The organism is Nitrospirota bacterium (assembly GCA_040757335.1).
Lineage (GTDB): Bacteria > Nitrospirota > Nitrospiria > 2-01-FULL-66-17 > 2-01-FULL-66-17 > JBFLXB01.
The window spans coordinates 230,343-345,685 of record JBFLXB010000001.1 but is presented as its reverse complement, the minus strand read 5'-3'; the positions used below and the strand labels follow the sequence as shown (position 1 = coordinate 345,685).

Here is a 115,343-nt window from a genome sequence, read left to right as displayed (position 1 = left end):
CGTGGTGCCGAACCCGCACGCGCTTCTGAGCGAGGTGGCGCGGGTCGTGCGGCCCGGGGGGACGATCCATATTCTCGACAAGTTTCTGCGCCCAGGCCAGAACGCGCCGCTCAGGCGGTGGTTCAGCCCCCTCCTCGGGCGGTTGGCCACCAACACCGACGTGGTGTTCGAAGAGGTTCTGGCATCGTGCCCCGGCCTGGAGCTGGTTCGCGACGAACCTGATTTGGGCCGCGGGTGGTTCCGGCGCATTGTCCTGAAGCGCCCCCGCTGACGATCAGGGGGTGCGCAGCGCCTCAACGATCTTAAGACGGCTCGCGCGAACGGCTGGAAGCACCCCGCCGACAAATCCCATCACTGCGGAGAACACCAATGACTGGGCCACGATCTGCGGGGACAAGGAAAACCCGAACGCGATTTCCGTGAACGTGGCGAAATTGACGGAAGAAATCGAGACGAACTGCAGCAGCGCGGCCGCCCCCACCCCGAGTAACCCTCCGAGCAGCGACAACCCGAGCGACTCGACCACGAAGGCGCCCCAGACCGCGCCGCGGCCGAATCCCAGCGCTCGGAGCGCGCCGATCTCCTGGGTGCGGTTGGACACGGCGGCGTACATGGTGATCATGGCGCCGACCACGGCACCGAGGCTGAACACCACGGTCACGAGCAACCCCACCACGCGGATAAACGTGGCGAACATCTCGGACTGCGCCGCGTAGTAGTCGATTTCCCGTTTGACCTCCACGGTGAGGCGGGGATCGGTCTCCAGCCGGGCTTTGAGCGCATCGAAGGCCCGCGCGTCCGGCACGCGAACGAGCGCGGACGAAAACAGGGTGCGGCGAAACGCCTGCATCAGTTGGTCCGCGTCCACCCAAATCTCCGAATCGAAGCCGCTGCCGCCTCCGTCGAAGACGCCCACCACGGTCCAATCGCGCAGCGCGAAACGTATGGTCTCGCCCAGTCCGGTCCCCTGAAAACGCGACGCAATGCCGCGGCCCACCACCACTTCGGACGATCCTGGTTGCCAGAGGCGTCCCTCGACCAGTTTGATCTGCGGGCGCAGCGTCATCGCCAGTGCCGAGGCGCCGCGGATCTGGACGTTCGACGGCTTGCCGCTGCCTCGCTTGGGAAGGTTGATGATCGTCACGGTTTCCGATCCTCCGAGGGGCACGCCGTCCGGTCCCCGGGTGATCTCGTCGGAGGCCATGATGATCGCGGCCTGTTCGCGCGAGAGAAAACTCTGCACCTCGGAGGTGGCTGACCGCCGGGTGATCAGCGCGTTGTCCGGGGAGCCGGTGCTGACCATGGTGCGCTCCAACCCGTGGGCCAGCATCAGGACCGCGGCGAGGACGAACACCACCAACGCCATCCCGGAGGCGGTCATGAGCGTGGTCAGTCGCCGGGCTCCGAGATTGCGAAGGCTGTAGGCGATCGGAATCTTCATCACGTCATCCCACGTGCCTCAGACCCTCTGCCACCGTGGTTCGGGCCACGAACCATGACGGGATCGCGGCCGCCACCACCGCCGCCGCAAGGTCCAACCCGGAGGCGGCCGCCAGCGTGGCCCCCGAGATCTTGAAGACCGGGAAAAACGTTCCGACCGCGGCGCCGAAGGCCTCGGCGAGCGGGAAGACCGCGAGCATGCCGACGAAGCCTCCGGCGATCGCGATCACGAGCGACTCCCCGGCGATCAGCACCGCGAGGCGGGCCGGAGAGAAGCCCATCGTCTTCATCACCGCATACTCGGTCGCGCGTTCCCGCGCGGACATGGCCATGGTATTGGCGAGCACGATCAGGATCAGGCCCACGATCATGATCGAGATCGCCTGGATCGCGAGTAGAATGGCTTCGGTCATGGACACGAATCCCAGTTGGAATTCCCGTTCGGTCTCGGTCAACGTCTCAGCCAAGGAGTTCGCGAACAAGGCATCGACGGCTCGGCCGATCGCGGCGGGGTCCTGGGTTCTGTCGATGGTGAAGGCGTAGAACCCCACGTGCCCCGCGGCGTCGGCGAGCGTCTGCCGCAGATACTGCTCCAGCGAATCCCAGTGGAAGAACATCTGGGTTTCGTCGGCGGTTTTCACATTGGGGTCCGCCGCGTAGATCCCGCGGATCACGAAGTCCCAATCCCCCGGGTAGAACGTGCCGCGCAATCTCACGGTATCGCCCAGGTGCCAGCCGTATCGCTCGGCAAGTTTGCGTCCCACGATCGCGGCGTTCCGTTCCTGCGAAAACGCGTCCATCTGATCCGGAGGGACCCGGTATTCCGGGTATACCCGAAACCATGTGTCCGCATCCACGCCGAACTGGGCGAAGAAGTTCTTCTCGTCGATGTACACGCCGCCGAACCAGTCGCCGTACGTGACCGCGGTGATGCCGGGTACTTGCGCGATACGATCGCGATAGGCCAGCGGCAGGGGAAACGCGAGCGAGACCGCGTTGCGGGAGATGAGGCGATTCTGTTGCGACGCGTTCACCCCTGCGTACCACGCGTCCACCATGGTCCGCAGCATGGCGAACGCGAGCACCGCGATGGCCAGGCCCAGCACGGTGAGCACGGTGCGCAGCTTGTGGCGCAAGGCGTTGTAGACGATCAATCGCAGCAGCGTCACGTCCGATCCTTCATCCCGGAGTCGCGCGAGCCGCCACGGGCGCGCCGTCCTGCAGATCGTCCGGAGGGTTGACGATCACGCGCTCACCCGGCCCCACGCCGTCGCGGACTTCGGTCAACCCGTTCGCAGTGGCGCCGGTGGTCACCGCGGTTTCGACGGCCCGATCGTTCCGGACCACGTATACCACGCGGCGATCGTTCCTCGACACGACCGCCTGGTCGGGAACCGCGAGGCGGGCCGTCTGCGCGGGCGCCTCCCCACTCGAGAGAAACGCCACTTTCGCGCTCATCTCCGGCAACACGCGGGGGTCGCGGTCCGCGAATCGAATCTTGGTGAGCACCGTGGCTTTGGCCCGATCCGCGGTCGGGACGATGGTCTCGACCACGCCGTGGTAGCGCTGCTGCGGGTAGGCGTCGAGCGTGATCTCGCAGGGTAAGCCGATGGTGACTTGATCGAGGTACCGTTCCGAGACATCGGCCTCCACCATCAACGAGGCCATGTCCGCGATTCTGACGACCGCGGCCCGAGCCGTGGTGGAGGACCCGAACGGCGCGACGATTTCCCCCACGTCGGCGTTCTTGGTCAGCACGGTCCCGTCGAACGGCGCGCGGATCACCGTGTTGTCCAACTCCACGGCCGCGGCGCGCACCGCGGCTTCGGCGGCCGCGACCACGGCTTGCGCCGACGCCACGCCGGCCTGCGCCGTGGCGTGGCGCGCCGAGGAGACGTCGAAATCAGCTTGCGACACCAACTGGGCGTCCAGCAGTCCGCGCTTGCGCTCGTAATCCAAAGTCGCCTCGTCGGCCGCGGCGCGTGCCTGCGCCAGGGCCGCGCGTGCCGCGGCCTCGTTGGCCTGGGCCTGATGGAGCCGGGCGGTGACGTCCGCGCTCTCGATCTTGGCGAGGATCTGCCCGTTCTTGACGCGGTCCCCCGGCCCCACGTACAGGGCCACGAGCCGTCCGGTGGCTTTCGACGCCACGTTGGCCTGTCGCTGCGCCACCACGTAGCCGCTGGCGTGGAGGACCGCGGCTGCGCCGGTCCCCGAGATCGTGGTCACGCCGGCGACGTCGACCACAACGGGCGACGCACTCAAGGCGTACCACGTCCACCCGCCGACGACCAATACCAGGCCGGCCAACCCCCACGCCAACGAACGGCGGGAGCCCGGGCGCGGACCGCGGTCGCGGCTGCGGTCGATGCGGAGCGCCGAAAGATCGACGGGATCGGTGCTTGGTCGCTGCAAGTCGGAGGCTGGTGGCACGACGCCGTGATTATACCGACTCTTGGTCACCGTCGCGAGCCCTCGGTGGATCGCGGCTCCCTTGACAATGCGGTCTGCTCCGGAGTAGAGTGCTGTTGCCTTTAATGGCTAGCCCTGCGAGGCTAGAAAGGACCCATGAACGACCACGCACGTCATTGTGAGACCTTCCACGCCGACCGGGCCTGGAGGGTTTTTTTATGTCCACGGTGAAGGCCGCGGAACGCCAGGTGTTGGATGAGTCCGGCGTGCAGCGAGCGCTGTCGCGGATGGCGCACGAGATCATCGAGCGCCACAAGGGCGTGGAAGCGCTGGTGTTGGTGGGCATTCGCACCAACGGCGTCTATCTCGCCCGTCGACTGGCCGCGAAGCTGGCCGAGATCGAGGGCGCGGACGTCCCCCTGGGCGAACTCGACATCACGCTCTACCGCGACGACCTGTCCACCATCAGGTCCCATCCGCTGCTTCGAAAGACCGAGATCCCGTTCGACCTCACGGATCGCAAGGTGATTTTGGTCGACGACGTGCTCTACACCGGCCGCACCATCCGCGCCGCCATGGACGGGGTGATGGACCTCGGCCGGCCGCGGCTGATCCAGCTCGCGGTCTTGATCGATCGCGGGCACCGCGAGTTGCCGATCCGGGCCGATTACGTCGGCAAGAACATCCCGACCGGGTCGGACGAACGGGTCAAGGTGTTTCTCCGCGAAGAGGGGCAGGATGATCGCGTCGCCATCCTCCCGGGGCCGGAGAGGAGCGTCGCATGAGAGCCCGTCCAGAAAAGGGCCATCTGCGGCATTGCTGCTGCGCTTCCGGTGCTCACGTACGCATAGTGTACGCTGCGCTCCGGTTCTCGCAGCGCCTTGCATCTGACCCTTTTCTGAACGGGCTCCGCGTTCCGGTAGTCGGATAGGCTCATGAATCTCAAACACAAGGATCTGTTGGCGATTCGCGACTTGGACGTGGACGAACTGCGCCTGTTGCTCGACACTGCGGAATCGTTCAAAGAAGTCGCGGGGCGGGAGATCAAAAAGGTCCCCACCCTGCGCGGGCGCACGGTCGTCAATCTGTTCTTCGAACCCAGTACGCGCACGCGCTCGTCCTTCGAGTTGGCGGCCAAGCGGTTGTCGGCGGACGTTATCAACGTGTCCGCCTCCTCCAGCAGCGTGGTGAAGGGCGAAACGCTCCTGGACACGGCCAAGAACCTGGAGGCCATGGGCGCGGACGTGATCGTGGTCCGCCACGGGGAAGCCGGCGCTCCCGCCCTGCTGGGGCGGCACCTGCGGTGCTCCGTGATCAACGCGGGCGACGGGGCGCACGAGCACCCCACCCAGGCGATTCTGGACTTGTCCACGATCCTGGAACGCAAAGGACGACTCGAGGGCTTGACCGTCGCGATTGTGGGCGACGTGCGTCACAGCCGGGTCGCGCGATCCAACCTCTGGGGTCTCACCAAGCTGGGCGCGACCGTGCGGCTGGCCGGGCCGCCGACCATGGTGCCTCCGGAGTTGAAGGACTTCGGCGCGGAGATCCACTACACGCTCGATCCCGCATTGGAGGGCGCGGACGTGGTGATGGCCTTGCGACTGCAACTGGAGCGTCAAGGCGCGGGGTTCTTTCCCTCGCTGCGGGAGTACAGCCGGCTGTGGGGCTTGACCCGGGAACGACTGCAACGGGCCAAGCCCGACGTCCTGGTCATGCACCCCGGCCCGGTGAATCGGGGCGTGGAACTGGCTCCGGACGTGGCGGACGGCCTCTGTTCCGTGATCCTGGGCCAGGTGGCGAACGGGATCGCGGTACGGATGGCGGCGCTCTACCTGTTGACCGGCGGCAAATCGGATTCCGTCACCATGGCGGCAAACCAATGACGACCCAGACCAACGGCGGTTCGCTCCTGATCCGCGGCGGGCGGGTCATCGACCCGGCCGCTGGCCTGGACGCGATCTGCGACGTCGAGATCGCCGACGGAAAGATTGCGGCCTGCGGCCCCGGCCTCAAGCCCGGACCCAGGACCGCTCTCTTCAACGCGACCGGGCTGGTGGTCTGCCCCGGGTTCATCGATCTGCACACGCACGTGCGCGAGCCCGGATACGAATACAAGGAAACGGTCAAGACCGCCACCGAGTCAGCGGCCGCGGGTGGATTCACCACGGTGTTCGCCATGCCCAACACCAACCCGATCAACGACACCCGAGCCGTCACCGAGTTGGTGCTCGACCTGGCGCGGCGAGAGGGCGCGATCAACGTCAGGCCGGTGGGCGCCGTCACCAAAGGATCGCGGGGCGAGGAGTTGGCCGAAATCGGCGAATTGGTCGAAGCGGGCTGCGCCGCGATCTCCGACGACGGACGGCCCGTGACCAGCAGCCTGGTCATGCGTCGCGCGCTGGAGTACACGCTGTCGTTCGGCGTGCCGGTCATCGACCACTGCGAAGATCTGGCCCTGTCCAGCGGCGGCGTGATGCACGAGGGCAAGGTGTCGACCATGCTGGGACTCAGAGGCGTGCCGGCAGCGGCCGAGACCGTGATGGTCGCGCGCGACCTGGCCCTGGCCGAGCTGACCGGCGGGCGGCTGCACCTGGCGCACATGAGCTGCGCCGCGTCGGTGCGCATGATCCGCGAAGCCAAAGCGCGGGGCGTTCGCGTGACCGCCGAGGCCTGCCCGCATCACTTCACGTTGACCGACGAGGCCGTGATCGGGTTCAAGGCCGACGCCAAGATGAACCCGCCGCTGCGGAGCCGCGAGGACGTGCTCGCCGTCATCGAGGGGTTGAAGGACGGCACGATCGATGCGATCGCCACGGACCACGCGCCCCACGCGCCCGAGGAGAAGTCCTGGCCCATTGCGGAGGCCCCGTTCGGCGTGGTGGGGTTGGAGACCGCGCTGCCGCTGGCGCTGGCGTTGAGCGCGGAGGGCCATCTGTCGCTGCCGCAGGTGATCGCGCTCATGACCTCCAAGCCGGCCGCGGTGATGCGCATTGATCGCGGCAGCCTGCGCGTGGGCGCGCCCGCGGACGTGACCGTGATCGATCCAGAGGCGGAATGGGTGGTCGATCCGGCGCAGTTCCGTTCGAAAAGCCGCAACACGCCGTTTGCCGGGTGGAAGATGCGCGGCCGCGTGATCAAGACCCTGGTGGGGGGGAAGGTGGTGTATGACGCGAGCGCGTAAGCGGCCCGCGATCCTCGCATTGGCCGACGGAAGCGTGTTTCGCGGAACCGCGTTCGGCGCGGAGGGCGATTCCCTGGGCGAGGTGGTGTTCAACACCAGCCTCTCCGGCTACCAAGAAATCCTCACTGATCCGTCGTACCGCGGTCAGATCGTGGTCATGACCGCCCCCCAGATCGGCAACTACGGGGTCAACCCGGAAGACGTGGAGTCCGGACGGGTGTGGGCCGAAGGCTTCGTGGTCAAGGAGTGCTCGCCGATGTCGAGCAACTGGCGCAGCCGCCAGAACCTCAACGAATACTTGAAGGATGCGGGGATCGTGGGCATCGAAGGGATCGACACCCGCGCGCTCACCAAGCACCTTCGCGACAGCGGCGCGCAAGAAGGCGTGTTGTCCACGGTCGACCTGGATGAACGCCGGTTGATCGCCAAGGCAAAAGCCTCACCGGGCTTGGTGGGCCGCGATCTGGTTCGCGACGTGACGTGTAGGGAGCCTTACGCTTGGACGGAGGGACCCTGGAGTCCCTCCGCTCGTCCCTCCCCCCTTGCGGGGGAGGGCAGGGTGGGGGGGAGACCTCGTGTTACGGTCTATGACTTCGGCGTGAAGCGCAACATCCTTCGCAACCTAGTCCATTCCCGCTGCGACGTCACGGTCGTTCCCGCGACCACGCCGGCCGCGGAAGCGTTGGCGTCAAACCCGGATGGGGTGGTGCTGGCCAACGGTCCGGGCGACCCCGCGGCCGTGACTTACGCGGTGGAGGCTGCGCGGGGTTTGATCGGGCGTGTGCCCATCTTCGGCATCTGCCTCGGGCATCAGATCCTGGGGCTGGCCATGGGCGGGACCACCTCCAAGTTGAAGTTCGGACACCACGGGGGCAACCAGCCGGTGCTGGATCTTGCGACCAACCAGGTGACGATCACGGCGCAGAACCACGGCTTCACCGTGGACCTTGACTCGCTGGGAGGAGAGGTCGAAGCCACGCACGTGAATCTGAACGATCGGACCGTCGAGGGCTTGCGCCACAAGACATTGCCGGTCTTCTCGGTCCAATACCACCCCGAAGCCTCCCCCGGCCCGCACGACGCGGGTTATTTGTTCCAACGGTTCGTGGAGGTTCTGGGTACGGAGAGGCGCGCTTGAGGCACGAGTCAGACGTTACCGTATTACCGTATCAGAGATGAGTCATCCGCGCGCGCGCCAACTTCGCTCAAGCCTGACACCCGCGGAACAGGCGCTGTGGCGTCAGCTCCGGCTGCGCCAAGTCGATGGGTTCAAGTTTCGACGCCAGCAGCCGCTCGGACCTTATGTCGTCGACTTTGCGTGTTTGGAGGCACGGCTGATCGTTGAAGTCGATGGTGGTCACCACTTGTCGGCGAGAGAATACGACGCAGAGCGCAGCGAGTGGCTACAGTCGCAGAATTTTCGGGTGCTCCGATTCTGGAACCATGAAGTGCTGACCGAAACGGAGGGGGTGATAGGGGTCATCGAACACGCCCTGAACACCTCCCCCCACCTTAGTCCTCCCCCGCAAGGGGGGAGGAAACGTAAAGCGACTGGCTTTGAGGCTTCGACTCCTTCCCCCCTTGCGGGGGAAGGCAGGGATGGGGGGTGAAGTGCCCAAACGCACCGACATCCATAAGATCCTCTTGATCGGCTCGGGCCCCATCGTCATTGGCCAGGCGTGCGAGTTCGACTACTCGGGGTCGCAGGCGTGCAAGGCGTTGCGGGAAGAGGGGTACGAGATCGTGTTGGTGAATTCCAACCCGGCCACCATCATGACCGACCCGGAGTTGGCGCACCGCACCTACATCGAACCCATCACGCCCGAGGTGGTCGAGCGCATCATCGAGCGCGAGCGGCCGGATGCGTTGCTGCCCACCATGGGCGGGCAGACCGCGCTGAACACGGCGGTGGCGCTGGTGGAACGAGGGGTGCTGGAAAAATACCGCGTCAAGCTGATCGGCGCCCAGTACGAAGCCATCAAGAAGGCGGAGGATCGTGAGCGGTTCAAACAGGCGGTCCGGCGGATCGGCTTGAAGGTTCCGGAGAGCGGCACCGTCTCATCCGTTGAGGACGCGATGGTCGTGATCGAGCGGGTGGGATTTCCCGCGATCATTCGGCCGTCGTTTACCTTGGGCGGAGTCGGGGGGTCCGTCGCGTACAACCGCGAGGAGTTCAAACGCGCGGTGGAGTGGGGGCTCGATGCCAGCCCAACCCACCAGATCTTGGTGGAACAGTCCGTACTGGGGTGGAAGGAGTTCGAGTTGGAGGTGATGCGCGACCTGCGCGACAACGTCGTGATCATCTGCTCGATCGAGAACGTGGATCCGATGGGCGTGCACACCGGCGACAGCATCACCGTGGCCCCGGCCATGACATTGACCGACAAGGAGTACCAGGTGATGCGCGACGCCGCCGTCGCGATCATCCGGGAAATCGGCGTGGAGACCGGGGGTTCAAACATCCAGTTCGCGGTCAACCCCGAGAACGGGGACATGGTGGTGATCGAAATGAACCCCCGCGTGTCGCGAAGCTCTGCGCTGGCGTCGAAGGCCACCGGGTTTCCGATCGCCAAGATCGCGGCCAAGCTGGCGGTCGGGTACAGCCTGGATGAGTTGCCCAACGACATCACCCGGGAAACGCGGGCCGCATTCGAACCCACGATCGACTACGTGGTGGTGAAGATTCCGCGCTTCGCCTTCGAGAAGTTTCCCCAGGCCGACGCCACGTTGACCACGCAGATGAAGTCGGTGGGGGAAGCGATGGCGATCGGACGGACCTTCAAGGAGGCGCTCCACAAGGCGATCCGTTCGTTGGAGATCGATCGGTACGGGCTCGAATCATCGGTACGGCGGACCGGCGGCGAGCCCGCCGAAGGCGAACTCGATCGCGTGCGGGAGAAACTTCGCGTGCCCAACTGGGAGCGGCTCTGGTACGTGGCGGACGCGTTCCGCGTCGGGTTGAGCCTGGAGGAGATCGCCAAAACTTCGCGCATCGATCCGTGGTTCCTGCACCAAATCTCCGAATTGGTCACGGTGGAAGACGAGCTGCTGGCGCGCCGAGCGGCCCTGGTGGCCGACGGCGTCCGTCCGGAACCTGACAACATGTTGCCGCGGGAGGTGCTCGTCGAAGCCAAGGCCCTGGGATTCTCAGACCACGCGCTCGGTCGACTGGTGGGTTCCGGCGAGGACGCAATCCGGCACCTCCGCGACCGCGCTGGAGTCCGCCCGGTCTACAAACGCGTGGACACGTGCGGGGCCGAGTTCGTCGCGCACACGCCGTACTTGTACTCGACGTACGAGACCGAGTGCGAATCGCGTCCCAGCGGGCGTCAGAAGGTCATGATCTTGGGCGGCGGCCCGAACCGGATCGGTCAAGGCATCGAGTTCGACTACTGTTGCGTGCACGCGTCATACGCCTTGCGGGAGCTGGGCTACGAAACGATCATGGTGAACTGCAATCCCGAGACCGTGAGCACGGATTACGACACGTCCGACCGCTTGTACTTCGAGCCCCTCACCCTGGAAGACGTCTTGCACATCATTGCGGTCGAGCGGCCGCTCGGCGTGGTGGTCCAATTCGGCGGACAGACGCCGCTCAAACTGGCTGTCCCGCTCGAGCGAGCGGGGGTGCGGATTCTCGGGACTTCGCCCGACGCCATTGATCGCGCCGAGGATCGGGAACGCTTCCGCGAATTGTTGATCGCCCTCGATCTCAAACAGCCGGAGAGCGGGATGGCGCGCAGCCCCCGCGAGGCGGCGGAGATCGCGGCCCGCATCGGGTTTCCGGTGATGGTCCGCCCGTCCTACGTGTTGGGCGGGCGCGCCATGGCCATCGTGTACGACGAGGCCAGCCTCGAAGAGTATCTGGCCACCGTCATTCCGACGAGCGTGGCGGCGGGCGTCCTCATCGATCAGTTTATCGACGATGCGGTCGAGATCGACGTGGACGCGGTGTGTGACGGAGCGTCGGTGCTGGTGGCGGGAATCATGGAACACATCGAAGAGGCCGGCATCCACTCCGGGGACAGCGCGTGTTCGTTGCCGGCGTATTCGCTGCCGGGGGAGATCCTGGGGGAGATCGAACGGCAGACCATTCAACTGGCCCGCGCGTTGGGGGTGGTCGGACTCATGAACGTCCAGTTTGCGGTCAAAGGACGTGACGTGTATATCCTCGAAGTCAACCCGCGCGCCTCGCGGACGGTGCCGTTCGTGAGCAAGACGCTGGGGGTGCCGCTGGCCAAGTGGGCCATGAAGGTCATGATGGGGAAGACCTTGGGCGAGCTGGGTGCGGTGCCCAAGGCCTTGCCGTACACCGCGGTCAAGGAGGCCGTATTCCCGTTCAACCGGTTTCCGGGCGTGGATACGCTGTTGGGCCCGGAGATGAAGTCGACCGGCGAGGTGATGGGCGTGGATCGCGACTTCGGCCGCGCGTTCGCGAAGGCGCAGGCTGCGGCGGGCGGGGCGTTGCCCGAAGGCGGCACCGTGTTCCTGAGCGTTCGTGATCGCGACAAGGCCGCGCTGGTGCCGCTCGCGCGATCACTCGCGCGGCTGGGGTTCTCGTTGATTGCCACCGACGGCACGGCCTCCGCGCTGCGTGAAGCCGGAATCGAGGTGCAAACCGTCCTGAAGGTTCACGAGGGACGCCCGCACGTGGTGGATCATTTGAAGAACCGAGACGTGCAGCTCGTGATCAACACCGTGGGTGATCGGGCGTCACAGCGGGATTCGGCGATCATCCGCCGAACCGCGTTGACCGCTGGCATCCCGTACGTCACCACGCTGGCGGGCGCCAAGGCCGCCACGGCCGCGATGGAGGCGCGTCCGCGAGGCACGGTTGAAATTCGATCGCTGCAGGAGTATTACCAGGAAACCCGGAACACACGATAAGGCTCGATCATGCCGAAAATTCCGATGACCCGGCGCGGGTGCCAAGCGCTCAAAGATGAACTGGATCGCCTCAAGCGGGTGGAGCGGCCGAAGAACATCCAACAGATCGCGGAGGCCAGGGCTCACGGGGACCTCAGTGAAAACGCCGAGTACACGGCGGCCAAGGAGCGCCAATCGTTTCTGGAGGGGCGCATCCGGGAGTTGGAGACGCAGATTGCGGACGCCGACGTGATCGATACCGCCAACATGTCGGCTGAAAAGGTGGTGTTCGGAGCCACGGTCGTGCTGGAGGACACGGAATCGGGCGACAAAAAGCGGTTCACCATTGTCGGACAATACGAGATCGAGCTCAAGGACGGCCGCATCTCGGTTCACTCTCCGGTCGGGAAGGCGCTCATCGGTCACCGGGTCGGTGACCTGGTGACGATCGTGGCGCCCGCAAGAACGAGCGAGTATCAGATTCTCGAGATTCGTTTCGACCCCTGACGCCCCGACGTGAACTGGTCGCGGTTCCGCCTCGGTCTACACCTCGCACTCGGTTCCCGCCGGTTCGGCGTCAATGGACGCTGGCGGGAGCCCTTCGACTCGGTGATGATCCGACCGCTCTTTGGTTTCGGCTGGCGGTTGACGGTGCAGCCCTGGGCTTGGCGGGCTGCGTGGCGGATCATCCGGTTGCGGATGGACATCGCGGGATGGAAGTGAGAGAGAACGGGGGCCGCGCGCGATGAGCAGCCGGAGTCCCGATCTGACGGTGGATCTCGGCGCAGGGCTCGTTCTCAAGACCCCGATCGTCGCCGCGTCAGGAACCTTCGGTTACGGGGAAGAATACGCCGGGGTGCTCGACCTCAACCGCCTCGGAGCGGTTGCAGTGAAAGGGCTGTCCCTGGAGCCTCGATCCGGCAATCCCGAGCCGAGATTGATTGAAACGCCGTCCGGAATGCTCAACGCGATCGGCCTGGCCAACGTGGGACTCGAAGCCTTCGTGTCGCAGAAGCTGCCGTTCCTCCGGCGCTTCGACGTAAAGGTCATCGTGAACATCTTCGGCGGAACGATCGAGGAGTTCGAAGCGCTCGCGCAACGGCTCTCGGACGCGGACGGCGTGCACGCGATCGAGGTGAACGTGTCCTGCCCGAACGTGAAACAAGGCGGGATCAGCTTCGGGCAGTCTCCGTCCGCGGTGTTCGAGGTGGTTCGTGCGGTGCGGCGCAAGACGCACCTTCCGACCATCGTGAAGCTGTCGCCGAACGTCACGGACATCGGGGAGGTGGCCAAAGCCGCACACGCCGGAGGCGCGACCGCGGTGTCGTTGATCAACACCCTCGTCGGGATGGCCATCGATGTTGAGGCCCGCCGACCCAAGCTGGCGGCTTGGACCGGGGGCCTTTCGGGACCCGCAATCCGTCCGATTGCGATTCGCATGGTATGGGAGGTGTCCAAAGCCGTCCCGATTCCCATCATCGGCATGGGTGGGATCACCTGCGGGGAGGATGCCGTGGAGTTCCTGCTGGCCGGAGCGTCGGCGGTGGCGGTGGGAACCGCGAACTTCATGAGTCCGCGCGCGACCATTGAAGTCCTCGACGGTCTGATTCGGTATATGGAGCGCCACCGGATCCACGCCGTCCGGCGGCTCGTGGGTGCGATCGACATCTCGGGGAGGGCGTGAGGTGGCTCTCGTGACGCTCACGACCGACTTCGGCGTCAAAGACCCGTGGGTCGGGAGCATGAAAGGCGTGATCCTGTCGATCTGCCCGGGGGCCGTCCTCGTCGATCTCAGCCACGAGATTCCTCGTCATGCCGTGGCCGGGGCCGCGTATGTTCTGAACCGGTGCCTGAAGTATTTCCCGCAACGAACCGTCCACCTGGCGGTGGTCGACCCCGGAGTCGGGAGCGCCCGCAGACCGCTGGTGTGTTCGGCTCATGGGCACTACCTGGTGGGACCCGACAACGGGATCTTTGCCGATCTCTGCCAAAGCGATCCAACCTCGGAGTGTTTCGAGATCGCGGCCCGCGAATTCCTGCGCACCCCACCGGCCGGAAGCCCGACCTTCCAGGGTCGTGACGTCTTCGCTCCCGCGGCCGCGCATCTGGCCCAAGGAGTTCCGTTGAGCGCATTCGGTCCTCGGGTATCCGATCCGGCCCGGATCAGGACGGCCCTGGCCGTATCGAGCGTGGAGGGAGAGATCGTCTGGATCGATCGGTTCGGCAATCTCATCAGCAACCTCCACCCGCTGGGACCGCCCGAGCATCACCTGGCGGTTGAAGTGATGGGTCGAAAGGCTCCGCTCGTGGGTCACTACGCGCAGGGGCCGCACGCACTGCCTGCCGCGCTCATCAACAGCGATCAGGTGGTGGAAATCTTCGTGAATCGGGGAGACGCCGCCGCGGCGCTCGGGGCCACGATCGGCACCCGAATCGCGCTGGTGAGCGCGCCGACTAGACCCGCTACGTAACCCGTACCACTTCGATGTGGTTGGTCGTCCCGGATTGTTTCCGGGGCGCGCCATAGGCGATCACGGCAAGATCTCCGGGCGCGACAAACCCCTCGGCCCGCGCCGCCTGGACGGATGTCGCGATCACCTCGTCCACGGTGTACACCTCGGGCACCGGCAGCGCGGTCGTTCCCCACGCGAGGGCCAGGCGACGCAGGACGCGCGGGTCGTGGGTCAGCGCGAGCACGGGCTGGGCGGGTCGCCGCGCAGCCACGCGCAGCGGGGTTTGCCCCGACCATGTCGGCACCAGGATCGCCGATGCGCCCACCTCGGATGCCAGGGCGCAGGCCGCGTGGGCGACCGCTCCCGGCACGGCCCGATCGCGACGCGCCAAGGTCATGAACCGCCCGCGATCGATGGCGCGTTCGGCGTGCTCGGCGATGCGCGACATGATTCGGACCGACTCGACCGGATAGTGGCCCGAGGCCGTTTCCTCGGACAGCATGATCGCGTCGGCCCCATCCAGCACCGCGGTCGCCACGTCGGTGACCTCGGCGCGGGTGGGCCGAGGCTGCGTGGTCATCGATTCCAGCATATGGGTTGCGACGATGACCGGCACGCTCAACGACAGGGCGCCGGTGACGATGTTTTTCTGAAGGAACGGCACCTCCTCGAGGGCGACCTCCACGCCCAGGTCGCCGCGCGCCACCATGGCGCCGTTCGACTCCGCGAGTACGGCGTCGAGCGCTTGGATGGCCTCGCGTTTTTCGATCTTGGCGATGAGGGGAATGGCGACGCCAGATTCCGACATCCATTCGCGCACGGCCCGAAGGTCTTCGGGCGTTCGCACGAACGACAACGCCAGCCAATCCAGTTCCTGTGCCAGCGCGAACCCGGCGTCTTCGCGGTCCTTCGCCGTGAAGGGATTGATCGCGAGCGCCCGGCCGGGAATGTTGATCCCTTTGTGCGAACCCAACAGCCCCCCCACGTGCACGCGGGTGTGCACCGCTCCCGTCGTGACCGACTCCACGAGCAGTTCGATCGCTCCGTCATTGAGCAGGATGGTCTCTCCGGGCTTGACCGCATCGGGTAATCCGGAAAAGCTGACCGACACGCCGCGCCAGTCTCCGCTGATCGGTTCCGTGGTCAGGGTGAAGGGATCTCCGGCGTTGAGGAAAACCGGAGGTTTCGACAAGGTCCCGGTGCGAAGCTTGGGACCGCACAAGTCGCCCAAGACCGCGACGTTCCGGCCAAGCTCCGCCGCGAGCTGGCGGATCCTGGCGATCCATTCGGCGTGCTGCGGGTGAGCGCCGTGGGAAAAGTTGATCCGAGCCACGTCCATCCCTGCTTGGATCATGCCGCGTAGGATCGAGGGATCTTCGCAGGCCGGCCCGATGGTGCACACGATCTTTGTCCGCCGCATGGGGCTCCTTCCCGATGGTCCGTGCGCGTCCGGCGTCGTGAAAACCTACGGCGCGGCTTACAGTCGAAGCGGCCGAATGGGGGAGAGGACCAGTTCAGGGTGATCGCGCCACGTCGAAGGATCGGCGTCTACGTACAATTCGACCTCGTTCCCGTCGGGATCTTTCAGGTACAGGCTTTGGCTGACCGTATGGTCGGACATCCCTTCGATGACCGTTCCGGCCCGTTCCAGCTCTTCCTTGGCGGTGCGGAGCTCGTCGAGGGTATCTCCGATCTTGATGCCGATGTGATAGAGCCCGATGCGCCGCCCGGTCGATGGTCCCGGAGCGTCTCCAACTTCGATCAGCAGCAGCTCGTGGTGGGTGCGGCCTCCGGTGAGCGCGGCGGCCCGGCCTCCGAAGATCCGGCCGACTTCGTGGAATCCCAGGAGGTCCCGGTAGAACCCGAGCGAACGATCGAGGTTCCTGACGTACCAGACCACGTGACCGAGGTACTGAGCCTTCACGCGCACATTATAGGTAACGCGAAACCATGAGGCAAGGCGGCGGAAAGCATCGGCAACACATCGCAAAGACCGCGCGTCGATTGATCGCGCTGGGGCCGTGTGCTACAATTCCGCGCCTATTTCCGTCACCTGGTGTCGATGCCAGCAGGTATCGAACCTCGTCACCGTTCAATGGATCGGAGGTTTTCATGGCCAAGTTATCGGAAGAAGCCAAAAAGAAGATTGCCGAGTCGGTCAAGCGGTCCTGGGCCGTTCGGCGGGCGAAACTTGCGACCGCCAAACCGGCGCCGACCAGTGCGGCGTCGACGAAAGGCGGAGAGGGGAAGGGGCGTCGGCGTCTGTCTGCCGACGCCAGGCGCAGAATCGCCGAAGCCGTCAAGCGCTCATGGGCCACGCGGCGCGCCGGTCGTCCCATTGCGGACCGGGGCATCTTGGCCGCCGTGGAGCGGGCGTCGCAGGCTCTCCGGTCACTGACGCTCGCTGATCTTCGTCCGCTCACCGGACGACGTGATGCCGCGGTCAGGCTGGACGAACTGGCCGCGCTTGCCTCCGACCTCAAACGTCTGATCACCCCCTAGGTTCAGTCCTCCGCTGACTCCTGCCCGGCCCAACCACCGATCTCGGTGGTTGGGCCGGGTCTTTTCTCCTTGTGAACGCCGGCTATACTTTCTCATGGTTTCCTATCCCGGATGCCTGCGGAGAGGTGAACGCGTCAATGATCAACCGGCGCTGCCCGACCACGGTGGCCGACGATTCGACGGCGTGTCGCGAGGACGGGGCGCCGCGTCGAACCCTCCGACTTCGGTCGCGGCTCGGGCTGTCAGCGTGGCTCGCAACGGTGCTGATTCCGACCGGACTGCTGTCCGTGTATTCGCTCGTCGCTCGGTTCGCGCCCGCGACGCCCCCGAACACCGTGCCGCAGGACTCGCGATCGGGCATCGCTTCCGAGGAACAGGCGCTCCCAGAAGCAACGGTCGCCGAGGGAGAACCGGAAGGTCTCGCGGCGGTGTCTCAACCCGTTTTACCCCTGATCCAGGCTGAGACCACGGAGAACGATCAGGTGGTTGAGGAGCTCCTGCGCCGCGGGAGCCAGGCCTTGGCCGATAACGCGTTCAAGGAGGCCGTCGGCCTGTTCACGTCGGCGTCCGCGGTTGATCCCTCAGGGCGGGCTCCGCATCGGGCGCTGGCCGAGGCGTTGGCGGCTTGGGGCTGGAGCGAGGTTGCGAACGGACGCTATGAGGCGGCGGTGGAGGTGTTTCGGCGCGGGATCCGCGTCGACGAGCGTCACGCGCCGGCGCTCGCCGGCTTGGGTTATGCCTATGCCCAGCTCCACCGAGACGACGAAGCCATTGCGGTGCTGGAGCGCGCAACCAAGGCAGATCCCTCAAACAGTCGTGTGCACGAGTTCTTGGGAGAGTTGTACGATCGCCGTAATGATCTCCACCGCGCCGCGGACTCGTATCGTCAGGCGCTGGCGCTCAGCCCCAACAATGCCGAGGTCGCCGCGCGCGTGGGGCGCCTCGAACGCGAACGAGCACGGCAGGATCCTTTCGTGCAAGCCGTGACCAGACACTTCACCATCCAGTTCGATGGACGCGAAAATCGAGAATTGTACCGAACCGCGCTGGGGATATTGGAGGAGGCCTACGGGGAGGTGGGCCGAACCCTCGGGTATTTCCCGGCCGAGCCCACGACCGTCATCCTATACAGTCAACAACAGTTCCAGGACATCACGCGCTTGCCGCAGTGGGCCGGCGCGGTGTTCGACGGCAAGATCCGCGTCCCCACCGATGGGTACGAGTCGCGGCCTGAGGTCTTCAGGCGTATCCTGTACCACGAATACGTCCACGCATGGATTCACGCCAAGACCGGCGGGGCGTTTGGTCGAGTGGCCGAGCTGCAGGCGCCGCGCGTTCCAGTGTGGCTGCACGAAGGCCTTGCCCAGTACTTCGAGCCTTCCTCCAACCGCGAAGTCGAGGATGATCGATTGGCGAGGGCTGCTCTGCGCGACGCCCTGATACCGCTTTCCTCTCTGGAAGGTTCGTTCATGCCTTTTGGCGCGGACCACGCGGCCGTCGCATACGCTCAAAGCCGATCGGTTGTGGCCTACCTCGTCGATCGCTACGGGATGGATCGCATCGATCGACTGCTCGACCAGTTGGCCGACTACCAACCGATCGATGCGGCTTGCCGCGAGGCATTCTTCATGCCCTGTGACCGCGTTCAGAACGCGTGGCAGGAAGCCCTGGTCGCCTCGCAGCCCTGAAAGGGTCGGTAGAAACTTACCCAGGGGTCTGCCGGGGTCTGGGCGCCGAGATTCGGCCGTCTGGTTGTCTTTCCGCTCCACGCTGTGGTATGCAGTACGCGCTGGCTTACCACCTACCGAGGAGGGCCCCCATGGACACGATCCGGAAGGTCGACTATTTCGCAATGGATGTCCCGCAAAAGGTCGGGGAGGGCGCGCGGGTGTTGAATCTGGTCCGAGACGCGGGCCTCAATCTCTTGGCGTTTACCGGGTTCCCCAGCGGGAGAAAGGCCCAGATCGATTTCATCCCCGAGGACCCCGGCGCGTTTCTGGCCATGGCAAAACGCGCTCGGCTCCGCGTCCGAGCCAAAAAGGCGGGCTTTCTGGTACAAGGCGACGACCACCCCGGCGCCATCGCCAACCTGATGAGCCGCCTGGCCCAGGCCAAAATCAACGTCACGGCCATTGACGCCGTGTGCGCGGGGCAGGGCCGTTATGGCGCCATATTCTGGGTCAAACCAGGGGATGTCAAGAAAGCGGCGACGACGTTGGGCGTGGTGCAGTAGCCCACCAGGGAATATCTAGGCTCGAGTCGCGGTCATGCTTCCAAAAGGGGGTGGCGACCGTGACGACGCGTTTCCTGCGCTGGTGGGCCCGGAGCGTGTTCCAGGTGAAGATCTGGTGGCTGGCGTCGGCCGGGAACCGCTTGGAGCGCCGGATCGAAGAACGAAAACGTCGCCCCCTTCGATCCCTCTGAGTCGCCAACCAGTCCTAACCTCTGCTGATCGCCTTTGCGTCCCGGTTAGAACCCTCTTCAGCAGCACCCTGTAACATCCACCGGTCCCAGTCCGAGACATTCGCCGCAGGCGAGAGGATCATCAGGAGATCGCCGCCCAGACCGACCGTGTCGGGCGTAACCGGTTGGATGGAGGATCCGCGCTTGATCGCGAAACAGACCCCGGCCGGAGGTCTGTCGGTCATGGGGCGGCCGCACCACGGAGACGAATCAGGGAGGGCTGTGACGTGGATCACCCACTCACCCGTGTGCAAGGCTCGCTCCAGGCGGCGCCACGGGAAGGGGGTGGCGGTCTCCGACAGGGTGGCGCCATATCGATCCCGCAGTCGCCGTTGCTCAGCCTGGAGACGGTCGATCTCCGCCAAGACCAGGGATGTTTCCGGAGTCCGCTCAACCGAGATCCCGTCGCGAAGCAGTTCCAGACCCATGCGGCCGAGCCGCTCGTACTGGCTGGTCTCTCGTTCGGCCAAGCGGGTCAATACGCGATAATGGCGAAGCCGTGAGCGGGTTTGCTGCGCCTCGTCAACGACCTCCCAGAAGATCCGGTTGACCGCGTTGCCCAAGACCACGATGTCATCAGCTACATAATTTATGAAATTAGTCATAGCGTTATATCGATTAGCTGCTGTAATTATTTATATAAAAAGATGTCTGATAAGGCCTATTCTGTAAAATTATTGGCTTCGCCAAACGACCATTCGGCGGACACTGTAGCAGTAACCGGATCGTAGATCCACGATTTTCCCCACGCATCCGACAGCGGCCAGTTTGCCGCTCCATAGGCCACGATCGGCTCGAAGATCGAGCGTGGAGCGTTTCCACGGTCAGCCCTCCACACGCGGATCAGTTCTCGGAGGCTCTCCAGGTGGTGCGGTTGGATCACGAGTCGGACTGCGAGGAGATCGGACTCGATCTGGGCCCCGAGTTGATCCCCGGCCCGGTCCGCGTACCAGAAAGGTCCGGCCGTCAATGCGCCGATTAGGACGAGATTCGCCGTCCACCGGACGCCTGTCGAGAGCCAAGCCAGAATCCGCCTCGGTTCAACGCCGGCGTCGTGAATGTCCTCCTTGACCTCGGGGAGACCGACCGGCACCACCAGTCCCGCGGTAAGAAGGTTTGCCAGCCCCTTACAGACCTCGAACTCTCCCAGTTGGACGAGTTCGATGATCTGAGACACCCGGTGGGTGCCGTTCACCGCGTGGTACACGGTGATTTCATCCGACGAGAACCGCCCTTCAGACTCCACGTCCAGGTCAGCCAGCGGATCGTCGCCCGTTGCTGGTGCCTTGGGTACGGCCGCCTGCTCGATTTCACCCTCTTTCCCCGGAACCTTGGCGAAGGCCATCTCGAGCGACGGAATCTTCTTCTCGATATACGGCCACTCATCGAGTCGGCGGACCCCTTCCATCAAGATATGCTCGGTACTGATCGGTTCCAGATACTCCTTCGGATACGAGACCGGTTGCTGGTCGAAGGCGTATCGTCCCTCTTTCCACCGAAACAGCCGGTACACGGCTTCCAGCGTTTGAAGCCTCAGGGCCCGCCTGAGGTCATCTGGACTCAGAAACCCCTCGGACACCAGGACCTGGCCCAAATACTCGCCGCGTTCCTGTTGAATCTTGAGCGCGGTGGCGAGTTGATGAGGCGTGATCCGCTTCGCTCTGACCAGGACATCACCGATGCGCTCCACTCCGTCTCGGTCATCGGATTGGGCCGCGACCACCATCCCCTTCAAGAATCCGACCGTGGCTTTGCGCGACTGGTGCTGGACGGTCATGATTCCGCTTTTCTGCTGGACGTGAATCAGTTGGAAGATGTCGGACAGCCCGAAATCTTTGATCGATCCTTCGAGCGACATCGCGGGTTACCCACGCTCCTGCGGCAATGCTGATTCCGATCGGGGCCAGTCCAGCTTCAGAAGGTGCCGTACCCCTATGAGCAACAGCATCGTCAGCCCCACTGCGATCGGGGCCCACGTCGTGTACCACGGAAGCGGGACGAGACGAAGGTCCGTGGTGGTCCACCCCACCTCGCGGAGCAGACCGATCCAGAGCAGGCCCCAGCCGGCGAAGGCGAATACCAAACCCCACAGGGGTCGGCCGACGGAGAGATGTCCCAACCCGGGCACCAACGACAGCAACGCGGCCACGCGGCGCCGCACTTCCCAACGTCGCAGGACCTGCGGCAGCGTGGCCTGGGTCGTGAATTTGGCGCCTTTGGCGTGTGCCTTCCAGCACGACGGGCACAGTTTCAGGTCGAGGAAGTAGCGCTGGCAATGCCGGCACACGGCTGTTCCACACGCCGCGCAGGGAGCCGCCGGTTGGTTGGGAAACCACCTCCCCACCACCCAACAGCCGACGAACAGCCCCAACGCGCCGACCGTGGCCATTGGCGACACATGACGCGAGAGGTGGGTGACGGCGTCGGCGACCCCCGGCGGAAGCGCGCGCGGCTCAAAGGCCGCGGCGAAGAGCTCCTGATGCGTCGTGGGATAGTCCGCCACCAGAAAGACCCCGCCGCGACGTGAACGCTCCGCGTAACGGTCCAGCAGGCCGGCGTCAATGGCGCGAGCCTCTTGGTAACGCGCCTCCCCTTCCTCAAACCGGAGGTCGGCACGATACGCCTGACTCAGGTTGTAGAGAATCGGAATCGACGTCGGCTCCGATCGGCGCGCCTGCTCATAGTGCTGAACGGCTCGGTCGTATTCGTGGCGATGGAACAAGACGTTGCCGTATCCGGTCAGCAGCCTCGGATCACCGGGCCAACGCACGAGCGCCTCCTCGAAGAGCGTCGCGGCTTCATCCAGGCGGCCGGAACGCACCAGCGCGGTTGCACGCGCGGCCGCGCCCTCGGGCGAGTCCACGACCACTGATTCGGACAACATATCGCCCGCGTCGCGCCCTTCGGCTACGTCGACCAGGAGCCGAAACTCGTTGCTGTGATCAACCGTCAGGACGGGTACGGCATACGGCCACAGAAACGAAACCGAGACTCCCATCACCGCGAGCACGGTCAGCGCCAGGCGCTCGCGGACGGACAAAAACCACCACACGACCGCGGCGGGTGCGAGCACGAGCCAGGCTCCCCATCGCACCGCGGCAAGCGGCAGGATCAGGATCCACGCGGCCGCGAGCCACGCCGTCGGCCGGAACACGCGACGCCCGCTCCATTCCGCGAGCAAGTGCCCCAACAGCGGGACGGTTCGGATCAGAAACCACGCCACGACGAGAACGGCGACCGACGCCACGCTGAACAGGGCGGCCGCGATCAGCCGATCGATCCGATACAGCAGGGACCAAAAGTCCGATATCGACGCTTTCCACGCCGCGGCCCACGCTTTGGCGCTGGCCAGCACATCGGGATCTGGTCCGGCCAACCATGCCTGCGCGAGCCACGCGTGCGGAGCCACCAACTCGGGAGAGAGCTCGGCCGCGATTTGCGCGATCCGGATCGCGGTTCCGGTCTCCGAGCGCGCGCGCAGGGCGTCCGCATCGCGAAGCATGACCAGACTCAACTCCGGCGCTTGCAGGGTCTCGGCGTTTTGCGCGGCTTCCCGTAAGGCCTTGGCCGCGGTCACGATGTCGTCGGGTCGCGACGACTCCACGGCCTGGCGATAGTCTTGCCAGGCCGTGCCCAGCGGGATCACCGGGGCCGCAAGGGCAAGAACCGGGACGAGGATCAGCCCGAGGAACCCCGCGCACAGGGCCCCGGCCCACGCCGTCAGAGTGCGCGGCCGTCCAGTCTGGACTCGGTCCCTTGCGCCAACCGGAGGATGTTGTCGCGATGCCGGATCACCACCACCGCCGCTACGATAAACGAGAAGGTCTTGACGTTCGGGACCCGGAGCAGGGTGGCCGCGATCGGCAAGACCAGCGCCGCCACCACGCTGGCGAGCGACACGTAACGAGACCAGGCCAGCACCGTCCCCCACACCACACCCGCCCCGAGCGCGAGCAGCGGTGACAGGCCCCCCAGGGCACCGATCCCGGTGGCCACCCCTTTGCCTCCCCGAAAACGCGTCCAGACCGGGAAGGTGTGGCCGAGCACAACGGCGATTCCTGCGACTTGTGTCCACGGTGTCGTGTGGTCCGGTATCCAAAACTCGGCCGTCCAGACCGCAATGAGTCCTTTGCCTGCGTCCAGAACCAAGGTGGCGGCCGCGGCGCCCCTTCCAGCGACCCTCAGAACGTTCGTGCACCCGATGTTCCCGCTTCCCCTCGTCCGTGGATCCGCGGCTCCGACCCATCGAGCGACGAGCACGCCGAAGGGAATCGTGCCAATGATATACGCGATCAGCGTAATCGCCAAGCCGGCCACGAGCGGCGACTGCGCGGTCACCTGGCGGTTTCGGGACGGAACGACCGGCTGTACGCGAGGGCGTATTGGCTGGCGGACAGGAGGGCCAGTATCGTGGCCGCGATCAGGAGCGCGAGCCCCACCGGATGACTCCAGGCGGGAAGCGCTGGTTCGAGGATGAGGACGAGAATGGCCGCCGTTTGAGCGCCCATCTTCAATTTGCCGAGGCGCTCCGCAGGGATCACCTGCCCGCCCATAGCCGCGACCGCCCGCAGCGCGGTGACGGCGAACTCGCGGGCAAGCAAGAGAATCACGAGCCACCCCGGCGCACGGCCGGCTTCCACCAAGACAACCAGAGCCGCCAACACGAGTAACTTGTCCGCAACCGGATCGAGGAGCTTGCCGAGGTCCGTGATTTGTTGTCTTCGACGGGCCATGTATCCGTCCAACCAGTCCGTCAGCGAGGCCAGGCCAAAGACCGCCGCCGTCACCGCGGCGATGGTGGGCGTATCTTCCAGCGCCGCCAGGGCCACGAACACGGGGATCAGGCAGAGACGAGACAGCGTCAATGCATTGGGCAGGTTGAGCGCTGGTTCCCGGCGGCTCATGCCGAACTGGCCCATGCGGTGTGCGAATTTGGTGCGGTGGCTTCGTTCGGGGGCACTGCTGCGGGCCGCCGCTTCCAGCGGCGATGGAACCACACCCACTGGTCGGGAAAAGAACGAATGTGTCGTTCGATGAGGCTGGTAAACAACGCGGTGTTTTCCACCACGTCGCGTTCGTGGTCGCCGGTTCGAATTAAGGCGATCGGGCCCTCCACCACCAGCCGATGACGGACCGCACCCTCCCGCACCAGAAATCCGCACACGACCGCGGCGCCGGTTCGGAGCGCCAGCGCAGCGGCTCCGGTCGGTGTGTAGGCCGGCCGGCCGAAAAACGGGACGAACGCCCCATCCACGTCAGTATCCTGGTCGATCAACATGCCCAAGAAGGCGTTGCGCCGCAGGGCGGACAATAGTTGACGGGCGGCTGAAGCGCTGCCGCGGGCGATGGTTTCCACCCCCTGCGCGGCCCGGGCTGCGATCAGCAGATCGTCCAGCCGAGGGTCGTAGACCGGCGTCGCCACCACGGTGGCGGGATAACCCCGCCGGGCGACCAGTGCGGCCAGCAGTTCCCAATTTCCGGTGTGGCCGGTGACGAACACCACGCCCCGCCCGCCGGCGAGCGCGTCGCGAAGCCGGGATTCGTCCTCGATCGCGCACCACTCTTCGATCCGGGTCCGCCGACGCCTGAACAACATCAGCATCTCCATGGCCGAACGGCCGAGGTTGATCATGGCGGCCCGACCGATGGCGGCACGGTCTCGCTCGGTCAAGTGCGGAAACGCCGCGGTCAAGTTCTCCATCGCCAGGCGGCGCGCGGATGGGAGCATCCGCCACGCCCAGGCACCGAGTCTCGTCCCAACGGCGACGCCGAGCCGCCACGGAATCAACGCCGCGATCATGCCAGCCGCCGCCACGCCCCAGACGATGCTTCGCCGAAGAACGCGTTGCCGCATGGTCATGGGGCGCGAATCCCCTTGGCGCGGAGGAGGAGATCGCACACTTCGCGCACCGCCCCGTCCCCGCCTCGCCGGCTGGTGGTGTAGTGGGCCGATCGCTTGACCGCGTCGTGTCCGTTGCGGACCGCCACGGCAAACCCGACCCGTTTCATGATGTGGAGATCCGGAACGTCGTCTCCGATGTACGCGACGTCCTGATCGCGCAACCGCCGACGCGCGAGCAACTTTTCGTAGACCTTGAGTTTATCCTCCGCTCCTTGGTGAACCTCGAGGATCCCGAGCTCCGTCGCGCGACGCTCGACGATCGGCGAATGCCGACCGCTCAGAATTCCGACGTCGACGCCCGCGCGGACGAGTTGTTTGATCCCGTGGCCGTCATGGATGTGAAACGACTTCACTTCGTGTCCTTCGCTGGTGAAGGTGACGAGCCCATCGGTGAGTACCCCGTCGACATCCAGGAGCAGAAACGCCACGCCCTTGGCTCTGGCGATGATCCGGCCCGACGGAGCGGCAGCCATCTCGGCCCGGCTCAGGCGATGCCGGCCTTGAGGAGGTCGTGCAGGTGGACGACGCCTTCCACCCGGCCATCGGCGTCTGCCACCACGAGAGCGGTGATCGCGAATCGTTCCATCTGCGCCAACCCCTCCGCAGCCAGGGCCGACGCGAGAATCGTTTTGGGGCGAGCCGTCATCACCGTGCTCGCGGTTCGCGCGAGGAGATTGTCCCCTCCCTGCTCCAGGACCCGGCGCAGGTCTCCGTCGGTGACCACCCCGAGCAAGCGGCCGGAGGGGTCCACCACCGTGGTCATTCCGAGCTTTTTGGAGCTGATCTCGTAGATCACGTCCCGCAACAACGTCCCCGGACCGACTTTCGGGACGTGCTCGTCCCGGTGCATCAGTTGCTCGACCGTCAGCAGCAGGCGCCGGCCCAGGGCGCCGCCTGGATGGTATCGGGCAAAGTCCTCCGGCCGGACCCCGCGGTGTTCGAGCAGCGCCATGGCCAGGGCGTCGCCGAGCGCCAACGCGGCGGTCGTACTCGACGTGGGCGCGAGGGCGAGCGGACAGGCTTCCTCGGCCACGCTCACGTCCAACACCACGTCGCTCGCTTTGGCCAGCGACGAACGCGCGTTGCCGGTCAGACCGATCAAGGGCAGATCCAGTCGTTTGATCGCGGGGATGATGGCCAGCAGTTCGTCGGTCTCGCCGCTGTTGGACAGGGCCACGACCGCGTCGCCGCGCGAGAGCATTCCCAGGTCCCCATGGATTCCTTCGGCGGGGTGCAGGAACGCGGACGGCGCACCGATACTGGCGAGCGTCGCCGCGATCTTGCGGCCGATGAGGCCTGATTTGCCCATGCCGGTCACGATGATCCGGCCGCGGCAGTCGTGCAGAACGCGGACGGCCCGCTCGAAGCGCTCATCGAGGCGGTCCATCAGGGACAGGATCGCCTTGGCTTCGATTTCGAGAACCTGCCGGCCCCTGGCGAGGATCATCACCCGTTGGTCGGGATCGGGCGGCCCGACCCGACGGCTTCGCGAATGCGGACCAGCTGACCGAGCAGGTCTTCCAGTTGATCCAGCGGCACCATATTGGGTCCGTCGGACGGCGCGTGATCGGGGTCCGGATGGACTTCCATGAACAGGCCGTCGCAGCCCACGGCCACGGCCGCCCGCGCCAGCGGCGCCACGAACTCGCGCTGGCCGGTCGACGCGTTGCCGGCTCCGCCCGGCAACTGCACGCTGTGTGTGGCGTCGAACACCACCGGATAGCCCCATTGGCGCATGATGGGCAGGCTGCGAAAGTCAGAGACCAGGTTATTGTACCCGAAGCTCGCCCCGCGTTCGGTGAGCAGAATCTTGTGGTTGCCGGTGGAGGCGATCTTCTCGACCGCGTGCCGCATGTCCCAGGGCGCCAGGAACTGGCCTTTCTTCACGTTGACGGTCTTCCCGGTGTGACCCGCGGCCACCAGGAGGTCGGTTTGGCGGCAGAGAAACGCGGGAATCTGCAGGACGTCCAAGACGTTCGCGGCGGCTCGCACGTCGTCCACGCCGTGAACGTCCGACAACACCGGCACCCCGATCGTGTCCCGCACGCGTTCGAGAATCCGGAGCCCTTCGTCCATGCCCAGACCACGGAACGAGGCGATCGACGTCCGGTTGGCTTTGTCATACGAGGACTTGAAGATGAAGGGTAGCCCGAGCTTGGACGTGATGTGCTGCACGCGTTCGGCCACGGTCAAACACAGCGATTCGTTCTCCACGACGCAGGGGCCGGCGATCACGAACAACGGACCGTCGGAACCCAGGCGCAGGTGGCGGACCCCGACGACGCGGGGCGTCACCGCCCGCTCCCCGCGGAGCCACGCTGGCCGGAGGTTTCCCGGCGGGCGAGCGCGGCTCCGATGAAGGCCGCGAACAACGGGTGAGGCGCGATGGGCCGCGATCGGAACTCCGGGTGAAATTGCACGCCCACGAACCACGGGTGCGCCGGCAGCTCCACGATCTCCACCAAGTCGCGTTGCGGGTTGATCCCGCTGAACAACATGCCCGCGCGCTCGAAGCGATCGCGGTAGGCGTTGTTGAACTCGTACCGGTGCCGATGGCGCTCCGTGACCTCTTCACGGTCGTACGCCGCAAACGCACGGCTGCCTTTGCGGACGCGACACGGATAGGCGCCCAACCGCATGGAGCCGCCCTTTGCCGCCACGGCGTGTTGATCAGGCATCAGATCGATGACGGGGTCGGGTGAGGCTTCGAACTCCGTGCTGTTGGCCCCGGCGAGTCCCAGGGCGTGCCGCCCGTACTCGATGACCGCACACTGCATGCCCAGACAAATTCCGAGGAACGGCACCCCCCGCTCCCGCGCGTACCGGATCGCCTCGATTTTGCCTTCGATCCCCCGGTTTCCGAATCCTGGGGCGACCAGAATCCCGTCGATGTCGGCGAGGAGCGGCTCGGGACCGTCGGTGACCACGCTTTCCGCGTCGATCCATTGAATGTCTACCCGCGCGGTGTGGGCGAACCCGCCGTGGTGCAGCGCCTCGGACAGGCTTTTGTAGGAATCCTTGAGGCCGAGGTACTTGCCGATCAGGGCGATCTTCACCGAGGCGTGCGGATGTTTGATCCGTTCGACCAGTTGCTCCCACGCGGCGAGATTCGCGGGCCGCGAAGGAAGATGCAGATGGCGGGCGATCAACTCGTCGAGCCCTTGCTGGTGAAAGACCAGCGGCACGTCGTAAATCGTTTCGACGTCGCGCGCGGCGATCACCGCGTCGCGATCCACGCTGCAGAACAAGGCGATCTTGGCCTTCAACTCGTCCGGCAAGGGGCGTTCCGTGCGACAGAGCAGGATGTGCGGCTGGATACCGATCTCTCGCAACTTGTTGACGCTGTGTTGGGTGGGCTTGGTCTTGAGTTCGCCCGACGCCGCGACGTAGGGAATGAGGGTCAAATGCACGTAGACCACGTTTTCCCGGCCCACGTCAAAGGGAAACTGGCGGATCGCCTCCAAGAACGGAAGGCTCTCGATGTCGCCCACCGTCCCGCCGATCTCGACGATGACCACGTCCACGCCGTCACCCAACGCGGTGATGGAGCGTTTGATCTCGTCGGTGATGTGCGGCACCACCTGCACGGTTCCTCCCAGGTAGTCGCCCCGCCGCTCCTTTTGGATGACGTTGTAGTAGATCCGGCCGGTGGTGTAGTTGTTCTGCCGACCGGTGGTCACCGTGGTGAAACGTTCGTAGTGCCCAAGATCGAGGTCCGTCTCCGTCCCGTCTTCGGTGACGAAGACCTCGCCGTGTTGGTACGGATTCATGGTGCCGGGATCGACGTTGATGTACGGATCCAGTTTGAGAAACGCGACCTTCAACCCGCGGCTTTCGAGCAGGTTGCCGATCGAGGCGGACGCCAAGCCCTTGCCCAACGACGACACCACCCCACCCGTGATGAATAGATATTTGGTCATACCGTCCTCCCCCCTGTCGCCGGCCTCGCGACGCCAGCCCGCGCCTGCTCAAGGTCCTCGGGTGTGTTGACTTCCAGCGTGGCCTCGGCGGTCACAACCACCCGAATGGGACAGCCGTTCTCCAACGCTCGGAGCTGTTCCAGTTTTTCCAGATCCTCCAGGCGGCCCTTGGGCCAACCCGCGAACGCAACGAGGACGTCGCGGCGATACCCATAGAGCCCGAAGTGCTGGAAATACGTCTCCGCGGGAAGGACATCCAGACCTCGATCGGCGCGCTCCCGGATGAACGGAATCGGCGATCGAGAAAAGTACAGCGCGTTACCGTGGCGGTCCATCACCACTTTCACGACGTGGGGATTGTAGACGTCCGCCGCCTCGGTGATGGGCCGGGCCAGGGTCGACAGACGCACCGCCGGATCGTCGAACGCACGGACCGCGGCCTCGATCATGGTGGGCGGCGCGAACGGCAGATCACCCTGCAGGTTCACGTACACGTCGGCGGGGTGTTGAGCCGCCACCTCCGCCAGCCGGTCGGTCCCGCTGGGGTGCGAGGGAGACGTCATGACCGCCCGCCCCCCGAATGACTCCACGACCCGGACGATCCGCTGGTCGTCGGTGGCCACCACAACCTGGTCCACGCCGCGCGCGGCGCACCCGCGTTCCCACACGCGTTGGATCATGGGTTTGCCCCCGATATCGACCAGGGGCTTGGCGGGCAGGCGGGTGGAAGAGTACCGAGCCGGGATAACGACCAGAACCTTCACCGCGCGGTCTCCGCGAGATACGCATCGAGTTGCCGCTGAAGCGCGGACGGGGTCACGGCGGCGGTGCCCACGACGCCCACCACGTACCCCGCCGCGCAGTTGGCAAGCCGCGCTGCTTCGGCCAGCGGGGCGCCAACCGACCGCGCCGCAGCCAGGGTGGCGATCACGGTATCGCCGGCGCCGGTGACGTCGAACACCTGTTTGGCGACGGTGGGGATGTGCGTGACGCCTCCGTCGCGTTCGAAGAGCGACATCCCCTGTTCGCCCCGCGTGATGAGCACGGCCGCCACCCGCAAACGATCCAGCAGCGCGCGGCCCGCCCGGGACAGGCTCTCGGCATCGACGATCTCCACGCCACTGGCCTGTGACGCTTCGAGGTGATTGGGGGTGACCACGTGCACGCCGGCAAAATACGACATATTGGAGACCTTGGGATCCACGAGAATTTCAACGCCCCGCGCCGCGGCGGCGCGTCGGACGCGGTCCATCACCTCGGACGACACCACGCCTTTGGCGTAGTCGGAGACGACCAAGCAGTTGGCGCCGTCCATCCGCGCTTCCACGGCCTCGACCAACGCCGCGCGGGTTTTGGCGCCGAGGGCGTCACGCTGCTCGCGATCCACGCGGACGACCTGTTGTTGGTGCGCGATGACTCGCGTTTTTTGCGTGGTGGGCCGCCCGCTTTCGGCAATCACGCCGTCCAGCGTTCCTCCCCGGCTCCGCAGCAGATCGATCAGCGCGGTTCCGGCGTCGTCGTCTCCGACCACGCCGCACAGCGACACCGAGGCCCCCAAGGAGAGGAGATTCAGGAAGACGTTGCCGGCGCCGCCCAGGAGCACCGACTCGGAGGTCACCTCCACGACCGGGACCGGGGCCTCCGGGGAGACCCGGGAGACCCGCCCCCAGATAAAGCGGTCGAGCATCAGGTCGCCCAGAACCACGACCCGCGCGCGGGACAACCCGGCCGCCCACTCACGAAGATGCGTGCTGTCCGTGTTCATAACCGACCGCCGGAGCGTACCACACTTCGGCTAATGAATCACCCGCCCGATCCGCGACCACCGCACCCACGAATCCGCGCCGTCCCACGACCAGTAGATGAGGAACGCTTTGCCGCGAATTTTGTGTTCCTTCACAAACCCCCAGAACCGGCTGTCCAAACTCTGATCCCGGTTGTCGCCCATGACAAAGTAGGCACCGGGCGGAACCGTCACCGGACCGAAGTTGTCCCGCCGGTCCTGATGCACGCTGGGATCGGTGTGCTGGGTATGGGACGTGTCGGCCAACGCGCCGTTGAGGTACACGGTCTTGTCGCGGACTTCCACCACGTCGCCGGGCACACCCACCACGCGTTTGATGAAATCCTTACTCTCGTCTTCGGGATACTTGAACACGATTACATCCCCCCGCTGGGGTCGGGATATCGGGACCACCACCCAGTCCGTAAACGGCATCTTGATCCCGTACACGAACTTGTTGACCAGGATGTGGTCGCCGATCGAGAGCGTGGGGATCATGGATCCGGATGGGATCTTGAACGCCTGCACCACGAAGGTGCGGACCGTCAAGGCCAGGAGAATCGCCAGGGCGAACGCCTCGGCGTACTCGCGCGCGGTGGACTTTCTCTTCACCCCCATCTGGGGGATCAGTCGGTCACTTTCAAGAGCGCGAGGAACGCTTCCTGCGGGATCTCCACCCGTCCCACCTGCTTCATGCGTTTCTTGCCTTCTTTTTGTTTCTCCCATAGCTTCCGTTTGCGGGTGATGTCGCCGCCGTAACACTTGGCCGTGACGTTCTTCTTGAGTGCACCGACCGTCTCCCGCGCGATCACGCGACTGCCGATGGCGGCCTGAATCGCGATCTCGAACATCTGGCGCGGGATCAATTCTCGCATTTTCTCGACCAATTGTCGTCCCCGGGTTTGAGCCTTGCTTCGGTGCGCGATGCAAGACAACGCGTCCACCGTCTCCCCGTTCAGGAGAATATCGAGCTTGATGAGGTCGCTCGCTTCGTATCCGACCACCTCGTAGTCGAACGACGCGTACCCGCGGCTGATCGACTTGAGTCGATCATAGAAGTCCAGGATTACTTCGTTGAGCGGAAGACGATAGGTCAGCATCAACCGCTTGACGTCCAGGTACTTCAGGTCGATTTGCGTGCCGCGCCGCTCCTCGCAGAGTCGCAACAGGGCGCCCAGATACTCCTCCGGCGTGATGATGGTCGCCCGGATCATGGGCTCCTCGAACGTGGCGATCTTCTGCACGTCCGGCAATTTTGCGGGGTTCTCGATGTGGAGGATCTCGCCCTTCAGCGTGGTGACGCGGTACACCACGGTCGGCGCGGTGCTGATCAGGGCCAGGTGATACTCGCGCTCCAACCGTTCGCGGACGATCTCCATGTGCAGCAAACCGAGGAATCCGCAGCGAAATCCGAACCCCAGCGCCAACGAGGTCTCCGGTTCGAACGTGAACGACGAGTCATTGAGCCGCAGCTTCTCCAGCGCGTCGCGCAGCGCCTCGAAATCCGCGCTGTCCACGCTGTAGAGGCCGCAAAACACCATCGGTTTTACCTCGGTGTATCCGGGGCACGGCGCGGCCGTGGGCCGCGCGGCTTCGGTCACCGTGTCGCCGATCTTGGTGTCGGCCACGTTCTTGATTCCGGCCACGATGTACCCGACGTCGCCCGCGGCGAGTTCCTCCGTGGGCACGCGTTTGGGGGTGAACACGCCGACCGAATCGACCAGAAACGTCTTGTCGTTCGACATCAGCAGGATCTTGCTGCCGGCTCGCACGCGGCCGTCAACCACGCGCGCCAGGATGATCGCACCCTGGTAGTTGTCGAACCAGGAGTCGACGATCAACGCCTTGAGCGGCGCCTCGCGGTCGCCGCGCGGCGGCGGAATCCGGTGGACGATGGCCTCCAGGATTTCCCTGATCCCCAGGCCTTCCTTGGCGCTCGCGAGGATCGCTTCGGAGGCGTCGATGGCCAACACGTCTTCGAGTTCGCGCTTGACCGCGTCCACGTCGGCGCTCGCCAGATCGATCTTGTTGATGACCGGAACGATGGTCAAGTGATTGGCCATCGCGAGTTGGGCATTGGCAATGGTTTGGGCTTCGACGCCTTGAGTGGCGTCCACAACCAATAAGGCCCCCTCGCACGCCGCAAGGCTGCGGGAGACCTCGTAGGTGAAATCGACGTGCCCTGGGGTGTCGATCAGATTGAACGAGTACGTGCAACCGTTCTTGGCCTGATAGCGTAACCGGACCGCGTGCGCCTTGATCGTGATGCCACGTTCCCGCTCCAGGTCCATGTCGTCCAGAACCTGATCGCGGAGTTCCCTTGCGGTGAGCGCACCGGTTTCCTCAAGGATGCGATCCGCGAGGGTCGATTTGCCGTGATCGATGTGGGCGATAATCGAGAAATTTCGAGTTGTTTCAAGCAACGGGGCTCCGCGCAGGCCGCCAAAAAAACACCGAATTATAGGAACTCCACGGACCGTTGTCAAAAAATTTAACGGCTTGCGCGGGGCGTCTTGACAACGTCCATGCGTGGGATAAGCTGGACCTCAGGCCACGGAGGAAGTGATGAGCCCGGAGGAAAAGGAGAAGATCAAAAAACTCGTCCGGGAGTTGTCACAATGCGTCAACGCCGCGCTCACCGACTCCAACGACGTCAAGGACGCCCTCAAAGACATCGAAGAAGAGGGCTACCAGGTGGATCTGCTCTTTGCCCTCTTCACGCGGATATTACGCAGGAAAGAGGACCCTCCGCAGCTCGAAGGCCCGCCGCTCTCCGCTTCGGCGAGCCCGTTCGACGACCAATTCCTCAAAACCCTACGACTGAACTGGTCAACAGAGTAACGTCACGACGGTGACCCCGGGCACCGCCCGGTGTTCCAGGCCATCACAGCAACGTCCCTGCTTTCAGCGCGTTCACCGTGAACAGTCGATCGCTCAATCCGGTATTCACCTTCACGGGGCAGCTTGATTCTACGGGAACCGTGATCGCGGGTCGGTGGGTCCTCAAGTGTTCGGGACGTCACCGCGAGCGACATCGGGACAAGTATTCCCGAGAACCCAAAATACGCAAGAACAGACCGATGACGATGGGATCGAGGAGCTAGCTGGCTAGGTGCTCGCGCCCGTGTGGCGACGCCAGGTCCTGGGACCGGGCCGACCGGCACGATTCGGGTGGGGTTGATGTCGTCGTGTGTCACGTAGTAATGACGCTTGATGTGATCGAAGTTGACCGTGTCCGCGATCCCCTCGTGTTGGTAGAGATCCCTGAGGTAGCCGAAGAGATTCAGATAATCCACGATGCGCCGAATGTTGCACTTGAAGTGACCGTGGTACACGACGTCGAAGCGGATGAGGGTCACGAAGAGCCGCCAGTCGGACTCCACGATGCGCGAGCCGAACAGATAGCGCCGGGTGGACAGGCGGGCCTCCAGGCCGTCGAGGGCGTCGAACAACCGGGCCACCGCCCGCTCGTACGCGCGCTGCGAGGTGGCGAACCCGGCTTGGTACACCCCGTCGTTCACGTGTTCGTAGACGAACGCGTTGAGCCGGTCGATCTCTTCGCGAAGGTCTTCGGGGTACAGGTCGAGCGTGCTGTCGGTGAAGCGATTGAAGGCGGAGTTGAACATGCGCATGAGGTCGTCGTCGGAGTTGCTGACGATCCTATTCGTCACCGTGTCCCACAAGACCGGCACCGTGACGCGCCCGCTGTAACTCGGATCCGTGGCGGTATAGGCTTCGCTGAGGAACCGGAACCCGTTGACGGGATCAACCGATCCTCCCGGGCCGGTGCCGAAGGCCCAACCGCGTTCGTCGCGGATCGGGTCCACGGCCGTGATGCCGATGACCCCGTCGAGCCGTTTGAGCTTGCGTACGATGATCGTCCGATGCGCCCAGGGACACGCCCACGACACGTACAGGTGATACCGACCGCTGGCCGCGGGGTAACCGGACGACCCGTCGGCCGTGACCCAGCCGCGAAACGCGTCGGGTTGCCGCTTGAACTCGCCTTCCTCGGTCTGTTCTTTGGGAAACTGCGCGCGCACGGCGATCGGTTACTTGGGCGACTCTTTCCCCGCCTGTCGTATCTCCGACGCTTCCTGAAAACAGTCGGCCAAGCGCCCCATGGGCACGCGCTCGCCGTAAAAATGCTCGACCAAGGTGGCTCCGCTCCGGAACCCGAGATTGCCGTTGCCGGTGCCTTCGAACCGATCGTCCTTCATCGTCAGCGTCAGATCATACAGGCTGTCCGGCGACTGAAACAGGCGCCCCGTCATCACGTCCGGCGCGCTGTGTTGCCAGCCGACCAATCCGTACGGCGCCAATACCGCAACGGAGCCGTGCTCGCTGCCGAGGTGGCGGAGCGCGAAACACCCGTTCGGGTCGACCTCGGTCGAAAAAAAGATCTCGCGGTATCGAGACATGAACTCTTCCCGGAGCGTTTCTGGGACTTCCTCGAACGCGACCCGCCGTTCTGCGAAAACGAACAAACCCTCGGCCACCTGCTTGCGGCTCGGGTCCTGACGCGGCTTGTCGAATACCGAGACCTTGTAGGCCTTGCTGGCCGGCTGCGACGGAGGGGACTCCATTGCAAGGGTCTGCGCACCCAGCACCAGAAGGGCCGCGAGGCCTGCGACCGGGATGATCCTTACAACGCGATCCATTAGTTTTTCGCGAGAATGACCTAATCCGCGGGACGGGTCATCTACCCAGGGAAAACCCCCGGCCGTGGTGTTGCCTGCGGCCCACAGCAATGCGACGCTCGCCCTGATTGGACGAGTCATCCGTCGAAACTACCGCTCGATCCGAAGCGAACGCGCGGGTGTTGACGGTACGGACACCGGGGGGGCTCGCACGCGGTTGGTCCACTCTCGAAACGCGGTCGCGACCCTCGGACGGTGCCGACGTGCGAAAAATCCGGTTCAGGCTCACGGTGGAGGACGCGGAAGCAACCGACGGTCTCTTCTGCGGTCCCCTCGCCCCATACGATTCTGGGGCCCCAGGGTTTCGATGTGGTCGCGGGGGCGACTTGAACGCGGGGTGGCTCGGCGTTACGTGCCTCGGGACATGATGTCCGATGCGATCCGTGGTCATCGAGGTGTGGCCGTCCCGATGCGACTTATGATGGGACTTATGTTTGAGAAAATGTCGCTTATGACGATCACCATACCGATGAACCTGGACGTTCGGTGGAGCGCCTTTGGGGTCGTCTGTAAACATGACGCTCCCGTCGGTATTGCGCCAGGTGTACAGGGTGGTGGCCGACGCGGACGCTGACATCAACGGGAGGGAGAAGACCAGGAACACGACGAGCGCGAACACGCTGGGAGGCATGACGGCCTTTCCATTGGGACCGACTGATCAAGCAACGCCATGGTAACTCCCGGGTATGACGCATTGCAAGGTACGAAGTTGTCGAGCGGCCGGTGCGTTGTCCGGTCAGACAGATTGGCCGGCAGCGAAGCCCGACGACCACGCCCACTGGAAATTGAAGCCGCCGAGATGACCGGTCACGTCCACCACCTCGCCGATGAAATACAGACCGGGGTGCGCGCGGCTGGCCATGGTTTTTGAGGACAGATCGCGCGTGTCCACGCCGCCCACCGTGACTTCCGCCGTACGATAGCCTTCGGTGGCGGCTGGCTTCAGCTCCCAGCGCTGCACCCGGTCCGCGATTTCGCTGATCACGCGCCCCGGTAATTCGGCGATGGGTTTCTCGGCCCATTCCCGCCACCACAGCGCCTCCAGTTCCGCGATCAGATTCCTGGGTAAATACTGACCCAGGCCCGTGTGCAACACGGTCCGAGGCTGCGTGTGTTTGAGGGTGTTCAAGAGGTCGACGGCATTGTGTTGGGGAAGCAGATTCACCACCACGGGGTCGCCCGGCTGCCAATGACTCGACAACTGCAACACCGCCGGACCGCTGAGGCCGCGATGCGTGAACAACACGGCGTCCATAAACGAGTGCGGGCCGGTCGAGATCCGGGCCGGGACCGACAGCCCGGAAAGCCGCGACGAGAGGTCCCGGAACGCGTCCGTGAACGTGAACGGCACCAGACCAGGCCGGCACGGCAGAACCCGTAATCCGAATTGCCGGGCGACCTCGTACCCGAACCCCGAACCTCCCAGACTGGGCACCGACAGCCCACCCGTCGCCACCACCAACGCGTCGCCCTGATATACGCCGTGAGTGGTGGCCAGACCAAAACCGGATCCAGCCTCGATCGTCCGCACCCCGCACCCGATCTCGATCTGCACCCCGGCCTGCACGCACTCCTCCAGGAGCATCGCAAGGATGGCCTTGGACGACTCGTCGCAGAACAGCTGGCCCTGGGTTTTTTCGTGAAAGGGAATGCGGTGTCGTTTCACCAGGTCAATAAAATCCCACTGGGTGTACCGGCTCAGAGCCGATTTGCAGAAATCCGGATTGGCCGAGAGGAACCGATCCGGTTCAACGTATAGGTTGGTGAAATTGCAGCGTCCACCGCCGGACATGAGGATCTTTTTGCCGACCTTGTTCGCGCGCTCCAACAGCAACACCCGACGGCCGCGTCGACCGGCCGTGATGGCGCACAGCAACCCCGCAGCACCGCCGCCAAGGATCACCACATCGAAGGACTTCACGAAACTGCGCCGGGCATGGTTTGAAGTGATTCTTGAAGTTTCAGTGGTCGGTTACAACACCACCGGGGCGTCCGGCAGCTCGTTGCGTCGCTTGCCCTCTCCGGGATAGTGGCGGACAAGGTGGCCGCTGACCGCCCGGATGCCGGCGAGCACGCCCTCCTCGAACCGGCCATCGCGGAACGCCCGCTCCATTTCGCGGCAGATGCGTTCCCACTCCTCGGGAGCCACCAGCCGGGACACGCCGCGGTCGGCAACGATCTCCACGTCCCGATCCGCGAGCAACAGGTAAATCAACACGCCGTTGTTGTGCTCGGTGTCCCAGACTCGCAAGAACGAAAACACGTCGATGGCCCGGCCGCGCGCCGTTTGATTTTGCAGCAACGGCACGAGATCGAGCGCGGCTTCGACCGCGAACCGAATCTGGCCGCGGTGGGTGGCTTCGCTCGCGCGAATGGACTGCTCGATCGCCCGCATGGTGCGAGCGGGAAACGCCACTCGCACGCGCCACGGAGGGCTCAGCAGATGCCGGATCAGCCGCGCGAAGCTGGTTACCATCGTCCCGATGCGCCCCCGCCGCCGAAACTCCCTCCGCCTCCCCCGCCGAACCCGCCGCCGAATCCACCACCACGACCCATGAGCGCCCCGCCCAGACCGCCGAAACGCCCGCCATAGCCCCCGCGTCCAAGCGGCGCGGCCATCGCCAGCGTAAACAGGAACGCGAGAAACGCCACGAGCAAACCGGCAACCAGTGATCCCACTACGATCCAGACGAACAATCCTCCGAGACCTCCGGTAATGGAGGCACCCATCAGGCGGCCGAAGAGCCCGCGCAATACCACGCCCAGGACGATGGTCCCTACCACCAGCACCGGCAACAGATCGTCGATCCCGGACCACTGGCGGTCGCGCGCTTGAGGCGGCGGCAACGGCTCGCCGTCGATGAGGCGAATCAGTCGGCCGACCCCCGCGTCCACGCCGCCGTAGAAATCGCCCTGTCGGAAATACGGCACCATAATTTCGCTGATGATGCGTTTGGCGACGGCATCGGGGATCACGCCTTCAAGGCCGTAGCCGACCTCGATCCGCAGGGCGCGGTCGCCTTTGGCCACCAACAGGAGCACGCCGTCGTCCACGCCCTTGCGCCCGAGCTTCCACGCCTCCGCCACGCGCAGGGCGTATTCCTCGATGGCTTCGGGTTCGGTGCTGGCGACCAGCAACACCGCGATCTGGCTGCCCTTGCGTTGCTCGAACGCGCGCAACGCGCGCTCCAACGCGTCTCGCTGATCAGGGGTGAGCGTATCGGTCAGATCGGTGACGAACGCGGAGAACGGCGGGACCGGCAACTGGGCAAAGGCCACCGCGCCCAGAGCGGCAAACAGGATCGCAACTCCCCACCCGAGCGTGCGCGCGGCGCGCGTCACGGCGCGGTTCCTGCGCGGAGCACGGGCCGCGTCAGTTCGCCGCGGCGGGCGGCGTCGAGCCAAAATCCACCGTGGGTGGTTTGGCGAGGTCCTGTTCGTTCTCGACCGTGAAAGAGGGCTTGGTCTTGTACCCGAAGACCATCGCGGTCAGGTTGCTCGGGAAGCGCCGCACGGTGACGTTGTAGTCCTGCACCGCCTTGATGTAACGGTTTCTCGCGACCGTGATGCGGTTCTCCGTGCCCTCGAGTTGCGCCTGCAGGTCACGAAAGACCCCGTCCGCTTTGAGCTGCGGGTAGTTCTCCGCCACCACCAGCAGGCGAGACAAGGCCGACGTCATCTCGCCCTGCGCGGCCTGGAACTTGGCGAACGCCTGAGGATCGTTGATCAACTCCGGCGTCGCCTGGATCGCGCCCACCTTGGCGCGCGCGTCGGTCACGCGGGTCAACACCTCCACCTCGTGCGCCGCGTATCCTTTGACCACGTTGACCAGATTCGGCACCAGGTCCGCTCGACGCTGGTATTGGTTGAGCACTTCCGCCCAACTCGCGGTGATCTGCTCGTCGGTGGTCTGCAGCGTGTTGTATCCGCAGCCGGCGAGAGCAGTGACCAGGACCACGAACAGCCACAGCAACGAGAGCCGTCGGTTCATCATCGCGTCCTCCGGGTAAGCCGCACAATACGATCCTGCATAAAACCACGGCTGGCCCCACACTTCAAGAGTCCGGTTCGGCCGAGCGTCCGAACCGGACTCTACCCGATATCGCGGAGCGTGTGGTGCGGGTTCAACTCACGGGCGTAGGTCTTGGCAACGAGGTTCGGGAACAGGACCATGGCCCGGGCGAGACGGTCCTTGACCACGATCGAGGTGAACGGGAGTTTGAACGTCTCGGGGTCGCCCTCCAGCCACGCGCTGCACGTGAACGGGAGCGATTCGAGCACCGTCTCCACGCCGTATTCGTGTTTGAGGCGATACTGCAGGACGTCGAACTGCAGACGCCCCACCGCTCCGATGTACCAGTCGGTCTCGTTGAGATTGCGAAGGATCTGCACCGTGCCCTCTTCAGCCATCTGGTTCATGCCCTTGTCGAACGCCTTGCGCTTCCCCACGTCCTTCGGAAAGATTCGTCCGAAGACCTCGGGCTGGAATTGGGGCAAGGGTTTGAAGCTGAAGCCGTTCGTCACCGAGATCGTGTCTCCGATGGCGAACTGCCCGGAGTTCACCACGCCCACGATGTCGCCGGGATACGCCTCGTCGAGCGTGGTCCGCTCCTGCGCCACCAGGCTATGCGGCCGCGACAGCCGCACCTGGGTGCCGAGGCGATGGTGGGCGACCACCATGCCTCGCGTGAACCTCCCGGAACAGACGCGGAGAAATGCGGTGCTGTCGCGGTGCCGCGGGTTCATATTGGCCTGGAGCTTGAACACGTAGGCGCTGAACGGCGTGTCGATGGGATCCACGGTCGCTTCGTTGCCGTCGGCTCCGGTCACGGGTCGCGGGCCGGGGCACGGCGCGAGCTCGACGAACGCGTCGAAGAAGCTCTCGATGCCGAAGTTGGTGAGCGCCGAGGCGAAAAAAACCGGAGTGACGGCCCCTTGCAGAAACCGCTCGCGCGAGAACGGGTTGCCGGCCGCGTCCAAGAGTTCCAAGTCGTGGCGCGCTTGGTCGAGCAGCTCCGGCGATACCGACGACGTGATCTCCGGTGAGTCGAGCGGCACCCGGGTCATCTCGGCTTTAGCCGCGCCCCCGGCCGCCTTTCTGGTGAAATGCAGCAAGGTCCTGCTCGCTCGGTCCACCACCCCCACGAAGTCCCGGCCTGATCCCACCGGCCAGTTCAGGGCGCTGGCCTCGACGCCCAGGACCTGTTCGACCTCGGCCATCAGTTCCAACGGCGCGCGGCCCGGGAGATCCATCTTGTTGATCAGCGTGAGCACCGGAATCCGGCGGAGTCGGCAGACTTCGAACAACTTGCGAGTCTGAGTCTCCACGCCTTTGGCCGCGTCGATGACCATGATGGCGCTGTCGGCTGCGGTGAGGGTGCGGTAGGTGTCCTCGCAGAAGTCTTGGTGTCCCGGGGTGTCCAGGACATTGATCACGGTGTGTTTATACTCGAACTGCATGGCCGACGCAGTGATGGAGATCCCGCGCTCTTGTTCCATGCCCATCCAGTCCGACGTGGCGAGCGCTCCGCCTTTTCGACGGCCCACCATCCCGGCGGTGCGAATCATGCCGGAGTACAGGAGCAGTTTTTCCGTGACCGTGGTCTTGCCCGCGTCGGGATGACTGATGATGGCGAAGGTCCGCCGTCGTTCCGTGGCGGCGCGCAGGTCGGTGGTGTTCTGGACGGTGACGGCGGAGGTCATGTCAGGCGCAATGAACCGAGCCCGGGGGAGCAGTACCCTAGGCCGATGGAGGCGGAAATGGGCGGAGGATGTTCACCAGCGTGCGTGCGATTGTGCGCGAGTTCAATATTAGTGAATTCCAGGATCACCCGTCAAGGCGTGCACCGTTATGAGATTCAAGCCCTTCGGCAGCAATCACCCCATCCGCCCCGCCGACGATCAACCGTTCTTTTGCCCGGCGCGACAAGGCTTTGACCGCGTATTCGCGCTTCAGGGCCGCGGAGCGACTCGCACATGACTCGCGATATACCATCCGCACTGGTCTGCGTCCACGGGTGTAGCGAGACGCCCGTCCGTTTTGGTGTTGAGCCAGACGCCGCTCCGGGTCGACCGTGATGCCGGCATACAACGAGCCGTCGCGGCATCGCAATAGATACAGCGTCCACGTCTCTGCGAGGTCCGGCGCGGAGCCGCGGACGGTTCTCCTTCTGATCATGGGCGAGCCGCGCGGGAGGTGAACACGCGGTGAAGGATTCCGCGGTGCCATTATGGTCAATCTGCCTGATGCGGGCCGGCAATGTCAAACAGGCGGAGCGGTACGCGCGGCGACGCCGATCTGTCCCGGTCACCCAGCGATGCCGCGGTGATGATCCAGACGATGGTCAGTAGAATCCGGAACGATCGAGGGTGGGGTTAAGCCGCCTGCTGGCCGTTGATCGCGAAACTCACCGTGCGGTTCTTCCCGGTGGTCTTGGCGGTGTAGAGCGCTTGATCCGCCTGCCGCATCAGCTCCTCTTTGTTACGGGTGGAAGGACCGGGAAACGTGGCGGTTCCGACGCTGGCCGACAGTACGTGCGGCTGGTTGAGGCGGATCTGCTCCACGGCCCGTCTGATCCGTTCCGCCTCGATGAAGGCGCCGAAGGCATCGGTGTCCGGAAGCAGGATCGCGAATTCATCGCCTCCGTACCTGGCGGCGACATCCGACTTGCGCATGGCCTGGAGGATCGCTTGCGCCACGCGTTGCAGGGCCTGATCGCCCCCTTCGTGGCCGAACGTGTCGTTGACTTGTTTGAACCGATCAAGATCCAGCATCAGATACGACAGCGGACGGTTGTACCGCTCGGCGGTGGCGAACGCCTGCTCCATGCGGATCGCCAGACTTCGGTGGTTCAACAATCCGGTGAGGGGATCGTGCACGGCCTGGTTCGCGAGCAGGGCGTTCTGTTCCTCCAGACGTTGCTGTTCGGCAAGGCCCAACAGAGCGTTCGCCGCCATCTTCGCAGCGGTTTGGCAGAACAGCCACTCGTCTGGGGTGAACACCCGACGGGGCCGCGAGGTTCGCAAAAACAAGGTGCCGAGGATCTCTTCCCGATAGCTGATCGGGATCACCAGGATGGACCGAATATCGAGATGATTGAACAACGAGATCACGCCTTTCATCCGTGGATCGGTGTTGACGTCCTCGATCAAGACGGACTCCCCGGACGCCACGGCCTGGGCGATCTCCGGATATTTCACCAAATCAATCGGGAACGCGGTGGCGGTGGGATTCTCATAGGTCGCTACCACTTGACCGGTGGGTTGATCCTTAGCGACCAGGATCACCGAGCAACGCACCACGTCCACGACCTTGGCGATCACCCGCACCAACACCCCGAGGACATCCTCGTGGGTTTTAGTCGAGGTCAGCGCGGTCGCGATGTCCAGCAATCCCCCGAGCGCACGAGACTCTCCGAACTCGCTGCTACTAGTCGGCGATGACGCGGCTCTCAGATGGTCTTGCGTGGACGGAACCCGCTGGTTCACGGGGAGCAACTATATCAGGAAGACACGGTTTGACAAGGACTTGCGCACAGGTGCCGATCCTTGACGGCCATCGGAGCGATGATACAGTACGCTACGTCTCGAAAAAGAAAAGGGGGATGTGATGTCATGACTCAGGTCCTTCGTGTCCTCCTCATCGAGGATTCTCCCGATGATGCCGCGCTGCTTTTGCGGGAGCTGCAGCGAGGCACGTATCAGATCACACATGACCGCGTGGACACCGCCGACGCGCTGAATGTCGCGCTGGATCGCCAGCCCTGGGATCTCGTCTTAGCGGACTATTCGATGCCTCAGTTCGACGGCATGACCGCGTTGCGCCTCGTGAGGGGCAAAGGACTCGATCTTCCCTTTATTTTCGTGTCCGGCACGATCGGGGAGGACACCGCGGTCGAGGCGATGAAGGCCGGCGCGAACGACTATGTCATGAAAGACAACCTCAAACGACTGCTCCCGGCGGTGCAGCGGGAGTTGCGAGAAGCGGCCAGCCGTCGGGCCCGCCGACTGGCCGACGCCATGGTGCATCGCATGGCGTATTGTGACCCGCTGACGCATCTGCCGAATCGGAACAGACTGTACGACCGCCTGCAGGAGGGCATTCAGGGCGATACCCGTCATGACAAGATCATGGCGCTCTTGCTCATGGACTTGAACGGATTTAAGGAGATCAACGACACCCTGGGCCACTATCGGGGCGACCACGTCTTACAACAGGTGGGAGCGCGCTTGCGCGCGGTGTTGTGGGAACCGGATCTGGTAGCACGCCTGGGAGGAGATGAATTCGCCGTCCTCCTGCCGCGTTTGGCGACTGCGGCCGACGTCCACGTCGTCATCCAGAAGATCCTCAACGCGCTGCAGGCGCCCGTGGTGATCCAAGGCTTGCCCCTCGCCGTGCGGGCGAGTCTCGGGGTGGCGCTCTACCCCGAACACGGTGATAACCCCGACACCCTCCTGCGCAGAGCCGACGTGGCCATGTACGCCGCCAAAAAAACCGGGGAATACGTGATCTATGACGCCTCGCACGACCAGCATAGCCCGCTCCGCCTGGCGCTCTCGGGTGCGCTGCAGCAGGCGATCGGTACGGACCAATTTCGCCTCCACTATCAGCCCAAGATCGCGTTCGCGACCCGTCGCATCGTAGGGGTGGAAGCGCTCGCCCGCTGGCATCACCCGGACTATCACTCCATCCCGCCCGACGAATTCATCCCCACGGCCGAGCAGACCGGGTTGATTAAGTCCCTCACGCGATGGGTGCTGGTGGCGGCCTGTCGCCAATGGGAGACCTGGCAACGGGCGGGCGTCCGGCTCGGGGTGGCCGTGAATCTCTCGGCGCGAAACCTCCACGACCCGAACCTGCCCGATCAGGTCGCCGACGTCTTGTCCACCTACGGGATGCCGCCTTCCGCCTTGCATCTCGAAATTACCGAGAGCGCGGTGATGACGGATCTGCAACGCGCCAAAAGTGTCCTCGCCAGGTTACGTGAGGTGGGGACGCGGCTGGCGGTCGATGACTTCGGGACGGGCTATTCTTCCCTGGGGTACTTGAAGGACCTCCCCGTGCACGAGATCAAGATCGATAAATCGTTCGTCCACGGCGTGGCCAAGGATGCCCACGCGATCACGATCGTGGGTTCGATCATTTCGCTGGGGCATCATCTCGGGCTGGACGTGACGGCGGAAGGGGTCGAGGACCAAGCCGCCTGGGAACAGCTGGCCGCTCTCGGTTGTGACGCCGCGCAGGGGTACTACATGGGACGCCCCCTCGCCGCCGACGAGCTCGAATCATGGTTGAACGAGTCACCCTGGGGCTTGAACTCGGGACAAACGACCTCCGCGGCGGCGTAGTTCGCTTCAAACGCCATCGAGTACCTCAATCTGGTCTATAATCGAGCCCGGCCCTTACCGGGAGATGGAGCGACATCGGGCCCCGTCGGGACCGGTCGCTACGCGGAACGACTGCCTGACCGCTCGCGACAGCTTGATCGCGCAAAGGAGGTGTGACGCATGGGGATGTCGAACCCTCGTGCCGACAGTTTGTTTCCAGGTGGCGCGTCGCGACTCACGACCGCGTTGTGGCTTCTGCTGCCGGCGTACACCGTGGTCAGTGCCGTGATGTTCTTTATGGTGCCCACGCACCAAGTGTTGGTACTGATGGTCACCGCGGTCTGCCTCGCCCTGATCCACGGCTCCATGCGGTACGGCGCGAGGGGCATGCTCGTGTTCCTCCTGCTGTCTTCAGGGGTCGGCTTGTTGATGGAAAACGCGAGCATTGCCATTGGGTCCCCTTTTGATCGTTATCACTACACGAATTTCTTTCATGCCCCGATGATCGGCCGGGTGCCGCTCGACGTCGGCGTGCTGTACTTTGGGATGGGTTATACCGCGTGGGTGATCGGCAATATCCTGCTCGACAAGGCCGACGCCCGTCTGAACCAGCGGCTCAACCGAATCGCCCTGCCGGTGGTCGCGGCGTTCGTGTTGGCGATGTGGGACGTGGTGCTGGATCCCACATCTTCTACAATCCACAACGTCTGGATCTGGCACAACAGCGGCGGCTACTTCGGGGTTCCGCTGACGAACTTCGTTGGCTGGTACGTGGTGGCCTACCTGTTTTTCCAGGGGTTCGCGTTCTACCTGACAGTTCGCGCCAGGCACACTCCGATTCGAACGAACACGCAGGGCAAGGGGTACTGGCTCCCTCCGGTGGTGCTGTACCTCCTGGTCGCTGCCGGCTATATCGCGACGTACGCGATTTCGCCGAACACCGAACACGCCGATGCCTTGGGGTACGTCTGGCGCAGCAGGGACATCTACGAAACCGCCGCGATCATCAGCATCTACACCATGGGGTTCGCCGGCGGCTTAGCGGTCTTGCGACTCTTTCAGCACCCGCCCGAACCGCGGGTGGCTGGGAGTGCGCCCGTCACGCCTTCAAGTGTTCCTTGAGGTATGTGATGGTCCTGGCCCACGCTTGGTCGGCGGCCTGTTTGGTATTCGTCGTGGAGGTCGATGATGCGTTGGTTCATTGGGGCGTCGCCAAGCTGAAGACCACGAGTCGGTTGCGACCTTCGGCTTTGGCACGATACATCGCCCGATCCGCGAAGATCAAGAGCCGTTCGGCGTTGTCGCCGTGGTCGGGAAACGCCACGAGCCCGATGCTCGCCGAGACCTGCAGTGAGCCGCCGACGGTCAACCCGCTGATCGCTTGTCGGATGTTTTCAGCGGCCGCGTTGGCGTGGCGCGTATCAGTGCGCGGTAGGTACACCGCGAATTCATCGCCGCCAAGCCGGGCCACGATGTCCGTCACGCGCAAACACTGGGGGATGACCTCCGCGACTCGTTTCAACAGCTCATCCCCGGTCTGATGGCCCAAGCGATCATTGACCGCCTTGAACCCGTCGAGGTCTAGGAACAAGATGGTCCCCTGCTCCCCGTATCGTCGGGCCAGTGCCAGTTGACGTTCCAGTTCCTTGTGAAAGTGCTTGTGATTCATCAACCCGGTGAGCGGATCCAGCGTCGCCTGTTTGGCAAACTGCTTCTCCAGGCGTTTTCGCACCGCGATGATACGGATCCCCAGGAAGGCCGCGCCGCTCATTAGGATGAGCCGCAGAAACTCGGGCAGTTCGTGCGGAAAGGTGAAGATCGCGTAGGGGATGTGCAGGAACAGAAACCAGGCAATGGCGCCGAGGCCGATGCCAGGCGTCAGGCGGTGAGCCACGTAGAGCCCCAGAATCAGCGCGGCGACATCGTGACTTTCGTGAAGATACGGGAAGATCGGACTGGAAACGAACCGCTCGAAGCCGGGCACCACCTCCACAACGTCGCCGGCGGCCAAGACAGACATCACGAGGAACACCACGGCCACCCAACCCACGCAAACGCGAGGTCTGGAAGGTTCCGACTCTTGCGCGACCTGCGAGCGAGACCCGGATGGAAAGGGTTGGTCGACCACAGTCTTTGCTCCCCCTCGACCAGCGCTTCAAGAACCCAACTACCTCGGCAATTCTAGCAGACTGCCAGAATAGTCAACTGTCCGGCCCGAACGAGTCATGGGTTGCGATCCGAGCCGACAATGAGGCACAATGGATGAGTCGCGACGGGCCGGCTGTCCAGACTGTGAAGGAGGGCTTCACCATGAGATGGATCGTCATGACGCTCGTTCTCACCACGGTCATGCTGGGAGCCGGTGTGATGGCGGAGGTCGGCGCGGCCACGCTGGAAGAGATCCAGGCCCCTGCTTCGCTGCCCTCGCTGGACATCGGACCACCGTCCACGAATACGCCTCTGCCGTCGCTGGAAACCGGCCCTCCGTCGCTCGACACACCGCTGCCTGCGATGGATTCCGGCGCCCCCCCAGTGAGGACCCCACTCCCCTCTACTGAGACGGCGCCACCGGCAGCGGACACACCCGTTTCGCCCTCGGACTCACAACCGGCGGAGCCGGCTCCCGAGCCCGCAGAAGAAGTCCCGCCGGGATAGCCCCTCGTCTTCAGCGCCTTCAGGATGGTGCGACCCGCGTCTCCGCGTGCGGGTGAGAACCCCAGACGCCGGTGGCGCGCTCGGCGCTGGCCCAGTGGGTGCAAGTGCCCCTGTACGGCGCGCCGTATCCCAAACCCAGCGTGGTGGCCGTGGTCAAAACCACTACCACGGGTTCAACGGTGATCGGGAGCTGACGGCCGCGCGCGGCGATCGTTTTAACCGCTCTTCTTGCGGACCGCGATGCCGTGCGGGTCGCTGGAAGACTCGGCGCTCTGATCGCCGATCGGAATGATGAATTCGCGTTTGGCGGCCTTGCCCCCGCCCTGAACCAAAAGCACGCTGACCCCGGGCGACTTGCCGGCCACATCGTGCGTGCCGGTGGCGGGTTTGGGCCCCCGCAGCGTGGCGAACACGCGATCCCCGCCGGGCGAGACGTCCAAGAGATCCGGGGCGTCGCCCACGCCGTCGATCTTTGCGACCACTTTTCCGTCGCCGGTGAGCACCGCAACGTTGTCGTCCGACCGATTCGCGACCCACACGTGGCCGCCGGCCAACGCGACGCCGTGTGCGTCGCGCCCGGTGTCCGTCAGCGCGGACGAGCTCATCAGCGAATCCTTGGCGGCGTCGAACACGTAAAACTTCCCACCCGATGCCGATCCCGAGTTCGCATACATGCGTTTCCCGTCCGCGCTTCGCAACGTGCCGCACCCATTGGCCTCGATGCCGTCTTTCACCTTACCGAAGGCCTTGGTCACCTTGGCCGGCGCAGCCTGGTCCGCGGGGAAGGACACCACCGCGATTCCGCCGCCGCGGAGGGTCACGTAGGCTTTGGATCCGTCGGCCGTAAACATCAGACAGATCGGCGCCCGATCCGGAAATTCCGCAGCATCGGCCAACTCGGGCGCCTGCTCCAGATCGAACACCCGTCCGACCCGGAACGCGCCCTTGCCGTAGTCGGTCAAGATCTCGGTCAGCTTCTTGTCGTTTTGATTCGCGACCAACGCGCGCTTCCCGTCGGGAGACGGCACGGCGGCGTGCGCCTGCTGGCCGAGGTCCTCATTGAACACGACTTTGCGGTCCGACCCGCGCATGACGTACACGTGGCCCGACGCGACATTCGCAATAAACGCATAATCCTGTTTCGGAGAAAACACGACCATGTGCGGCTTCGCGCCGCCGAACGGCGCTAGGTCTATGCGTTCGGGTTGAGCCTGGGCGGCCAGTTTGGTCCCGTCGTAGATAAGCAGCGAGTTCGTGCCCTGATCAAGCACCCAGAGTTCGTACGCGGTCTCGGCACCCACCGCGCGCGACCCCGCGAGCCAACCGACCGTGAGCACGGCGAACATCAGAAGAGCGGCCCGGCGTGTCATACTCTCTCCCTCCTGGTAAGAGACAGCGAGGTATCGCGTTTCCCTGAGAGACGGGGTCGTGAGCGTCAGGCCTTTTTAGCGCCGCGCGACGAGGGGGGGTTGCCTTTGCGCTCCGCCCACGGGATCTCTCCAAGGACCATCAGCAACTGTTTCTCCACCACAGCCTGGTTCAGGGTGACCGGAATCTCCCGGATCACCCCGTGCATCGGAGCCAGGATCGCGGTCTCGATCTTCATGGCCTCGAGGTTCATGATCTCTTCGCCCTCTTTGACGATGTCGCCCACCTTGAGGCTGCGATTCTTGTCCCCGATCCGCCAGACGTTGCCCATCATGGGCGACGCGACCTGGCCTTTGACCGCTGGATCGGCCAGGCGCACCGCAACTTTGGGACGACCCGCATGGTCCGGCATATCGACAGGGAACACGTGCATGGTGTTGTTGACGGCCAACACCACGTGCCGCACGCCCGCGGCCTCTCCCCCGATCGACACCAGCTTGAACGTGGTGGGTTTTCCGAGGTGATCGATGCGGACCTCGGTGCCCACCTCCTTCAACCCGTCGAACCAGACCGGCGTGGGCAGGACCGTGGTGTTGCCGTATTTGCGGCGAAACGCAATGAAATCCACGGTCGCTCCCGGGTGCTGCAGGTACAGCACCAATTCCTGCGGCGTGGCGCGGCGGTTGATCTTGGCTTCCAATTCCCGCTCGAGCGCGGCAATGTCTTCTTTTTTCTTCTTCGCCAGGGGCGAGGCCTCGATCCGTTCCCTCTTGACCCGCTCGCGCCACCCATCGCCGAACACGGATTGGTACACCCAGTCGTCGGGCCACCCGAACGGCAGCGGTCCGTAGCGGCCCAGGAGCAGACTCTTGAGATCGTCGGTGGCGCGCGCGTAGAGACCCAGCAGCACCTCGCGTTCCGGGGGCGTGAGTTTGTTGAGGCGCTGTCCGGCCGCGATGAACCGCTCACAGACTTCCAATAGGTGCTCGACCTGTTTGTACCCGCCTTCTTTGAAGTGGAACTGCACGATGCCCGCCCACGTGGTCCAGGTGATCTGGGAGCCCGGGGTCACGTCGAAGTACTTGATGAACCGGTTACCGTAGCTCATCCCCCTAAGGATGTGCGGCATGAGGTGCAGAAAGTCGCCTTTGACCGCCTGCTCGAATGAACTGGGAAACGCCCCGCCCGGCATGCGGTGTTCGGTCACCTTGTGCGAGAAGCCCCGGAATTGCGACTCGAATTCCTGGTAGTAGCCGATGAAGTCGGTGATCGTGCGTCCGGCCTCGTCGACCCAGGTCAGATCCAGCTTCGTTTGGAGCCCTTGCTCCTGCAGCAGCGCGTTCACCGACCGCACCGGCGCATGGCCGTAGTAGCGCGTGAAGGGGTCGTCGGTCACGTCCAGGATCTTGGCCCCGGCCTTGGCCGCGGCCACCAGCGCGGGTACGGCCAAGCCGTCGGTGGTGTGGCGGTGGTAATGGATGACCAGCGACGGGTACTTGTTCAGCAGCGCGTCCACGAGCGACGCGATGCGCTTGGGCGAGCCGACCCCGGCCATGTCCTTGATGCACAGAATGATCTCTTTGGCCCCGCCGGTGACGGCCAGGATCTCCCTGGTGACTTTGAGGTAGTAGGCGTTGGTGCAGTCGTCCGACACCGAGAACGAGATGGCGGGTTCGAACAGTTTTCCGCCCTTCATGACCTCCTCCGCAATGGGAATCATGTTGGGCACGTAGTTGAGAAAATCGAAACACCGCCACACGTCCACGTACGGCAGGAAGGCCTTGACCGACAACGTGACCACGTTGCGCGGGTACATGCGGTAGCCCCAGAGATTGGTCGAACGCACCAAGGTCTGCGTCATCACGTCGGGCATCCGCTCTTTCCACAACGCGGCTTCTTCGAACGGGTCGATCTTGTTCTGCAGCAGGTTCTGGTGAAAGCGCGCGCCGCCGTGATTCTCGACCGAAAAGTAACCCGAACGGTTGTACATCGGCGCGAGTCGGATCAGATCGTAGAGCGTGTGCCGGTTCTTGAAATCACTCTGGCCTGTGTCGCGGGGGCCGGTGTTGGTGAAATGGATCCGCGGATCGCGCCGGAGGATGGCGACGTTCTCTTTGGGGCTCAAGCTGGGATGGACCGTCTGTGCCGACGCGGTCTTTGAACGTGTCCGAGTCATTTGAGCTAGAATCCTGCCCAGCTAACCGCGAAGCGGAGCCTGTTCGGGAACGCGTCAGATGCAAGGCGCCGCGAGCACCGGAGCGGAGCGTACTGGTTGCGTACGTGAGGCGAGTGGCGCCACGAAGAAGTGGCGCCAAGCCAGGAGCGCCGCCGAGACGGTGCGGCGGCCGTGGCATCTTGAGAGCGGCAACGCAGCAGATGACCGTTGCTTCGCCACCTGTAGTGTCCCTTCGGGTCGATTAGAGTTCGCGCCCTCGGCGCGTTCAGGTTCATGGACAGGCTCTCAGCGGCAATAGGGATTCCTCCCTATTGCCGTGATTTCCGCGACAAACCGCGCCAGCCTGAGCAGCTCGTCCTCCTCCTCCACGTAATCCAACAGTTCGTCGAGGTGTTTGTCGATAAAGTCGGTGTCGAACCGGCCGGCCACGAAGTCCGGGTGCACCATGATCTTCTTGAGGAGCGGGATGGTGGTCTTGACCCCCCAGATCTCGTACTCGCAGAGCGCGCGCCACATCCGCTCGATGGCCGTGGTCCGATCCTTCGCCAGAGAGCAGATCTTGGTGATGAGCGAGTCGTAATACGGCGGGATCTCCCAGCCCTGGTAAATCCCCGTGTCCGCGCGCACGAACGGGCCGCTGACCTGGCGCAGATAGGTCACTGTACCGAACGAGGGCGCGAAGTGGTTCTTGGGGTCTTCGGCGTTGACCCGGCACTGGATCGCGTGGCTGCGCAGGACGATGTCCTCCTGGCGCACGGTCAGCGGCTGGCCGGCCGCGGTCCGGATCATCAGTCGGATGAGGTCCAGCCCCGCGACCATTTCCGTCACCGTGTGCTCGACCTGGATGCGGGGATTGACCTCGATCGCGTAGTACCGCATTTCGGGATCCACCAGAAATTCGAGCGTTCCCGCGGTCACGTACCCGATCTCCTTCATGGCCTTGACCACGACCCCGCCCATCTCCCGGCGCAGCTCGTCGTTCAGGAACGTGGACGGAGCCTCCTCCACCAACTTCTGATGCCGGCGCTGGATCGAACACTCGCGCTCGCCGAGGTGGATCACCGAGCCGTGTTGGTCCGCCATGAACTGGAACTCGATGTGGCGCGCGTTGCGGATGTATTTCTCCGCGTAAACCCCCTCCGTCGCAAACAGCTTCCCCGCGATGGAGACGGCGTGCTCGAGCGCTTTGGGCGCCTGCTGCGGCGTATCCACCCGTACCATCCCCCGCCCGCCGCCGCCGGCAATGGCTTTGATCATGATCGGCCAGCCGACTTTGTGGCCGAAGTCCACGATCTGTTGCGCGGACGTCACCCGCTTGAGGCCCGGGATCACGGGCACCTTGGCCGCGGCCAGAGTGTCCTTGGTCGCGATTTTGTCGCCCATCGACGCGATAACGTCCGCGCTGGGCCCCACAAAGATCAGCCCCGCGGCGCGGCACGCGCGCGCAAGGTCCGGGTTCTCGGACAGGAACCCGTAGCCGGGGAAGACCGCGTCGCACCCGGTCGCCCGCGCCGCGTCGATGATCTTGCCGATGTCGAGGTAACTCAGTTTGGCCGGCGAGGGGCCGAGGTGCACGGCTTGATCGGCCATTCGGACGTGGTACGAGAGCGCGTCGCAGTCGGAGTACCCGACCACCGACGTGATGCCCATTTCCATACACGTGCGGATGGTCCGGCACGCAATCTCGCCGCGGTTGGCAATGAACAACTTGTTGATCGGTCGTTTCTGACGGTTCGGCATCGTGTCGGGCGTTGTTAGACGACTACGCAGAATAGACCGCGAGTGGGTGGTGGGTCAAGCGAGGTCCGCATGGACGCGCGCGACGAGTTCGACGAAACCGTCCGACAATCCGCCCCGCTCCGACGGCCTACTCCTTTGCAAGACTCTTGATAATGTACCCGCCCGACTTCTCGTCGTATTCGAGGGAGAGCAACCCGCGTGCCTGCGCGTCCTCGAGCAGCTCACCGAACGTACGGTATCCGTGGTACGCCTCGTTGAAGCCCGGACTGCGTCGTTTCAGGGCCTGCTTGACCATGGAGCCCCAGACCTTCTCTTCTTCGCCCCGCTCTTCGAACAGGTCGGCCGCGGTATCGAGGACGAGATCGAGCGCCGCCCGCTTCTTGTCTTCCTCTTCTAGAGGAGCGGCCTTGCGCGTCGCTTTCGCGGTGACCGTCCGACGCGCGGCGCGGCGCTGCTTTTCGGCTTCGCGCACCAAATCGTCGTAGAAGATGAACTCGTCGCAGTTGGAGATCAGCAGGTCTGACGTGGATTTCTTCACCCCCACCCCGATCACCACCTTGTTGTTCTCTCGCAGCTTGCTGACCAGCGCCGAGAAGTCCGAATCGCCGCTGAGGATCACGAACGTGTCGACGTGCGCCTTGGTGTAGCAGAGGTCGAGGGCGTCCACCACCATCCGGATATCGGCCGAGTTCTTCCCGGATTGGCGAACGTGGGGGATCTCGATCAATTCGAACGCCGCCTCGTGCATGACCTTCTTGAACTCTTTGTACCGTTCCCAGTCGCAGTAGGCTTTCTTCACCACGATGTTGCCCTTGAGGAGCAGGCGTTCCAAGACTTTCTGAATGTCGAATTCGGCGTACTTGGCGTCACGCACGCCGAGCGCCACGTTCTCGAAATCGCAAAACAACGCCATGTTCTGAGTTTTGGGTTTGGTGCTCATCACGCTCCTGTCTTCAGGCGGGGACGGATGGTCCCGCCGGACGCGGTCCAATGGTTGAAATGCCATCGTGGCTCACGCGAGCCGTGAACTCAGGTACATGCCGATTGCGCCGCACGCGGCTACGTTCAATGACTCCGCCCGCTCCCCGCGCACCGGAATTCTGAAACGATGGTCGGACAGCGCGATCAACGCGGGCGACGGGCCCGAGGCCTCGTTGCCGATCGCAAACAACAACCGATCTCGGTCACGCAAGACGGATGGCTCGTCCTCCCCGTGGACGTCGGCCGTGGCCACGAGATACCCGCAGTCCTTCAACGCCTTCACGAGACCCAGATACGTCCGGGTCCGCCGAATCCAGACCGACAGCACGGTCCCACTGGCGGCCTGAACGCTCTTCGGCGAAAACGGATCCGCACACCCGTCGCTCAGCACCACGCCCGAGTAGTTGAACGCCGCCGCGGTACGCACCAAGGTGCCGACGTTCCCGGGATCCTGCACGTCCTCCAACAGCAACACGTGCGTGCCCACCGGTTCGGGCAGACGATCCGCGTCGACATTGGCCGGCTGGTGAACCACCGCGACGGCTCCCTGCGGTGTCTTGGTCGAACAGATCGACTCGCATTGACGCTGGCTGACGATCCGGACGGCTTGTCCGCGGTATCGCGGAGCGAGTTCCTCGGTTGCCAGGATCTCGACGATCGCGTCCGGGCGACTCGCGATGATCTGCTTGATGGCCCGGTGCCCCTCGACCAGGAACAGGCCGGACTCGCGACGGCCCTTCGCGGTGGCGAGCGCTTTATACCGTTTGAGGAGGTTGGCCGTCAATGGCCCAACCCCCGCCCCACGTCCCGTGGTCACCGCGACGTACGCTGCGGACTCACGATGCACCGCGTGTTCATGTGCAATCGGCCGCCGTGGCCTGGGTTTCCAGCGCCTCCCACCGCGCGTAGCAGGCCTCAAGCTCCTGGGCCACGGTGTCGAGTCGCGCGAGCGTCGTGGAGATGGTTTCTGCGGGTTGCTGATAGAAGGCCGCCTCGCTGATCGCGGCGTAGAGCGTGGCTTGCTCGGATTCAAGCGATTCGATCTTCGCCGGTAAACCAGTCAGTTCGCGCTGTTCTTTGAACGAAAGCCTATTCAATTTGCCGTCGCGTTTTTCAGGGGATCGCGGCATGCCCTGGGCCCGGCTGACGACTTTCGGTTGAGACACCGACAATGGCGTGAGCCTGGCCTGCCGCGAGCGCACCCAGTCGGAGTACCCGCCCACGTACTCCCCGATCGTGCCCCCGCCTTGAAAGACCAATGTGCTCGTGACTATGTGATCCAGGAACGCGCGGTCATGGCTGACCAGCAACAGGGTACCCTGGCACTCGAGCAACACTTCCTCCAGCAGCTCCAACGTCTCCACGTCGAGATCATTGGTCGGTTCGTCCATAACCAGAAGGTTCGCGGGCTGGGTAAAGAGCTTTGCGAGAAGCAGGCGGTTGCGCTCGCCCCCCGAGAGCGTACTCACCGGCGAGCGCAGACGGTCCTGGGGAAACAGGAAGTCCTGCAAATAACCGGTGACGTGGCGCAGCCGGCCGTTGACCGTGACCATCTGGTTCTCCGCGCCCACGCTATCCATGACCAGGGCCGTGGGATCGAGCTGGGCGCGCTGCTGATCGAAGTAGGCCACCTCCAGATTGGTGCCGCGATACAAACGGCCGCTCGTGGGTTCCAGTTCGCCCACCAGGAGCTTGATGAGTGTGGACTTGCCGGCGCCATTGGGCCCAATGAGCCCGATCCGGTCCCCGCGCATGATGCGCGTGGTCAGATCCCGGATCACCACGGTGTCGCTGTAGCTGAAGGTCACATCTTCGGCCTCGAACACCAATTGCCCGGATCGCTCCGCGTCCTCCAACTTCACCTTGGCCGTGCCCACGCGATCGCGGCGTTGTCGTCGTTGTTCCCGCAGGGCTTCGAGCGCGCGCACCCGGCCTTGGTTGCGTGTGCGGCGCGCCTTCACGCCTTGGCGGATCCACGCTTCCTCCTGCGCCAGCTTCTTGTCGAAGAGCGCGTTGTGGTGCTCCTCGACTTCGATGGCTTCGGCCTTGCGCGTCAGATAGTCGTCGTAGTTTCCCGGCCACGAACTCAGTTGCCCGCGATCCAACTCCACGATGCGCGTGGCCAGGCGCTTGAGAAACGCCCGGTCGTGGCTCACGAACAGCACCGCACCCGCGTAGCCCGCAAGGAAGTCTTCCAGCCAGGTGATGGACTCGATGTCGGGGTGATTGGTGGGCTCGTCCAGCAAGAGCACGTCCGGTTCACACACCAGCGCCCGCGCCAGCATGGCGCGTCGGCGACGACCGCCCGACAAGGTGTGCATCGCAGCCTCCCCGTCCAGGTCCATGCGGACGAGCACGTCCTGCACGCGCTGCTCCAACTCCCACCCATTGAGCGCTTCCAATTGGTGTTGCAGCCCGGACAGGCGTCGCACCGCAGCGTCGCTCTGCGAGTGCGCGAGCTCCGCGGCTACGTGGTGGTAGTCCGAAAGCAACCGCCCCACCTCCGCCAAACCGCCCGCCACCACGTCGAACACACTCTCATGGCTGTCTTGCGCCACATCCCGCGCCAGGTGCGCGATGCGCGTGCTGGGCCTCACCCACACCGTGCCCGACTCCGGCGCCACCTCCCCGCCCAAAATACGCAGCAGCGATGACTTCCCCTCGCCATTGCGCCCCACCAAACACACCCGCTCCCCACGGCGAACCTCCAGCGAAGCCCGCTCCAAGAGCGGACGAGGGCCGTAGGCGAGCGAGACGTTATCGAGGCGGATCAACGGCATATCATTGCCCCAAAGCCAGCGGCAAGATTTCGCGCGAGCCAACCGGCAGCACCCGCAACCATCCCCACTGGCCGGCCATCGTGTAGGGCGGGACATGGTTCTGCCAGAGATATGTCCCAGGGAGATGGAATGGCCCGCCGGCGCCGTCCATCAAGTACACATCTAGCGTCTCATTTCCCCCGAACTGCAGACTACTCATCATGTCGGCTCCCGGCATCTTGGGCTCCAATGGCCACTCATGCCCATCCAGACTAAAAACATGATTTTGCTCGTTGAACGCGCCGAAAACATGAATTCGGACCGGGTCGCCGGCGTGCGCCACGATTGTCGGTGTCGCAAGCTCACGCTGACCCACAACGCACGCAGAAAACATATTGGCAGCCAGACATCCGTTCTCTTCACGCCATGCCCATGGCTCGACGCGGTAGTTGACACCGGTGAGGCCGGCTACTTGAGAAACATAGGGCATGAACGACGTGCGCAAGTTGTCCTCGTCTTGGAAAAAGAGCGACGCATCGCGATAGTTGGACCGTTCGCGATTCTCGGGTATTGAGCGGTCAACGATGACGTCCACTTGCCAGGCGTTCTTGAGCGTGACATCCGATCCGGTCGTCGGATCCCGGTAAGTGGATCCACGCGGACCAACGATAATCGCGCCGAACAAACCATCCCGCACGTTGTTGAGAAAACTTCCCCAGTCCCGAATCAATGCCGCAGTCTCGCCGTAGCTGGGGTGAGCGTAGAAGGTGTAGGTCCTGCGTTGGCCCGGACCAATGGTCTGATCGCCCGGGTTCATCCCCACATTGACGCCCTGAGAGTCTTTGGGATCAAACGCCAACATATCAGCGCTGAAGGAGGCCCTGCTCGACTTCATGTTGTTCTTGAGGGTCACGTTGACGCAGTCGCCGACATTTACGTGCAAGGTCAGGGGCATCGGTTGAATACCGGTCGACGCCCTGCTCGCCTCACCCTCGAGCATGTACAGCTTCCCCGCCGGATTGGCGATTTGAAGCTGGCGGTCAAACTCGCCGTCGATGAACCTTGGAGCCTTGGAATTGTAGTTGAGTTCCCGATCTACTGCGAGAACGTTAAAGGTCTTCACTGGCGCATCGACAGGACACACAGAGGTCGCTGAAGGCGCAACCTCCTCCAGCCCGGGAAGCGGTTTGAGATCCTGCGCCACTCTGTCGAGCACGCGAACGATACCCCAACTGCCCTCCGATAGATGCGACGAGCGACCGTTGTAGTGAAGGTAGTCGCCAGCCATCTGCTGTGGCCCTCCGGCAGTGGTCACAAGATCGTACCGTTCCGCAATCCCCACGTGCTGGGCGTTGCGGGGAGCCGATTTTTCGGCATAACGTTCAGGCCGAAATCCGTGGCCAGCCACATGCCACGTGTGCGATTCATTCATCATTGAATGCAGCAGGCGGAACACGATGGTGTCTCCAAGGTATGCCCGAAGGATCGGCGTACTCGGATCCCGATGAACAACACTTGAAAACACCAATGAAGGTTCGGAATTGATTTTGAGTCGTCGGGCCACGGACTCGGCGCGCATGTTCAGACCGCTGCCGCTCGTGTGCGTCCCACCGTTGAGATGCCTGACCGCGACCCGATCCAAATCATAGGGCATTTGGAATGACAGAGATTGTCCGGCGTCAATCGCGACCTGGAGCGTTTGTCCAGGTGGGTTCCCATCGGTGACGATCTGAGCCGTGGTCGGCACTGTGTCCTGCAGCATCACTACCAACTCGCGGAAGCTCCCGTTCACACCGAAACCGATGGGCTCGGTCGAATGGATGTCGGCAACAGGGCCACTTCGAATCGGAGCCCCGCTTTTCGGATCGTGATACGTGGCGCCCACCGGCTCGACAATCATGGCGCCGACAGCACCATGCGGCCACGTCGTCATACCCATGGCGTGGTCGTGCCAAAACACGGTCCCGACATCCGCATCGACCCAGTAGCGGTACCGGACGAACTCTACGGACGCGATCTGGCCCTTTTTATGATCAAACCGAAGCGGCTCCGCAAACGTGATCGCATCGCCTTGAATGTCCTTTATCCACAACACCTCGGACGTCTCGACCTCGTCCATGCCGATCATCAAGTCTGTCCCAACATGAAAGGGGTTGGCGCCGTCGGCCATTTTGACTCTGATGGTGTTCGCGCCTGCCTTCACATCGTCGACCAAGACCGCGTTCATCGGCGTCGGCAAGCCCTTCTGCTTCGTTTTGTTCATCTGGATAAACGGACGAACCGACTGTTCGTACGAAAAACCGGTGATCACCCCGTCTGATCCCTGATTATCGAACTGAATAAAATGGGGGTGAATATTGACCTTGGACATCTGAAAATTGGTGGTGTCGTTGTCCTCCCACTCGCTCTTGAGGATCACGTCCACACAGTCGTACACATTGGCCCGGTACACCAGGGGAATCGTCTTGTCACTCGCTGGATTCGCCCGAACCTCGGCCTCGTCCTCCTTCAAGACATACAAAAGACCTGTGGGATCAACCACCGGCTTCGCGGCGCCAAGAGCCTGGGACAACTGGATTGGAGTCTCAAGAAAGTGAACCGTGTACTGTTTACGGCCGGCGTTTTCCGGACACAGGCTCCACCGCCCGTGCTCCCCTGGTTTCGCCGGTTGGTTGGTCTCTTGCCCTGGTCCGCCTTTGCTCCCGGGCTCGGTCGGCAATGAGCCATTGTCCTTGTCCATGTGAATCGGTTCCAACCACGGCGCAGGGCCGTGATGACGCGCAAACGGCGGGCGTTTTCCGAAATGCGGTTTGAAGTGCGGCCACGCGAGCTTTCCGGTCTCCTGATCGAACAAGATCGGCGGACGTCTTCCCGGCATCGGGGATCTGTACTTCGGCCACGGGAACCGGCCGGTCACTTCGGGTTCTCCCAGCGCTTTGGCGCCGTCCCAGGTCCAGTCCCACACTGTGGCGTCATGGGCACGGACCTGGCCTTCCTCATCGGCCGTATGTCCCGGCTGTCCCGCAGGCGGGAGCATCATCGCGACCCAATCGCGCAGCGACACGTCTGGGATGGGTTTCGACCAATCGGACCCTGTGTCCCTGATGCTCCACTTCTTGTCGTACCAGTCCATGGTCTGGCCGATCAGTTTGTCCGAAGTGACTGCAGGCTTCATTCGGCTCTTGCGATCCGGAAGCTCCTGCAGCGGCGGCATGGTATCGGTGCTCGCGAAGGGGTAGTTTCCCGTCTGAAGTGTGTTGTACACGCGCCAGTAGGACCACATGCCCGCCACATAGTGGTGCGCCACATGGCAATGAAAGAGAAAATCGCCCGCCAATCCCTGGCATAGTCCCGATCCGCACTCGGTTTCCAGGTCTAACGCTTCGGACGGCCCAATGACCTGCGCGTCCACTCGGTCGGACGTGGTCCGAATGACCGGATATTTCACGGGGCCGTCTTGGGCCGCGGTCATGATCTCAGCCGCCTTGGTATCGGCTTTGGGCTGGCGTAGCCAACGGATCGCCCCGCCGTGCGGGTGGTGTGAGTGAAAGACCTGTCCTCCGCCATGGATCACACGGAATTTCGCTGGGTCGCCAACATAGGAACGAGGTATGGGCGCCGGAGTGTCCCCAAACGTGTAGGCGCTGTACGAAAGCGATTCGTCCTCAAAGTGAAAATACTCTTCCTGCAGCGCAAGATTATTGACACCGAACGGTTCGCTCCGATAGTTCAGCGCCCTGCCCGATGGATTGTATGCGTCTGTGTTGGGGTCACGCCCCGGAATTGTCTCCCCGTGCCTATTGAGCACCCGAAAGCTCTTATCTCCGATTTCGTGGTAGAAGATGACGAACTCTCTGAAATCTGGGGTCTGCGGATTTGCAATCATGGCCTGCCACCCGCTCGTCGTCTCGAGTCCGGTAAGCGGATCGAGATATGTGGAACCGGTCGGCTCCACGATGAGTGCCCCAAACATCCCAAGTAGGGTCTGATCGACTCCCACATGGCTATGAAACATGTGACTTCCCTCTTGCTCTGCGGGACGGACAAACCACTCGAAAGTCTGACTCCTCCCAGGCTTCACCGTGGAATCAGGATTGACCGCGGTCGCCGGCTGGCCCGTCACCTTGACGATCAGGCTCGTGCCGTGAATGTGGAGACCGACGTCCTCATCATCGAGGGCGTTTCGAAGCAGGATCTCAACGCAGTCACCTTGGTTGGCCCGGATCGCCAATGGCTGGATCATATCGGTCTGCAGGCCTGTGGTGGCTGATCCCGGATCAAACCGTCCGCCCTTTGCGCGTGCGCTCCGATTGAGTCTCTCTTCCCGGCGGACCTTGTCGACATTCTCAGTCAGGACGTACATGTAGCCTGGGTGGAAGTCCATCCACCGATTAAGCGGATTCTCCACATTGATCGCCGAGATATCGAACTCTTTCTTCGGCGCTGATTTGGGGCAATGCCCGCCTGCCGTGACGGTTTCCCCCTTGCTGGACGGGCCAAGAAAGAAGCTCCGGTCCATCTGCTGCATCGCACCGGTCCGACTGAACGCGCCTTGGGGTGCGTGATGTCCATGACCTCCGCCTCCTTGAGCAATCTCTTCCATCAACCGCTGCATCGCGGCCTCGACTTGCTCACGATGCCCTGCGCGGCCCTCCGCCGCGTATTCGTCTGAGACCTGGTCCGCGAGTCGCTGTTCCCACGATTGGTTAGAGCGGTGCTGCCCGTTGCCGTCGGCAGCCCCGGTTTCGGCCCGTGACGGCGATTGAGTAACAAAGAATCCTGCCAGCACTAGCCAGAAGATCAGGAAGCTACCGCTGCTGCCACGTTTGAGGTCACGCGTCATCGGTTCCTCCTTCGTTGGCAGGCAGCGGACCGCGGGCGTGAAAAACGGGCAACACGTTTCGCATGGTCGTTCATATCAGCGTCCGGATAGTAGATCGGCCTGATGCCTGACTCCGGACGAACGCCGACGGCTGGATGCCGTCGGCTCGGCAACGAAGACGATCGAAAAGCTACCCCTTGACCCGCGTCACCGCGCCTTCCGACGCGGAGCTGACCGAGGCGGTGTATTTCGCAAACACGCCGGTCTTGTACCGCGGTTCGGGGGCTTTCCAGGACTTCAAGCGATTCTTTAACTCATCGCCGGAAACGTCGATATCGAGGCGACGTTTGGTAATGTCGAACGTGATCATGTCGCCCTCGCGCACCGCCGCGATGGGCCCACCCACCGCGGCTTCGGGGGCCACGTGGCCAGCCATCAACCCTTTGGTGGCGCCGGAGAAGCGACCGTCGGTGAGGAGGGCCACGCTGTTGCCGAGCCCTTCCCCGAACAAGGCCGCGGTCACGCCCAGCATTTCGCGCATGCCGGGCCCGCCCTTGGGGCCTTCGTAGCGGATCACTACCACGTCGTTCTCGCGGATCTGGCGCTTGGTCACGGCGGCCATGGCATCTTCTTCCCGATCGAACACACGCGCGGGTCCGCGGTGCACCAGGCGTTCGTGCCCCGCGACTTTCACCACGCAGCCTTCCGGCGCGAGGTTGCCTTTCAGGATGACGAGGCCACCCGTGGCTTTGAGCGGTTTGTCGATAGGCCTGAGGACTTCCTGCCCCGGCGTCTCCACCGCGCCCGCAGCCTCTTCGGCAACGGTTTTGCCGGTTGGCGTCAACTGCGAGCCGTCGAGCAGTCCGGCCTTGACCAGGCGCTGCGCGACAAGAGGAATCCCGCCCGCGCGATCCAGATCAGCGGCCACGAACCGGCCGCCTGGTTTGAGGTCCGCGATCAACGGCGTGCGTGCGCTGACCACGTCGAAATCGTCGATCGTGAGCGGAATGCCCGCTTCGCGCGCCATCGCCAACAAGTGGAGCACCGCGTTGGTGGACCCTCCGGTCGCAGCCACCGACGCGATGGCGTTCTCCAACGCCTTTCGCGTGAGGATCTTGCTCGGTCGCAGATCGCGCCGCAGCATGTCCATCACGACCTGGCCCACGCGGATGCCAACCTTCTCCTTGCGGGGATCGATCGCGGGCACGCTCGCGGTGTTCATCACCGACAAGCCGATGAACTCCATCACCGTGGCCATGGTGTTGGCCGTGAACTGCCCCCCGCACGCGCCTGCGCCCGGACACGCCGAGTCTTCGAGCAGCTTGAGATCCGCGTCGCTCATCCGGCCCGCCGCGTTCGCGCCCACGCCCTCGAACACGTCTTGGATCGTCACGTCCTTGCCGTGGAAGTGACCCGGCTGGATCGACCCGCCGTACAACACGACGCCAGGGACGTCGAGGCGGATCAGCGCCATGGCGCCGGCCGGAATGGTCTTGTCACACCCCACCAACACGATCATCGCATCGAACAGATACCCGCGGCCCATCAGCTCGATCGAGTCGGCGATGACTTCGCGGCTGACGAGCGATGCTTTCATGCCCTCGGTGCCCATGGTCACGCCGTCGGAAACCGAAATCGTATTGAACTCCATAGGCGTGCCGCCGCCCGCCCGAATCCCGGCCTTGACGTGGACCGCCAAGTCGCGCAGCCCGTAGTTGCACGGCATGGTCTCGGTCCACGTATTCGCAATGCCCACAATGGGCCGCGCCAAATCAGCGTCGGTAAACCCGATGCCCTTGAGCATGGCGCGAGCCGGCGCGCGATCGCGGCCGTCGGTGATGACACGACTTCTGGATTTGGGATCAGACGACATCGAAGCGGACTCCTTCTCGGTTAAGATGCGTGCCCCATAGTACCAAAGGAGGCATCAGCGAAGGAAGTGACTCCAGTGCGCGCTAAGATAATAGCCGTTATGTTCGACCCTCGCGGCTCCGCCGCGAGGGAGGCTGCTCAAGATCATTGGGATTGGAGCGGTCACAACCGACCCCTGCGCAGAGGAGGACCAGCACGCCACTCAACAGGCGTTGATCCGCCGGACAAGATCGGCTCATCGCCCTGCCATCTCGAACGATGACCGAAAGAACCATTCGGTGTTCAAGCGAGGACGGGGGGACCCCAGGACTTGGCGGTCCGTGGCGGGACACCGCGGGCGTCATGAAGATGGAGATTTGGAGCGGGAAACGGGATTTGAACCCGCGACCCTCGCCTTGGCAAGGCGATGCTCTACCGCTGAGCTATTCCCGCTTGTCTGATCGTCAGAATTTCCGGCCAATGCGCGGCCGAAAACACGCCGGGTTTTGTATCACGCCGGGCGGGTGAAGTCAACGTGCCGCGCGCCATCCCATAGGCCGCAGGCTACCGCTCACGTGGCGCAGCAACGTCAGCGGCACTCGCTCGCTTGACGTGCAGCGCCACCCACTCCCCGGCCTCCTTGCGCGCGATCACGCGCAGATCAGCCGTGGCCAGCGCATCAGCAACTACAGCTTCGCGCTCGACCAGGATCCCTGAGAGGATCGCCTCCCCCGTTGGGGCGAGTGCGGCGCTGATTTGCGGCATCAGCTCACGCAGATCATCAGCCGTCAGGTTGGCGACAATCAGGTCGTACGGGCCGCGTTTCCAACCTGACTCGGCATCGACCACGGACACGGTGGCGGACACCGCATTGGCTTCGACATTGCTCGCCGCGGTCTCGCGCGCCTCAGGGTCGATCTCCGACGCCACGACCCTCCCCGCGCCCACCCGCGCCGCAGCAATGGCCAGAATGCCCGACCCGGTACCGAGATCCAACACAGTGGGATGATCGTCCTGTTGCAGCCGCTCGTCGAGCAGCTCCAGGCACATCCCGGTCGTCTCATGGTGCCCGGTGCCGAACGCCATCCCCGGATCCAGGATCACGACCCGCTCCCCCGGCTCCGCGGCATAACGGCTCCAACTGGGCACGATCGTCAGCCGCGGCGTGACGCGCAGCGGAGTCACGCTCGCATTCCATGTCGCGATCCAGTCCTGATCGTCGACCGGCGAGATCACGCAATCGCCTTGTCCGAACGATACGGACATTTCCTCAAGTAACGCTTTAACAGCCCTCGGGTCTGCAGTGGCCGGGAAATACGCCGTGATCCACCCCGGTTCCGCCTCCCAAACGCCGGCACTGCCCCGCGCAATCAAAGCCTCCCCCAGAATGTCGGCAAACTCAGACTTGACTCGAAGCGAAACGGAGATCCAGGACATGATGAGATGTTCTTGTGTCTTTGTCTCGACCGTGTCGCGGAAACATCGGACACGGAGCCTGTTCAGGAGCGCGTCAGATGCAAGGCCGCAGGGCGCGCGGCAACCGGAGCGTACTGTGTCGTACGTGAGGATTGCCGCGCGCCCGAGAACGCAGCAGATGACCGCTCATGGACAGGCTATCTCATGCCCCGAAGGAGGATGCGGTTACTCCAGGCAAGACACACCGCGTCGAACACCGCCAGGATGACCAGCACTTTGACGATGTGGATGTGCCAGCCGGTCAGGATCAACCCGCGCACCGCGTCGATCGCGTACGTCATGGGGTTGAGCCTAGCGATCCACGCGAGCCACGCCGGCATGATTTCCAGCGGCGCAAGGGCGCTGCTCATGAAAATCAGCGGCAGCGTGATGAACCCCATCACCGAAAAAAACCCGCCGTGCCCCTTCATCGAGAAGGCCAGACCCAACGAGATCGCGGTGAATCCGATGCCGAGCATCATGCCGATCACCAGGATCAATGCGACGCCGAGCCACCCGGTGGCGGGGTGCACGCCGAAGAGAAACGCCATGGCGAGAATCATCAACGCCTGCAGGCCGGTGATAATGGTCACGAACAGGAACCGGCTGATGATCAGCGCGCTGCGCTTGATCGGCGCGGCCATTAACCGCTCCAGAAAACCGTTTTCCTTGTCGAACAGCATCTCGATTCCGCCGGCCAGCCCGCTGTTGAGCACGGTCATCACGACCACGCCGCCCGTCATGAACGCAATGTAGCTCGGCGCTTGTACCCCCGTGATGGCCGTGGCGTTCTTGAACAGGTTTCCGAACAACACGAGCCACAACACCGGCTGGGTCAGCCCGAAGACAATGCTCAGGGGCTCGCGCCGGAAGCGCTGGAACCAACGCCGCGTCATGGCGGTCACTTCTTGGAGGTAGGGGGACATGGTCACCTGGAAATCGTTGTTCGTTGTTTGTTGTGTGTTATTTGCAGGGCTTTACCAACCAGCAACCGACAACGAGCACCGCCCAAGCACCGTCTCATTCCCATTCATCCTTGATCTGATGCCCCGTGTAATGAATAAAAACCTTTTCCAAACTCGGCCGGGTGTACTGGATCGCTTCCAGTCGCGCACTCTGGTTGTTGACCGCGTCGAGCACGCGAGTGAGGATCGTCTTCGACGGCGTCACGCGTAACTCCAGCGAGCCGTTGCGGCGCGCGACCTGGATCACGCCGTCGAGCCCCTTGAGCGCGATGGTCAGCCGCTCCAGCAGCGCGTTGTCCGCGCCGTCAGGGGTGAGCGACAAGACGTCTCCCTGCAGGCTCTCTTTGAGCTGCCGCGGCGTGCCGAGCGCCGCGAGCTTTCCGTGGTCGATGATCGCGAGACGATCGCAGAGCTGATCCGCCTCGTCGAGGTAGTTCGTGCTCATGACCATGGTCATGCCTTGGGCTTTGAGCTCCCGGATGTGGCGCCAGATCAACGTGCGGCTCTCCACGTCGAGGCCCAGGGTCGGTTCGTCCAAGAAGAGGATCTTCGGCCGATGAATCAAGCCGCACGCGATCTCCAGGCGTTTCTTCATCCCGCCGGAGTAGTTCATCACCACCTCGTCGGCCCGGTCCGTCAGCCCCACCATGTGCAACGCCCACCGGGCACGCTCGATCCCCGCGGCCTTGGGCAAATGGTACAGGTCCGCGAACAACGCCACGTGCTCCCGTCCCGTGAGCGCGCGGTCGATCGCCCGTTCCTGCGGGATGTAGCCGATGAGGCTCCGCACGCGTTCGGCGTCGTCCTTGACGCGGGCCCCGCCCACCACGATCTCCCCCGCATCGGGTTGCAACAGCGTGATGAGCATCCGCATGGTGGTGGTCTTGCCCGCGCCGTTGGGGCCCAGCAGGCCGAATACCTCGCCCTCGTAGACCTCGAGGGACAAGCCGTCAACCGCCGTGGTTTTGCCGAAGCGCTTCACCAGTCCGACGGCGCTCACGATCGGGGGGTTGGTCACGCCGGACGCGCCTCCCCGACTCGCTCCATCGACCAAGCGGCGATCAGGTCGGCCATCCGTTTCATGCCCTTCACTACCCCGGGACCCGGTTGTAGGATGTGGGCCGACTTGATCTCGTGGACGTGGCCGGTGCGCACGGCTTCGATCTCGCCCCATCCGGGACGGGTCGCGATCCGATCCCTGCGAACTTTTTTCCCGCACCATGAAGCGAAGATCATGTCGGGGTTCCGGCGCCGCACCTCGTCCGGCGCCACCACGCGGTCCTTGGCGGCTCCGCACCGGCTGATATCAGCGAATACGTCGTCGCCCCCGGCCAGGGTCATCGCTTCACTGACCCAACCGATCCCCGCGATCAGCGGTTCGGCCCATTCCTCGAAGTACACGCGCGGCCGGCGGGGCAGGACCGCCGCCGCTTGAACCACGGCGGCGCACTCCCCGCGGATGCCGTCCACCAACGCCGTGGCCGCGGGCTGCGCCCCCACCACCTGGCCCAGCAGATCGACCGCCGCACACACCCCGTCGACGCTTCGCTGGTTGAGGTGCAACACGGTCGCTCCCCGCCGGACCAGCGACGCGGTAATTTCGGCCTGCAGGTCGGAATATGCGACCACCAAATCCGGTTTAAGAGCCATCACCCGTTCGATATCCACCGTGGTATACGCGCCAACTTTGGGCTTATTTCGCGCTTCCGGCGGCGTGACCGTGTATCCGCTCACCCCCACCACCCGGTCGCCGGCACCCAGCGCGTACAGAATCTCGGTGCTTTCGGTGGTGAGACACACGATCCGTTGCGGACCTCGGCTCGTGTGAAACGCAGCGGCAGCGGCGGTTGTGGGCATCGAGTGATCGAACGGCGACGGCGCGGTCTCGCTTCGCGAAAGTGGGCGATTATAACATCGCCTGCGACAAGCCTCAAGGCGCAAACCGCTATCATTGCCGGGAGAACTATGCTACGCTTGCGATCGTTCGATGGGCCGGGACGGTGCGCGTGACCGGCCGCGTACTCCCGATTGTGAGACCTGTTCGAAACGACGACGATTCCCGACCCTGCAGAGCCGGACGGTTACGAATCCCCGGCTCGCGCGTGAGCCAGGTCCTCGCCGTACTGCTCCTGATCGCCGGATGGGGCCTCGCCATTTCGGCGTGGGCGGAGGAAGGCCCGCCCAGTACGCCGCCTCCGTCAACCGTCCCCGAAGCCCCCTCCGCTCCCAAACCAAAGCCCCAGGCGACCCCTGCTCAGCCGGACGATCAAGATATCGTGCTGCGCGGGATCGTCACCACGCGGGGTCCCGACGATCCGCGCGTCGGAATCGGGCTCTCGGGCGAAATGCGTTCGCCCCTCCCCTGGGAGCTCGAGGGCGGCCCTGGCTTCGAGCTGGATTTCTGGCAGGGGCAGGACAGCGGCAACGTCTTCAGTTACCTTCCCGTGTACTGGGTGCTCGAGTATCACCCGGTTGACCGGTATCCGAAGGCCTTTCTCTCCGGCCGATTCGGCTTCGACACGTTCGGACAGGAGGGTGACGATACCCTGGCATCCAGGATGTACTACGCGCTGGGGATCGGTCTGAACACCCACCTGGACGGGCCGAAGATCCTGCAGTGGGAGATCCTCTACTCGCGGATGCGCGGGGCGTTTCCAGGCATCGGACTGTCGGTCGGCTACCGGTTCTAGACACGAAACGGTACGGCCGACGCGATGGCTCGATCGCGTGGCTTCTCAGGAACGCTCCGCGTTCAGTTCGCGGATGGCGATTTCAACGCTCGCCCGGAATCCTTCCCCGGATTCCGTATCCGGCAGGAGTTTCAGAAGGGTCTCGTACTCTCGTTTGGCGTCCTCCCTGCGGCCGGCCCCTCGATAGGCGGCCGCCAAGTTATAGCGCGCCATGATCGAGGAGGGTTCGACGACCAGCGCTCCTTGAAACGCTTCGATCGCTTCGTTCGTTCGTCCGAGGTCGACGAGGATGGCCCCCAGGTTGATATGGGAGGCGACGCGCGACGGACGTAAGGCGAGCGCCTTGCGGTAAGCCTTGAGTGCTTGTTCGCGCTCACCGACCTTTTGGTAGGCCACACCGAGATTGAACCAGGCAAATTCTCTGGAGGGATCCTCGCGCACCAGGGCTTCGTGCTCGGTAATGACGTTCACCCATCCGCCTCGTCCCTGGCGAATGGCCTCGATTTGACGATGAATGTCTTTTAAGAGGGGGTTGAGCGCCCGCGCCTGCTCAAACGCCTCCAGCGCCTCGTCGTTCCGATCAACCGCGCGCAGTTGAACCCCGAAATTGTATTGCGCGGTCACGCTGTCAGGGAAAGCGTGCGCCGCATGTTCCCAGGCGGTCAGCGGCGTTTTCCAGGTCTCGGCGTACACCACCGTCGCCACGGCCCAGATACCGTAGACCGCCACCGTCACAGCAACGACCGCGACGCGCCGGACGCCTTGGAGCCGTTCGAGCAACCAGACCGCCGTCAGCGCAGTGAGCAACGCGAGTCCGAAATCAGCCGCGTACGCCCTCTGCTCGAACAACAGCGCGCGCGTCGTGATCCAGGGCAGCACGCAGGAAGGCGCCACTGCCATCACAAACCAGAGCGGACCGAAGGCCCAAACCCGGTGGCCGGAAACAACGCCCCACGCGATCATCGTGATCGCGGCAAGCAGGACCACCATCGCTGCGAACGTCCTCAAGTCCCAGCCCGGCTCCGTCACGGCGAACGGATGGTCAAGCGACAATGGCCAAGGGAAGACCCAGAGCTGGACATAGCCGGCTGCGAGGCGCCATGCGGTCCACACCAAACCGAGCAGACCGGATCGATCCGGACGAGGGTCCGGTTCGCTGAAGGGGTGCAGGACGACGGAACGGATCCACACAAACGCGATCACAAGGAGAATAAACGGCACCAAGGGTCGCCAGCGAATGTCCCGCCAGCCACGATTGTGTCCCACCGCCTCGGTCAACAGCAGTAGAGCGGGCAGCGCAGCGGCGGGCTCTTTCGTCAGCAGGGCTGCGCATCCCAGTCCTAGTGCGAGCGGATACGACCACGGGGAGCCGCCCCGACGAAATGCGGCATACGCCCACGCGGTGCCCAGCGTCAAGGCTCCGGACAGCCCGGATGAACGGGCCGAAACGTAGTCCACGATCTGGACGTGCACGGGATGAATCAGCATCGCGGTCGCAACAAGCCACGCCGTCAGAAGACCGACCCCCAAACGTTGCGCCAATCCAAACGCGATCAGAGCCGTTGCCAGATGGACGACAAGATTGGTGGCGCGATACCCGCGACCATCCAGTCCCCAGAGCGCGTAGTCCAACGCGAACGAGAGCGTCAACAGCGGCCGGTAGACGACATCTCCCTTTTCGTGTCGTTGGGCGGTGGCCATCGCGGTACCGCCGTCCGTGAAGAACCGGCTGGGCGTCCGCAACGAGTGAACGGCAGGATTCTCGACGATCACGTTCGCGTCGTCGTAGTGGAAGCTCGCAAAACGCAGGCTGGGCAGATAAAGCGCGACACCGAAAACGATCAGGCTGAGCCACGCGGCAAGCGGGGCGGGCCGGCGGGATACCAACTGCGTTGGTGCCATCAACGGGGATTATGCTGCGTGAAATGATCCAGGACGGCGCCACTGTAGGTCAGAAACGGGTCCGGCATCCGCAGCGGCGGCCGCCCTTCCACCATGAGCCCCGACCACGTGATCACGTATCGTCCGTCGCCGGCCATCAGGTGTTTGATGGCCTCACCCCGTCCGAACGCACGGGTGTTACGCGGCGGGTGGGCCACCGCCAACTCCGCGGCGTCGTCGGTGATGTAGCGGTGAACCCGTCCTTCCTCCGACAACGCGAAGTACAACCCCTGCGCCGTCTGCAGGTTGTGATACTCCAGATCGAGACTCTTGAGCCAGGGAGCGTCCCAGTCGAGGCCCTCGGCCTCTCGAAACGATTCCAGCATCCACAACTTGGACGCCCAGTCGAGCCGTCCGACGAGCTTTTCGTAGTCACCCCGGAGATCGGTAAGCACGCGTTGCCATTCGTCGATGACCCAGTCCATCTCCTCATCGCGCCCGTAATAGCGACGCGCCGCCTCGGCGTACCGCTCTTGAATGTCGATGGCCGAGATCACCCGCCCGTCGTTCAACTCCACGAGCCACCGGCGCGACGCGTCGCGAGAAATCGCGTGCAACGAGCCGACCGGGTCGGGCAACGTCAAATCCGCGAAGCTCACGCCGTCCTCGATCAACTGGAGGACCAGACACGTGGTGCCGATTTTCAGCGCGATGGCGACCTCGCACAGATTGGAGTCTCCCAGCAGGAGGTGCAGGCGGCGGAACCGTTCCGGGTCGGCGAGGGGCTCGTCGCGCGTGTTGATGATGGCCCGGTTGCCCTGCACCCACTGGAAAAATTCGTTGACGATATGGTCGGACCGCTGCGAAATCTGAAAGGTCGCGTCGGGCCGCTCCACTTCATCGCTGATCCGCACCAACCCGGAGGGCACGCGCGCGGCCCCGACCCGACCCGCGCCGGCGAAGAGTTGGCGCGTGACCAAAAACGGCACGAGTTGATCCAGGCCCTCACGCGTAAACGGAAAGGAGCGACGCACGAGGTAGTTCTCGTGCGACCCGAACGTCGCGTCGGTCTCGTGGTCGATGTTGTTCTTGATGATCGACGCGCGCTCGGCGAGCCCCACCTCTTCCAACGCCCGCTGCACGATCACGTCGCCGGCCCGCTCGTACGCCACGGCGTCGGCCAGCGTGGCGCACTCGGGACCGGCGTATTCCAGGTGCCCCATGTCCACGTACAAGCGGCCGGCGTTGAGCAGGAACCCTCCGTTGCCCACGGGTTCGTCGTAATCGCGATGGTGAAGGTCGATGAGGCCGAGGCGCTTTTCGTGAAAGATGAAGTCCCTCAGCCGGTGGGCGATCCGTTCGGGCGCTCGCAAGCGCTGATCGGCGTGGCTCAGCAGCCCGTACTCGGTTTCGATGCCGACGATCCGGTCCAGCACAGTGGCGCCTTAGAAGTGTGTCCTGGTATCCCATTCATGGACAGGCTCTCTCAGCGTACGGCGGCGCCGAGCCATGGCACCAGGAACTCGGAGACCTCGTTGGCCGTAAGAGAGCGGTACTTCGACGTCCCGGCGGCTCCCCTGTCCAGCACCGCCACCTCGATTCGACGATCGACGCCGCACGCCTGGAGGTGTTGGGTCAACCGTGCATCATCCGGCGCAGGCGCCTCCGGAGCCGCGTGAACGAGCTCCCCGACCGCCCAGGCGCGGAGTGCCGCGGGGAGCGCCGCCGCAAGCGGGGCCTCCTGCCACGGTCCGGCCCCGTCGAGATGCGCGAGCATCGCGCGGCGGGAAGGGTCCGAAGCCGCGAGCACGGCGCGACCAACCGTCTCTTCGAAGGTTCCGTCGTAGTCCAACGTCATCAGCACGTCCTGGCCCCATCGGGCCCCCACTTGGGCGAGCAGCACTCTTGCGATCAACGGGGCGCGAAACAGTTCCTCGTACGCGCGTTTGGCGAGCGGCGCAAGCCCGTACTTGATCAGACGCATCGCGGTCACGTCGGCGGGTGAGCGGTTGAACCCCTCCACGTGCGCCATATCGAGCGCGGCGGCGCGCAACGCCTCCAGATCCGCGGGATGCCCCACGCCGCCCAAGGCGATGCGATCGTACACCTCATACAACTTGGGGATGCCTCGTTGAAAGGTGGCGAGTACGACCCCGTCGCGATAGGAGAGCGCGACCACCGGACTCCCCTGCGCGAGCTGGGCGTCGACGTAGGCTCGTCGGTTGCCGACGGCCTCGGTCCACCGATACGGCTCTTCAAACACCCCGCCCCCCCACATGGGCCTCGTACAGGCGGCCCAATCGTTCCGAGGCCACGACGGTGGTCCCCTCCGCGGTGATCAGTTTGACCACCGGGTACAACCCGTCGGCGATGTCGACGCCCCCGGTCGCCGAATCAAACTCGGCGGCGCTGTTGAGCAAGCGCAGCGCGAGCACGATGGCGTCGTCCTCCGCCATCGCGGCAAGGCGTTGGGGGCCCCAACGATGGACGTAGTGCAGGATGCCGCGGATCGTGGGCGAGCCGGAACCGGACGCGGCGTATTCCACGCCTTCGAACTCCGCGCCGAGGATGTCGTAAAAAAAGATCTTCGCCGTCCGGCTCTGCACGTCGTAGCCCGCGAAGATGGGAGCCACGGCACCGATGCCCTGGACCGCCATCGGAATGTTGTCCCGGAGCAGTTTGGAGAGCGCGCGCAGTTTGCCCTCCAGGCTCAGATCCTGGAGCTGGCTGCGGCGGTAATACTTGAACGAATGATCCAGCACCCGAGCCATCTCGAACGCGGTGGCCGGCACCCCCGCGATGGCGAGCACGCTGTACCGATCCAGATCCAAGACCTTGTCGGTCCGGTCGTGCATCACGACATTACCCGCCGTAGCCCGCCGATCCCCGGCCACCAACACCCCGTCCCGATACTTCATCGCAAGCACGGTGGTGCCGTGCGCGATTGTCTCCCGATCCACGTGCTCGGCCCCCACTTGAGGCATCCACGTATACCCGCTCGCCTTCAACAGCTCGACAAAATCCCCCGTCATTTCTTTTTTCGCCTCCTCTTGCGAAGCAAGCGGCCGCCAAGAAGTGGTCAGATGCAAGGCGCCGCGAGAACCGGACCGCAGCGTACTGTATGCGTACGTGAGGACCGGAAGCGCAGCGGCAACGCCGCAGATGACCGCTTATCGGCGGCCGGGACTACTGGCCCGTGCGTTGGCGATACCGCTCCGCCTGCTTCGGATCCACCTGCCGCATCCGCTTGAGCAGGTTCTCCCGCTCCGGCGACCCGACATCCGGTCGCCGGGGGCCAGGATCCTCTTTTCGCGGAGCGGGCGCCGGATCGATCGGGCGTTCGCGGCGTTCCAAATCGATAGTCATCATGCGTGACCTCGTGGTGTGATTCCTTCTCGCCAGGCTCTGATCCCGGCTGACAGACTCGGGGCATCCCGGAGGATCCGCGCGAGGCGGGCAACCCCCTCCGGCTCGACCAGTGACCCCAAATCCAGCGCGGTGCCGTCTTTGGCCCCGATCATGGCCCATTGCATCGAATCGACCTCCTCCCCGAACCGGGTCATACACAATTCCCTGATGCTCGCGCGAGTATCGGCCGGAGCGTGCCGAACCGCGTGCTCCACGGCCTCGGGGGTCGAGACCCGACCCGCGGCTCCGTCGGCCTCCAAGCCCCGAAACAAACCCCGCGCGGGGTCGAGATGATGATACGCCAGGTCGAGACTCTCCAACCACGGATCATCCCACGCGATCCTGGCGTCCTCGGTGAACGTCTCCAACAGCCACCGCTTGGTGATCCAGTCCACGCGCCCGCGGAGCGAAGCCTGATCACCGGCCAGCGCCGCCAGCGTCGCCGACCATTCGCGCAACACCCAGTCCATCTCGGGATCCGCCCCCTCCAAACCGGCGCGCGCCGCATCGAGGTAGATCGACTGGAGATCCAGCGCGGTCAACCGTCGGCCGTCCCGGAGCCGAACGCTCGCCTTCAGGTCCGGGTCCTGCGATATCGTCTTCAGGGCCAGCGCGGGTTGCTCGACCGCGACGTCGGGTGCACCGCCGCGCGTGATCAGTTCGAGCACAGCCCGGGTGGTGCCGACCTTGAGCGCGGTGGCGAACTCTGACAGGTTGGCGTCCCCCAGGATCAAGTGGAGCCGGCGGAAGCGGGCGGGATCGGCGTGCGGTTCGTCGCGGGTGTTGACCACGGGGCGGTTGTGCATGGTGTTGACGCTGAGATCGGTCTCGATGAAGTCGGCGCGTTGAGAAATCTGGTACCGGCCGCGAACGGGGCCGGTCGGTACTTCGATCCCCATCTTGCCGGACCCGGCCACGATCTGGCGGGAGATGAGAAACGGGATCAGGCCCTTTGCGAGGCGCTCGAACGATACGCTTCGCGGCAGCAAATAGTTGTCGTGGCATCCGTAGCTGTGGCCGTGAAAGTCCGTATTGTTCTTGAACACGGAGACGTCACCGGGCTGGCCGGCGGCGGCGAGGCGCCGGTTTCTGCGGCAGGCTGCTTCCCACACGATCAACTCGCCGGCCCGATCGTGAGCCACCAGGTCCGCGAGTGATCGGCACTCCGGCGTGGAGTATTCCGGGTGGGTGTGGTCGTTGTAGAACCTGGCTCCGTTCGTCAGGACCAAATCGCTCTTCACGTCGGTAAAGGACAAGGCGCGAGCGGCGTCGCGCGCGGCAAACTCGTCCTCCTCCTCGTCTTGCTCCAGTCGCTCGACGCGGAACCCCCGCGCGTCGCGGTGGGGATCCTCTTCCCGATAACTCCACCGCCGTTGGAACGGCCCGTCCAGGTACGCGCGCACCAACGCCATCGACTCGCTCACGTGGTCGATGGAGGACGCGTGATCGCGAGTGATCCCGTACTCGGTTTCCAACCCGATCAGACCGACTGTCGGGTAGGGAATCTTCTGTGAGTTGAGAGCGCTCACGCGAGGCTATTCGTCTCCACTGCGGCCTGGTCCTAATCGAGCCTGTTCAGGAAGGCGTCAGATGCAAGGCGCCGCGAGCACCGGAGCGGAGCGTACTCAGTGTGTACGTGAGCACCGGACGCGCAGCGGCAACGCAGCAGATGACCCTTCATGGACAGGCTCGCCCTAGATGACGACGTGGACCGGGCGCTCGCCTGACTCCCGCCCGCCTCGGAAGGACGCCACGCCCACCACCTGCTGAGGATGGTGGTCCAGCACCTTGAGCCATTCTTCCGCCGCGTCGTCGGGCGGGAGAATTTCTCCTTGAGAAAACTCCGCGTCGATCGCATCGCGGAGGTCTTCGATGCCGATTCCTTGCTCGCCGCCTTGCTGCAGTGCGCGTTCGATCGCGCGCTCCTTGGCGCGTTGCGCCACCGCCGCCAGGATCGCCCCGCTGATCACGTCGCCCCGGTACATCGTCTCCCGGAGGCCGCTGCGCAGGCGCACCGCCAACACGCGGTTGCCGTCGTCCCGCGCGAACAGCCGGTCGATCGCGGCCGTGACGAGCGCCGCGCGTGCCGCCGCCTCGTCCCCGCCGTGGTCTCCGAGGAGCGAGGGGTCGAGCGGCACGTCGCCGAGATGGATCCGGATGATCTCGGTCGCGTCCTCGCGGCTGGGCCGCCCCACTTTGATTTTCCGGTCAATGCGTCCCGGCCGCAGGATCGCGGGATCGATGAGGTCGGGACGGTTCGACGCCAGGATGATCACGACGTCTCGCAGCGACGTCACGCCGTCCATCTCCGCGCAAAACATCGGGACCAGGGTGTTCGCGATGTTGAGCGCGCGCATGGAGCGGCGAGTCCCCAGGATCGACTCGGCTTCATCGATGAAGATCACGGGCAAAAACCCTGCGGTGCGCCGACTTCGCGCCTGGGCAAACAGGTCGCGCACGAGCCGTTCCGATTCGCCCAGCCACATGTTCAGGATCTCGGGGCCTTTGACGTGCAGAAACGCGCCGCGGACCGGCGGTCCGTCACCGGCCAGGGACGCCGCAAGGCTGGCCGCGGTGGCTTTCCCGATCAGCGTCTTGCCGCAGCCCGGCGGTCCGTACAGCAGGAGGCCCTTCGGCGGTTTGAACCGGAAACGTGCAAACGTTTTCGCGTGGAGGAGCGGCGCTTCGATCGACTTGCGGATCGCGGCGATCGCGTCCTTCTGGCCTCCGATATCCTCCCACGTGACGTCGGGAACCTCGTCCAAGAGTCGGTCACGACTTCCCTTGGACTCCAGTCGCTCGATGGCCACGCGGTGGCTCGAATCCACCCGCACCTCGTCACCCGGCTGGATCTCGGTCCCGACCAGGTCCGCACTTCGGATAATGAACGCCGCCTGCCCGCCCGGTTCCTGCCCGATGCGGATCCTCCCGTCCGGCAAACTGTCGACGACCCTCAACACCGGGCCGCCGGTTTCGTAGCCGAGCACCTTGATCACGGCGAACGCTTCGTTCACGAGAACCTGCACCCCGACCTTGAGCTCACCGGGGTCAAGCCGCGGGTCCACGCCGGCCCAGTACTCGGCCCCACCCACCACGAGCCGAACCACGTCACGTCCCGGCACCGCCACGACGACTCCCACGCGGTTGGCGGGCGCGGTCAGCTTGTCGACCACGCCCCTGAGCTTCTGGAGATCCGCGTCGCTCTCTCGGCGCGTGCGTTCCTCCTGCAAAACCAGGTGCCGAATGCGATAGAGCCATTTCTGTTTGGGATCGCCCTCGGACAACGACGCGAGACACCGATCGATCAGGCCCAACAGGGAGTCCTCGGACGTCGCAGGCGAGGGTGGACGCTGGGGATCAGGCTCTGTCGGGACGGGTCGGCGGTCGCTCATGTGCGATCACTCGGTTCGTACAGCGTCGGCTGACCGCTGCTCGAAGGCATCATACCAACGCGGCAGGCGTCAATTCAATCGGCACTTGCGGCACCCATGGGTCTCCTGTTACAACACGCCGTGCCTTCGGAGCCACGCCGGTGACCCGCATCCACGCTCCCTTTCCTTTCTTGCCGCGCAAGATGGCGGGCGTCATGGTGCCGCTGTCCGCGTTGCGCTCCGCCCGCAATTGGGGCATCGGTGATTGCGGCGACCTTCCCGCGTTGATGCGGTGGATGACCTCGTGTGGGTTCGAGGTCTTGCAGCTCCTGCCGCTCAATGAGATGGGACCCGGTGAAACCTGTCCCTACCAGGCGCTCAGCGGGATGGCGTCGGATCCGATCTACCTTGCGCTCGACGCGTGGGAGGATGTCGCGGAGTCGTCGACCGTCCAACGACTGATCGCTGAAGAAGCGATGGCGCGCGATCTCGCCGCGTGGCGGCGCGACGAACGCGTCCAGTTCCGCCACGTTCGCGCGTTCAAGGATCGAGTGCTGCGCCTGGCGTTCGCCGAATTTCTTCAGTGCCACTGGATCACCGACAGCCGTCGGGCGCGGGCTTTCCGGGAATTCCGCGACGCAAACGCCGCCTGGCTGGTCCCCTTCGCCCGGTTCCGGGTGTTGAAGAAGGTGCACCAATACCGGAACTGGGCCGAGTGGCCCGAGCCGTTCCGGCGCGCCGATGCCCGGGCATTGTCGCGCTTGGACGTCGAACAGGCCGAGGAGTTGCTCTACGTTCACTACCAGCAATGGGCGGTGTGGGAGCAGTGGCGGAACGTCCGACACGAGGCCCAGCGGATGGGGATTCGGCTCGCGGGTGACCTCCCGTTTCTGGTGAGTTGGGACAGTGCCGACATCTGGAGCCGCCGTGACGAGTTCGATCTGACACACACGGTCGGCGCACCCAAAGATCCGATCAATCCCGAGCAGGACTGGGGCCTCCCCTTGTTCCGGTGGACCGTGGTCGAAACAGCGGGTTTTCCCTGGTGGCGCCAGCGCCTCACGCTCGCCCGCGAGTGGTTCGACCTGCTGCGGATCGACCACGTGGTGGGGCTGTTTCGCGTATGGGTGATGGCGAAGGGCGAGGTCTCCCACTTCGATCCGCCGGACGAGCCCGAACAGATCCGGCGAGGCGAGGTGTTCCTCACCATGATCGGCGAACGGCTCGGCGAGTGTATCCCGATCGCGGAAGACCTCGGCACGATCCCGCCCTTCGTGCCGGCCACCCTGGAGAAGCTGGGAATCGCCGGACACAAGGTGTTCCGGTGGGAACGCGACGACAGCGTTTATCGGTTGCCGGAGAAGTATCCGTACGTGTCGATGGCGACCACGGGCACGCACGACACGCCGACTCTGGCGGCCTGGTGGAAGACCGCTCCGAAGGCGGAACGAGAAGCCTTCGCCGAGCTCTTCGATGCCGAAGACGTGCGTCGGTCCGGCGCATTGGAGCCCGGCACGTTCTCCGACGCATGGCACCGGTTGATTCTGGACCGTCTGTTCGGCTCAGGATCCGGGCTCGTCATCCTCCCCTTTCAGGACGTGTTCGGTCGCGAGGAGCAAATCAACATCCCCGCCACCGTCGGCCCGCACAATTGGACCTACCGAATCCCCTGCACGATCGACGAGCTGTCCCAGCCCCCGTACAAGGCGAAAGGGAAGATGGTGAGGAGTTTATTGGAAAAACACGGGCGGGTGAACCAACCCTAAATCAAATCCCCCCTTCCCCCCTTTGTTAAAGGGGGGGGAGACAGACTCCTACGCCAGGGACCGAAATGGTTCCAGGTCGCCCGCGCCCTCGCGCAAAACCTCCACCCGATCATCCACCAACGAAATCACGCTCGACGGCAATACCGGCAGCGGGCCGCACTCCAAGATCAGGTCCACGTCGTGCGCAAACCGCTCCTCGAGGTCGTCAGGGTCCGAGACCGTTTCTTCGCTGGAACGATTGGCGCTGGTGGACAGGAGCGGCTCGCCAAGTTCCGCGACCAGTGCCAGAGGCACGGGGTGAGCTGGTATCCGGATCCCCACGGTTCGTTGTTTGGACTGGAGAATTTTTGGGGTATCGCGGCTGGCAGGCAGCACAAACGTGTATGGTCCCGGCAAGTAACGCCGAAGGATCTTGTACGCGAAGTCCGACACGTTCGCGTACTGGCTGATATGCGTCAGGTCGGCGCACACGAACGACATGGGCTTCTTGGGGTCGCGCCCCTTAATACGGACCACACGGTCGACCGCCGCCCGCTGGGTGATGTCGCAACCCAGTCCGTAGACCGTGTCGGTCGGATATACGATGATCCCACCCTGTTTGAGCGCCTCGACGGCGCGGGCGATGTGGCGGCCTTGCGGAGTCTTCGGGTGGACCGTGAGCCGCGGCGCGCGATGCGGTTTCATGCTGGGCTATTTGGAGTGTTTGGCCACGAAGGCCTTGATGTCCTCCAGGTGCTCCAAAATCAGCTTGGCTTTCTTGAGGCCGAACTGAAACGGAAACCGATCGTCCGGTCCCTGGGTCAACACGAGCATGGGATTACCCTTGTATTCGGATTCACCTGCCGGCATCATCGCCTCCTTCTCGGTCTTGCAGCGCGCCCCACGTTCGCGGTACGCTGCGGCCAACGATCTCCCTGATCATCACCCATCTAGCACAGACATGACGACGCGATCACACACGACGAAAACGACGATCGAGCAAAAACTCCTGAAAGACCTGGATGCGGTGCACGTGGCGGTTGAAGACGAATCCTGGAAGCACGCCGGACACACGGGAGCGCGGATGGGCGGCGGACACTTCGCGGTCGACGTGGTCTCGTCCAAGTTTGAGGGGCTCAACGCCCTGGATCGCCGACGCCTCGTGTTTCAGATCCTGCGGGAAGAAATGCAGAGCGCGATTCATGCCCTGAGCGTACGCGCGTACTCGCCCAGCGAATGGCCGACCTGAACACCCCAGGCTGCTGAAAACGTCCAGCTGCTGCGTTCTCGCTCGTCGGAACTCCTCACGTACGAACCAGTACGCTGCGGGTTCCTCCTTGCTGCGGCCTGGCAGCTGGAACGTTTTGAGCAGCCTGCAAGTGCTATCGAGCTCCTCGACAGTCTGAGATGCTAAGGCGTCGGCGGCTCCGTAACCGGAACCGTAGTCGGTGCGGGAGCCGGTGCTGCGGGCTTGGGAGGCGGCGCGGGCTTCTCGGCTTTGATCCCCTCTTCCCAGTGCGGCCCTGAGTACTGCTCCGCGGGAATCGGCTGCGCCTTCCAGTTGACTTCGAAATTGCCCGCCGCTTTGTTGATCGTCGGACCGCTCCCGGAAATCGCGTTCCACGGCTCAACCACGGCCCCGATCACGACATCCGCCCCCTGTTTGCGGGCGTACAATGCGATGGGATTACTCTTGTTCGGTCCCTGGAAGAAATGGACCGTTCCGACAAAGCGACGCGCCACCTGAATCACGACGGGCTCCTTCTGCGTGCGGCAAGGCCACGACTGACGCTCGGAATGGTGCCATAAGACCGCCGGGCAATGCAAGGAGGAACGGGCCGAACGTGACGGGCCGTTCCTTCTAGCAGAGCGAGTCCGGTAGAGGCGCTCCGTGAATCCGCCTTCGGCTTCGAAGGTCCGGGCTTGCGCCGCGATCTGGCGATCCAAGAGCGCCGTGGCCACGGCAATGAGCGTCAACGCCGCATTGGCTGCGATTTCAGAATAGGTGGACGTGATGGACGACATGGACAGGGGATCGTGTCCACTCAGTCCACGCTGTCCACGTCGTCCACCTTTCTCGTGAATCTCCTTGGCCCACTGCGCCACAGCGTCGGCCGTGTCCGGCCGCCGGTCAATCAAAGCCTTCCGGCGCGGGTCCTTCCGTTCCCAGATCGCCAGTCTGCGCTGACGCAGAAAATCCTCGTAGTCCAACCGCAGTTCCTCGAGGCTGGCCCGCGCCACGTTGGTCAGTTTGAGTTCCATCTTTTTCGAAGTGCCGCTGGCTTGGCTCCCTTCGGCGATATTTTGCACCCCTGACCGCGCCGCCTGCACCATCTGATCACGCGTCCGACTACGGGGGTCGATATAGCGGCCACAAAACCGCACCGTCACGTCGTAAGTGAGTTGCGCCACTTGAAAGCTCTTAAGCTTGCGATATCCGCCGTGCTTAGGGATGAGTGACCGACTCATTTACCGCGGCCGCGTCTTCCAGCGCTTGTGAATCCAGATCCAATGGTCGGGCCGCTCGCGGACGCGACGCTCGATCACCGCGGTATACCGTTGCGTGTTTTCCAAGAAATCCGCGTCAGCGGTTCCCTCCGTCTCGCCGCCGCTACGGCTCTCGAAGGCCAGCGGGGGCTCGAACACGATGTGATGGTGCGTGGGGTCGCCGGGATCCCGCGAGATGAACACCGGCACCACCGGACTCCCGAACCGTTTAGCCAAGACCGCGACGACCCCGAGCGTGCAGGCCGGGCGTCCGAAGAACTCAACAAAGACGCCTTGCCCAGGGCCCATGTTCTGATCCAACACATACCCCATGGCTTCGTTTCGCCGCAACCGGGCAATCACTTCTTTGAGCGACTGGTCCTTGAAAATCGCGCGAATCTTGAGCCGCCGACGCTGCTCAGCCCAGAATCGGTCGAGGACGCCGTTACGGAGTTTTCTGGTCACCAGATTGACCTGATACCCCCGCGCGGCGAAGAAGGTCGCGAGCAACTCGAAATTGCCGTAATGCGCGGTGAGAATCAGCAGGCCTTTGCCTTGCGCGAAGGCGTCTCGGACGATGTGCTCGCCCTCCACGGTGACGATCCGATCCAACTCGCCACGCGCCACCATCCGCGGGAGCCGAAAGAACTCCACCGCACCTTGACCGAACTGCCGGTACATTTCACGGATGGCCGCACGTCGCCGCGAGGTAGACAACTCCGGCATGGCCCACGCCAGTTGTTCGAGGGCGACCTTCGTGCGCGGGTACACCACAAAATACGCCGCATCCCCCAGCCGGCGCCCCATCCACAGTGCGGCGCGCAGCGGCACCGCCGCGACCACGGCTTGGACGGCTCGCAGGATGGCCCACGCCGCACGCGTCGCCAGCCCCTCGGGACGCACGTCAGCTTCGTCGTGTTTGACGGAAGGGCCGGCGGTCGGCGCCTGGTCACTGGTGCCTGAGGTCACGATGCGTTGCGTACGCCGTCGAAAAAAGGTCTGTAGCGCGAAGAGCATATCATATCCCGTTGCCGCACAGCATCGGACGCATCGCAGCGAACGACGCGGCCGATGGACGGCGCCGTTGACACCCGCCATCCGGCTGACTATGATACCGGCGATTGATCCACGATGGACGCGAGTAGAATCTTCGCGTCATACACGATATTCACAGGAGGGATGCCATGTCGAATCCGTTAGATTCGCTGCCGGCGACGATCGGCCTCGGGTTTGTCTTGACGTTGGTGTTGTATTTCGTCGTCAAAGCGTTGGTCTAAGAGAGGGGGGCGCCGACATGCAAGGGATCTCGATCATGTTCCGTTGGGGCCACTTTCTGGCCGGTATCACCTGGATCGGGTTGTTGTACTACTTCAATGCGATTCAGGGTCCGTATCTGAAGGCCGTGTCCGCGGAAGCCAAAGCCGAAGCGTTCAAACACCTCGTGCCCAACGCACTGCTGTGGTTTCGCTGGGCTGCCCTCGCCACGTGGATTTTCGGCGCGGGGTTGCTCGGTCCTCGCTTCGGAAGTGCGTTCATGTTGCAGGAGTCGAACGCGATTATTGGTATGGGCGCCTGGCTGGGCACAATCATGTTGATCAATGTCTGGGCCATCATCTGGCGAAATCAGAAAATCGTCCTGGGGATGGTTCCGGCCAAGCCCGAAGAAAAAACCGCGGCGGCGAGGAAAGCCTTCCTCGCGTCGCGTGTGAACGTGATGCTCTCGATTCCGATGCTATTCTTCATGGCCTCGTCGACACACGGACCAGGCCTGTTTCAGTAAAACCAAGAGACCGATCTCAGACATGGCGCAGGGGCGTCCAGATTGGACGCCCCTGGTGTTTCAGAGGATGGCGGAGACGTTCTCCGGCGGGCGACCCAACGCGGCCTTGCCTTTGGACAGAACGATCGGCCGCTCGATCAGGATCGGGTGGTCGACCATCGCTTTGATCAAGTCCTTACGCGTCAGGTCCTGACGGTCCAACTTCAAGGTCCTGTATTCGTCCTCCTTCTTTCGCATCAGATCGCGAGGCTCCATCTTGAGCAGCGAGAGGATGCGGTCGATCTCTGTGGAAGATGGCGGGGTCTTGAGGTATTCCACAATCGTCGGCTCGATGCCTTTGGCGCGGATCAATTCCAGCGTCTTACGAGAGGTGCTGCACCGGGGGTTGTGGTAGATGGTGACGGCGTTCATCGACGTTTTCGTGCGGCCGCCTTCTTCGCCCCAGACGGCGACTTCCTCTTGGCGGTTCCCCTGGCGCCGCCTTTGGCGCGTCCACCACGAGCTGATTTCATCGGACTTTTCGGGTGCGGCGTGCGCGGTGGACGCGACGGCGGTTCAACCGCGCCCAACCATGAGCGGCCTCCGTCGTCGGTAAAGGTCGCGTGGCAGCGTTTACACCGCCATTGCCGAGATTCGAGTTCGAATGACACCGTGGTCCAATCACACTTCGGACAACGCATGCTTGCTTGCCTCCTTTCATCGCAGGAAGTCCTTACCCCCCTTTGAAAAAGGGGGGCAAGGGGGGATTGGGTTATTCTTACAGCAGTTGATGTTCCCGAAATTCCATGACCCGCACGCGGACCTCGCCGTTCTCCGTGCTGATCACGCGGCGCGTGCCCGGCAAATACACGCCGTTCACCACGGCGTGATCGTCGGAGATGCTGTCCACCTGTTTGATCGAGCTGTCCTGCGGATTGAAGTAATACACGGTGTAGCGCGTGGTGAGGTGCCGGCCGTCCGTCGTGGTCATGGCGTCTTCCACGTTGATGGTGAACCGCACCGGCCCCATGCTGCGATTGATCTGGCGAATGTGTTTGCCGAGGATTCGGTAGCGGGAGTTCATCCCGTCGCCGTGGATCAGGAGCAGCCGGCCCAGCGGGTGCCCGTCATCCTCGCCGACGCCGAGCGTGTGTCGCCCGTCCGACTGCTCGAACGTCCGATGCCCGCGGTGCACGGCCATCATCCCGATCTGTCCCTCGGCCCATTTCTGCGCGTCGGCATCCGACAACGAGACCTTGACCGTTTCCGGCAGCTCCACCAGGACGTCACCCTCGGTCTGTTTCCCCGCCTCACGAACCAAGAGGCGCGCGCGAAATCCTTTGAAGTCGGGCTTCCATCGGTAGGTGGATTCAAACGCTCCCCGCAGCAGCTCGCGCGCCTTGGGGTCATCGGCTATGGTGACGGGTTCGGAGGTGTGTTGGTAGGCCTTCATGGCGTCCCCTCGGTGTGAGTGATCAGGGGGAGCCTAGCGAGTTGCGCGAAAAATTACAAGACCGGGTCCGCGTGCCAGGCAAACCCCATCGGCTTGATTAGGGAGGGTCGATGCGATAGGCTGCGACCGAATCCATTTTTGATTGAATTGAAATGAAATGACCGCATCTCCGACAACCGCCATCGACCCGGTCTGTGGCATGACTGTGGACACGGCCAACCCGCGCGGCGGGACGCACGTCCACGCGGGCACGACGTACTATTTCTGCAACCCCGGCTGCCGCGAGCGGTTCAAGGCTGACCCGGCTCGGTATCTCGCGCCGCAGGAGCAACCGCAGCTGGTAACCATCGGCCCGCCGCCCGCGCGTCATCACCCTGCACCTGCCCCACCGCCGGTCGCGCCCCCCGGCGCGAAGGTCGAATACATCTGCCCGATGGACCCGGAGGTTATCAGCGACCGGCCCGGGCCGTGTCCCAAGTGCGGGATGGCGCTCGAGCCGCGGATCGCGCAGGTCGAGGAAGGCCCAAATCCCGAACTCGTGGACATGACGCGCCGGTTCTCGGTCGGTGTGGTCGTTGGCTTCCCGGTGTTCGTCTTGGCCATGGCCGACCTGGTGATGGGTCCTGCCGTGCGCGACCTGTTCCCGATGACCGCGTCGAACTGGATTCAACTGGTCCTGGCCACACCCGTGGTGCTCTGGGCGGGGTGGCCGTTTTTCGAGCGAGGCTGGAGATCGATCATCACCCTCAACCTCAATATGTTCACGCTGATCGCGGTGGGCGTGGGCGCCGCCTATGCGTACAGTGTGGCCGCCACCATCGCGCCTGGATTCTTCCCCCAGGGATTTCGAATACACGACGCGGTCGAGCCTTACTTCGACACCGCGGTGGTGATCACGGCCCTGGTGCTGCTCGGGCAGGTGCTGGAGCTTCGCGCGCGCGGCCGCACCGGCGCGGCGATCCGGGCGCTGCTGGGCCTCGCGCCCAAGACCGCGCGCCTCGTACGCGACGGGCGCGAACAAGGCATCCCGATCGAACACGTGCAGCGCGACGACCTTCTGCGCGTCCGTCCCGGCGAAAAGATTCCGGTGGACGGCGTCGTGATCGAGGGATACACGTCCGTCGACGAGTCCATGATCTCGGGCGAGCCCATCCCGGTGGAGAAACACGCAGACGACCGCGTGATCGGCGGCACCATCAACGGGACCGGAACCCTGATCATGCGGGCGGAACGAGTCGGCACGGAGACACTGCTCGCCCAGATTGTCCGCATGGTCAGCGAGGCACAGCGCAGCCGCGCGCCGATTCAACGCCTCGCCGACACGGTCGCCGCGTACTTCGTCCCCGCGGTGGTGGTGGTCGCCGTCTTGGCCTTCCTCGCGTGGGCGGTGTGGGGCCCTGAGCCGCGGCTCGCGCTGGCCCTTGTCAATGCCGTGGCCGTGTTGATCATCGCGTGTCCCTGTGCCTTAGGGCTCGCCACGCCCATGGCCGTGATGGTGGGGGTCGGTCGCGGAGCGGAGGCCGGGATCCTGATCAAAAACGCCGAAGCCTTGGAAACGCTCGAACGCGTGGACACGCTCCTCGTGGACAAGACCGGGACGTTGACCGAAGGAAAAGCCAAACTGACGGACGTTGACGCGGGGCCGGGCTTCGGCGCCGACGACATCCTGCGAATCGCGGCCAGCTTGGAACAGGCGAGCGAACACCCGCTGGCCGCGGCGATCGTGGCGGGCGCGGCAGCGAAAGGACTTCGGCTCTCCAAAGTGGACGGATTCGCGTCCGCGACCGGCCGCGGGGTGATGGGAACGGTGGACGGGAAACGCGTCGTGCTCGGAACCCAGGCGTACATGGACTCGCAAGGCATCGCGTTGAGTGAACTCTTGCCGCGGGCCGAGGCTCGGCGCCGTGACGGGGACACCGTGGTCTGGCTCGGCGTGGACGGCAAGCCCGCGGGCCTGTTCGCGGTCGCCGACCCGATCAAATCCACCACGCCCGAAGCCATCCAGCAGTTGCGGCGCGAAGGGTTGCGTCTCGTGATGGTCACGGGTGATTCGCGGGTCACGGCGCAGGCGGTTGCCGCTCGCTTGGGCCTCGACGACGTCCGGTGGGAGGTCCTTCCGGAGCACAAGTTGGACATCGTCAAAGCGCTTCAGGCCGAGGGCCGGATCGTGGCCATGGCCGGAGACGGCGTCAACGACGCCCCGGCCCTGGCGCAGGCGCACGTGGGGATCGCGATGGGCGCTGGAACCGACGTGGCGATGCAGAGTGCCGGCGTCACGCTGGTCAAAGGCGATCTGCGGGCCATCGCGCGAGCGCGCCATCTGAGCCGCGCCACCATGCGTACGATCCGACAGAACCTGTTCTTTGCGTTCGTGTACAACACGGTGGGCGTCCCCGTGGCGGCGGGATTGCTCTACCCCTTTGTCGGCGTGCTGATCAGCCCGATTTGGGCGAGTGCGGCGATGAGTTTTAGTTCGGTGTCGGTGATTGCCAACTCCTTACGCCTGCGCCGTTCCCCTTTGTAGAGGCTGGCGATGAACGGTCATCCGCGGCGTTGTCGCTCTCAAGGTATCACGGCCGCCTCACCGTCTCGGCGGCGCTCGTGGCTTGGCGCCACTTCTTCGTGGCGCCACTCGCCTCACGTACGACCCAGTACGCTGCGGTGCGGGCGCTCGCTCCGCCTTGCGACCCACCTTCAGCAATCGAAATGCCGGAAGTCCCCGAGGGGGCGTCTGACGCGTTCCTCACCAGCCTCCGCTTTCGCGGGAACTGCGTTACTTCGGATTTCCTCCTTGCCGCTCATCACTAAGTTGATTTAGACTGCTGCCCTTATGACGGACACTGATTGGATCTTTGACGCGGATGAGGCGACGTTCGAGGAGCGCGTGATTGCGCGTTCGCGCCAGGTGCCGGTGTTGGTGGACTTCTGGGCCGAGTGGTGCGGACCGTGCCGGTATCTGGGGCCGATCCTCGAGGAGGTCGTCGAGGACTTCGAGGGCAAGGCGCTGCTCGCCAAGGTCGACACGGATCGCAATCTGAACCTGGCCCAGCGCTACCGCATCCAGACCATCCCCAACGTGAAAGCGTTCTGGAAGGGAAAGGTCGTCAATGAATTCGTGGGCGCGCTGCCGGAATCGGCCATCCGGCAATTCATCCAACGGTTGGTCCCCACCAAGGCGGATGGTCTGGCCGACGCAGGAGCGGCGCTGGAGGTCGAGAAGCAATGGGAGGAGGCGCTCAACGCCTACCGTGAAGCCCTGGCCGTGGATCCGCACCACGCGGCCGCAGCCGTCGGCGAACTGCGCGTGCTGGTGCACTTGGCGCGGTGGGCCGACGCGACGGCTGCCTACGACCGCATGCCGGGTCCGCTCCAGCTTCGCGACGACGTGGTAGCGCTTAAAGCACGGATCGATCTGGCGAGCGTCGGAGGCGCCGGTCCATCCCTCGCGGAATTGGAAGTCGCGGTCAACCGCGATCCCGCGGACCTGGAATCGCGATTTCAACTCGCGGCTCGGTACGCCGCCGCCCAACGCTACCGCGACGCGCTCGACGCGTATCTGGCCATCCTCAAGAAGGACCGCCACTACAAGGACGATGCGCCGCGCAAGATGATGCTCCAGATCTTTGAAGTGGTCGGCGCGCGAAGTCCGCTCGCCGAGGAGTACCGCGAAAAGCTCGCTCGCCTCATTTACTAAGAGCCCGTCCATGAATGGCCATCTGCGGCGTTGTCGCTGCGCATCCGCTCCTCACGTACGCACCCAGTACGCTGCGGTGCGGTGCTCGCTCCGCCTTGCATCTGGCGCATTCCTGACCGGGCTTATGACGATCACTCGATGATCACTCGGCTTGTCGCCATAGTTTTCGTGCTTCACACTACAATGCTCGCGGCATCGCCACTCGAAGCGGCCCGGCCCAAGAAATCCGACGCCTACCCGCCGCAGACCCTGTACGACACGCTGCCCAATCCGCCGTTTCATCTCTATCCCCTGCTCGCGCCGCCGACACCGGCGCTCAACCTCCAGACCCCGGCGAAAATCGAGCTGGGCAAGACCCTATTTTTCGACCCGCGGTTGTCCAAGGACAATACGATCGCGTGTGCGTCCTGCCACGTGCCCGCATTGGGATTCTCCAACGGCCAACGGGTTGCGAAAGGCATCCGAGGGCAGTTCGGAACGCGCAACGTCCCATCGCTCTATAACGTCGCCTATCGCACGCACTTATTTTGGGACGGACGAGCCTCGTCACTGGAACAGCAGGTCTTGGAACCGATCCAAAATCCGATCGAGATGGGCGAGGACCTCCGGCAGCTCGTCGCCGAACTCAACGCCGTGCCCGGCTACGTCGCCGCTTTTCGGGCGGTGTTCGGAACCGGCGTCGGCGTGGACGGCATCGCACAAGCGATCGCAGCCTTTGAACGCACGATCATCTCGAACCATTCGCCGTGGGACCGGTTCATGGCAGGCGACGAGTCGGCTCTGTCGGATTCGGCCAAACGCGGGGTGCGCATCTTCAACGAGCGGGCCAAGTGCGTGACGTGCCACCACGGACCCAATTTCACGGACAACCAGTTTCACGCCTTGGGGCTCCCGAAGCGCGACAACATGCCCGAGGACTCAGGCCGGTTCGCCGTGACTCTGAACGACGAGGATATGGAGACGTTCCGGACTCCGTCGCTTCGGCAGGTTGCCGATAGCCCGCCCTACATGCACAACGGCATGTTCGCGACGTTGGAAGAGGTGCTGGATTTCTACGTCAAAGCCGAAGGCCGCCCGGCCCATCGCCATCCCCTCATCACCCCGCTCGATCTGTTGAGCGAGCAAGACAAGGCCGATCTCCTCGCGTTCATCCGTTCGCTCAGCAGCGACCCGGTGGTCGTCATCCCCCCGTCGCTCCCACGGTAACCACCCCCCCCGTAACCTCGGCCTCCCTGCAAAGCCCGTTTTTCCGCCATCCGCGGGGGATGGGGACTAGACCTCGGCGAAAAACTCTGCCATCATCGGGCCTCAAACATCGTCCATCCGCCAGAGGAAAGGATTACGCCATGCTCCGCTCGCTTCGTCACCGTCTGTCCCTGAGCCTCGCCGCCTCGGGCCTAGGTCTGCTCGCCACCGGTCAAGCCGGCGCCGCGCCCGCCCCGTGCGCCACTCCCGATCCTTTTCCGCCCATGCCCACGATCCGGCTGGTCACGGCCCTTTCCGGCTTCAAGAACCCGGTCGGTCTCTATTCCACGGGTGACGGATCAGGGCGGCTCTTCGTCGTCGAGCAGCGCGGAACGATCCAGGTCCGGAAACCCGGACAGAGCGGGTCCAAGCCCTTTCTCGACATCAGCGACCGGGTGGCGTCTGGCGGCGAACTTGGACTGCTGGGGTTGGCGTTTCATCCCAACTTCGCCGAAAACGGCCGCTTTTTCGTGAATTACACGACGCGCACAGGGGGATTGCACACCGCGATTTCGGAATTTCGTGTGAGTGACCACCTGGATCAGGCCGACGGGAGGATCGAGCGAATCCTGTTGACTGTTCCGCAACCCTATTCGAACCACAACGGCGGGGACATCGCGTTCGGCTCCGACGGCATGCTGTACATCGCCCTTGGCGACGGAGGATCGGGCAATGACCCGGACGGCAATGGGCAAGACCTGTCAACGATGCTGGGAAAGATCCTACGCATCGATGTGGACCGCTCACAAGGGAAAAAATCCTACGGGGTTCCACCCGATAATCCGTTCGTAAAGCGCAAGGGGGCCGCGGGGGAGATCTGGGCGTTTGGACTTCGCAACCCATGGCGCTTCGCGTTCGATCCCGTTACTGGGCGCCTCTTCGCCGGCGACGTGGGCCAAAGGGACCGCGAAGAGATCGACCTCATCACCAAAGGCGGCAACTACGGGTGGAACGTGATGGAGGGAACGATCTGCACCCCGGGCGTGAACCCCAAGTGCAAACCGGCTGGGTTCGAACCTCCGATCATCGATTACCCCCGCTCGGAAGGCACGACCGTGATCGGCGGCCGCGTCTACCGCGGGAGCGCCATCCCCTCGCTATGCGGTGTGTACGTCTACGGAGACTTCGGCAACGGACGAATTTGGGGGCTCCGGTACGACGGGGGCGCGGTGATCGAACAGCAAAAACTACTGGAAAGCGACCGAAGCATTTCCGCGTTCGGTGAGGACGAGCAGCGCGAACTGTACGTGGTGGACTACGCGGGAGAGATCCTCAAAATCGTCCCGTAGCAGGCTGCTGAAAAAGTCCCTCTGCTGCGCTGCTTCGCCATCTGCAGGGAGACGGACGATTCCATGCTGCGCCTGCGGCGCAGTGCAGATTCTCGGTCGTCGGAAACCGCACCGTGACCCATCAGGGACACGGAATGGAATGCGCGTCGAAGACGCGACCGCTCGGTTCGCCGTCCTCGGCAAATCCTCACGTACGACCCAGTACGCTCCGGTTTCCTCCTCCCTTGCGGCCTTGCAGCGGGAGCTTTTTGAGCAGCCTTTAAGGAACCGCGTGAGACCACTCTCGTGACGAGGTCTTACGATATCGGCCGTCGACTTCTGGCCGGGTCCAACACGTCTTGCAAACGATCGCCCAGTAGGTTGAATGCGAGCATGGTGATGAAGATCACCAGGCTTGGGAACAAGATCACGTGCGGGTAGAACTTGATGGCCGACCATCCCTCCCCGGCCAGGCTGCCCCAACTGGTCTGCGGCGGGGCGATGCCCAGGCCTACGAAACTCACCGTGGACTCGGCCAGGATGCCCGCGGGGATACGGAACGTCAGGGTGACGATCAATGGTCCGATCGTCTGGGGCAAGAGATGGCGCAGCAGGATGCGGCCGTGGCTCGCGCCCGTGGCTCGGGCCGCTTCCACGAACGGTTGCTCGCGCCAGCGCAGCATCTCTCCCCGCACGAGCCGCGCGACCGTCATCCACCCTACCAGGCTGATCGCCGCGACCATGCTGACTGTGCCCCGGCCCAACAACACGCCCAACAAGATGATCACGAGCAGGTCGGGCAACGCGTACAGCACCTCCAACCCGCGCATCATCACCTGATCCGTCCGTCCTCCGATGTAGCCCGAGATTGCGCCGTACGCCGTGCCCAGCGCCAGGGCAACCAGGGCCGAGCACAATCCGATCAGCAATGACGTGCGCGTGCCGTAGATCACGCGCGAGAACAGGTCGCGGCCCAGACGGTCGGTGCCCATCCAGTGGCTGGTCGAGGGCGGGGCGTAGAGCGCCGCGGTGTCCTGCGCATCGTAGGGATACGGGGCGAGCACCGGCGCGAAGGCGGCCGCGAACACCACCAGCACGATCACCACGACGTTGAATCCGGTCATACGCGTTCGCTCAGTGGATCCGGACTCTGGGATCGAGCCACGCGGTCGCGAGATCGACGATGAGATTCGCGAACACCAGCAACGCGGCATAGAGCAGCGTCACGCCCATGATCAACGGGTAGTCGCGGTTGGTCACCGCGGTAATGAAGAAACGACCCATGCCGGGAATCGCGAACAAGTACTCCACCACGAACGAGCCAGTAATCAACGCCGCGGTCAGCGGCCCGAGGATCGTGATCACCGGCATCAAGGCATTGGGCAGTTGGTGCACCAGCAACACAGCGCGACTGCTCAGGCCTTTGGCATGCGCGGTCTTGAGGTAGTCCTGTCGCGACGCGTCGAGCAGGCTGGCGCGGGTCAGCCGTGCAATGTACGCGGCGGGAGCGACCCCGAGCGTCACCGCGGGCAGGATCAGATATCGAGGCCCCTCCCACAACGCCGGAGGAAGCCAGTGGAGCCGGTGCGATACCAGCAGGACCAGCACCACGCCGAGCACGAAGTTGGGGAATGCCACGCCGGCAGTTGCGAGCAACATGCCTCCGCGGTCGATCCACGTATCGGGCCGGCTCCCGGCCGCGACCCCGAACCCCAGGCCCAGGACGACGGCCACGGCCAGTGCAATCACGCCGAGCGCGAACGAGACCGGAAACGTTTCGGCCAAAATCATCGACACGTCGCGGCCCAGGTATTTGAATGAGGGGCCCAAGTCCGCGCGCGCAAGGCCCCCGAGGTAGCGCGCGTACTGCAACCAAAGGGGCTCATCCAGGTGATATTTGGCTTCGACGTTCGCCAGAATCTCGGGCGGCAATTGTTTTTCGGAATCGAACGGACCGCCGGGCGCCACGCGCAGGAGCGCGAAGGTGAGCGTGGCCACCAGCCACAGGACGCCGATCCCCCATCCTGCGCGGCGAAGGACGAGCCGGATCATATGCGTCTGCCTTCCAGGTGGTCCGAGTACTCCCGGACTCGGAGCCCGTTCATGGACGGGCTCCCATAGAGACGCCTTGCAGCGAGAGAATCTCCATCGCGTTCAGGTCGAACCCGCGGACCCACGGCTTCACCAGGACGTTGTTGACGTGAGTGAACAAGGGGATGATCGGCACGTCCTGTTCCGTCAGAATCCGCTGGGCCTCCCGATACATGGCCAACCGACGGCCGGGGTCCGGTTCGCTCGCAGCCTGGGCGACCAGCGCATCGTACTTGGCATTGGCCCATCGTGAGTGGTTGTTGCCCGAGTCCGCGGTGAACAGGGCGAGGAAGTTGTCCGGATCCGGATAATCAGCCCCCCACCCCAACCGGAACATGGCCGGCGCATCCTGGTCCAACCGTTTCAAGTAGACCTTCCACTCCAAGTTGTCCAACCTGACGTCGATGTCGAGCGTACGTTTCCACTGTGCCTGCAGGTTCTCGGCGATCAAGGTGTTGATGGGACCCGTGTTGTAGACGTACTCGATGACCGGCAGGCCCTTGCCCTTGGGAAAACCGGCTTCAGCCAACAGGCGCCGCGCGCGTTGGGGGTCGTACCGCAGTCCCACGTCTGGCTCGTATCCCGGCATGCCGGGCGGCACCCAACTGTTGGCGGCGCGTTCTCCGCCCCGCAAGATCTTAGGAAGCTCGTCGCGGTCTATGGCCAGGGCGAACGCCTGTCGCACGCGCGGGTCGGTGAACGGCGGCTTGGTCACGTTGAACCCCACGTAGTAGCCGCGCAGGATGGGCACGCGCCGGTGCTCCGGCGTGCCTTCAAAGGTCGGGATGGATTCCGGCGGAAGCTGCGCATAGTCCAGATCCCCGGTCTCATACAGCGTGAGCTCGGTGGTCCGCTCGTTGACCACGTACATCTTGACGCGATCGATTCGGGGTTTGCCCCCGTAGTACCGGGGATTGGCCGAGAGCACGAGACGGTATTCGTGCCACCACTCGTCCAGGCGAAACGGGCCGTTGGTCACCAAATGCCCCGGCTCGGTCCACTGGTCGCCGTACCGTTCGATGAGTTCTCGGCGCTGCGGAAACGTCACCATAAAGGTCGTGAGGCTCGGGAAATACACCAGCGGCTGTTCAAGTATCACTTCAAGTTCCGTTGCGGAACGAGCCTTGACCCCGACACTCGACGGGTCGGCGTTCTTGCCCGTGTTGTACGCCCTGGCATTGGCCACCGGATACAAGAAATACGCGTATTGCGCCGCGGTTTTTGGATCGAGCAGGCGCTTCCAGGCGTATTCGAACTGGTCTGCGGTGACGGGCGCGCCGTCGGACCACGTGACGTCCGGGCGGAGGTGAAAGAGGTATCGCCGGCCATCGTCCGACACGTCCCACGACGACGCCACCGCCGGTACCGGACGCAGGTCGTGATCGAATCGCGTCAACCCGTCCATGAGATTCTCGATCACGGTGATCGAAACGCTGTCAGTGGCCAGCGACCAGTCGAGCGTGGGGGGTTCGTTGGAAAGAACGAGGCGAAAGGTGTTGGCGTCGGAGGTGATTGGGCCGCGGCACGCCCCGAGCAGCAACGCCGCAACGATCAGGAGGCGGACCAGCACTCCTTGACCCGCGACTCCATCGCCGATTTGATCGCGGAGAGGTGTTGCTCCGTGTCGGCTTCGAACCGCGACACCAGAACCGGCTGGGTGTTGGAAGCGCGCACCAGGCCCCATCCGTGCGGCGTACGGACCCGCACGCCGTCCACGTCAATGACCTCGAGAATCGGCAGCGGAAACGCGGACGGCCGCTTCACCGCGTCGCGAAAAAACGCCTGCAGCCGACCCACCACCTCGAACTTCTGCGCGTCGGGACAATCCACGCGGATCTCGGGTGTGACGATGGTGCTGGGCAAACGCGATGCGAGTTCGGACATCGGTCGGCCTTCGCGCACCAACAATTCGATCACGCGGCACGAGGCGTACATGGCGTCGTCGTAGCCGTAGTAGCGGTCGGCGAAAAACAGATGCCCGCTCATTTCCCCGCCCAGCGGGGCGGACAATTCCTTCATCCGCGCTTTGATGACCGAGTGGCCGGTTCTCCACATCACGCCCTGGCCGCCGCGTTTGGCGATTTCATCGTAGAGCACCTGCGAGCACTTGGCCTCCGCGATCACCGGCGCGCCCGGGTGGTCGGCCAACACCGGCCCGGCCAGCAGGGCCAGGAGGCGATCTCCCCAAAGGACCTCACCCCGCTCATCCACCACCCCGATGCGGTCCGCGTCTCCGTCGTACGCGATCCCGAGGTCCGCCCGTTCCCGCACCACCGCGGCCATGAGGTCCCGTAGGTTGTCGAGCACGGTGGGATCCGGGTGGTGGTGCGGGAACCGCGCGTCCGGCTCGCTGTACAGTTCGATGACCTCGCATCCGACGGCGCGGAGCAGGGCCGGCGCCACCAAACCCGCCACGCCATTGCCCGAGTCGACCGCCACGCGCAGGGGCCGAGGCTTCGCAGCCGAGACCGCGGGCGCGAACTGTTGGGTGATCTCTTTCAAATAGGGGGGAATAATCGCGTACGCCGACGCGTGACCGTTGCCGCTCTCGCGTGTGTCCGTCTCGACCAGCTTGCGCAGCGCTTGGATCGCGTCGCCATAAATCGCTTCTTTGCCCACGCACAGTTTGAGGCCGTTAAACTCGGGCGGGTTGTGGCTCCCGGTGATCATCACCCCGCCGTCCACCGTTAAGTGAAACAGCGAGTAGTACAAAAGCGGCGTGGGGCAGACGCCCAAGTCAATCACATCGACCCCGGTGGAGAGAATGCCCTTGGCCAGTCGATCCCGCAACGGCGCCGAGTGGTCCCGCACATCGCGCGCGAGTGTGACCTTGGAACCCCCGGTCCGGCGGATGGTTGTCCCGTAGGCCGCGCCGACCTGTTCCGCTACGTCAAACGTCAGGTCCGTCCCGACCACGCCCCGAATGTCGTATTCGCGATAGATGCTCATGGTTCGATCGTCGGCCTATTTCCTTCCAAAGTCATCATCGAACCTCTGGATGTCGTCTTCCCCCAGGTACGGACCGTTCTGGACCTCGATGATTTCAAGTGGAACTTGAGGATCCACGTTCTCGAGGCGGTGTTTGGTCTCCGGCGGGATGTAGGTGCTCTCGTTGGTCCTGACGTCGTAGGTGCGCTCCCCGCACGTCACCCGCGCGGTACCGGCCACCACCACCCAATGCTCGCTGCGGCGGCGGTGCATTTGCAGGCTCAGGCGAGAGGCGGGGTTCACGACGATCCATTTGATCTTGTAGCCCGGTCCCTCACCCAGCACGGTGTACGCTCCCCACGGGCGCTGCACGGTTTTATGGACGATGTGCTCCTGGGCGCGTTGCGCTTCGAGCGCATCCACGACCTTGCGCACGTCCTGCGCGCGGTCCTTGGCGCAGACCAACGTGGCGTCCGGAGTGTCCACGACGATCAGATCGTTCAATCCGATCGTGGCGACCACTCGATCCTGCGCGTACACGATCGAGCGTTGGCTGTCCACGTCGACCACCCGTCCGCTGAGCACGTTGCCGCGCTCGTCCTTGACCGCCACGTCGTCGAGCGCCGCCCAACTCCCCACGTCGCTCCACCCGAATTCCGCCGGCACCACCGCCACACGGGTGGATCGCTCCAGCACCGCGTAATCGATGGACACGGCCTCCGCCGCTTCATAAAGCGCCCGGAGTCGCGTGTCGTCCGCGCCGGAGCTCATGGCCTCGGCGATGCGGGAGGCGGCTGCGGATACTCCCGGGGCGTGACGCGCCAATTCATCCAGGATGACGGAGGCGCGCCAGACGAACATGCCCGAATTCCACAAGTAGCCCCCTTCGCCCACGTACCGCTCGGCCGTGACGCGATCCGGCTTTTCCACGAACCGAGCGACCCGGAACGCGCCGCGACCACCTTCGCGGCGCCCACTCTCAGGCAGCGCGTCGCCCTGTTTGATGTACCCGTACCCAGTTTCGGCGCGCCGGGGTACGATGCCGATGCTCACCAGATAGCCGTTGCCCGCTACCGCGGACGCGTGGTCCAGGCATTCGCGGAACGCTTCGGGTTTGGCGATCGCGTGGTCCGCAGGCAGGACGATCATGATCGCGTCGGGATCCGCGGCGATCAATCGGTGTGCTGCGACCGCGATGGCCGGGGCCGTGTTCCGGCCCACGGGCTCCGCCACCACCGTCGCCCCCGCGCCGATGAGGCGCAACTGGCGACGCGCTTCGTCGGCCACGTCGCAGCCCGTCACCACCCACGTGCGGTCAGCCGCCACGACGGGAGCGATTCGGAGTACGGTGTCTTGGAGCATGGTGCGGTCGCCCGTCAACGACAGGAGCTGTTTGGGAGCCAGCCGCCGGGACAGCGGCCAGAACCGCGTGCCACTTCCCCCGGCCAAGATCACCGCGTGCAGGTGAGGAGACGTCACGGCGTCGGGTTCCCGGGGTTTGGTCCGCGCGACCGCCGGCCGTACGACATGCCGCCCTGAACGAGGCCCGCGCCCCCCGCATCCGCCGCGAGGTCGAGCATCTCCATACTCCGTCCCGGCACGAACGACTGATGGACCTCGTCGGTCAACCCGTATAACGCGGTCAGCACGATCGCAAACAACGAAAGGCGCCTGGTCGATGCGCTTGGTGCGGATGATCGCAGCGCCATCCAGACCGTGAAGGACAAACCGCCGTACACCAGGGCGTGAACCACCTTGTCCACGAACGGGGGAAGAGTGTGGACGCCGAGCGGATGCGGTGTCGAAGACGCCCCAAATATCGCTCCGGCATACACCGTCACGGTGACCCACCACACGGTGATCGCGCGGGCGGTCGGCCGGGGCAACGCCAGGTCCCGCGCATCCTCCGGCTTCACGAGCACAGGCTCCCCTCCAGGGAATTCGCCTTGACGCGCGTAATTCGAAGCGACACGATCTCCCCGATCAACGACGTCGGGCCGTCGAAGTTCACCGTCCGGTTGCTCGAGGTTCGGCCCGCGAGGCGTGAGCGGTCGGTCTTGCTGGGTCCTTCCACCAGGACGTCCTCGACACGATCCTGGTACGCCTGGTTCTTGCGCTGCGTGATGGGCCGCTGCACGGCCAACACCTCCTGCAGTCGCCGGTCCTTCTCGGGTTCCGCCACGTGCCCGTCCAGGGACAGCGCCTCGGTGCGCGGCCGCCGGGAGTATTTGAACGCGAAGATATTGTCGAATTCAATGGCCTCGAGCACCCCCGTGGTCGCGACGAAATCCTCGTCTGTTTCCCCGGGAAACCCCACGATGATATCCGTGGTCAACGCGAGGTCGGGTAGACCCGCTCGGAGCGCGTCTACGACCGCCAGATAGTCCGTCACCGTGTAATCACGCCGCATGCGGGCCAGCGTCCGGTCCGAGCCCGACTGCAGCGGCAAATGAAGGTGCCGGCACATCTTGGGGAGGCGCGCCAACGCGTCGATCAGTTTGGGCGTCATGGCGTTGGGGTGCGACGTGGTGAACCTGATCCTCGCCAGTCCCTCGATGGGATGAATGATGCCCAGTAAATCGGCGAAATCCACCCCTTCCTCGGAGGTGCGACCGTACGAATTGACGTTCTGTCCGAGCAAGGTCACCTCGCGACAACCGTCCGCGCACAACGCGGCGATCTCCGCGTACACCTCCCGGCTCAACCGGCTACGCTCGCGTCCGCGCGCGGCGGGCACCACGCAAAACGCACACGCGTTCTCGCATCCTTCCATGATCGATACCCAGGCGCGGACCCGCTCTCGGCGATCCGCTGGCAACGTGGGCGCGATCCCGATGGGATCGTCGGTACACACCACCGGACCGTGCACGGTCAACGCCCGATTCAACAGCTCGGGGAGCTTCTCGATACTCTTGGATCCGAAGACCATGTCAACCGCGGGTACGCGGCGAACCAGCGCGGCGCCTTCCTGCTGGGCCACGCAGCCCGCGACGCCGATCACGACGTGGGGCCGTTCCGATTTGAGCGCCGTCAGGCGCCCCAGGTCGCTGTATACCTTCTGTTCGGCCTTGTCGCGAATGCTGCAGGTGTTGAGGAGGATGAGGTCTGCGTCGTCCGGGGTCGCGGTGAGCGCGTAACCGAGCGGCGCCACGAGGCCGGCCATGCGTTCGGCATCGTGTTCATTCATCTGACAACCCCACGTCTTGATGAAAACGCGTTTGGCCATTCCTATGGACGGGGTACTGCCTCGGCTGGATCTTTGGTGCCCGGGCGTACCGATTCGAGCGTGGGCGCTACCCTATCGAATGGGCCCCCAAAATGCAAGCCTACGGGGTCAAGCGGCCGAGGGCAGCGAGACGTCGAGCTTTAAGTCGCCGGCAAGTTCCTGGATCAACCCTTCGTCGATCGGAGTACGCTTCCGGAGGTACCCCTCCAGGAGCGCGTTGTCGCAGAGGGTGTTGATCACCCTGGGGGTTCCGCCGGTGACGCGATGGATCGCCGCGATCGCCCCGGGGGTAAAGGGTGCGCTCTGGGCGCCCGCGACCTTGAGCCGGAACATGATGTAATCCCTGGTGATGGCTTCGCTGAGCGCGCGGAGTTGGAAGCGGATGGCGACGCGCTGGGCCAACGGACCGTCCAGGGCGAGCACTTGATCGAGTTCGGGCAGACCGAAGAGGATGAACGTGATCAATTTCTGCCCGTCGATTTCCATGTTCAAAATCCCGCGAAACTCCTCCATCACCTCGCGGTTGGCGAGCATCTGCGCCTCGTCGATCAATACCACGACCTTCTTCCCCTGTTCGAAAAGCTCCACCAATCGCTGGGACAACTGACTCAATACGGTGGGCGAATCGTCAGCCGGCTGTTCCACTCCCATTTGGGTCGCGATCTTCTTGAGCAACCACTGCGAAGTGACCGCCGCGTGCACGATGATCAGCAGCGCCGCCTCGATCTGCGCGTCGTCGAGTTGGTCGAGCAGCCGGCGCGCGAGTGTGGTCTTCCCGGTGCCCACGTCCCCGACCAATACCGCCAACCCTTTACGTTCGGTAGCCGCGTACATCAGCCGGACCAAGGCGTCGTTGTGTTGTTGGCTGTTGTAGTAGAACCGCGTGTCGACCGAGGTGGAAAACGGATGCTCTCGAAGTTGGTAGTATTCCAGATAGCTCACGACGCCTCCTTACGTGTTACAGGTACGAGACTTTTTTCCGGTCTCTTCGCGCATCCTGGCGCGCGGGCTGCGGGGCTTCCGGCGCACGCTTGCCTCCCGTCGTCGGTTTAGGCGCCGGCGCGGCCTGGGGTGGGCCCGCGCTGCGCCGCTCGAGTTGAGCGATCCGGTTGACGGCTTCCTGATGCCCCGGTTCGAGCTCTTTGGCGCGGTAGTACTGCGCCAGCGCGTCGTCGTTCCTTCCCTGGACTTCCAAGATCTGTCCCAGTTCGAACGCCAGCCCGGCGATGCCCTCCATCTCGGCGTACTCCGGCTTGTTCAGGATCTCCAGCAAGGTTTCCTCGGCGCGAGGGAGCGCGCCCTTCGACCGGTAACAGGACGCGATCATCGAGGTGGCTGCAATCAACCGGTCCGGAGACTTGAGGACCAACCGAAACTCGGAGATCGCCTCGTTCAACAAGCCCATCTCGCGGTAGGCCACCCCGAGGTTATAGTGGGTCTCATAGTCTTCCTTCCCGTATTGTTCTTGGACGCCTTTCTGAAACTTTCGGAACACGTTCTCCAGTTCGCGCTCGGCGGACAACTCTTGGCTGAGTTCCTCGGGTTCCTCGGGAGGCAGGCTTCGCTCCATGTCCTCCCGCAAGGCTTCCACCAGGTCGATGTACTCTTCTTCCTTGGTCGTTTCTCCCGGTGGGTTCGCGCTCTTTGGGGGCTGAGCGCCCGCAATGACTGGCGGCTCCTGGAGGGTCAGGCTCGCTCCCAGGCTGGTTTCCTCCAACTCTGATGGTCGCACCGTACGGGAAGTCCCTTCGAGCTCATGTTCTGAGGGCGCGTGGCCCGCCGCACTCGCGGGCTGAGCGCTTGCCGCCCGCGAGTCGAGTTCTCCCAGACGCTGGACGGCCAGGGCATGACCAGGCTCCTTCTTCAGGATCGCGCTGAACAAACGACGGGCTTCCTCGTCGAACCCCTGCTGAAAGTAGAAGTCGGCTTCGGCCAGATCCTGCTCGAGTGCGTCGTTGGCTGCGGGGTCGGACGAGGCTGGGCCAGCAACACCCGCGGGTTCTTCCGACTGACCCGCCGCCTCTGGCTGCTCGTCCCCAGAGGGGACCACCGAGGAGTCGGGACTCAACTCGGCGGCTTCGCGGAGGATCGCCTCGCTCTCGGCGTCCTGTCCCAACGTTCTGTAGAGTTCCGCAACGCGCTGGCACACTTCGGCGGCGGCGCGTGTGTCGCCATGGACGATGTAGAGCTCTTTCAGTTTCAACTGGATCGCCACGTCGTTGGGATCGTGTTGCGCCAGCGCTTTGACGTGAGCGATCGCCTTGTCCACCATCCCGTACTTCACGTACACATCCGCTTCCGTCAGCGCGTCGCGCAGCCGCTCGTGCGTGGTTTCGTCGAACTCCTGCGCGGTTTTTAGTCGGGACAGCTCGGGCGCCGGCGGAGCCTGGACCGGATCCGGCGCGGCGATGTCCGCGGGCGGGGCGCCCGCCGCTCGCGGCGGCTCCGCGTCCGTCATCATCGTGGTCTCTTCCGCGCTGCCTTCGGCGAGCGACGCCCGTTCGACTTCGAACGTGGGTTCCGGAGGCGCCGCGGCGGAGACGCGCTCGAGCCCCAACTCCGCGAGTCTGGCGCGCACCTGCGCGAGCTCGTCCGTTCGCCCCGCGCTTTCCAGGAAAGTGGCGACCCGGGTCAGCTCTTCCCTGGCTTCGTCGAGCATGCCCTCCTTGTGGCACAACTCGGCGAGCTTCAACCCGATGGTCGGATTACTCTGGTCCAACGCGGCGATCTTCCGGTACACCTCGATCGCGGACTTGACGCGGCCTTCCTTGAGCTGGTGGCGCGCGACCTTCAGGTAATCTTCGACCGCGTTCCCCACGATCCCGCGTTCGGCGTTGACGTCGGCCAGTTTGAGCACCACGTCCATGCGCGTGGGGTCGAGTTTAATGATCTTCTTGTAAACCGCGATGGTCTTGAGCGCAAAGCCGGCGTCCTGAAAGGTCGTTCCAGCTTTGAGGAAGGCTTCGATCGCCTGGGCTTTGGCGTTTTTCTTCAGGTACAGGTCGCCGACCGTGTTGTAAATGTTGCCGTCGTTCGGCGTTTCGGCGATGAGCGTTTTCCACGCCTCGATCGCCTTGTCGATCTCACCTTTGGCAGTTAAACGTTGGGCGTTGAGGATGATGGAGTTCTTGTCCGATGCCACGGAACCTCCAGGAAGTGTCAGCCGGTCGGCGACCCACACTGTAACATAGGGCATCGGAGTGTCAAGAATTTCGCCCTTTTCGGCGCGCGTTGCACCGCGGTTGGGCTTCCGTTATAGTGACCGCGCCGTGTCCCGGGGGCTCAGTTGACGATCATCACGCGCTATCTTCTCAAGGAATTGGTGGTTCCCTTTACGCTCAGCGTGGCGGTCCTCGCGTTTTTGCTCGTCACCCAGCAGGCGCTGAGGCTGATCGACCTCCTGGTCAACCAAGGGGTGGAGATCGGCGTGTTGGCCCGGATCTTCGCCACCCTGCTTCCGGCCTTCTTCGTCATCACGCTGCCGGTGGCGGCGTTGATGGCCACGATCGGGGCGTTCAACCGTCTGTCCGCCGACCGTGAGATCCTGGCGTTGCGGGCGGCCGGGTCTCCCACGCGCCGCCTGCTGTGGCCGGTCGGCGTGTTCGCCGCGTGCCTGTGCGCGGCGGCTTACGCGCTGTCGCTCTATGGGCAGCCCTGGAGCGGCGCGTCCTTCCGCCGCCTGACCTCGGATCTGCTGAAACAGCACGCCACGCTCGCCGTGGTGGAGGGAACATTCAGCGAAGCCCTCGACGGCATGACCCTGTACGTCGAGCGCGTCCCCAGCCCCAATCAGATCGAAGGCGTGTTGATCGTGGACGAGCGCGCCGACGGATCGGAATGGCTGATCTTGGCCTGGCGCGGCACGTTCCTCAACGGCGGCGGTGAGCCGGGCGCCAGCCTGCGGTTGCACCGCGGCAGTATTCACCGCACGCAGCGCGATGAAGCGGACGATCGGTATCAGATCGCGCGGTTCGAAAGCTACGAGTTGCGACTCGACTCGTCGCGGCTCGGTTCCGCCGGGGAGCCGGGAGGCCCGCCGCGCTCGATCTCCGCGTTGCGCGCCCGGGCGGACGAGGAACGTCGGCAAAGCGGGGGCGTGTCCGCCGAGACCGAGCGAGCGATCTTCACCGCGTATAAGGACCTGGCGTTCCCACTCGCGACGTTCTGGCTCGGCCTGCTCGGAGTGCCGCTCGGCCTGTCGACCGCCCACACCGGCCGGATGAGCGGATTCGGGTTCGGGGTGTTGGTGGTGGGCGCGTACTACCTCTTGTTGATCGGAGCCGACACCATCGCCGCCCGCGCCTGGCTGCCGGCTCCGGCCGCCGCCTGGGTACCCAACGCCGTCCTCGCCGCGGCCACGATGCTGCTCGTGTGGCGCATGGATCGCGGAGCACCGCGCCGCGGGTAGCGGCGCACGGGATCAGCGATGCCCATTCTCTTCAGATATCTCGCTCGGCACTATCTTCGGCTCGTCGGTCTGACCTTGGGCGGGCTCGTGCTGATCTACCTGGTCAGCGACGTCTTCAGCAAGTTCGGGAAGTTCAGCGAACATCAACCCGCGGCCGCCGCGATGATCGCGTATTTCGCGCTCAGGCTGCCCCGGGCTGCGTACGAAGTGTTGCCCCTGGCGGCGTTGACGGCCAGTGTGCTGGCGATGACCGTGTTGTCGCGCCAGCACGAGGTCACCGCGCTGCGAGCCTGCGGGGTGGGGCTCTGGCGCGTCGTTGCGCCGATCGTGGCGACCGCCTTGCTCCTCGGGGCCGCCGCGTTCGCCGCCAACTGGTCGCTGATCCCCACGGCCACCGCTCACGCCCAACTCGTCAAGGACGTTCGGATCGAGGGTCGCCCCCACCCTTCGATGGTCCAGCGCGACCGTCTCTGGGTGCGGTTGGAGCGCCGCACGTTCCTCAACGTTCGGATGGCGGACCCGACCAACCGGGCGCTCTTGGGAGTCCGACTCTATGAAGTGGGAGACGGGTTCAACCTCGAACGGGAGGTCGAAGCGCCGCGGGTGAACTTTGAGCGGGGCGCTTGGATCGCGTTCGACGGGGTCGAACGGGTGTTCGATGCCGACGGCGCGGTGCGGGTCGAACGATTCGCCGAGCGGCGCCTCGACCTATCGACCTTGCCGGGGGATTTTAGTCGGCTCGAAATCAAAGAGGAACACCTGAACTATCCGAAGCTGCGGTCCTACGTCGCCGACCTCGAACGGTCCGGTATCAATCCGGGACGGTACGCGGTGGACGTCGCCTCCAGAATGTCGGTTCCGTTTCTCACCGTGGTGATGGCGCTTCTCGGAGTTCCCTTTGGTCTGGTCGAGACGCGGCGCGGAGGGTGGGGCCTGGCCGTGGGGATCAGTTTGTTGTTGGGTCTGTCCTACTGGATGGTTTTCTCTCTCTCCATTTCCCTGGGCCGAGGCGGCCTGCTCCCTCCTCACGTGGCTGCCTGGGCTGCCAACTTGCTGTTCCTAGCGATTGGCGCGGCGCTGCTGCTGCAAAAACGTCACTGAGCCTTGACGCGCCCAGGCGCGAATGTTAATCGGCCCGATGGGACATTCCAGGTGGCGAAGCAACCGGCGCGCGGAGGGAAGGTTTGGCCCGGGGCTCGCCGTTCGCGGAAGCGCGTTCCAGGTCGATCACGCGAACCGCGCCGAATGTGGACAGCGGCGGCTCAAACAACCGATCGTCGCCCACCGCGAGGATCACGAGCCGGTCGAGCACCAGGTGTCGCCTGGCCACACGGAGCAAATCGCGCGCCGTGACCCGTTCGACGTTGGATCGAAATCGCTCGAGAAAGTCGGCCGGCAGGCCGTAGTATTCGAGCGACATCTGACGGTTGGTGATCTGCGCGGGGTTGGAAAACGAAAACACGAACGAGTTGAGAAACGCCTGTTTGGCGTCGGTCAACTCCCGCTCAGACACCGGCGAGGTCAGGAGCCGTTCGACCTGCTCGCGCATGGAGGCGATGGCCTGCGTCGTGGACTCGGTTTTGGTCTGCGCGTAGAGAAATATCGTCCCGCGGTCGAATCGTCCGGGCACGACGGCGCTCCCCACCGAATAGGCGAGGCCTGCCTTGGTGCGCACCTCCTGAAACAGCCGGCTCGTAAACGCCTGTCCGCCCAGGATGTCGTCGAGCAGGGACAACGCAAAAAAATCCGGGTCCGACTGCTTGATGCCCAACCATCCCATCCGAACCTGGGTCTGCGTCCCATCGCGCGCAATGAAGTTCACACGAGCGTTGGGCTGCTCGGCGACGCGAGGCACCGCGGGCCACGTGACGCGTTCCGAGGCCCATCCGTCGAATGACCGGCGAAGCAGAGCGATCAAGTCATCCCGCTGAAAGTCGCCCGTGGCCGCCACCATCAGCGTATTGGGGTGGTAGTACCGCCGGTGAAACGCGATCAGGTCGTCGCGGGTGACCGTGTTGATCGTCGCCTCGGTGCTCTCCCGCGCGAACGGGTGTTCGGGACCGTACAGCAGCTTGTTGAACTCCCGCGACACGATCGAGCCGGGATGGTCGTTCCGTCGCCGGATCCCTTCGATGGCTTGCTTCTTGGCCAAATCGACTTTCTCGGGCGCGAATGCCGGCCGCATCAACATGTCCGCGAACAAGGTCACGCCGCGGTCCAAATCTTTGGTCAACACGTTGAGTGACGCCCACCCCGCATCTTGTCCGATCGACGACGAGAGCTCCGCGCCCACGAACTCCAGCTCGTCGTCCACCTCGTCCCCGGATCGTGACGCCGTGCCGCCGGTGCGGATGACCGTGCCGGTCAACTCCGCCAGCCCGATCTTGGCCGGCGGATCATACACGCTCCCCGTGCGGATCATGGCCGTCAGGTTGACGATCGGAAGCTCGTGATCCTCCAGCAGGTAGAGGATCATCCCGTTGGGGAGTGTCACCCGCTCGGCTCTGGGCGGCGTAAACGGCTCGCTGGGGAACGTCATGGTCCGTGGGTCCTGCGGGCGCACAGGGGGCGGTTCGGAGCCCGCCCACAGGGTCGAGGCGGTCAGCATCGCGAGCACCGTGGCGATCAAGAACCGCATCACGGCGCCGATGGGGAGGCCGGCACCAGGCGAGCCACGGTGCGGTTTCGCTTGACCAACCAGGTGGAGGCCACGCGTTGGACGTCTTTGGCCGTCACGGCCGCGGTGCGGTCCCTGATGCCCAGGATGTACCGCCAGTCGCCCGCCACCGCCTCGAAGTAGGCCAGCTGCGAGGCCAGTCCGGCGTTGGACTGCAGCGACCGGATCAAACCGGCATCAAGGCGGTTGATCACCCGTTCGAGCTCCCGAGCCGGCACTTCCTCGCGCTGAAGCCGTTCCACTTCGTTCAGCAGCGCGGCTTCGACCTCGTCCAGGGTGTGGGGCGCTCGGGGAACCGCGCGGAGGACGAAGAGATTCGGGTACCTGGAGCCCGGCTCACCGGCGGATGCCGAGGCGGCCACGGCCACTTGGCGTGTCGTGACCAGTTCGGCGTACAGGCGCGAGCGGCGCCCCGACGACAAGAGCGACTCGATGACATCGAACACCGGGTCGTCGGGATGATCGATTCCCGGACGGTGATAGCCCACCAACAGCTCCGGTTGGGCGTCGTATTCGACCTCGACCCGACGCTGGCCGTCCTGTCGAGGCTCTTGGGCGACCCCGCCGGCCGGAGCGGGCCGCGCCGGAATCGCGCCGAAGGAGGCCGCCACCTGGCGAAGCGTCGCGTCAACGTCCACGTCGCCCACGATGGCCAACACGGCGTTGGCGGGCGCATACTGTTCCTCGAAAAACGCGCGAGCCTGGGGCGCGGTCAGCCGGTCCACCTCCGAACTCCATCCGATGGTCGGGACGCGGTAGGGGTGCGCGGCAAAGGCGGTGGTCAAGAACGCCTCGTAGAGCTTCCCGCCCGGGTTGTTGTCCACGCGCAACCGCCGTTCTTCCAGCACCACGTCGCGCTCCGTGTAGAATTCTCGGAACACCGGGCGGCTGAAGCGATCGGCCTCCAAGGCGATCCAGAGCGGGAGGCGATTCGCGGGCAGGCTGACGACGTACCGCGTCAGATCCGCGCCCGTGCTCGCGTTTAGGCCCACCGCGCCCTGCCGGTCGTAGATCGCGCCGTACTCATTCGGCTCGACCAGGGCGCGCGCCCGGTCCTGCACCTCGGCGAAGCGCCGACGGAGCTCCGCGAGACGCTTGGTGTCGGGGTTGCGGGGAAGTGCCAGTTCGCGTTGGAGGTCGACTTCGAGCCGATCGAGTTCTTCCAGCAGTGGTCGCTCGGCCGAGAAGTCGCGCGTGCCGATCCTTTCGGTCCCCTTGAACGCCATGTGCTCGAACAAGTGCGCCAATCCGCTCTGTCCGCCCGGTTCATCCACCGATCCCGCCCGCACCGTGAGGTTGTACGACACGGTCGGGACCGCCGGCCGTTTCACGATCAGCACCCGCATCCCGTTGTCCAGCGTCCGGTCCACGACCCGCCCCTCCAGCAGCGACGCCGCGTCGCCGACGCGCGGCGCCGCGCAACATAGGAGCACAGCCAAGACCAGTCCGTTCCGCGTTACCCGCCTCATCGCGAACCCCTTCCCGGCGAGATCTGGCTGAGACGGCGCACGATGGCGTCACCTAAGGCGTTGAGAGCCGCCCGGCCCGAAGCCTGCTCCACTTCGTCCTCAAATCGAGTCGGCCCCTCGTCAAAACCGGTCTGGGTTTCGGTGAACACCGGACGCCCCGTCGGAGTCACGCCAACCGCCCGCGCAGTGGTCTGCACCTCGATCACGTCCACCACGTATACGGGTCTGGTCGGCCACGACACGTGATATCGTCGCTCGGCCGCGTCAAGGCCGAACAACACGATCACGTCCGCTTGCTGGTTCGTCCCGAGCGTTTGCAGACCGGTCACCGTCACCCCGTCGTCGAACGTGTCGGGTGGACTCCCCTCCGCGCGCGTGACCAACCCGCTGCGGTCGAGTTTGTCTTCGATCGCGGCGATCCAGCTTTCCCGAGCGGCTCGGGTCGCCCGGTACGGCGTCTCCCCCTGGCCCGCCGGAGAGGGCACCCACGCGATCACCACGGCCGGCACCCGCTCCAACCGGACCGCGTCTTCGGTCGCCAAGGGCCATCCCTGGGACCGTTCGGCAGGGACCACCCACGCAAGCCCGGCGTTCAACTCCGCGGCGGACTGTCGCGTGGTAGCGCAGCCAACGCAGGCGAGCAAGACGACCGGGATGATCGTCCCGAATCGAGACCGAATGCGCCCACTCACGAAAGAATGTCCATCACATCCTCGATCCGCTCACAGAAAAAGTCGGGCTCAGCCGCCCGCAAGGCCGCGGGATCGCCCAACCCGTATCCCACGGCGATTGACCGAACCCCGGAGGCCCGAGCGGCTTGGATGTCGTTGACGTTGTCCCCGATCATCACGGCGCGCTCCGCTTTCACCGACACGGTCCCAAGCGCCCGGTCGATCATCTCGGGATGCGGCTTCAGCTTTGCCGTACCGTCGCTCCCTAAGATCACGTCGAACCGATCGCGCGCGCCCAAGCCATCCATCAGCTTCAAAGTGTATTCGATGGGCTTATTGGTGACCACGCCTTTTTTTTTGCCGGCAAAATGTTCCAGCACCTTCTCGACCCCTGGGTACAGGCGGGTCTCGTCGAGCAAATGGTCGAGGTAATGTCCGCGAAACACCGCGAGCGCTTCTTCGAGCGCCTTGGCGCCCCGGCTCTCGAACGCCCGGGCCAACAGCACCCTGACCCCGTCGCCCACGAACGTATAAATGCGCTCCGGCGGATGCTGCGGCAACCCGAAATCGCGCAACGTCAGATTGACGGCCGTGGCCAAATCCGCCTTGGTATCCGCCAACGTGCCGTCGAGATCGAACAGGAGAAGGTCAACCGGAAAGGGTTTTGACAATGGTCTTGGCCCGGCCTCTACCTTATTGACGTCCGCGAAAGCGGAGCCTGTTCAGGAGCGCGCCAGATGCAAGGCGCCGCGAGCGCCCGCACCGCAGCGTACTGGGTCGTACGTGAGGCGAGTGGCGCCACGAGGAAGTGGCGCCACGCTACGAGCGCCGCCGAGACGGTGAGGCGGCCGTGGCACCATGAGAAAGTCGGCAACGCCGCAGATGGCCGCTCCTGGACAGGCTCTACGTGCGCCATGAGATTTCGATGGCCGCGCCACTGACCGCCCGCGCCCCTTCGCTGGCCAGAAACACCGCCACATCCGCGATCTCGGACCGGGGCTCACCCGACTGCGCCCGCCCCTTGGAGGCGGGCGGTTTCGCGCGCTTGGTGCCCACCAGCGCCGGACACAGGGCGTTCGCGGTCACCGCGGTGCCCTCAAGTTCTTTGGCCAAGGACCGGGTCAAGCCGATCAGCGCAAACTTGGACGCGCAGAAGGCCGAGAAGTTCGCGAAGCCCTCGACCCCGGCCGTGGATGAGACGTTGATGACGCGCCCTTCGTTGCGTTGCACCATTCCTGGGATGACCGCCCGCGTGGTCAAGAACGCCGCGGTCACGTTCACCGCCAGGGTTTGATTCCACTGCTCGACCGTGGTCTTGACCAGCGGCTCGATGAACACCACGGCCGCGCTGTTGACCAGGATATCGATCCGACCGAACTCGCGTTCCGCAGCGGCCACGCACGCCGCCACCTGTACGTCGTCGGCCACGTTGGTCGGCACGGCCAACGCCTTTCGCCCCAACGCCGTCACCCGGTCGGCCACGGGTTTGAGCTCCCGCTCCGTCCGCGCCGCGACCACCACGTGCGCGCCTTCCGCCGCAAAGGCCAGCGCAATCTGCCGTCCGATGCCCCGTCCCCCGCCCGTTACCAATGCGATCTTGTCTTTGAGCAGAATCGCCGCCCCTCCTTGGTTGAAGCTCCCCGCAACACGCTGCCGGGAATCCGACGCGCCGCGCGTTCACACATCCCGCTCACACATCCCTCACACATCCAATGTCACCGCGGCTCCGCGTGGAGCCGAACCGTCTCCATCACCACCTCCCCGGCGCGGACAAACTCGTCGAGCAGAAGATACTCTTTCACCGTGTGAATGGCCCTCATGCCGGTGCCGAGGTTCGCCACGCGCAGTCCCTTCTGGTTGAACACGTTGGCGTCGCACCCGCCGCCGGTGGACCGCGTGGCGACCGACCAGCCGACCCGCTGCGCCGCCTCCAGGACCGCGCGGACGATCGGCGCCTCATCGGGCACGTCGAGGCGGGGGAAGTCCCGTTCGATACGTTCGACCACGCGCGCGCGGTGGGTGACCCCGTCCACCGTCACGCAATGGCGCTCCGCCGCGTCCGCGAAACAACGCCGCATATGCGCGGTTTGGGCGTCGAGCTTGGCTTCGTTCAGACTCCGCGCCTCGCCGGACACCGCCGCTTCTTTGGGCACGATGTTGGTCGCCGCGCCCCCCCGCAGCACGCCGAGGTTCGCAGTGGTCTCCTCGTCGATCCGTCCCAGCCGCATCGCCGCGATCGCCTCGCTCATGACCTTGATCGCCGAGATGCCCCGCTCGGGGCAGATGCCCGAGTGCGCCTCGAGCCCCACCACCGTGAACTCGATCTTGTCCGCGGCCGGCCCTTTGGTGAACAGAAAGTTTGCGTGTTCGCTGTCGAGTACCAAACCGTCGCGAGCTTTGAGCGCATCGGCCGCGAGATGTTTGGCCCCCAACAAGCCGGCCTCTTCGCAGATCGTGAACGCGACCTCGATCCCGCCGTGAGGGGTCGGCCGCTCCGCCAGCGTACGGAGCACCTCCATGATGATGGCCACGCCCGATTTGTCGTCCCCTCCCAGGATCGTGCGGCCGTCGCTGGTGATTCGGTCGCGCCCGCGAACCGGCGTCACGCCTTCACCGGGGACCACAGTGTCCATGTGAGCCGACAGCAGCAGCCAGGGTCCGGGGGTCGTGCCGGGGATCGTGGCGATCACGTTCCCGGTGTCGCCGCCCACTCGTTCCCCCGCCTCATCGATCCGGACCTTGGCGCCCAAGGCTTCCAGGTCGGACTTCAGCCGCCGAGCCAGCTCACCTTCACGCCGCGAAAGGCTGTCGATCCGGACGAGTTCCGTGAAGTAGTCGATCAACCGGGCGTGGTTTAGCGCATCAGCCGCGGGCACGGGTCGTCCTCCCTGTCATATACCGGAACCGTTGGACCTCGGGCGCTCCCGAACCATGCCCTGGGTGCTGGAGACGAACCCGAACCGCTCGTAGAACTTGTGTTTGTCGCGGGTGTTGAGCCAGAACTTCTCGACGCGAGACAAGACGGGATGCTCCAGCACGGACGCCACCAGTCCTTCGCCCACGCCGCGACCCTGGTAGTGCGCGTCCACCACCACGTCCCACAAAGTGGCCCGATACACCTGATCGGTCAACACGCGCGCAAAGCCGACCAAGCGGGGTCCGTCCCACGCCGTGAAGACGAACGAGGTGTGGGCGAGCATGCGCGAGAGTCCGTCCTTCGAGCGCCCGCGCGCCCAGGGCGTCTGATCCAAGAGGCGCTGCAGTTCTCCCAGGTCCAGCGGGCCGCCTTCGCGATACGTGATGGGTTCCGACACGGCCATCCATGCGGTGCGTCCTCACGGGCTCCTACGGCCCGCGCGTCGCGCGCGATTACTCTAACGGACGCGCACACGAAACACAAGCGCGAGCGGCCATTCACTCCGGCTCGTGACCGTTGCCGGACTCAGGGGTCGGTGACTCGGCGGCCGACTCGTCGGTGGGGACGCGATACGTTCCGGACAACCACCGCCCCATGTCCACGTCGCGACAGCGGGCGCTGCAGAACGGGGCGTACGCAGCATCCGCAGGCTGAAGCCGGCAAATCGGACAGCGCGGAGGTTCCTTCACGGCAGGCGCGCCTCCGCGGGATGGGTCGCCGGGCGATACTCGATCAGCTTGGCGGAGATTCTTCCGATCTTGATCTTACTGTCCATCCGCACCGGCAGCCGGCGTTCGTCGTCCGTAAACCACACGTACACGTCGCCCCGGTCCAGAAACACGCCTTCGAACTCGACCGTGGCTCTGGTGCGGATGGTGTCGAACTCTCCGGCCGCGGTCTCCACCCGCTCGCGGTTCAGCGCGATGATCGCCAGCCGCCAGTTCTTGTTGCTCTCGTGCACGTCGATGGTCGCGGTCTCCCCCACTTTGAGATTGGGCAAACTGCGGAAATAGTACAGAACGGACAGTGAATCCTGCACGTCCGGAGGGATCTCGTACACCTTGCGTTCGCCGTTCTTGGAGACGGTCGCGGTGTGATTCACCTGATCGAACTCCGTCTGGCGGGCGCGGCGACGTTTGCCCTCGTGCTGCTTCACGTCGAGCCGCAGCGACGCCAGCGTCTCCCGGTGGATCAGGCTCTCGATACGATCCTCCACCGGGAAAAACATCGATACGAACGCGTTCGATCTGGCGAGCGAGACGATCCGATACACGGGCTTGCCCTGGTAATCGCGCTCGTCCACGGTGAGCTCCGCGGTGCCCCCGACGATGTTGTACCAGCCGATCGAGTAGACCAGACGTTCGCCCTGGCCGAATGGCACGTGGTCCGCACCAAGAGTAGGCACGGCGGGGAGAGCCGCGACCGCCGTCGTCAGGCTGATCAGCGATGCCGCCACCCCCACGCCGACGCGAGGTCCCATGCGCGTGATTATAGGAGGCACCCGGCCCCTTGACAAGGACAGACGGCCTGTCGGCGCCCTCGGTTGCGGGCATCGGCGAGATCGTGGTACCGTCGGGCGATTCACGAGTGGGCGAACCACGTTCGCGCATCCCGAGAACCGGGCGTTCAGCGCGAGCGGCCACCCGTCATGTCGAACCTGACCCCCGAAGAAGCCGTCATCATTGTCAATGCCTACGGCGAAACGCTTGAATCGCTGGCCGCCCTCTCGCCGCCGCGATGGGAAAGCCCCGAGGCCTACCAGCGCGACGTGATGAACAGTCCGGATCCGGTTTCGTTGTTTCGGCGGACCTACGACGTCTCGCTCCTTCCGTATTCGAAGAACGGGATCCGCGAAGCCCTGCACGTGCTGCTCGCCCATTCGGACGTCGACCCGGAGATGAAAGAGCGCCTGCGCCTGGGGCTGCTCGCGCTCGAAGATTTTGTCGAGGGCGCGGCGGAGTAACGCCGCACGCGGCCGACGTGCGCCCGGACCGGGCATACCGACCAGGGAGCTTCGGGTACGTCGCCATGTGCCTCGTGAAGGTCATGCGGCGGATGGAGGCGTCCTGACGTGGCCTTGCCCGTGTCCCCCCAGAAAGAGCAGGACTTGCTCGCGCGGATGGCCCGACTCGGGGTGCGTGAGCAGGATCTGGAAGAAACCTTCATTCGCGGCTCCGGACCCGGCGGTCAACACGTGAACAAGACCGCCACCTGCGTGGTCCTGGTTCATCGCCCCAGTGGGATCAGCGTGCGGTGCCAGGCGTCGCGATCGCAGGGTCTCAATCGCTTTTACGCCCGACGCATTCTCGTCGAGAAGATCGAGCGCCAACAACTCGGCGAAGCCAGCGCCGAACAACAGCGCATCGAGAAGATCCGGCGTCAGAAACGCAAGCGCTCGAAACGCGCGAAAGCCAAGATGCTCGAGGACAAACGGCAGCAAAGCTTGAAAAAGGCGGCTCGGGGCCGAGTGAGGGCCAATCACGAAGGGTGAGCCGCCGGCGCGCGATTGACAGCTCCGCCCGATCGCTTATAAGATCGTGCTGGTATGTCGAACAAAGACCTCAGAGTGCTGTTGGAGAAGGTCGACGGCGGCTACATCGTCGCGGACCCCAACCCCGACCCCAAACACCCGGCAGACGTGTGGATCAACAAGGCGGTGCACACCGACTTCGACTCCGCCATGGATGACATTCGCAGGCGCCTGGGCGTCTCCAACATCATCGCCTCGCACGAAGGCAAGCTGTCGCTCTAAGTATCCGCCCCCCCGGTGCCCGTCACGTCCCGTCTCGGACTGACGTGGGCCGGGACGCAAACGCCCGTTCAGCCTCTTCGCGCAGCCGATCGCCCTGACCGGCGTACCTGGGCGAAAAATGCATCGGCACCATGGCCTTCGCCCCCGCCTCCCGCGCGAGCAAACCGGCTTGGTGCGCCGTCAGGTGCGCGCGCTCGGCCGCCCGCTCCGCATCCTGATGCAGGAACGCAGCTTCGATGAAGAGCACGTCAGCGTGTCGGGCCAGTTCCACGATCGCGCGCGCGTTCTCTGCGTGGTAGACTGCATCGACCACATACACGATTTTCTGACCCGGTACGATCCGCAAGACCCGCTCTTTGAGCCATCCCAACGGCACCGTGCGCTGCCGCTCCTCCGCTCCGTCCCGCCACCACACGCGACAGGGCGACTCGTCCGGATCACCACGGAGTACCGCGTCCTTCATGCCCTTAAGCCACGGGCCAATCGGGAGCCCCAGCTCCTCCAACTTCGTTTTCCACACGTTCACATGCGCCTTTTCCTCGAGGCTGAACGCCAAACACGGAACTTTATGATCGAGCATCACTGCACGCACGCGGACGGTGTCGTCGTCCACCAGGACCCCATCCGCGAACGCCGCGGTCCCCGCCTCTTGGCGCTGAAACGCGGTGCGGCAGGCGAACTCCGCGCGCACGCCGCGTTTCCCGGGGTGAACCTCAGTTACGGAAATGCTGAAGTCCTCGGGGTAATCGCGGACCAGATTCCAGGTATAGGCCGCCAGCCGGTGCGCGACTTGCTCGATCAATCCCGGCGGGCCGAATAGCCGGATGCGCTTGTTCCGGCCCAGGCAGACCCGTACCACCTGGTCGAATCCTACGAAATGGTCCATGTGGGTGTGTGACACAAAGGCATGCGTGACCTTGAGAATCTTACGGGGCCAAAGCGCGTGGAGATCACCCAGATCAAAAAGTATCGCCCGCCGCTCGAACATGAACTCCACGTACACGCCGGGGTCGCCAAACGGGTCGTTGATCAACCGGGGATGAAACGACGGACGCATGGGCCCTACCTTACGTAAAGGATCCCGCCTTGTGAATGGTTCGCACCCGAACAACATCGTGGTCCGGGCAACGATCCGCCCGCGCGTGGCGACGATGTGAAGCGGGACGGAGACAGCTCATCCGCGTCGCCGCGGAGGATAGACGACAAAGGTGGTGAGCACCAACCCGCCGAACAGCGTGTAGACCAGAGTGAAGACCCACCACGGCGCGGAGTAGAACAGCAGACGGGTCAGCCAATCACGAATGAAGCCGTGTTCGTAGGCCACGGCCCCCGCACGCACACGAAGGGCGTTCTCCAGGACGGTCAGCGAACACGGAATGTCGATCCAGGACTCCACGACCACGAAACCGATCGCGGCCAGGTGCGCGATCCGGAAAGCAAGCCCGCGCGTCCATCGCCACCCCTCCAGCCAGCCGATGAGGA

General features: G+C 64.2%; 105 protein-coding genes, 1 tRNA gene and 2 pseudogenes (2 of these 108 cut by a window edge). 32 read left to right on the top strand and 76 right to left on the bottom strand.

Translation table 11 applies throughout. The features are described 5' to 3' along the window. Positions 1 to 271: the final stretch of a class I SAM-dependent methyltransferase gene (locus tag AB1451_01615; protein ID MEW6681611.1), read on the top strand. It extends 455 nt beyond the left edge of the window; the window shows 271 of its 726 coding nt (coding positions 456-726); its start codon lies beyond the left edge, outside the window; the stop codon is at positions 269 to 271. 3 nt (positions 272 to 274) lie between these two features. Here the strand turns inward: AB1451_01615 and AB1451_01610 are convergent, their stop codons facing one another. From AB1451_01610 to AB1451_01600, 3 genes are read right to left on the bottom strand one after another with little or no spacing between them, the layout of a single operon-like run. Then, a complete protein-coding gene (locus tag AB1451_01610; protein MEW6681610.1) occupies positions 275 to 1,441 on the bottom strand; it encodes an ABC transporter permease in 1,167 nt (388 codons plus the stop codon). A 4-nt stretch (positions 1,442 to 1,445) separates the two neighbouring features. Then, a complete protein-coding gene (locus tag AB1451_01605) occupies positions 1,446 to 2,609 on the bottom strand; it encodes an ABC transporter permease (protein MEW6681609.1) in 1,164 nt (387 codons plus the stop codon). Between the two features lie 10 nt (positions 2,610 to 2,619). Continuing rightward, a complete protein-coding gene (locus AB1451_01600; protein MEW6681608.1) occupies positions 2,620 to 3,852 on the bottom strand; it encodes an efflux RND transporter periplasmic adaptor subunit in 1,233 nt (410 codons plus the stop codon). A 215-nt stretch (positions 3,853 to 4,067) separates the two neighbouring features. Between AB1451_01600 and pyrR the strand changes: the two genes are divergently transcribed. From pyrR to AB1451_01555, 9 genes are all read left to right on the top strand, one after another. Next, the gene (pyrR, locus tag AB1451_01595) at positions 4,068 to 4,634 is read left to right on the top strand and encodes a bifunctional pyr operon transcriptional regulator/uracil phosphoribosyltransferase PyrR (GenBank protein ID MEW6681607.1); all 567 of its coding nucleotides are present in this window, start codon (positions 4,068 to 4,070) and stop codon (positions 4,632 to 4,634) included. Between the two features lie 150 nt (positions 4,635 to 4,784). Beyond that, on the top strand, positions 4,785 to 5,735 hold the full coding sequence (locus AB1451_01590; protein MEW6681606.1) for an aspartate carbamoyltransferase catalytic subunit: 951 nt from the start codon (positions 4,785 to 4,787) through the stop codon (positions 5,733 to 5,735). Beyond that, positions 5,732 to 7,033 (top strand): dihydroorotase, encoded by a 1,302-nt coding sequence (locus AB1451_01585; GenBank protein ID MEW6681605.1) that lies wholly within the window; start codon positions 5,732 to 5,734, stop codon positions 7,031 to 7,033. The genes AB1451_01590 and AB1451_01585 overlap by 4 nt, the downstream gene beginning before the upstream one ends. Next, positions 7,017 to 8,171, top strand: coding sequence for a glutamine-hydrolyzing carbamoyl-phosphate synthase small subunit (gene carA / locus AB1451_01580; protein MEW6681604.1), 1,155 nt, complete (start codon positions 7,017 to 7,019; stop codon positions 8,169 to 8,171). The genes AB1451_01585 and carA overlap by 17 nt, the downstream gene beginning before the upstream one ends. A 37-nt stretch (positions 8,172 to 8,208) precedes the next feature. After that, the gene (locus AB1451_01575; protein ID MEW6681603.1) at positions 8,209 to 8,643 is read left to right on the top strand and encodes an endonuclease domain-containing protein; all 435 of its coding nucleotides are present in this window, start codon (positions 8,209 to 8,211) and stop codon (positions 8,641 to 8,643) included. A 1-nt stretch (position 8,644) separates the two neighbouring features. After that, a complete protein-coding gene (carB, locus tag AB1451_01570; GenBank protein MEW6681602.1) occupies positions 8,645 to 11,920 on the top strand; it encodes a carbamoyl-phosphate synthase large subunit in 3,276 nt (1,091 codons plus the stop codon). 9 nt (positions 11,921 to 11,929) lie between these two features. Beyond that, a complete protein-coding gene (gene greA / locus AB1451_01565) occupies positions 11,930 to 12,406 on the top strand; it encodes a transcription elongation factor GreA (protein ID MEW6681601.1) in 477 nt (158 codons plus the stop codon). A gap of 238 nt (positions 12,407 to 12,644) precedes the next feature. After that, the gene (locus AB1451_01560) at positions 12,645 to 13,583 is read left to right on the top strand and encodes a dihydroorotate dehydrogenase (GenBank protein MEW6681600.1); all 939 of its coding nucleotides are present in this window, start codon (positions 12,645 to 12,647) and stop codon (positions 13,581 to 13,583) included. A 1-nt stretch (position 13,584) separates the two neighbouring features. Beyond that, the gene (locus AB1451_01555) at positions 13,585 to 14,370 is read left to right on the top strand and encodes an SAM-dependent chlorinase/fluorinase (GenBank protein ID MEW6681599.1); all 786 of its coding nucleotides are present in this window, start codon (positions 13,585 to 13,587) and stop codon (positions 14,368 to 14,370) included. Here AB1451_01555 and pyk read toward each other — a convergent pair. Both pyk and AB1451_01545 read right to left on the bottom strand, forming a co-directional pair. After that, a complete protein-coding gene (pyk, locus tag AB1451_01550) occupies positions 14,363 to 15,772 on the bottom strand; it encodes a pyruvate kinase (GenBank protein ID MEW6681598.1) in 1,410 nt (469 codons plus the stop codon). The genes AB1451_01555 and pyk overlap by 8 nt on opposite strands. Positions 15,773 to 15,829: 57 nt before the next feature. Continuing rightward, positions 15,830 to 16,276, bottom strand: coding sequence for a VOC family protein (locus tag AB1451_01545; GenBank protein MEW6681597.1), 447 nt, complete (start codon positions 16,274 to 16,276; stop codon positions 15,830 to 15,832). 188 nt (positions 16,277 to 16,464) lie between these two features. Here AB1451_01545 and AB1451_01540 point away from each other — a divergent pair, with 188 nt between their 5' ends. The 4 genes from AB1451_01540 to AB1451_01525 all read left to right on the top strand — a co-directional run bounded on the left by AB1451_01540 (position 16,465) and on the right by AB1451_01525 (position 19,278). Next, a complete protein-coding gene (locus AB1451_01540) occupies positions 16,465 to 16,854 on the top strand; it encodes a hypothetical protein (GenBank protein MEW6681596.1) in 390 nt (129 codons plus the stop codon). Positions 16,855 to 16,991: 137 nt separating this feature from the next. Continuing rightward, positions 16,992 to 18,542, top strand: coding sequence for a tetratricopeptide repeat protein (locus AB1451_01535; GenBank protein ID MEW6681595.1), 1,551 nt, complete (start codon positions 16,992 to 16,994; stop codon positions 18,540 to 18,542). Positions 18,543 to 18,673: 131 nt separating this feature from the next. Then, positions 18,674 to 19,087, top strand: a complete 414-nt coding sequence (locus AB1451_01530; protein MEW6681594.1) for a hypothetical protein — start codon at positions 18,674 to 18,676, stop codon at positions 19,085 to 19,087. A 59-nt stretch (positions 19,088 to 19,146) separates the two neighbouring features. Then, a complete protein-coding gene (locus AB1451_01525) occupies positions 19,147 to 19,278 on the top strand; it encodes a hypothetical protein (GenBank protein ID MEW6681593.1) in 132 nt (43 codons plus the stop codon). A gap of 14 nt (positions 19,279 to 19,292) precedes the next feature. Here AB1451_01525 and AB1451_01520 read toward each other — a convergent pair whose 3' ends face one another. The 14 genes from AB1451_01520 to lepA form a co-directional block, all read right to left on the bottom strand. Beyond that, entirely contained in the window at positions 19,293 to 19,922 is a 630-nt protein-coding gene (locus AB1451_01520) for a hypothetical protein (GenBank protein MEW6681592.1), read from the bottom strand. A 56-nt stretch (positions 19,923 to 19,978) separates the two neighbouring features. After that, entirely contained in the window at positions 19,979 to 21,175 is a 1,197-nt protein-coding gene (locus tag AB1451_01515) for a DUF4388 domain-containing protein (GenBank protein MEW6681591.1), read from the bottom strand. Positions 21,176 to 21,181: 6 nt separating this feature from the next. Then, positions 21,182 to 22,963, bottom strand: coding sequence for a tetratricopeptide repeat protein (locus tag AB1451_01510; GenBank protein MEW6681590.1), 1,782 nt, complete (start codon positions 22,961 to 22,963; stop codon positions 21,182 to 21,184). Between the two features lie 74 nt (positions 22,964 to 23,037). After that, on the bottom strand, positions 23,038 to 23,655 hold the full coding sequence (gene plsY, locus AB1451_01505) for a glycerol-3-phosphate 1-O-acyltransferase PlsY (protein ID MEW6681589.1): 618 nt from the start codon (positions 23,653 to 23,655) through the stop codon (positions 23,038 to 23,040). After that, positions 23,652 to 24,221, bottom strand: coding sequence for a CDP-diacylglycerol--glycerol-3-phosphate 3-phosphatidyltransferase (gene pgsA / locus AB1451_01500; protein ID MEW6681588.1), 570 nt, complete (start codon positions 24,219 to 24,221; stop codon positions 23,652 to 23,654). Before pgsA ends, plsY begins: the two co-directional genes overlap by 4 nt. Then, entirely contained in the window at positions 24,218 to 25,177 is a 960-nt protein-coding gene (locus AB1451_01495; GenBank protein ID MEW6681587.1) for a lysophospholipid acyltransferase family protein, read from the bottom strand. The genes pgsA and AB1451_01495 overlap by 4 nt, the downstream gene beginning before the upstream one ends. Continuing rightward, a complete protein-coding gene (locus AB1451_01490; protein MEW6681586.1) occupies positions 25,174 to 25,692 on the bottom strand; it encodes an HAD-IIIA family hydrolase in 519 nt (172 codons plus the stop codon). The genes AB1451_01495 and AB1451_01490 overlap by 4 nt, the downstream gene beginning before the upstream one ends. Positions 25,693 to 25,703: 11 nt before the next feature. Beyond that, positions 25,704 to 26,666, bottom strand: coding sequence for a KpsF/GutQ family sugar-phosphate isomerase (locus AB1451_01485; protein ID MEW6681585.1), 963 nt, complete (start codon positions 26,664 to 26,666; stop codon positions 25,704 to 25,706). After that, positions 26,666 to 27,514, bottom strand: coding sequence for a 3-deoxy-8-phosphooctulonate synthase (gene kdsA / locus AB1451_01480; GenBank protein MEW6681584.1), 849 nt, complete (start codon positions 27,512 to 27,514; stop codon positions 26,666 to 26,668). The genes AB1451_01485 and kdsA overlap by 1 nt, the downstream gene beginning before the upstream one ends. Then, entirely contained in the window at positions 27,511 to 29,139 is a 1,629-nt protein-coding gene (locus tag AB1451_01475; GenBank protein MEW6681583.1) for a CTP synthase, read from the bottom strand. Before AB1451_01475 ends, kdsA begins: the two co-directional genes overlap by 4 nt. After that, the gene (kdsB, locus tag AB1451_01470) at positions 29,136 to 29,903 is read right to left on the bottom strand and encodes a 3-deoxy-manno-octulosonate cytidylyltransferase (GenBank protein ID MEW6681582.1); all 768 of its coding nucleotides are present in this window, start codon (positions 29,901 to 29,903) and stop codon (positions 29,136 to 29,138) included. The genes AB1451_01475 and kdsB overlap by 4 nt, the downstream gene beginning before the upstream one ends. After that, the gene (rfaE1, locus tag AB1451_01465) at positions 29,900 to 30,904 is read right to left on the bottom strand and encodes a D-glycero-beta-D-manno-heptose-7-phosphate kinase (protein ID MEW6681581.1); all 1,005 of its coding nucleotides are present in this window, start codon (positions 30,902 to 30,904) and stop codon (positions 29,900 to 29,902) included. Before rfaE1 ends, kdsB begins: the two co-directional genes overlap by 4 nt. A gap of 30 nt (positions 30,905 to 30,934) precedes the next feature. Continuing rightward, positions 30,935 to 31,540 carry a signal peptidase I gene (gene lepB / locus AB1451_01460; GenBank protein MEW6681580.1) on the bottom strand — a complete coding sequence of 202 codons (606 nt, stop codon included), beginning with the start codon at positions 31,538 to 31,540 and terminating at the stop codon, positions 30,935 to 30,937. Positions 31,541 to 31,548: 8 nt separating this feature from the next. Then, a complete protein-coding gene (lepA, locus tag AB1451_01455; protein MEW6681579.1) occupies positions 31,549 to 33,345 on the bottom strand; it encodes a translation elongation factor 4 in 1,797 nt (598 codons plus the stop codon). A 142-nt stretch (positions 33,346 to 33,487) separates the two neighbouring features. Between lepA and AB1451_01450 the strand changes: the two genes are divergently transcribed. After that, on the top strand, positions 33,488 to 33,763 hold the full coding sequence (locus AB1451_01450; protein ID MEW6681578.1) for a hypothetical protein: 276 nt from the start codon (positions 33,488 to 33,490) through the stop codon (positions 33,761 to 33,763). A 259-nt stretch (positions 33,764 to 34,022) separates the two neighbouring features. On the opposite strand, the pseudogene AB1451_01445 reads toward AB1451_01450, so the two are convergent. The 10 genes and pseudogenes from AB1451_01445 to AB1451_01400 form a co-directional block, all read right to left on the bottom strand. Continuing rightward, positions 34,023 to 34,971, bottom strand: a pseudogene (locus tag AB1451_01445) (glutathione S-transferase family protein). 3 nt (positions 34,972 to 34,974) lie between these two features. Then, the gene (locus tag AB1451_01440; protein ID MEW6681577.1) at positions 34,975 to 35,583 is read right to left on the bottom strand and encodes a hypothetical protein; all 609 of its coding nucleotides are present in this window, start codon (positions 35,581 to 35,583) and stop codon (positions 34,975 to 34,977) included. A 37-nt stretch (positions 35,584 to 35,620) separates the two neighbouring features. Next, positions 35,621 to 36,199, bottom strand: coding sequence for a DUF4124 domain-containing protein (locus AB1451_01435; protein ID MEW6681576.1), 579 nt, complete (start codon positions 36,197 to 36,199; stop codon positions 35,621 to 35,623). A gap of 159 nt (positions 36,200 to 36,358) precedes the next feature. Then, positions 36,359 to 37,543 (bottom strand): NAD(P)/FAD-dependent oxidoreductase, encoded by a 1,185-nt coding sequence (locus AB1451_01430; GenBank protein ID MEW6681575.1) that lies wholly within the window; start codon positions 37,541 to 37,543, stop codon positions 36,359 to 36,361. 51 nt (positions 37,544 to 37,594) lie between these two features. After that, positions 37,595 to 38,098: a TPM domain-containing protein gene (locus tag AB1451_01425; protein MEW6681574.1), complete on the bottom strand. Its 504-nt coding sequence runs from the start codon at positions 38,096 to 38,098 to the stop codon at positions 37,595 to 37,597. Continuing rightward, positions 38,092 to 38,925, bottom strand: coding sequence for a YgcG family protein (locus AB1451_01420; protein MEW6681573.1), 834 nt, complete (start codon positions 38,923 to 38,925; stop codon positions 38,092 to 38,094). Before AB1451_01420 ends, AB1451_01425 begins: the two co-directional genes overlap by 7 nt. Positions 38,926 to 38,995: 70 nt before the next feature. After that, on the bottom strand, positions 38,996 to 39,613 hold the full coding sequence (locus AB1451_01415) for a LemA family protein (protein MEW6681572.1): 618 nt from the start codon (positions 39,611 to 39,613) through the stop codon (positions 38,996 to 38,998). A 101-nt stretch (positions 39,614 to 39,714) separates the two neighbouring features. Beyond that, entirely contained in the window at positions 39,715 to 41,325 is a 1,611-nt protein-coding gene (locus tag AB1451_01410; protein MEW6681571.1) for a peptide chain release factor 3, read from the bottom strand. A gap of 124 nt (positions 41,326 to 41,449) precedes the next feature. After that, positions 41,450 to 41,800 carry a GIY-YIG nuclease family protein gene (locus AB1451_01405; GenBank protein MEW6681570.1) on the bottom strand — a complete coding sequence of 117 codons (351 nt, stop codon included), beginning with the start codon at positions 41,798 to 41,800 and terminating at the stop codon, positions 41,450 to 41,452. Between the two features lie 197 nt (positions 41,801 to 41,997). After that, positions 41,998 to 43,110 (bottom strand): sensor domain-containing diguanylate cyclase, encoded by a 1,113-nt coding sequence (locus tag AB1451_01400; protein MEW6681569.1) that lies wholly within the window; start codon positions 43,108 to 43,110, stop codon positions 41,998 to 42,000. 126 nt (positions 43,111 to 43,236) lie between these two features. Between AB1451_01400 and AB1451_01395 the strand changes: the two genes are divergently transcribed. Beyond that, positions 43,237 to 44,970, top strand: coding sequence for a GGDEF domain-containing response regulator (locus tag AB1451_01395; GenBank protein MEW6681568.1), 1,734 nt, complete (start codon positions 43,237 to 43,239; stop codon positions 44,968 to 44,970). 159 nt (positions 44,971 to 45,129) lie between these two features. After that, the gene (locus AB1451_01390; protein ID MEW6681567.1) at positions 45,130 to 46,071 is read left to right on the top strand and encodes a carotenoid biosynthesis protein; all 942 of its coding nucleotides are present in this window, start codon (positions 45,130 to 45,132) and stop codon (positions 46,069 to 46,071) included. A 76-nt stretch (positions 46,072 to 46,147) separates the two neighbouring features. Here AB1451_01390 and AB1451_01385 read toward each other — a convergent pair whose 3' ends face one another. Next, entirely contained in the window at positions 46,148 to 46,999 is an 852-nt protein-coding gene (locus tag AB1451_01385; protein ID MEW6681566.1) for a GGDEF domain-containing protein, read from the bottom strand. A gap of 260 nt (positions 47,000 to 47,259) precedes the next feature. Between AB1451_01385 and AB1451_01380 the strand changes: the two genes are divergently transcribed. Together AB1451_01380 and AB1451_01375 are read left to right on the top strand one after the other, a co-directional pair. Then, positions 47,260 to 47,604: a hypothetical protein gene (locus AB1451_01380; protein ID MEW6681565.1), complete on the top strand. Its 345-nt coding sequence runs from the start codon at positions 47,260 to 47,262 to the stop codon at positions 47,602 to 47,604. A gap of 71 nt (positions 47,605 to 47,675) precedes the next feature. Beyond that, complete coding sequence (locus AB1451_01375) at positions 47,676 to 47,798, top strand: hypothetical protein (GenBank protein ID MEW6681564.1); 123 nt, start codon at positions 47,676 to 47,678, stop codon at positions 47,796 to 47,798. A gap of 21 nt (positions 47,799 to 47,819) precedes the next feature. Here AB1451_01375 and AB1451_01370 read toward each other — a convergent pair whose 3' ends face one another. From AB1451_01370 to AB1451_01310, 13 genes are all read right to left on the bottom strand, one after another. Further along, on the bottom strand, positions 47,820 to 48,974 hold the full coding sequence (locus AB1451_01370) for a YncE family protein (protein ID MEW6681563.1): 1,155 nt from the start codon (positions 48,972 to 48,974) through the stop codon (positions 47,820 to 47,822). 65 nt (positions 48,975 to 49,039) lie between these two features. Further along, the gene (locus AB1451_01365) at positions 49,040 to 51,148 is read right to left on the bottom strand and encodes a biotin/lipoyl-containing protein (protein MEW6681562.1); all 2,109 of its coding nucleotides are present in this window, start codon (positions 51,146 to 51,148) and stop codon (positions 49,040 to 49,042) included. Between the two features lie 285 nt (positions 51,149 to 51,433). Next, positions 51,434 to 52,888 carry a biotin carboxylase N-terminal domain-containing protein gene (locus tag AB1451_01360; GenBank protein ID MEW6681561.1) on the bottom strand — a complete coding sequence of 485 codons (1,455 nt, stop codon included), beginning with the start codon at positions 52,886 to 52,888 and terminating at the stop codon, positions 51,434 to 51,436. A gap of 127 nt (positions 52,889 to 53,015) precedes the next feature. Continuing rightward, positions 53,016 to 53,828, bottom strand: coding sequence for an NYN domain-containing protein (locus AB1451_01355; GenBank protein MEW6681560.1), 813 nt, complete (start codon positions 53,826 to 53,828; stop codon positions 53,016 to 53,018). A gap of 72 nt (positions 53,829 to 53,900) precedes the next feature. Next, complete coding sequence (locus AB1451_01350) at positions 53,901 to 54,716, bottom strand: RNA methyltransferase (GenBank protein ID MEW6681559.1); 816 nt, start codon at positions 54,714 to 54,716, stop codon at positions 53,901 to 53,903. 7 nt (positions 54,717 to 54,723) lie between these two features. Next, positions 54,724 to 56,649: an ATP-binding cassette domain-containing protein gene (locus AB1451_01345; protein MEW6681558.1), complete on the bottom strand. Its 1,926-nt coding sequence runs from the start codon at positions 56,647 to 56,649 to the stop codon at positions 54,724 to 54,726. Position 56,650: 1 nt separating this feature from the next. Next, positions 56,651 to 61,471, bottom strand: coding sequence for a multicopper oxidase domain-containing protein (locus AB1451_01340; GenBank protein ID MEW6681557.1), 4,821 nt, complete (start codon positions 61,469 to 61,471; stop codon positions 56,651 to 56,653). Positions 61,472 to 61,640: 169 nt separating this feature from the next. Beyond that, positions 61,641 to 63,323 carry a dihydroxy-acid dehydratase gene (gene ilvD / locus AB1451_01335; GenBank protein ID MEW6681556.1) on the bottom strand — a complete coding sequence of 561 codons (1,683 nt, stop codon included), beginning with the start codon at positions 63,321 to 63,323 and terminating at the stop codon, positions 61,641 to 61,643. A 356-nt stretch (positions 63,324 to 63,679) separates the two neighbouring features. Continuing rightward, positions 63,680 to 63,754: transfer RNA gene (locus AB1451_01330), tRNA-Gly, on the bottom strand. Positions 63,755 to 63,865: 111 nt separating this feature from the next. Continuing rightward, positions 63,866 to 64,738 (bottom strand): 50S ribosomal protein L11 methyltransferase, encoded by an 873-nt coding sequence (prmA, locus tag AB1451_01325; GenBank protein MEW6681555.1) that lies wholly within the window; start codon positions 64,736 to 64,738, stop codon positions 63,866 to 63,868. Between the two features lie 176 nt (positions 64,739 to 64,914). Then, positions 64,915 to 65,682: an ABC transporter permease gene (locus AB1451_01320; GenBank protein MEW6681554.1), complete on the bottom strand. Its 768-nt coding sequence runs from the start codon at positions 65,680 to 65,682 to the stop codon at positions 64,915 to 64,917. 94 nt (positions 65,683 to 65,776) lie between these two features. Beyond that, the gene (locus AB1451_01315; protein ID MEW6681553.1) at positions 65,777 to 66,739 is read right to left on the bottom strand and encodes an ATP-binding cassette domain-containing protein; all 963 of its coding nucleotides are present in this window, start codon (positions 66,737 to 66,739) and stop codon (positions 65,777 to 65,779) included. Beyond that, positions 66,736 to 67,578, bottom strand: coding sequence for a cobalamin-binding protein (locus AB1451_01310; protein ID MEW6681552.1), 843 nt, complete (start codon positions 67,576 to 67,578; stop codon positions 66,736 to 66,738). Before AB1451_01310 ends, AB1451_01315 begins: the two co-directional genes overlap by 4 nt. A gap of 245 nt (positions 67,579 to 67,823) precedes the next feature. On the opposite strand from AB1451_01310, the gene AB1451_01305 reads away from it, so the two are divergent. After that, positions 67,824 to 68,411 (top strand): hypothetical protein, encoded by a 588-nt coding sequence (locus AB1451_01305; protein MEW6681551.1) that lies wholly within the window; start codon positions 67,824 to 67,826, stop codon positions 68,409 to 68,411. Between the two features lie 45 nt (positions 68,412 to 68,456). Here AB1451_01305 and AB1451_01300 read toward each other — a convergent pair whose 3' ends face one another. The 7 genes from AB1451_01300 to AB1451_01270 all read right to left on the bottom strand — a co-directional run bounded on the left by AB1451_01300 (position 68,457) and on the right by AB1451_01270 (position 77,092). Next, positions 68,457 to 70,313 carry a tetratricopeptide repeat protein gene (locus AB1451_01300; protein MEW6681550.1) on the bottom strand — a complete coding sequence of 619 codons (1,857 nt, stop codon included), beginning with the start codon at positions 70,311 to 70,313 and terminating at the stop codon, positions 68,457 to 68,459. After that, a complete protein-coding gene (locus AB1451_01295; protein ID MEW6681549.1) occupies positions 70,313 to 71,728 on the bottom strand; it encodes a proteasome accessory factor PafA2 family protein in 1,416 nt (471 codons plus the stop codon). The genes AB1451_01300 and AB1451_01295 overlap by 1 nt, the downstream gene beginning before the upstream one ends. 50 nt (positions 71,729 to 71,778) lie before the next feature. After that, entirely contained in the window at positions 71,779 to 72,570 is a 792-nt protein-coding gene (locus AB1451_01290; protein ID MEW6681548.1) for a hypothetical protein, read from the bottom strand. Then, entirely contained in the window at positions 72,548 to 73,324 is a 777-nt protein-coding gene (locus AB1451_01285) for a proteasome subunit alpha (protein MEW6681547.1), read from the bottom strand. The genes AB1451_01290 and AB1451_01285 overlap by 23 nt, the downstream gene beginning before the upstream one ends. Positions 73,325 to 73,478: 154 nt before the next feature. Further along, the gene (locus tag AB1451_01280) at positions 73,479 to 73,661 is read right to left on the bottom strand and encodes a ubiquitin-like protein UBact (protein MEW6681546.1); all 183 of its coding nucleotides are present in this window, start codon (positions 73,659 to 73,661) and stop codon (positions 73,479 to 73,481) included. Further along, entirely contained in the window at positions 73,658 to 75,229 is a 1,572-nt protein-coding gene (locus AB1451_01275) for a proteasome accessory factor PafA2 family protein (GenBank protein MEW6681545.1), read from the bottom strand. Before AB1451_01275 ends, AB1451_01280 begins: the two co-directional genes overlap by 4 nt. A gap of 165 nt (positions 75,230 to 75,394) precedes the next feature. After that, positions 75,395 to 77,092, bottom strand: coding sequence for an AAA family ATPase (locus AB1451_01270; GenBank protein MEW6681544.1), 1,698 nt, complete (start codon positions 77,090 to 77,092; stop codon positions 75,395 to 75,397). A gap of 140 nt (positions 77,093 to 77,232) precedes the next feature. On the opposite strand from AB1451_01270, the gene malQ reads away from it, so the two are divergent. Beyond that, on the top strand, positions 77,233 to 78,837 hold the full coding sequence (malQ, locus tag AB1451_01265; GenBank protein MEW6681543.1) for a 4-alpha-glucanotransferase: 1,605 nt from the start codon (positions 77,233 to 77,235) through the stop codon (positions 78,835 to 78,837). A gap of 48 nt (positions 78,838 to 78,885) precedes the next feature. Here malQ and AB1451_01260 read toward each other — a convergent pair whose 3' ends face one another. Next, a complete protein-coding gene (locus tag AB1451_01260) occupies positions 78,886 to 79,521 on the bottom strand; it encodes an L-threonylcarbamoyladenylate synthase (protein ID MEW6681542.1) in 636 nt (211 codons plus the stop codon). A 6-nt stretch (positions 79,522 to 79,527) separates the two neighbouring features. After that, positions 79,528 to 79,686 (bottom strand): hypothetical protein, encoded by a 159-nt coding sequence (locus AB1451_01255; protein ID MEW6681541.1) that lies wholly within the window; start codon positions 79,684 to 79,686, stop codon positions 79,528 to 79,530. 91 nt (positions 79,687 to 79,777) lie between these two features. Here AB1451_01255 and AB1451_01250 point away from each other — a divergent pair, with 91 nt between their 5' ends. Continuing rightward, on the top strand, positions 79,778 to 80,065 hold the full coding sequence (locus AB1451_01250) for a BolA family protein (protein MEW6681540.1): 288 nt from the start codon (positions 79,778 to 79,780) through the stop codon (positions 80,063 to 80,065). Between the two features lie 608 nt (positions 80,066 to 80,673). Here the strand turns inward: AB1451_01250 and AB1451_01245 are convergent. Together AB1451_01245 and AB1451_01240 are read right to left on the bottom strand one after the other, a co-directional pair. After that, positions 80,674 to 81,285 (bottom strand): annotated as a pseudogene (locus AB1451_01245) (four helix bundle suffix domain-containing protein). Further along, positions 81,286 to 82,320 carry a lysophospholipid acyltransferase family protein gene (locus AB1451_01240; GenBank protein ID MEW6681539.1) on the bottom strand — a complete coding sequence of 345 codons (1,035 nt, stop codon included), beginning with the start codon at positions 82,318 to 82,320 and terminating at the stop codon, positions 81,286 to 81,288. Between the two features lie 277 nt (positions 82,321 to 82,597). Here AB1451_01240 and AB1451_01235 point away from each other — a divergent pair, with 277 nt between their 5' ends. After that, positions 82,598 to 83,083: a urate hydroxylase PuuD gene (locus tag AB1451_01235; GenBank protein ID MEW6681538.1), complete on the top strand. Its 486-nt coding sequence runs from the start codon at positions 82,598 to 82,600 to the stop codon at positions 83,081 to 83,083. Between the two features lie 60 nt (positions 83,084 to 83,143). Here the strand turns inward: AB1451_01235 and arsC are convergent, their stop codons facing one another. Both arsC and AB1451_01225 read right to left on the bottom strand, forming a co-directional pair. Next, positions 83,144 to 83,494 carry an arsenate reductase (glutaredoxin) gene (arsC, locus tag AB1451_01230; GenBank protein ID MEW6681537.1) on the bottom strand — a complete coding sequence of 117 codons (351 nt, stop codon included), beginning with the start codon at positions 83,492 to 83,494 and terminating at the stop codon, positions 83,144 to 83,146. Positions 83,495 to 83,840: 346 nt separating this feature from the next. Beyond that, the gene (locus AB1451_01225; protein MEW6681536.1) at positions 83,841 to 84,515 is read right to left on the bottom strand and encodes a DUF3386 family protein; all 675 of its coding nucleotides are present in this window, start codon (positions 84,513 to 84,515) and stop codon (positions 83,841 to 83,843) included. A 157-nt stretch (positions 84,516 to 84,672) separates the two neighbouring features. On the opposite strand from AB1451_01225, the gene AB1451_01220 reads away from it, so the two are divergent. The 4 genes from AB1451_01220 to AB1451_01205 all read left to right on the top strand — a co-directional run bounded on the left by AB1451_01220 (position 84,673) and on the right by AB1451_01205 (position 90,743). Next, the gene (locus tag AB1451_01220; protein ID MEW6681535.1) at positions 84,673 to 87,039 is read left to right on the top strand and encodes a heavy metal translocating P-type ATPase; all 2,367 of its coding nucleotides are present in this window, start codon (positions 84,673 to 84,675) and stop codon (positions 87,037 to 87,039) included. A gap of 306 nt (positions 87,040 to 87,345) precedes the next feature. Next, the gene (gene trxA, locus AB1451_01215; protein MEW6681534.1) at positions 87,346 to 88,209 is read left to right on the top strand and encodes a thioredoxin; all 864 of its coding nucleotides are present in this window, start codon (positions 87,346 to 87,348) and stop codon (positions 88,207 to 88,209) included. Between the two features lie 138 nt (positions 88,210 to 88,347). After that, positions 88,348 to 89,415: a cytochrome c peroxidase gene (locus AB1451_01210; GenBank protein ID MEW6681533.1), complete on the top strand. Its 1,068-nt coding sequence runs from the start codon at positions 88,348 to 88,350 to the stop codon at positions 89,413 to 89,415. A 140-nt stretch (positions 89,416 to 89,555) separates the two neighbouring features. Beyond that, entirely contained in the window at positions 89,556 to 90,743 is a 1,188-nt protein-coding gene (locus tag AB1451_01205) for a PQQ-dependent sugar dehydrogenase (protein MEW6681532.1), read from the top strand. Positions 90,744 to 91,039: 296 nt separating this feature from the next. Here AB1451_01205 and AB1451_01200 read toward each other — a convergent pair whose 3' ends face one another. The 9 genes from AB1451_01200 to AB1451_01160 all read right to left on the bottom strand — a co-directional run bounded on the left by AB1451_01200 (position 91,040) and on the right by AB1451_01160 (position 102,109). Then, positions 91,040 to 91,846, bottom strand: a complete 807-nt coding sequence (locus AB1451_01200; GenBank protein MEW6681531.1) for an ABC transporter permease — start codon at positions 91,844 to 91,846, stop codon at positions 91,040 to 91,042. Positions 91,847 to 91,856: 10 nt separating this feature from the next. Beyond that, positions 91,857 to 92,774 (bottom strand): ABC transporter permease, encoded by a 918-nt coding sequence (locus AB1451_01195; protein ID MEW6681530.1) that lies wholly within the window; start codon positions 92,772 to 92,774, stop codon positions 91,857 to 91,859. Between the two features lie 49 nt (positions 92,775 to 92,823). Next, positions 92,824 to 94,383 (bottom strand): peptide ABC transporter substrate-binding protein, encoded by a 1,560-nt coding sequence (locus AB1451_01190; protein ID MEW6681529.1) that lies wholly within the window; start codon positions 94,381 to 94,383, stop codon positions 92,824 to 92,826. Beyond that, positions 94,365 to 95,762 (bottom strand): phosphomannomutase/phosphoglucomutase, encoded by a 1,398-nt coding sequence (locus tag AB1451_01185; protein MEW6681528.1) that lies wholly within the window; start codon positions 95,760 to 95,762, stop codon positions 94,365 to 94,367. The genes AB1451_01190 and AB1451_01185 overlap by 19 nt, the downstream gene beginning before the upstream one ends. Positions 95,763 to 95,777: 15 nt before the next feature. Beyond that, complete coding sequence (locus AB1451_01180) at positions 95,778 to 97,220, bottom strand: mannose-1-phosphate guanylyltransferase/mannose-6-phosphate isomerase (GenBank protein ID MEW6681527.1); 1,443 nt, start codon at positions 97,218 to 97,220, stop codon at positions 95,778 to 95,780. Further along, positions 97,217 to 97,657, bottom strand: a complete 441-nt coding sequence (locus tag AB1451_01175) for a VanZ family protein (protein MEW6681526.1) — start codon at positions 97,655 to 97,657, stop codon at positions 97,217 to 97,219. The genes AB1451_01180 and AB1451_01175 overlap by 4 nt, the downstream gene beginning before the upstream one ends. After that, the gene (miaB, locus tag AB1451_01170) at positions 97,654 to 98,967 is read right to left on the bottom strand and encodes a tRNA (N6-isopentenyl adenosine(37)-C2)-methylthiotransferase MiaB (protein MEW6681525.1); all 1,314 of its coding nucleotides are present in this window, start codon (positions 98,965 to 98,967) and stop codon (positions 97,654 to 97,656) included. The genes AB1451_01175 and miaB overlap by 4 nt, the downstream gene beginning before the upstream one ends. A 108-nt stretch (positions 98,968 to 99,075) precedes the next feature. Continuing rightward, the gene (locus tag AB1451_01165) at positions 99,076 to 99,909 is read right to left on the bottom strand and encodes an AAA family ATPase (GenBank protein ID MEW6681524.1); all 834 of its coding nucleotides are present in this window, start codon (positions 99,907 to 99,909) and stop codon (positions 99,076 to 99,078) included. A gap of 16 nt (positions 99,910 to 99,925) precedes the next feature. Beyond that, positions 99,926 to 102,109 (bottom strand): tetratricopeptide repeat protein, encoded by a 2,184-nt coding sequence (locus AB1451_01160; protein MEW6681523.1) that lies wholly within the window; start codon positions 102,107 to 102,109, stop codon positions 99,926 to 99,928. Positions 102,110 to 102,253: 144 nt separating this feature from the next. Between AB1451_01160 and AB1451_01155 the strand changes: the two genes are divergently transcribed. Both AB1451_01155 and lptG read left to right on the top strand, forming a co-directional pair. Beyond that, positions 102,254 to 103,375 carry an LptF/LptG family permease gene (locus tag AB1451_01155; GenBank protein ID MEW6681522.1) on the top strand — a complete coding sequence of 374 codons (1,122 nt, stop codon included), beginning with the start codon at positions 102,254 to 102,256 and terminating at the stop codon, positions 103,373 to 103,375. 18 nt (positions 103,376 to 103,393) lie between these two features. Continuing rightward, positions 103,394 to 104,476, top strand: coding sequence for an LPS export ABC transporter permease LptG (gene lptG, locus AB1451_01150; protein MEW6681521.1), 1,083 nt, complete (start codon positions 103,394 to 103,396; stop codon positions 104,474 to 104,476). A 25-nt stretch (positions 104,477 to 104,501) separates the two neighbouring features. On the opposite strand, the gene AB1451_01145 is transcribed toward lptG, so the two are convergent. The 9 genes from AB1451_01145 to AB1451_01105 form a co-directional block, all read right to left on the bottom strand. Continuing rightward, the gene (locus AB1451_01145) at positions 104,502 to 106,013 is read right to left on the bottom strand and encodes a pitrilysin family protein (GenBank protein ID MEW6681520.1); all 1,512 of its coding nucleotides are present in this window, start codon (positions 106,011 to 106,013) and stop codon (positions 104,502 to 104,504) included. Then, positions 106,013 to 107,521 (bottom strand): pitrilysin family protein, encoded by a 1,509-nt coding sequence (locus AB1451_01140; protein MEW6681519.1) that lies wholly within the window; start codon positions 107,519 to 107,521, stop codon positions 106,013 to 106,015. Before AB1451_01140 ends, AB1451_01145 begins: the two co-directional genes overlap by 1 nt. After that, positions 107,518 to 108,213: a hypothetical protein gene (locus AB1451_01135; GenBank protein MEW6681518.1), complete on the bottom strand. Its 696-nt coding sequence runs from the start codon at positions 108,211 to 108,213 to the stop codon at positions 107,518 to 107,520. The genes AB1451_01140 and AB1451_01135 overlap by 4 nt, the downstream gene beginning before the upstream one ends. After that, positions 108,210 to 108,863, bottom strand: coding sequence for an HAD-IA family hydrolase (locus tag AB1451_01130; protein MEW6681517.1), 654 nt, complete (start codon positions 108,861 to 108,863; stop codon positions 108,210 to 108,212). Before AB1451_01130 ends, AB1451_01135 begins: the two co-directional genes overlap by 4 nt. Positions 108,864 to 109,095: 232 nt before the next feature. Beyond that, positions 109,096 to 109,782, bottom strand: a complete 687-nt coding sequence (locus AB1451_01125) for an SDR family oxidoreductase (GenBank protein ID MEW6681516.1) — start codon at positions 109,780 to 109,782, stop codon at positions 109,096 to 109,098. A 125-nt stretch (positions 109,783 to 109,907) separates the two neighbouring features. Next, positions 109,908 to 111,068, bottom strand: a complete 1,161-nt coding sequence (locus tag AB1451_01120; GenBank protein ID MEW6681515.1) for a M20/M25/M40 family metallo-hydrolase — start codon at positions 111,066 to 111,068, stop codon at positions 109,908 to 109,910. A 15-nt stretch (positions 111,069 to 111,083) separates the two neighbouring features. After that, positions 111,084 to 111,512: a GNAT family N-acetyltransferase gene (locus AB1451_01115; protein ID MEW6681514.1), complete on the bottom strand. Its 429-nt coding sequence runs from the start codon at positions 111,510 to 111,512 to the stop codon at positions 111,084 to 111,086. 94 nt (positions 111,513 to 111,606) lie between these two features. Then, positions 111,607 to 111,798: a DNA gyrase inhibitor YacG gene (yacG, locus tag AB1451_01110; protein ID MEW6681513.1), complete on the bottom strand. Its 192-nt coding sequence runs from the start codon at positions 111,796 to 111,798 to the stop codon at positions 111,607 to 111,609. Next, positions 111,795 to 112,589, bottom strand: coding sequence for a DUF3108 domain-containing protein (locus tag AB1451_01105; protein MEW6681512.1), 795 nt, complete (start codon positions 112,587 to 112,589; stop codon positions 111,795 to 111,797). The genes yacG and AB1451_01105 overlap by 4 nt, the downstream gene beginning before the upstream one ends. A 168-nt stretch (positions 112,590 to 112,757) precedes the next feature. On the opposite strand from AB1451_01105, the gene AB1451_01100 reads away from it, so the two are divergent. The 3 genes from AB1451_01100 (at position 112,758) to AB1451_01090 (ending at position 113,861) form a co-directional block, all read left to right on the top strand. Beyond that, positions 112,758 to 113,072 carry a hypothetical protein gene (locus AB1451_01100; protein MEW6681511.1) on the top strand — a complete coding sequence of 105 codons (315 nt, stop codon included), beginning with the start codon at positions 112,758 to 112,760 and terminating at the stop codon, positions 113,070 to 113,072. 156 nt (positions 113,073 to 113,228) lie between these two features. Continuing rightward, complete coding sequence (locus tag AB1451_01095; protein MEW6681510.1) at positions 113,229 to 113,600, top strand: peptide chain release factor-like protein; 372 nt, start codon at positions 113,229 to 113,231, stop codon at positions 113,598 to 113,600. Between the two features lie 54 nt (positions 113,601 to 113,654). Further along, the gene (locus AB1451_01090; protein MEW6681509.1) at positions 113,655 to 113,861 is read left to right on the top strand and encodes a hypothetical protein; all 207 of its coding nucleotides are present in this window, start codon (positions 113,655 to 113,657) and stop codon (positions 113,859 to 113,861) included. A gap of 22 nt (positions 113,862 to 113,883) precedes the next feature. Here the strand turns inward: AB1451_01090 and AB1451_01085 are convergent, their stop codons facing one another. Continuing rightward, positions 113,884 to 114,918 (bottom strand): MBL fold metallo-hydrolase, encoded by a 1,035-nt coding sequence (locus AB1451_01085; protein ID MEW6681508.1) that lies wholly within the window; start codon positions 114,916 to 114,918, stop codon positions 113,884 to 113,886. A gap of 117 nt (positions 114,919 to 115,035) precedes the next feature. Further along, on the bottom strand, positions 115,036 to 115,343 hold the 3' portion of the coding sequence (locus AB1451_01080) for a DUF2784 domain-containing protein (GenBank protein MEW6681507.1). 91 nt of this gene lie beyond the right edge of the window; the window shows 308 of its 399 coding nt (coding positions 92-399); its start codon lies beyond the right edge, outside the window — the gene reads right to left on this strand; it ends in the stop codon at positions 115,036 to 115,038.

Excerpts from the sequence above, each read along its gene's own strand:
- AB1451_01610 (MEW6681610.1), bottom strand. The coding sequence starts at position 1,441 with ATGAAGATTCCGATCGCCTACAGCCTTCGCAATCTCGGAGCCCGGCGA.
- pyrR (MEW6681607.1), top strand. The coding sequence starts at position 4,068 with ATGTCCACGGTGAAGGCCGCGGAACGCCAGGTGTTGGATGAGTCCGGC.
- AB1451_01590 (MEW6681606.1), top strand. The coding sequence starts at position 4,785 with ATGAATCTCAAACACAAGGATCTGTTGGCGATTCGCGACTTGGACGTG.
- AB1451_01585 (MEW6681605.1), top strand. The coding sequence starts at position 5,732 with ATGACGACCCAGACCAACGGCGGTTCGCTCCTGATCCGCGGCGGGCGG.
- carA (MEW6681604.1), top strand. The coding sequence starts at position 7,017 with ATGACGCGAGCGCGTAAGCGGCCCGCGATCCTCGCATTGGCCGACGGA.
- AB1451_01575 (MEW6681603.1), top strand. The coding sequence starts at position 8,209 with ATGAGTCATCCGCGCGCGCGCCAACTTCGCTCAAGCCTGACACCCGCG.
- greA (MEW6681601.1), top strand. The coding sequence starts at position 11,930 with ATGCCGAAAATTCCGATGACCCGGCGCGGGTGCCAAGCGCTCAAAGAT.
- AB1451_01560 (MEW6681600.1), top strand. The coding sequence starts at position 12,645 with ATGAGCAGCCGGAGTCCCGATCTGACGGTGGATCTCGGCGCAGGGCTC.
- pyk (MEW6681598.1), bottom strand. The coding sequence starts at position 15,772 with ATGCGGCGGACAAAGATCGTGTGCACCATCGGGCCGGCCTGCGAAGAT.
- AB1451_01540 (MEW6681596.1), top strand. The coding sequence starts at position 16,465 with ATGGCCAAGTTATCGGAAGAAGCCAAAAAGAAGATTGCCGAGTCGGTC.
- AB1451_01535 (MEW6681595.1), top strand. The coding sequence starts at position 16,992 with ATGATCAACCGGCGCTGCCCGACCACGGTGGCCGACGATTCGACGGCG.
- AB1451_01530 (MEW6681594.1), top strand. The coding sequence starts at position 18,674 with ATGGACACGATCCGGAAGGTCGACTATTTCGCAATGGATGTCCCGCAA.
- AB1451_01520 (MEW6681592.1), bottom strand. The coding sequence starts at position 19,922 with ATGACTAATTTCATAAATTATGTAGCTGATGACATCGTGGTCTTGGGC.
- AB1451_01515 (MEW6681591.1), bottom strand. The coding sequence starts at position 21,175 with ATGTCGCTCGAAGGATCGATCAAAGATTTCGGGCTGTCCGACATCTTC.
- pgsA (MEW6681588.1), bottom strand. The coding sequence starts at position 24,221 with ATGAGCCGCCGGGAACCAGCGCTCAACCTGCCCAATGCATTGACGCTG.
- AB1451_01495 (MEW6681587.1), bottom strand. The coding sequence starts at position 25,177 with ATGACCATGCGGCAACGCGTTCTTCGGCGAAGCATCGTCTGGGGCGTG.
- AB1451_01490 (MEW6681586.1), bottom strand. The coding sequence starts at position 25,692 with ATGGCTGCCGCTCCGTCGGGCCGGATCATCGCCAGAGCCAAGGGCGTG.
- AB1451_01485 (MEW6681585.1), bottom strand. The coding sequence starts at position 26,666 with ATGATCCTCGCCAGGGGCCGGCAGGTTCTCGAAATCGAAGCCAAGGCG.
- AB1451_01475 (MEW6681583.1), bottom strand. The coding sequence starts at position 29,139 with ATGACCAAATATCTATTCATCACGGGTGGGGTGGTGTCGTCGTTGGGC.
- rfaE1 (MEW6681581.1), bottom strand. The coding sequence starts at position 30,904 with ATGAACACGGACAGCACGCATCTTCGTGAGTGGGCGGCCGGGTTGTCC.
- lepB (MEW6681580.1), bottom strand. The coding sequence starts at position 31,540 with ATGGGGGTGAAGAGAAAGTCCACCGCGCGCGAGTACGCCGAGGCGTTC.
- AB1451_01450 (MEW6681578.1), top strand. The coding sequence starts at position 33,488 with ATGAGCCCGGAGGAAAAGGAGAAGATCAAAAAACTCGTCCGGGAGTTG.
- AB1451_01440 (MEW6681577.1), bottom strand. The coding sequence starts at position 35,583 with ATGGATCGCGTTGTAAGGATCATCCCGGTCGCAGGCCTCGCGGCCCTT.
- AB1451_01435 (MEW6681576.1), bottom strand. The coding sequence starts at position 36,199 with ATGTCAGCGTCCGCGTCGGCCACCACCCTGTACACCTGGCGCAATACC.
- AB1451_01425 (MEW6681574.1), bottom strand. The coding sequence starts at position 38,098 with ATGGTAACCAGCTTCGCGCGGCTGATCCGGCATCTGCTGAGCCCTCCG.
- AB1451_01415 (MEW6681572.1), bottom strand. The coding sequence starts at position 39,613 with ATGAACCGACGGCTCTCGTTGCTGTGGCTGTTCGTGGTCCTGGTCACT.
- AB1451_01410 (MEW6681571.1), bottom strand. The coding sequence starts at position 41,325 with ATGACCTCCGCCGTCACCGTCCAGAACACCACCGACCTGCGCGCCGCC.
- AB1451_01405 (MEW6681570.1), bottom strand. The coding sequence starts at position 41,800 with ATGATCAGAAGGAGAACCGTCCGCGGCTCCGCGCCGGACCTCGCAGAG.
- AB1451_01395 (MEW6681568.1), top strand. The coding sequence starts at position 43,237 with ATGACTCAGGTCCTTCGTGTCCTCCTCATCGAGGATTCTCCCGATGAT.
- AB1451_01390 (MEW6681567.1), top strand. The coding sequence starts at position 45,130 with ATGGGGATGTCGAACCCTCGTGCCGACAGTTTGTTTCCAGGTGGCGCG.
- AB1451_01380 (MEW6681565.1), top strand. The coding sequence starts at position 47,260 with ATGAGATGGATCGTCATGACGCTCGTTCTCACCACGGTCATGCTGGGA.
- AB1451_01370 (MEW6681563.1), bottom strand. The coding sequence starts at position 48,974 with ATGACACGCCGGGCCGCTCTTCTGATGTTCGCCGTGCTCACGGTCGGT.
- AB1451_01365 (MEW6681562.1), bottom strand. The coding sequence starts at position 51,148 with ATGACTCGGACACGTTCAAAGACCGCGTCGGCACAGACGGTCCATCCC.
- AB1451_01360 (MEW6681561.1), bottom strand. The coding sequence starts at position 52,888 with ATGCCGAACCGTCAGAAACGACCGATCAACAAGTTGTTCATTGCCAAC.
- AB1451_01355 (MEW6681560.1), bottom strand. The coding sequence starts at position 53,828 with ATGAGCACCAAACCCAAAACTCAGAACATGGCGTTGTTTTGCGATTTC.
- AB1451_01345 (MEW6681558.1), bottom strand. The coding sequence starts at position 56,649 with ATGCCGTTGATCCGCCTCGATAACGTCTCGCTCGCCTACGGCCCTCGT.
- AB1451_01340 (MEW6681557.1), bottom strand. The coding sequence starts at position 61,471 with ATGACGCGTGACCTCAAACGTGGCAGCAGCGGTAGCTTCCTGATCTTC.
- ilvD (MEW6681556.1), bottom strand. The coding sequence starts at position 63,323 with ATGTCGTCTGATCCCAAATCCAGAAGTCGTGTCATCACCGACGGCCGC.
- prmA (MEW6681555.1), bottom strand. The coding sequence starts at position 64,738 with ATGTCCTGGATCTCCGTTTCGCTTCGAGTCAAGTCTGAGTTTGCCGAC.
- AB1451_01320 (MEW6681554.1), bottom strand. The coding sequence starts at position 65,682 with ATGTCCCCCTACCTCCAAGAAGTGACCGCCATGACGCGGCGTTGGTTC.
- AB1451_01310 (MEW6681552.1), bottom strand. The coding sequence starts at position 67,578 with ATGCCCACAACCGCCGCTGCCGCTGCGTTTCACACGAGCCGAGGTCCG.
- AB1451_01300 (MEW6681550.1), bottom strand. The coding sequence starts at position 70,313 with ATGGCACCAACGCAGTTGGTATCCCGCCGGCCCGCCCCGCTTGCCGCG.
- AB1451_01290 (MEW6681548.1), bottom strand. The coding sequence starts at position 72,570 with ATGTGGGGGGGCGGGGTGTTTGAAGAGCCGTATCGGTGGACCGAGGCC.
- AB1451_01285 (MEW6681547.1), bottom strand. The coding sequence starts at position 73,324 with ATGACGGGGGATTTTGTCGAGCTGTTGAAGGCGAGCGGGTATACGTGG.
- AB1451_01280 (MEW6681546.1), bottom strand. The coding sequence starts at position 73,661 with ATGATGACTATCGATTTGGAACGCCGCGAACGCCCGATCGATCCGGCG.
- AB1451_01270 (MEW6681544.1), bottom strand. The coding sequence starts at position 77,092 with ATGAGCGACCGCCGACCCGTCCCGACAGAGCCTGATCCCCAGCGTCCA.
- AB1451_01260 (MEW6681542.1), bottom strand. The coding sequence starts at position 79,521 with ATGAAACCGCATCGCGCGCCGCGGCTCACGGTCCACCCGAAGACTCCG.
- AB1451_01255 (MEW6681541.1), bottom strand. The coding sequence starts at position 79,686 with ATGCCGGCAGGTGAATCCGAATACAAGGGTAATCCCATGCTCGTGTTG.
- AB1451_01250 (MEW6681540.1), top strand. The coding sequence starts at position 79,778 with ATGACGACGCGATCACACACGACGAAAACGACGATCGAGCAAAAACTC.
- AB1451_01240 (MEW6681539.1), bottom strand. The coding sequence starts at position 82,320 with ATGCTCTTCGCGCTACAGACCTTTTTTCGACGGCGTACGCAACGCATC.
- AB1451_01235 (MEW6681538.1), top strand. The coding sequence starts at position 82,598 with ATGCAAGGGATCTCGATCATGTTCCGTTGGGGCCACTTTCTGGCCGGT.
- arsC (MEW6681537.1), bottom strand. The coding sequence starts at position 83,494 with ATGAACGCCGTCACCATCTACCACAACCCCCGGTGCAGCACCTCTCGT.
- AB1451_01225 (MEW6681536.1), bottom strand. The coding sequence starts at position 84,515 with ATGAAGGCCTACCAACACACCTCCGAACCCGTCACCATAGCCGATGAC.
- AB1451_01220 (MEW6681535.1), top strand. The coding sequence starts at position 84,673 with ATGACCGCATCTCCGACAACCGCCATCGACCCGGTCTGTGGCATGACT.
- trxA (MEW6681534.1), top strand. The coding sequence starts at position 87,346 with ATGACGGACACTGATTGGATCTTTGACGCGGATGAGGCGACGTTCGAG.
- AB1451_01210 (MEW6681533.1), top strand. The coding sequence starts at position 88,348 with ATGATCACTCGGCTTGTCGCCATAGTTTTCGTGCTTCACACTACAATG.
- AB1451_01205 (MEW6681532.1), top strand. The coding sequence starts at position 89,556 with ATGCTCCGCTCGCTTCGTCACCGTCTGTCCCTGAGCCTCGCCGCCTCG.
- AB1451_01200 (MEW6681531.1), bottom strand. The coding sequence starts at position 91,846 with ATGACCGGATTCAACGTCGTGGTGATCGTGCTGGTGGTGTTCGCGGCC.
- AB1451_01195 (MEW6681530.1), bottom strand. The coding sequence starts at position 92,774 with ATGATCCGGCTCGTCCTTCGCCGCGCAGGATGGGGGATCGGCGTCCTG.
- AB1451_01185 (MEW6681528.1), bottom strand. The coding sequence starts at position 95,762 with ATGAGCATCTATCGCGAATACGACATTCGGGGCGTGGTCGGGACGGAC.
- miaB (MEW6681525.1), bottom strand. The coding sequence starts at position 98,967 with ATGGCCAAACGCGTTTTCATCAAGACGTGGGGTTGTCAGATGAATGAA.
- lptG (MEW6681521.1), top strand. The coding sequence starts at position 103,394 with ATGCCCATTCTCTTCAGATATCTCGCTCGGCACTATCTTCGGCTCGTC.
- AB1451_01145 (MEW6681520.1), bottom strand. The coding sequence starts at position 106,013 with ATGCGGTTCTTGATCGCCACGGTGCTCGCGATGCTGACCGCCTCGACC.
- AB1451_01140 (MEW6681519.1), bottom strand. The coding sequence starts at position 107,521 with ATGAGGCGGGTAACGCGGAACGGACTGGTCTTGGCTGTGCTCCTATGT.
- AB1451_01115 (MEW6681514.1), bottom strand. The coding sequence starts at position 111,512 with ATGGCCGTGTCGGAACCCATCACGTATCGCGAAGGCGGCCCGCTGGAC.
- AB1451_01105 (MEW6681512.1), bottom strand. The coding sequence starts at position 112,589 with ATGGGACCTCGCGTCGGCGTGGGGGTGGCGGCATCGCTGATCAGCCTG.
- AB1451_01100 (MEW6681511.1), top strand. The coding sequence starts at position 112,758 with ATGTCGAACCTGACCCCCGAAGAAGCCGTCATCATTGTCAATGCCTAC.
- AB1451_01095 (MEW6681510.1), top strand. The coding sequence starts at position 113,229 with ATGGCCCGACTCGGGGTGCGTGAGCAGGATCTGGAAGAAACCTTCATT.
- AB1451_01090 (MEW6681509.1), top strand. The coding sequence starts at position 113,655 with ATGTCGAACAAAGACCTCAGAGTGCTGTTGGAGAAGGTCGACGGCGGC.
- AB1451_01085 (MEW6681508.1), bottom strand. The coding sequence starts at position 114,918 with ATGCGTCCGTCGTTTCATCCCCGGTTGATCAACGACCCGTTTGGCGAC.